Origin of the sequence: Rhizobium sp. 18065, from assembly GCF_902706095.1 — a bacterium.
In the GTDB taxonomy this organism is placed as follows: domain Bacteria; phylum Pseudomonadota; class Alphaproteobacteria; order Rhizobiales; family Rhizobiaceae; genus Allorhizobium.
This window is the reverse complement of sequence record NZ_CACSJP010000007.1, coordinates 112,135-227,477: the sequence shown is the minus strand read 5'-3', so window position 1 is coordinate 227,477 and position 115,343 is coordinate 112,135. Positions and strand designations below refer to the sequence as shown.

104 protein-coding genes (2 of these 104 only partly in view) are annotated in these 115,343 nt (G+C 60.9%); 63 read left to right on the top strand and 41 right to left on the bottom strand.

Features of this window, described 5'->3' with window-relative positions:
- Both GVK95_RS17695 and GVK95_RS17690 read left to right on the top strand, forming a co-directional pair.
- Positions 1-2,595: the 3' portion of a sensor histidine kinase KdpD gene (locus GVK95_RS17695; protein ID WP_159952013.1), read on the top strand. Its footprint begins 114 nt before the window's first position; only the last 2,595 of its 2,709 coding nucleotides appear in the window; the start codon falls outside the window, past its left edge; it ends in the stop codon at positions 2,593-2,595.
- Positions 2,592-3,278 (top strand): response regulator, encoded by a 687-nt coding sequence (locus tag GVK95_RS17690; RefSeq protein WP_159952011.1) that lies wholly within the window; start codon positions 2,592-2,594, stop codon positions 3,276-3,278. The genes GVK95_RS17695 and GVK95_RS17690 overlap by 4 nt, the downstream gene beginning before the upstream one ends.
- 4 nt (positions 3,279-3,282) lie before the next feature.
- Here GVK95_RS17690 and kdgR read toward each other — a convergent pair whose 3' ends face one another.
- Positions 3,283-4,077, bottom strand: a complete 795-nt coding sequence (kdgR, locus tag GVK95_RS17685; RefSeq protein WP_159952009.1) for a DNA-binding transcriptional regulator KdgR — start codon at positions 4,075-4,077, stop codon at positions 3,283-3,285.
- Between the two features lie 210 nt (positions 4,078-4,287).
- On the opposite strand from kdgR, the gene GVK95_RS17680 reads away from it, so the two are divergent.
- From GVK95_RS17680 to GVK95_RS17645, 8 genes are all read left to right on the top strand, one after another.
- Positions 4,288-5,406 carry a glycoside hydrolase family 88 protein gene (locus tag GVK95_RS17680; RefSeq protein ID WP_159952007.1) on the top strand — a complete coding sequence of 373 codons (1,119 nt, stop codon included), beginning with the start codon at positions 4,288-4,290 and terminating at the stop codon, positions 5,404-5,406.
- Between the two features lie 125 nt (positions 5,407-5,531).
- The gene (locus tag GVK95_RS17675) at positions 5,532-6,815 is read left to right on the top strand and encodes a sugar ABC transporter substrate-binding protein (RefSeq protein WP_159952005.1); all 1,284 of its coding nucleotides are present in this window, start codon (positions 5,532-5,534) and stop codon (positions 6,813-6,815) included.
- Positions 6,816-6,887: 72 nt separating this feature from the next.
- Entirely contained in the window at positions 6,888-7,781 is an 894-nt protein-coding gene (locus tag GVK95_RS17670) for a sugar ABC transporter permease (protein WP_159952003.1), read from the top strand.
- Positions 7,762-8,679, top strand: a complete 918-nt coding sequence (locus tag GVK95_RS17665; protein WP_159952001.1) for a carbohydrate ABC transporter permease — start codon at positions 7,762-7,764, stop codon at positions 8,677-8,679. Before GVK95_RS17670 ends, GVK95_RS17665 begins: the two co-directional genes overlap by 20 nt.
- A gap of 11 nt (positions 8,680-8,690) precedes the next feature.
- The gene (gene ugpC / locus GVK95_RS17660; RefSeq protein ID WP_159951999.1) at positions 8,691-9,785 is read left to right on the top strand and encodes a sn-glycerol-3-phosphate ABC transporter ATP-binding protein UgpC; all 1,095 of its coding nucleotides are present in this window, start codon (positions 8,691-8,693) and stop codon (positions 9,783-9,785) included.
- A gap of 35 nt (positions 9,786-9,820) precedes the next feature.
- Complete coding sequence (locus tag GVK95_RS17655; protein ID WP_244618801.1) at positions 9,821-11,077, top strand: Gfo/Idh/MocA family oxidoreductase; 1,257 nt, start codon at positions 9,821-9,823, stop codon at positions 11,075-11,077.
- 5 nt (positions 11,078-11,082) lie between these two features.
- A complete protein-coding gene (locus GVK95_RS17650) occupies positions 11,083-12,105 on the top strand; it encodes a Gfo/Idh/MocA family oxidoreductase (protein ID WP_159951995.1) in 1,023 nt (340 codons plus the stop codon).
- Positions 12,102-13,190, top strand: coding sequence for a Gfo/Idh/MocA family oxidoreductase (locus GVK95_RS17645; RefSeq protein WP_159951993.1), 1,089 nt, complete (start codon positions 12,102-12,104; stop codon positions 13,188-13,190). Before GVK95_RS17650 ends, GVK95_RS17645 begins: the two co-directional genes overlap by 4 nt.
- Positions 13,191-13,208: 18 nt before the next feature.
- Here GVK95_RS17645 and GVK95_RS17640 read toward each other — a convergent pair whose 3' ends face one another.
- Positions 13,209-14,111: a LysR family transcriptional regulator gene (locus GVK95_RS17640; protein WP_159951991.1), complete on the bottom strand. Its 903-nt coding sequence runs from the start codon at positions 14,109-14,111 to the stop codon at positions 13,209-13,211.
- A 124-nt stretch (positions 14,112-14,235) separates the two neighbouring features.
- Between GVK95_RS17640 and GVK95_RS17635 the strand changes: the two genes are divergently transcribed.
- Both GVK95_RS17635 and GVK95_RS17630 read left to right on the top strand, forming a co-directional pair.
- Positions 14,236-15,168, top strand: a complete 933-nt coding sequence (locus GVK95_RS17635) for a ring-cleaving dioxygenase (RefSeq protein WP_159951989.1) — start codon at positions 14,236-14,238, stop codon at positions 15,166-15,168.
- A gap of 68 nt (positions 15,169-15,236) precedes the next feature.
- Entirely contained in the window at positions 15,237-15,842 is a 606-nt protein-coding gene (locus GVK95_RS17630) for an alpha/beta hydrolase (RefSeq protein ID WP_159951987.1), read from the top strand.
- A 60-nt stretch (positions 15,843-15,902) separates the two neighbouring features.
- Here GVK95_RS17630 and GVK95_RS17625 read toward each other — a convergent pair whose 3' ends face one another.
- The 8 genes from GVK95_RS17625 to GVK95_RS17590 all read right to left on the bottom strand — a co-directional run bounded on the left by GVK95_RS17625 (position 15,903) and on the right by GVK95_RS17590 (position 24,126).
- Complete coding sequence (locus GVK95_RS17625) at positions 15,903-16,937, bottom strand: zinc-binding alcohol dehydrogenase family protein (protein WP_159951985.1); 1,035 nt, start codon at positions 16,935-16,937, stop codon at positions 15,903-15,905.
- Between the two features lie 75 nt (positions 16,938-17,012).
- On the bottom strand, positions 17,013-17,984 hold the full coding sequence (locus tag GVK95_RS17620; RefSeq protein WP_159951983.1) for an ABC transporter permease: 972 nt from the start codon (positions 17,982-17,984) through the stop codon (positions 17,013-17,015).
- A 63-nt stretch (positions 17,985-18,047) separates the two neighbouring features.
- Positions 18,048-19,601 carry a sugar ABC transporter ATP-binding protein gene (locus GVK95_RS17615; protein WP_159951981.1) on the bottom strand — a complete coding sequence of 518 codons (1,554 nt, stop codon included), beginning with the start codon at positions 19,599-19,601 and terminating at the stop codon, positions 18,048-18,050.
- A gap of 112 nt (positions 19,602-19,713) precedes the next feature.
- Positions 19,714-20,700 (bottom strand): ABC transporter substrate-binding protein, encoded by a 987-nt coding sequence (locus GVK95_RS17610; RefSeq protein WP_159951979.1) that lies wholly within the window; start codon positions 20,698-20,700, stop codon positions 19,714-19,716.
- A gap of 212 nt (positions 20,701-20,912) precedes the next feature.
- The gene (locus GVK95_RS17605) at positions 20,913-21,359 is read right to left on the bottom strand and encodes an RbsD/FucU domain-containing protein (protein WP_159951977.1); all 447 of its coding nucleotides are present in this window, start codon (positions 21,357-21,359) and stop codon (positions 20,913-20,915) included.
- A gap of 10 nt (positions 21,360-21,369) precedes the next feature.
- Positions 21,370-22,389 carry an aldo/keto reductase gene (locus GVK95_RS17600; RefSeq protein ID WP_159951975.1) on the bottom strand — a complete coding sequence of 340 codons (1,020 nt, stop codon included), beginning with the start codon at positions 22,387-22,389 and terminating at the stop codon, positions 21,370-21,372.
- Between the two features lie 29 nt (positions 22,390-22,418).
- Complete coding sequence (locus GVK95_RS17595) at positions 22,419-23,924, bottom strand: altronate dehydratase family protein (RefSeq protein WP_159951973.1); 1,506 nt, start codon at positions 23,922-23,924, stop codon at positions 22,419-22,421.
- A gap of 37 nt (positions 23,925-23,961) precedes the next feature.
- Positions 23,962-24,126, bottom strand: a complete 165-nt coding sequence (locus tag GVK95_RS17590) for a hypothetical protein (protein ID WP_159951961.1) — start codon at positions 24,124-24,126, stop codon at positions 23,962-23,964.
- Positions 24,127-24,194: 68 nt separating this feature from the next.
- Between GVK95_RS17590 and GVK95_RS17585 the strand changes: the two genes are divergently transcribed.
- On the top strand, positions 24,195-25,082 hold the full coding sequence (locus tag GVK95_RS17585; protein WP_159951959.1) for a GntR family transcriptional regulator: 888 nt from the start codon (positions 24,195-24,197) through the stop codon (positions 25,080-25,082).
- A gap of 19 nt (positions 25,083-25,101) precedes the next feature.
- Here the strand turns inward: GVK95_RS17585 and GVK95_RS17580 are convergent, their stop codons facing one another.
- Positions 25,102-26,025 (bottom strand): helix-turn-helix domain-containing protein, encoded by a 924-nt coding sequence (locus GVK95_RS17580; RefSeq protein WP_159951957.1) that lies wholly within the window; start codon positions 26,023-26,025, stop codon positions 25,102-25,104.
- Positions 26,026-26,176: 151 nt separating this feature from the next.
- Here GVK95_RS17580 and GVK95_RS17575 point away from each other — a divergent pair, with 151 nt between their 5' ends.
- The 8 genes from GVK95_RS17575 to GVK95_RS17540 all read left to right on the top strand — a co-directional run bounded on the left by GVK95_RS17575 (position 26,177) and on the right by GVK95_RS17540 (position 36,107).
- Complete coding sequence (locus GVK95_RS17575) at positions 26,177-27,409, top strand: extracellular solute-binding protein (RefSeq protein ID WP_159951955.1); 1,233 nt, start codon at positions 26,177-26,179, stop codon at positions 27,407-27,409.
- A gap of 90 nt (positions 27,410-27,499) precedes the next feature.
- Complete coding sequence (locus GVK95_RS17570; RefSeq protein WP_159951953.1) at positions 27,500-28,408, top strand: sugar ABC transporter permease; 909 nt, start codon at positions 27,500-27,502, stop codon at positions 28,406-28,408.
- Positions 28,408-29,259, top strand: a complete 852-nt coding sequence (locus tag GVK95_RS17565) for a carbohydrate ABC transporter permease (RefSeq protein WP_159951951.1) — start codon at positions 28,408-28,410, stop codon at positions 29,257-29,259. Before GVK95_RS17570 ends, GVK95_RS17565 begins: the two co-directional genes overlap by 1 nt.
- Positions 29,256-31,379, top strand: a complete 2,124-nt coding sequence (locus GVK95_RS17560) for an alpha-galactosidase (protein WP_159951949.1) — start codon at positions 29,256-29,258, stop codon at positions 31,377-31,379. Before GVK95_RS17565 ends, GVK95_RS17560 begins: the two co-directional genes overlap by 4 nt.
- Positions 31,372-32,466: a sn-glycerol-3-phosphate ABC transporter ATP-binding protein UgpC gene (gene ugpC / locus GVK95_RS17555; protein WP_159951947.1), complete on the top strand. Its 1,095-nt coding sequence runs from the start codon at positions 31,372-31,374 to the stop codon at positions 32,464-32,466. The genes GVK95_RS17560 and ugpC (GVK95_RS17555) overlap by 8 nt, the downstream gene beginning before the upstream one ends.
- Positions 32,466-34,394 (top strand): beta-galactosidase, encoded by a 1,929-nt coding sequence (locus GVK95_RS17550; protein WP_159951945.1) that lies wholly within the window; start codon positions 32,466-32,468, stop codon positions 34,392-34,394. Before ugpC (GVK95_RS17555) ends, GVK95_RS17550 begins: the two co-directional genes overlap by 1 nt.
- 112 nt (positions 34,395-34,506) lie before the next feature.
- Positions 34,507-35,316, top strand: a complete 810-nt coding sequence (locus GVK95_RS17545) for an alkaline phosphatase family protein (protein ID WP_159951943.1) — start codon at positions 34,507-34,509, stop codon at positions 35,314-35,316.
- Positions 35,317-35,390: 74 nt separating this feature from the next.
- Positions 35,391-36,107: an SDR family NAD(P)-dependent oxidoreductase gene (locus GVK95_RS17540; protein WP_159951941.1), complete on the top strand. Its 717-nt coding sequence runs from the start codon at positions 35,391-35,393 to the stop codon at positions 36,105-36,107.
- A gap of 48 nt (positions 36,108-36,155) precedes the next feature.
- On the opposite strand, the gene GVK95_RS17535 is transcribed toward GVK95_RS17540, so the two are convergent.
- A complete protein-coding gene (locus GVK95_RS17535) occupies positions 36,156-37,901 on the bottom strand; it encodes a glucan ABC transporter ATP-binding protein/ permease (RefSeq protein WP_159951939.1) in 1,746 nt (581 codons plus the stop codon).
- 341 nt (positions 37,902-38,242) lie between these two features.
- On the opposite strand from GVK95_RS17535, the gene GVK95_RS17530 reads away from it, so the two are divergent.
- Both GVK95_RS17530 and pyc read left to right on the top strand, forming a co-directional pair.
- Positions 38,243-38,980, top strand: a complete 738-nt coding sequence (locus tag GVK95_RS17530; protein ID WP_159951937.1) for a LuxR family transcriptional regulator — start codon at positions 38,243-38,245, stop codon at positions 38,978-38,980.
- 117 nt (positions 38,981-39,097) lie between these two features.
- A complete protein-coding gene (gene pyc / locus GVK95_RS17525; RefSeq protein WP_159951935.1) occupies positions 39,098-42,556 on the top strand; it encodes a pyruvate carboxylase in 3,459 nt (1,152 codons plus the stop codon).
- Between the two features lie 84 nt (positions 42,557-42,640).
- On the opposite strand, the gene GVK95_RS17520 is transcribed toward pyc, so the two are convergent.
- The 4 genes from GVK95_RS17520 to GVK95_RS17505 form a co-directional block, all read right to left on the bottom strand.
- On the bottom strand, positions 42,641-51,127 hold the full coding sequence (locus GVK95_RS17520) for a glucoamylase family protein (protein ID WP_159951933.1): 8,487 nt from the start codon (positions 51,125-51,127) through the stop codon (positions 42,641-42,643).
- Positions 51,128-51,442: 315 nt separating this feature from the next.
- Complete coding sequence (locus tag GVK95_RS17515) at positions 51,443-52,636, bottom strand: pyridoxal phosphate-dependent aminotransferase (protein ID WP_159951931.1); 1,194 nt, start codon at positions 52,634-52,636, stop codon at positions 51,443-51,445.
- 17 nt (positions 52,637-52,653) lie between these two features.
- Entirely contained in the window at positions 52,654-53,298 is a 645-nt protein-coding gene (locus GVK95_RS17510; protein ID WP_159951929.1) for a TetR family transcriptional regulator C-terminal domain-containing protein, read from the bottom strand.
- Between the two features lie 143 nt (positions 53,299-53,441).
- Positions 53,442-54,305, bottom strand: a complete 864-nt coding sequence (locus tag GVK95_RS17505) for a DMT family transporter (RefSeq protein ID WP_159951927.1) — start codon at positions 54,303-54,305, stop codon at positions 53,442-53,444.
- A gap of 214 nt (positions 54,306-54,519) precedes the next feature.
- Between GVK95_RS17505 and GVK95_RS17500 the strand changes: the two genes are divergently transcribed.
- Positions 54,520-55,713 carry an MFS transporter gene (locus GVK95_RS17500; RefSeq protein WP_159951925.1) on the top strand — a complete coding sequence of 398 codons (1,194 nt, stop codon included), beginning with the start codon at positions 54,520-54,522 and terminating at the stop codon, positions 55,711-55,713.
- Here GVK95_RS17500 and GVK95_RS17495 read toward each other — a convergent pair.
- Together GVK95_RS17495 and GVK95_RS17490 are read right to left on the bottom strand one after the other, a co-directional pair.
- Positions 55,710-57,986 (bottom strand): molybdopterin cofactor-binding domain-containing protein, encoded by a 2,277-nt coding sequence (locus tag GVK95_RS17495; RefSeq protein WP_159951923.1) that lies wholly within the window; start codon positions 57,984-57,986, stop codon positions 55,710-55,712. The genes GVK95_RS17500 and GVK95_RS17495 overlap by 4 nt on opposite strands.
- A 2-nt stretch (positions 57,987-57,988) precedes the next feature.
- The gene (locus GVK95_RS17490; protein ID WP_159951921.1) at positions 57,989-58,447 is read right to left on the bottom strand and encodes a (2Fe-2S)-binding protein; all 459 of its coding nucleotides are present in this window, start codon (positions 58,445-58,447) and stop codon (positions 57,989-57,991) included.
- Positions 58,448-58,525: 78 nt separating this feature from the next.
- Between GVK95_RS17490 and GVK95_RS17485 the strand changes: the two genes are divergently transcribed.
- From GVK95_RS17485 to GVK95_RS17475, 3 genes are all read left to right on the top strand, one after another.
- On the top strand, positions 58,526-59,110 hold the full coding sequence (locus tag GVK95_RS17485; protein WP_244618800.1) for a TetR/AcrR family transcriptional regulator: 585 nt from the start codon (positions 58,526-58,528) through the stop codon (positions 59,108-59,110).
- 99 nt (positions 59,111-59,209) lie between these two features.
- A complete protein-coding gene (gene ispG / locus GVK95_RS17480; protein ID WP_159951917.1) occupies positions 59,210-60,460 on the top strand; it encodes a flavodoxin-dependent (E)-4-hydroxy-3-methylbut-2-enyl-diphosphate synthase in 1,251 nt (416 codons plus the stop codon).
- A gap of 77 nt (positions 60,461-60,537) precedes the next feature.
- Positions 60,538-61,200, top strand: coding sequence for an OmpA family protein (locus GVK95_RS17475; RefSeq protein ID WP_159951915.1), 663 nt, complete (start codon positions 60,538-60,540; stop codon positions 61,198-61,200).
- A gap of 57 nt (positions 61,201-61,257) precedes the next feature.
- Here the strand turns inward: GVK95_RS17475 and GVK95_RS17470 are convergent, their stop codons facing one another.
- From GVK95_RS17470 to GVK95_RS17460, 3 genes are all read right to left on the bottom strand, one after another.
- The gene (locus GVK95_RS17470; protein ID WP_159951913.1) at positions 61,258-61,893 is read right to left on the bottom strand and encodes a LysE family translocator; all 636 of its coding nucleotides are present in this window, start codon (positions 61,891-61,893) and stop codon (positions 61,258-61,260) included.
- Between the two features lie 63 nt (positions 61,894-61,956).
- Positions 61,957-63,012: a histidinol-phosphate transaminase gene (gene hisC, locus GVK95_RS17465; RefSeq protein ID WP_159951911.1), complete on the bottom strand. Its 1,056-nt coding sequence runs from the start codon at positions 63,010-63,012 to the stop codon at positions 61,957-61,959.
- Position 63,013: 1 nt separating this feature from the next.
- A complete protein-coding gene (locus tag GVK95_RS17460; RefSeq protein ID WP_159951909.1) occupies positions 63,014-63,928 on the bottom strand; it encodes a polyprenyl synthetase family protein in 915 nt (304 codons plus the stop codon).
- A gap of 161 nt (positions 63,929-64,089) precedes the next feature.
- Here GVK95_RS17460 and mtgA point away from each other — a divergent pair, with 161 nt between their 5' ends.
- The 4 genes from mtgA to GVK95_RS17440 all read left to right on the top strand — a co-directional run bounded on the left by mtgA (position 64,090) and on the right by GVK95_RS17440 (position 66,429).
- A complete protein-coding gene (gene mtgA / locus GVK95_RS17455; RefSeq protein WP_200844318.1) occupies positions 64,090-64,809 on the top strand; it encodes a monofunctional biosynthetic peptidoglycan transglycosylase in 720 nt (239 codons plus the stop codon).
- A 73-nt stretch (positions 64,810-64,882) separates the two neighbouring features.
- A complete protein-coding gene (locus GVK95_RS17450) occupies positions 64,883-65,530 on the top strand; it encodes a glutathione S-transferase family protein (protein WP_159951905.1) in 648 nt (215 codons plus the stop codon).
- A gap of 156 nt (positions 65,531-65,686) precedes the next feature.
- Positions 65,687-65,872 (top strand): 50S ribosomal protein L32, encoded by a 186-nt coding sequence (gene rpmF, locus GVK95_RS17445; RefSeq protein ID WP_007604390.1) that lies wholly within the window; start codon positions 65,687-65,689, stop codon positions 65,870-65,872.
- Positions 65,873-66,024: 152 nt separating this feature from the next.
- Complete coding sequence (locus tag GVK95_RS17440) at positions 66,025-66,429, top strand: hypothetical protein (RefSeq protein WP_159951903.1); 405 nt, start codon at positions 66,025-66,027, stop codon at positions 66,427-66,429.
- Positions 66,430-66,491: 62 nt separating this feature from the next.
- On the opposite strand, the gene phaR is transcribed toward GVK95_RS17440, so the two are convergent.
- The gene (gene phaR, locus GVK95_RS17435; protein WP_007604392.1) at positions 66,492-67,070 is read right to left on the bottom strand and encodes a polyhydroxyalkanoate synthesis repressor PhaR; all 579 of its coding nucleotides are present in this window, start codon (positions 67,068-67,070) and stop codon (positions 66,492-66,494) included.
- A gap of 227 nt (positions 67,071-67,297) precedes the next feature.
- Here phaR and GVK95_RS17430 point away from each other — a divergent pair, with 227 nt between their 5' ends.
- The gene (locus tag GVK95_RS17430; protein WP_159951901.1) at positions 67,298-68,479 is read left to right on the top strand and encodes an acetyl-CoA C-acetyltransferase; all 1,182 of its coding nucleotides are present in this window, start codon (positions 67,298-67,300) and stop codon (positions 68,477-68,479) included.
- A 166-nt stretch (positions 68,480-68,645) separates the two neighbouring features.
- Positions 68,646-69,371 (top strand): beta-ketoacyl-ACP reductase, encoded by a 726-nt coding sequence (locus GVK95_RS17425; RefSeq protein ID WP_159951899.1) that lies wholly within the window; start codon positions 68,646-68,648, stop codon positions 69,369-69,371.
- A 241-nt stretch (positions 69,372-69,612) separates the two neighbouring features.
- On the opposite strand, the gene GVK95_RS17420 is transcribed toward GVK95_RS17425, so the two are convergent.
- The 3 genes from GVK95_RS17420 to GVK95_RS17410 are packed head-to-tail and all read right to left on the bottom strand — an operon-like array spanning position 69,613 to position 71,053.
- Positions 69,613-69,867, bottom strand: a complete 255-nt coding sequence (locus GVK95_RS17420) for a glycine zipper domain-containing protein (RefSeq protein WP_159951897.1) — start codon at positions 69,865-69,867, stop codon at positions 69,613-69,615.
- 27 nt (positions 69,868-69,894) lie between these two features.
- Positions 69,895-70,047 (bottom strand): DUF3309 family protein, encoded by a 153-nt coding sequence (locus GVK95_RS17415; RefSeq protein ID WP_159951895.1) that lies wholly within the window; start codon positions 70,045-70,047, stop codon positions 69,895-69,897.
- A complete protein-coding gene (locus tag GVK95_RS17410) occupies positions 69,980-71,053 on the bottom strand; it encodes an alpha/beta hydrolase (protein WP_159951893.1) in 1,074 nt (357 codons plus the stop codon). Before GVK95_RS17410 ends, GVK95_RS17415 begins: the two co-directional genes overlap by 68 nt.
- Positions 71,054-71,443: 390 nt before the next feature.
- Here GVK95_RS17410 and GVK95_RS17405 point away from each other — a divergent pair, with 390 nt between their 5' ends.
- From GVK95_RS17405 to GVK95_RS17390, 4 genes are all read left to right on the top strand, one after another.
- Entirely contained in the window at positions 71,444-74,554 is a 3,111-nt protein-coding gene (locus GVK95_RS17405; protein WP_159952109.1) for a helicase-related protein, read from the top strand.
- A 1-nt stretch (position 74,555) separates the two neighbouring features.
- The gene (locus GVK95_RS17400) at positions 74,556-74,969 is read left to right on the top strand and encodes an RNA-binding S4 domain-containing protein (protein ID WP_007604401.1); all 414 of its coding nucleotides are present in this window, start codon (positions 74,556-74,558) and stop codon (positions 74,967-74,969) included.
- 195 nt (positions 74,970-75,164) lie between these two features.
- Positions 75,165-75,503, top strand: coding sequence for a ferredoxin FdxA (fdxA, locus tag GVK95_RS17395; protein ID WP_159951891.1), 339 nt, complete (start codon positions 75,165-75,167; stop codon positions 75,501-75,503).
- 394 nt (positions 75,504-75,897) lie between these two features.
- Complete coding sequence (locus tag GVK95_RS17390) at positions 75,898-76,470, top strand: CarD family transcriptional regulator (RefSeq protein WP_113142698.1); 573 nt, start codon at positions 75,898-75,900, stop codon at positions 76,468-76,470.
- Positions 76,471-76,625: 155 nt separating this feature from the next.
- Here the strand turns inward: GVK95_RS17390 and GVK95_RS17385 are convergent, their stop codons facing one another.
- The 3 genes from GVK95_RS17385 to GVK95_RS17375 form a co-directional block, all read right to left on the bottom strand.
- Positions 76,626-77,354: a Bax inhibitor-1/YccA family protein gene (locus GVK95_RS17385; RefSeq protein ID WP_159951889.1), complete on the bottom strand. Its 729-nt coding sequence runs from the start codon at positions 77,352-77,354 to the stop codon at positions 76,626-76,628.
- Between the two features lie 182 nt (positions 77,355-77,536).
- The gene (locus tag GVK95_RS17380; RefSeq protein WP_159951887.1) at positions 77,537-80,083 is read right to left on the bottom strand and encodes an ABC transporter permease; all 2,547 of its coding nucleotides are present in this window, start codon (positions 80,081-80,083) and stop codon (positions 77,537-77,539) included.
- Positions 80,080-80,793, bottom strand: a complete 714-nt coding sequence (locus GVK95_RS17375) for an ABC transporter ATP-binding protein (RefSeq protein WP_159951885.1) — start codon at positions 80,791-80,793, stop codon at positions 80,080-80,082. The genes GVK95_RS17380 and GVK95_RS17375 overlap by 4 nt, the downstream gene beginning before the upstream one ends.
- 78 nt (positions 80,794-80,871) lie before the next feature.
- Between GVK95_RS17375 and GVK95_RS17370 the strand changes: the two genes are divergently transcribed.
- Together GVK95_RS17370 and thpR are read left to right on the top strand one after the other, a co-directional pair.
- Positions 80,872-81,519: an arylesterase gene (locus GVK95_RS17370; RefSeq protein WP_159952108.1), complete on the top strand. Its 648-nt coding sequence runs from the start codon at positions 80,872-80,874 to the stop codon at positions 81,517-81,519.
- A 66-nt stretch (positions 81,520-81,585) separates the two neighbouring features.
- A complete protein-coding gene (gene thpR / locus GVK95_RS17365) occupies positions 81,586-82,179 on the top strand; it encodes an RNA 2',3'-cyclic phosphodiesterase (RefSeq protein WP_159951883.1) in 594 nt (197 codons plus the stop codon).
- Here the strand turns inward: thpR and GVK95_RS17360 are convergent.
- Positions 82,113-82,586, bottom strand: coding sequence for a low molecular weight protein-tyrosine-phosphatase (locus GVK95_RS17360; RefSeq protein WP_159951881.1), 474 nt, complete (start codon positions 82,584-82,586; stop codon positions 82,113-82,115). The genes thpR and GVK95_RS17360 overlap by 67 nt on opposite strands.
- Before the next feature lie 27 nt (positions 82,587-82,613).
- On the opposite strand from GVK95_RS17360, the gene GVK95_RS17355 reads away from it, so the two are divergent.
- The 4 genes from GVK95_RS17355 to rlmN all read left to right on the top strand — a co-directional run bounded on the left by GVK95_RS17355 (position 82,614) and on the right by rlmN (position 85,623).
- Positions 82,614-82,916 (top strand): 4a-hydroxytetrahydrobiopterin dehydratase, encoded by a 303-nt coding sequence (locus tag GVK95_RS17355; protein ID WP_159951879.1) that lies wholly within the window; start codon positions 82,614-82,616, stop codon positions 82,914-82,916.
- 59 nt (positions 82,917-82,975) lie between these two features.
- Entirely contained in the window at positions 82,976-83,368 is a 393-nt protein-coding gene (locus GVK95_RS17350; protein ID WP_159951877.1) for a YkvA family protein, read from the top strand.
- A 270-nt stretch (positions 83,369-83,638) separates the two neighbouring features.
- Positions 83,639-84,142, top strand: coding sequence for an invasion associated locus B family protein (locus GVK95_RS17345; RefSeq protein WP_007605881.1), 504 nt, complete (start codon positions 83,639-83,641; stop codon positions 84,140-84,142).
- A gap of 236 nt (positions 84,143-84,378) precedes the next feature.
- Complete coding sequence (gene rlmN / locus GVK95_RS17340; protein WP_159951875.1) at positions 84,379-85,623, top strand: 23S rRNA (adenine(2503)-C(2))-methyltransferase RlmN; 1,245 nt, start codon at positions 84,379-84,381, stop codon at positions 85,621-85,623.
- Positions 85,624-85,677: 54 nt separating this feature from the next.
- Here the strand turns inward: rlmN and GVK95_RS17335 are convergent, their stop codons facing one another.
- Together GVK95_RS17335 and GVK95_RS17330 are read right to left on the bottom strand one after the other, a co-directional pair.
- The gene (locus GVK95_RS17335; protein WP_159951873.1) at positions 85,678-86,319 is read right to left on the bottom strand and encodes a LysE family translocator; all 642 of its coding nucleotides are present in this window, start codon (positions 86,317-86,319) and stop codon (positions 85,678-85,680) included.
- A gap of 83 nt (positions 86,320-86,402) precedes the next feature.
- Positions 86,403-87,257 carry an SDR family NAD(P)-dependent oxidoreductase gene (locus GVK95_RS17330; protein ID WP_159951871.1) on the bottom strand — a complete coding sequence of 285 codons (855 nt, stop codon included), beginning with the start codon at positions 87,255-87,257 and terminating at the stop codon, positions 86,403-86,405.
- 298 nt (positions 87,258-87,555) lie between these two features.
- On the opposite strand from GVK95_RS17330, the gene GVK95_RS17325 reads away from it, so the two are divergent.
- Entirely contained in the window at positions 87,556-88,779 is a 1,224-nt protein-coding gene (locus GVK95_RS17325; protein WP_159951869.1) for an argininosuccinate synthase, read from the top strand.
- A 162-nt stretch (positions 88,780-88,941) separates the two neighbouring features.
- Here the strand turns inward: GVK95_RS17325 and GVK95_RS17320 are convergent, their stop codons facing one another.
- Positions 88,942-89,370 (bottom strand): hypothetical protein, encoded by a 429-nt coding sequence (locus tag GVK95_RS17320; protein WP_159951867.1) that lies wholly within the window; start codon positions 89,368-89,370, stop codon positions 88,942-88,944.
- 193 nt (positions 89,371-89,563) lie between these two features.
- Here GVK95_RS17320 and GVK95_RS17315 point away from each other — a divergent pair, with 193 nt between their 5' ends.
- The 4 genes from GVK95_RS17315 to ppa all read left to right on the top strand — a co-directional run bounded on the left by GVK95_RS17315 (position 89,564) and on the right by ppa (position 95,070).
- Positions 89,564-91,627: a M3 family metallopeptidase gene (locus tag GVK95_RS17315; protein WP_159951865.1), complete on the top strand. Its 2,064-nt coding sequence runs from the start codon at positions 89,564-89,566 to the stop codon at positions 91,625-91,627.
- A 171-nt stretch (positions 91,628-91,798) separates the two neighbouring features.
- Complete coding sequence (gene typA, locus GVK95_RS17310; RefSeq protein WP_159951863.1) at positions 91,799-93,616, top strand: translational GTPase TypA; 1,818 nt, start codon at positions 91,799-91,801, stop codon at positions 93,614-93,616.
- Positions 93,617-93,810: 194 nt separating this feature from the next.
- Positions 93,811-94,317 (top strand): GNAT family N-acetyltransferase, encoded by a 507-nt coding sequence (locus GVK95_RS17305; RefSeq protein WP_159951861.1) that lies wholly within the window; start codon positions 93,811-93,813, stop codon positions 94,315-94,317.
- 216 nt (positions 94,318-94,533) lie between these two features.
- On the top strand, positions 94,534-95,070 hold the full coding sequence (ppa, locus tag GVK95_RS17300; protein WP_007605862.1) for an inorganic diphosphatase: 537 nt from the start codon (positions 94,534-94,536) through the stop codon (positions 95,068-95,070).
- A gap of 3 nt (positions 95,071-95,073) precedes the next feature.
- On the opposite strand, the gene GVK95_RS17295 is transcribed toward ppa, so the two are convergent.
- Together GVK95_RS17295 and GVK95_RS17290 are read right to left on the bottom strand one after the other, a co-directional pair.
- A complete protein-coding gene (locus tag GVK95_RS17295; RefSeq protein ID WP_159951859.1) occupies positions 95,074-95,388 on the bottom strand; it encodes a DUF167 domain-containing protein in 315 nt (104 codons plus the stop codon).
- Entirely contained in the window at positions 95,385-95,675 is a 291-nt protein-coding gene (locus GVK95_RS17290; RefSeq protein ID WP_007605860.1) for a YggT family protein, read from the bottom strand. Before GVK95_RS17290 ends, GVK95_RS17295 begins: the two co-directional genes overlap by 4 nt.
- Positions 95,676-95,805: 130 nt before the next feature.
- On the opposite strand from GVK95_RS17290, the gene GVK95_RS17285 reads away from it, so the two are divergent.
- A complete protein-coding gene (locus tag GVK95_RS17285) occupies positions 95,806-97,053 on the top strand; it encodes an MFS transporter (RefSeq protein WP_159951857.1) in 1,248 nt (415 codons plus the stop codon).
- Here the strand turns inward: GVK95_RS17285 and GVK95_RS17280 are convergent.
- The 6 genes from GVK95_RS17280 to hemC all read right to left on the bottom strand — a co-directional run bounded on the left by GVK95_RS17280 (position 97,038) and on the right by hemC (position 102,906).
- A complete protein-coding gene (locus GVK95_RS17280; RefSeq protein WP_159951855.1) occupies positions 97,038-97,766 on the bottom strand; it encodes a glutamine amidotransferase in 729 nt (242 codons plus the stop codon). The two genes, GVK95_RS17285 and GVK95_RS17280, sit on opposite strands and share 16 nt — an antisense overlap.
- Complete coding sequence (locus GVK95_RS17275) at positions 97,756-98,235, bottom strand: TerB family tellurite resistance protein (RefSeq protein WP_159951853.1); 480 nt, start codon at positions 98,233-98,235, stop codon at positions 97,756-97,758. The genes GVK95_RS17280 and GVK95_RS17275 overlap by 11 nt, the downstream gene beginning before the upstream one ends.
- Positions 98,236-98,245: 10 nt before the next feature.
- A complete protein-coding gene (locus GVK95_RS17270; protein WP_159951851.1) occupies positions 98,246-99,868 on the bottom strand; it encodes a heme biosynthesis protein HemY in 1,623 nt (540 codons plus the stop codon).
- A 4-nt stretch (positions 99,869-99,872) separates the two neighbouring features.
- Positions 99,873-101,165, bottom strand: coding sequence for a mitofilin family membrane protein (locus GVK95_RS17265; RefSeq protein WP_159951849.1), 1,293 nt, complete (start codon positions 101,163-101,165; stop codon positions 99,873-99,875).
- A gap of 90 nt (positions 101,166-101,255) precedes the next feature.
- A complete protein-coding gene (locus tag GVK95_RS17260) occupies positions 101,256-101,972 on the bottom strand; it encodes a uroporphyrinogen-III synthase (RefSeq protein WP_159951847.1) in 717 nt (238 codons plus the stop codon).
- A gap of 4 nt (positions 101,973-101,976) precedes the next feature.
- Positions 101,977-102,906: a hydroxymethylbilane synthase gene (gene hemC, locus GVK95_RS17255; RefSeq protein WP_159951845.1), complete on the bottom strand. Its 930-nt coding sequence runs from the start codon at positions 102,904-102,906 to the stop codon at positions 101,977-101,979.
- Positions 102,907-102,979: 73 nt separating this feature from the next.
- On the opposite strand from hemC, the gene tsaD reads away from it, so the two are divergent.
- Genes tsaD through GVK95_RS17230 form a run of 5 tightly spaced genes read left to right on the top strand, consistent with a single transcriptional unit; the run spans position 102,980 to position 106,463 of the window.
- Entirely contained in the window at positions 102,980-104,074 is a 1,095-nt protein-coding gene (gene tsaD, locus GVK95_RS17250; protein ID WP_159951843.1) for a tRNA (adenosine(37)-N6)-threonylcarbamoyltransferase complex transferase subunit TsaD, read from the top strand.
- Positions 104,071-105,060, top strand: coding sequence for an NAD(P)H-dependent glycerol-3-phosphate dehydrogenase (locus GVK95_RS17245; protein WP_159951841.1), 990 nt, complete (start codon positions 104,071-104,073; stop codon positions 105,058-105,060). Before tsaD ends, GVK95_RS17245 begins: the two co-directional genes overlap by 4 nt.
- A 23-nt stretch (positions 105,061-105,083) precedes the next feature.
- Positions 105,084-105,377, top strand: a complete 294-nt coding sequence (locus GVK95_RS17240; RefSeq protein ID WP_159951839.1) for a YciI-like protein — start codon at positions 105,084-105,086, stop codon at positions 105,375-105,377.
- Positions 105,378-105,382: 5 nt separating this feature from the next.
- Positions 105,383-105,814: an EVE domain-containing protein gene (locus GVK95_RS17235; RefSeq protein WP_159951837.1), complete on the top strand. Its 432-nt coding sequence runs from the start codon at positions 105,383-105,385 to the stop codon at positions 105,812-105,814.
- Positions 105,815-105,818: 4 nt separating this feature from the next.
- Positions 105,819-106,463 carry a methyltransferase gene (locus GVK95_RS17230; RefSeq protein WP_159951826.1) on the top strand — a complete coding sequence of 215 codons (645 nt, stop codon included), beginning with the start codon at positions 105,819-105,821 and terminating at the stop codon, positions 106,461-106,463.
- 24 nt (positions 106,464-106,487) lie between these two features.
- Here GVK95_RS17230 and GVK95_RS17225 read toward each other — a convergent pair whose 3' ends face one another.
- Positions 106,488-106,850, bottom strand: a complete 363-nt coding sequence (locus tag GVK95_RS17225; protein WP_159951824.1) for a hypothetical protein — start codon at positions 106,848-106,850, stop codon at positions 106,488-106,490.
- 286 nt (positions 106,851-107,136) lie between these two features.
- On the opposite strand from GVK95_RS17225, the gene sdhC reads away from it, so the two are divergent.
- The 9 genes from sdhC to sucD all read left to right on the top strand — a co-directional run.
- Complete coding sequence (sdhC, locus tag GVK95_RS17220) at positions 107,137-107,529, top strand: succinate dehydrogenase, cytochrome b556 subunit (RefSeq protein ID WP_159951822.1); 393 nt, start codon at positions 107,137-107,139, stop codon at positions 107,527-107,529.
- A 12-nt stretch (positions 107,530-107,541) separates the two neighbouring features.
- The gene (gene sdhD / locus GVK95_RS17215; RefSeq protein WP_159951820.1) at positions 107,542-107,922 is read left to right on the top strand and encodes a succinate dehydrogenase, hydrophobic membrane anchor protein; all 381 of its coding nucleotides are present in this window, start codon (positions 107,542-107,544) and stop codon (positions 107,920-107,922) included.
- A gap of 6 nt (positions 107,923-107,928) precedes the next feature.
- On the top strand, positions 107,929-109,773 hold the full coding sequence (sdhA, locus tag GVK95_RS17210) for a succinate dehydrogenase flavoprotein subunit (protein WP_159951818.1): 1,845 nt from the start codon (positions 107,929-107,931) through the stop codon (positions 109,771-109,773).
- A gap of 18 nt (positions 109,774-109,791) precedes the next feature.
- Positions 109,792-110,571, top strand: coding sequence for a succinate dehydrogenase iron-sulfur subunit (locus GVK95_RS17205; RefSeq protein ID WP_159951816.1), 780 nt, complete (start codon positions 109,792-109,794; stop codon positions 110,569-110,571).
- A 192-nt stretch (positions 110,572-110,763) separates the two neighbouring features.
- Complete coding sequence (locus GVK95_RS17200; protein WP_159951814.1) at positions 110,764-111,297, top strand: protease inhibitor Inh/omp19 family protein; 534 nt, start codon at positions 110,764-110,766, stop codon at positions 111,295-111,297.
- A gap of 58 nt (positions 111,298-111,355) precedes the next feature.
- Entirely contained in the window at positions 111,356-112,525 is a 1,170-nt protein-coding gene (gene zapE, locus GVK95_RS17195; protein ID WP_159951812.1) for a cell division protein ZapE, read from the top strand.
- Positions 112,526-112,696: 171 nt separating this feature from the next.
- Complete coding sequence (gene mdh / locus GVK95_RS17190) at positions 112,697-113,659, top strand: malate dehydrogenase (protein ID WP_159951810.1); 963 nt, start codon at positions 112,697-112,699, stop codon at positions 113,657-113,659.
- Between the two features lie 31 nt (positions 113,660-113,690).
- Entirely contained in the window at positions 113,691-114,884 is a 1,194-nt protein-coding gene (sucC, locus tag GVK95_RS17185; RefSeq protein WP_159951808.1) for an ADP-forming succinate--CoA ligase subunit beta, read from the top strand.
- A 17-nt stretch (positions 114,885-114,901) separates the two neighbouring features.
- Positions 114,902-115,343, top strand: the 5' end (the start) of a protein-coding gene (gene sucD, locus GVK95_RS17180; protein ID WP_007605162.1) for a succinate--CoA ligase subunit alpha. 461 nt of this gene lie beyond the right edge of the window; only the first 442 of its 903 coding nucleotides appear in the window; the start codon lies at positions 114,902-114,904; its stop codon lies beyond the right edge, outside the window.

The following is a 115,343-nucleotide window of genomic DNA, read 5'->3' as shown; positions in this document are numbered from 1 at the left end:
GTCGGGAAAACCTTTGCCATGTTGTCGCGCGCCCGCATTCGCAAGAATGCGGGCGCCGATGTCGTTGTCGGCCTGGTGGAAACCCATGGTCGGGCCGAGACGGAGGCGCTGGTCGAAAATCTCGAGTTCCTGCCGCGTAAGCAGATCGACTACAAGGGACGCAAGGTCGACGCGTTCGACATCGATGCGGCGCTCGTCCGGCGCCCGGCGATCCTGATCGTCGATGAACTGGCGCACACGAACGCGCCGGAAAGCCGGCACCCCAAACGGTACCAGGATATCGAGGAACTGATCGCGGCCGGGATCGACGTCTGGACGGCGCTCAATATCCAGCATCTCGAAAGCCTGTCGGAAATCGTCGCCCAGATCACCGGCGTGCAGGTGCGCGAGACCGTTCCGGACCGGGTGCTGAAGCAGGCCGACGAAGTGATCCTGATCGATCTGGCGCCGGAGGAACTGATCAACCGGCTGAAAGAGGGAAAGGTCTATCTGCCCGACAATGCACGGCGGGCGGCCGACAGCTTCTTTCGCCTCGGCAATCTGACCGCCCTGCGAGAGCTTGCGCTCAGGCGAACCGCCGACCGCGTCGACGACCAGATGGTCGATTTCCTCAAGCAGAATGCGATCGAGGGGCCGTGGCGGACGAGCGAAAGACTTCTGGTCTGCGTCGGCCCGGACACGCTCTCCGAAAAGGTCGTGCGGACTGCAAGCAATCTTGCCTCCGGCATGAATGCGCACTGGATCGTCGTGTCGCTGGAGCAGTCGGACATGGTGGATGACGATCCATCGCGGCAGATGCGGATCGACGCGCTTTTCCGGTTGGCGGAGCGGCTGGGCGGCGAGACCAGGCGGGTGCAGGGGCGCGATTTCGTCCAGGAAATTTTGCGGATCGCCAAGCGTGAGCATGTGACGCAGATCGTCCTCGGTGCGCCGCAACGGTCCTTGTGGCAGCGGCTCCTGCGAAAATCGCTGACCGATGCACTGCTGGAGGAACTGTCCGGGATCAGCATTCATCTGATCACCACGGAAGACCAGCCGACCCATGACTGGTTCGCCCCGCTGAAGCGGAGATTGGCCGCCAATCGCCTGAAGGTCCGGCCAAAAGACGTGGTGACGGCGCTGGCCACTACAGCGGTTGCGACACTCGGCGGCCGGGCGATGGTCGAAATCGTGTCACTGCCGAACGTGTCGATGCTGTTCTTGCTGGCCGTGCTGGTTTCGGCCTTGCGTGGCGGCTATTTCGCAGCGGTTCTCGCCTCCGTGCTGTCGGCGGTCGCCTATAATTTCTTCTTCATTTCGCCGGTCGGCACGCTGACCATCGCCGCGCCGCACGAGGTGTTCGCCTTCATCATATTCATTGCCGCGGCGCTGATTGCCGGCGGCATCGCATCCCGGATCCGGGAGCAGGGGAAAATTGCGGCCCGCCGCGCGGCGCAGACCCAGATCCTCTACGACATCTCGTCGAAACTTGCCGGAACCCTGGACCAGGACGCGATCGTGTGGACAGCCGTCAGCCAGCTCAACGGGACGATCCAGAGACCGGTTGCATTGCTGTCGCCGATCGACGGGGTCCTGTCATTGCGCTCCTGCTGGCCACCCGATACCGAGCTTGGCGTGGCCGAGATGGCGGCTGCCAGGTTTGCCTATGAGAAGGGCGAGGCGGCGGGGGCCGGCACCGGAACGCTGCCCAATTCGACCCTGCAGTTTCGGCCGCTGCGCGGTCCGGTCGGGACGCTTGCCGTGTGCGGCTACGGCATGGACGGGCATGCGCTCGACCCCGTCGAGGAACGGGCGCTCGGAGCCATACTCGACCAGGTCACCATCGCTTTCGATCGTGCCATGCTGACGACGCGCAGCGTCGAGGACAAGGCGCGACTGGAACGGGAGCGTTTCCAGTCGACGCTTCTGTCTTCGATCTCCCACGACCTGCGCACACCGCTTGCGACGATTACCGGCGCGGTGACCAGTCTCAAGGAGTTCGGCGACCGCATGCCGGCGGAAAGCCGTCGCGACCTGCTGCTGTCGATCGAGGAGGAAGGTGAAAGACTGTCTCGTTTCGTCGGCAATCTTCTCGACATGACCCGCATCGAGGCGGGCGCGCTCGAACCGGTTCGCGACTGGGTCGATCTCGGCGATGTCATTCTCGACAGCGTTGCCCGTGTGCGTCGGATCTGGCCGGATCTCGACATATCCACCAGCATTGCCCCCGACCTGCCGCTGATCCGGGCTGACAGCGTACTGCTGGGCCAGGTGCTGTTCAACCTGCTCGACAATGCGTTCAAGCATGGCGGCGGCGAGCCGGTAACGCTCTATGCCAAATTCGACGCTCGATCTGTGTCGTTGTCGATCACCGATCTTGGTCGTGGCATTGCGGAGAAGGATATCGACCGGATCTTCGAGAAGTTCTATCGTCGCGGCAAGAAGGCGGATGGCCGCAAGCCTGGGACCGGCTTGGGACTGGCGATTGCGAAGGGGTTTGTCGAGGCGATGGGCGGAACGATCACGGTCGAGAGCCCGGCCGTCAAACGACGCGGCACGCGGTTCACGCTGCGCTTCCCGATCGAGGACGCACTCAAGGACAGGCGGGAACCATGAAGGGCCAGCGCATCGTCGTGGTCGACGACGAACCGCAGATTCTGCGTTTTCTGCGCCCGGCGCTGACAGCTGCCGGCTATGATGTGGTGGAGGCCGAGACGGGCAAGCAGGCGCTTGCGCTGGTGGCAACAGTCGCCCCGGACCTGTTGATCCTCGATCTGGGCCTGCCGGACATGGACGGCAAGGATGTGATTGCGCAGTTGCGCAGCTGGAACGCGATCCCGATCATCGTCCTGTCGGCCCGCGACCGCGAAACGGAAAAGATCGCGGCGCTTGATCTTGGTGCCGACGACTACCTGGAAAAGCCGTTCGGCATCGGCGAACTCACGGCGCGCATTCGGGTCGCGCTGCGTCACAAGACGCATTCCGAGCCTGCACCCTCGACCATCCGAAGCGGCGATCTCATCATCGATGTCGAGCACCGGCTGGTCAGCAAGGCAGAGCGGGCCGTCAAGCTGACACCGAAGGAATATGATCTCCTGTTGCTGCTGGCATCCCATGCCGGCCGGGTGCTGACGCATGGGGCGCTGCTGAAACAAGTCTGGGGACCGGCGCATGAGCATGATCTGCAGTATCTGCGGGTTTTCATTCGCCAGATCCGGGCGAAGATCGAGACAAACGAGGCGGAGCCGGCGATCATCCTGACCGAACCGGGTGTCGGCTATCGATTCGTGACGACCTGAAAAATCAGTTTCTGGGCGGCTGGTAGCCGAGGGCCTGGGACGCCGTCATGCCGGCTGTCGTGAGAAGGTCGATGTAATCGGGCTTGCGTGCTTCGTCGAAGCGGAACAGCGGGAAGGCGATCGACACTGCAGCAATCGGCTTGCCCATGTAGTTGAAAATCGGCGCGGCCATGCAGCGCACGCCGGCCTCGCTCTCTTCCACTTCTTCCGAGTAGCCACGGCTGCGGGTCAAACGCAGTTGCTCGAACAGGGCATCAGGCTCGGTGATGGTTCGGGGGGCGAGTTTGACCATGTCCATCCTGCCGATCCGCTCGCGGATTTCGTCCTCGTCGCGCCAGGCGAGTAGCGCCTTGCCGAGTGAGGTGCTGTGTAGCGGGTTGCGCAGGCCAAGGGTCGATTTCATCGACAGGCTGAAGGCGGAATCGTATTTGTGGATGTAGACGACCTTCTGGTCCCGTTCATCGAGAATGCCGAGATTGATCGATTCTCCGGTTGCCCGGGAGAGCTTGCCCATCGCCGGATCGGCCACGCGCAGCAGGTCGGCCTGTTCGGTGAGCGAGCGTGCGCCGAGACTGAAAAGCTTCAGTGTCAGGCCGTATTTTTCGGTCTCCGGGTCCTGCTCGACATATCCCAATTCGACCATGGTCTGGAGCAGCCGGTGGGCGGTGGTCTTCGAGGTCATGGCCCGCTGAGCGAGATCCGCGAGGCTGACCCGCTTGTCTTCGACAAGAGCCTCGACCACGGCAAAGACCTTGAGGACGGCGGCAACATTTTCGGTCTTGGTCTGGGAATCTAACATCTCTGCCGTTCTGCTTTTTTTGGAATTCCATTCTGGAATTTGCGCCTGGTTGTGTCAAGATGGGCGTGGCCGTGCAAATCCCGTCTTTTGACCAATCTGATATTTCCAACTCTGCGCGCAAAAAACAGCGTTGAAAAGTGGGCAGGAGTGTGATTTCTTAAATTCCGGAATTATGTTCCGAAAAATTTTCAGCCTGGGAGGAGTTGAAACATGCATTCGCTGCTGAAGCAGAAAGACCACTTTATTCAGCGCAGCGATGTGTGCGGGCTGATCGACCGGCTGACGGATAATCTGATCCATATCGAGGACAAGACAGGCGAGTTTCTGCTGCGTCTCGACGACGGGCGGGTCATCGACACCAAGGGCTGGGCCGGCTGGGAGTGGACCCATGGCATCGCGCTCTATGGCCTTTTGAAATACTGGCAGCAGACCGGCAATGCCAAGGCGATGGAGATCATCACGGGATGGTTCGAGGCACGCCTTTCGGAAGGCACGCCGACCAAGAACATCAACACGGTCGCGCCGTTCCTGACGCTGGCGCATCTCTACGAACTGAAGCCGGATCCGCGCTGGCTACCCTATCTGGAAACCTGGGCCGAATGGGTGATGTACGAGATGCCGCGCACCCGCGAAGGCGGGCTGCAGCACATCACCTACAACAGCGTCAACGACCAGCAGATGTGGGACGATACGCTGATGATGAGCGTGTTGCCGCTGGCGAAGATCGGGCTCATCCTCAATCGTCCGGAATTTGTCGAGGAGGCAAAGTACCAGTTTCTGCTGCATGCCCAGTATCTCTGCGATACCGAGACGGGCCTCTGGTTTCATGGTTGGACATTCGATGGCAACCATAATTTTGCCCGTGCCCGGTGGGCGCGTGGCAATAGCTGGCTAACGATCGCCATTCCGGAGTTCATCGAACTGGTCGACATGAAGGATGGCGATCCCGTCCGCCGTCACCTCGTATCGATACTCGGGCGGCAGGCCGCCGCGCTGAAGGCATGCCAGGACCCTTCGGGCTTGTGGCACACGTTGCTCGACGATCCGCATAGCTATCTGGAGGCATCCGCCACGGCGGGCTTCGCCTATGGCCTGATGAAGGGCGTGCGCAAGCGTTATCTCGGACTCGAATATCTGGAAACGGCGGAACGGGCGATGAAGGGCGTCGTCGACAATATCAGCCCGCAGGGCGAGTTGCAGCAGGTCTCCTTCGGCACGGCGATGGGCAGCGATCTTGATTTTTACCGGCAGATCAAGCGGACCTCGATGCCCTATGGGCAGGCGATGGCGATGCTCGGCCTGACGGAGCTTTTGCGCAGTCACATCTGAGAGATTGCGCTGGAGAACAGGCGGCATGGGTCCGGTCAGGAGGAGACGGATTGCATGGTGCGGGACATGGTGAGGCAAAAGGGGGTGTCAGGAGATGACGCTCGTGTTCCTTGGAGGAGGATGCAATGACCAAACTGACAAGACGAAGCATGCTGGGCGCGATGGGTGCGGCGGCTGCCGCATCGGTGCTTTCTGCCATTCCGGCATGGGCCGCAGACCGGTCGATCCGGCATTTCTGGTGGGGCAATCCCGAGCGCGACAAGCGCACCTTCGCGGTGATCGACGTGTTCCAGAAGGCCAATCCGGCCATCGAGGTTTCCGGCGAGACGATCGGCTGGGGCGATTACTGGACGAAGATGGCAACCCAGACCGCCGGCCGCAACATGGCCGATCTGGTGCAGATGGATTACCGCTTCCTGTTCGAATATGTCCGTCGCGGCGCGCTGCTGCCGCTCGACGAGCATATCGGCAAGAGCCTGATGATCGCGGATTTCGACCAGGGGCCGCTGGAAGGCGGCAAGGTCGACGGCAAGCTCTATGCGCTCAATATCGGCTCCAACAGCCAGGTCATGGTGTACAATACGCGGGTGTTCCAGGAAGCCGGCATCGATGCCGACCTGATCAACTGGACATGGGATGATTTCGCCAAGGCCTGTGAGACGATCACCGCCAAGACCAATGGCGCGGTCAAGGGATCGGACGACCTGTCGCTGATGATCGAGACGTTCGAGTCCTGGGTGCGGCAGAACGGCCGTGAATTCTATGATGCAGACGGCAAGGTGACGGCTACCGTCGACGACGTCGCCAGCTATTGGCAGTTCTGGGCGGATCTGCGCGAGAAGGGCGCGGTGCGTGACGCGGACAAGACGGTGATCCTCGATCCGCCGATCGCCGAATCCGGCATTGCCGTCGGCGATACAGCGATGTCGCATTACTGGTCGAACCAGCTGGTCGGCATCCAGGCAGTCGCCAAGGACAAGATCGGCGCCGCCATGGTGCCGCACAAGGCGGGTGGCAAGCCGGGCCAGTTCATCAAGCCATCGATGTTCATGTCGCTCAGCCGCGACGCCAAGGATACGGATGCGGCGATGGCCTACATGAATGCCTGGGTCAACGATCCGGAAACCACTGGTATTCTCGGGCTGGAGCGCGGCATTCCCTGCTCGCCGAAGGTGCGCGCGGCGCTGGCGCCGAATCTGACCGAAGTCGAGAAGATGTCGGTCGATTACTTCGAGGCGATCCAGAGCAAGGTCGGGCCTTTGCCTTTGCCTGCCCCCAAGGGTGCCGGCGAGGTGCGCGATGCCTTCATGCGCGTCGGAACGGACGTGGTTCTCGGCAATGCGAAGGCCGCAGATGCCGCCACCGCATTCATCGAGGAAGCCCAGTCGATCGTGGAGCGTGCGCAGTAAAGCTGCCGTATGTGGATGGTCCCGGGCAGCCATGCCGCCCGGGGCCGGTTTACCGAAAACAGGGTCTTATCGATGAGACGTTTCTTCGCGCGCAATGCGCCGGCCTATGTGTTTCTACTACCCTGGCTGATCGGGTTCTTCCTGCTTGCGCTCGGACCCATCCTGGCATCGCTCTATCTGTCGTTCACCCGTTACGACATGGTGAACGTTCCCGAATGGGTCGGCTTCGACAATTACGTCTACATGTTCACCCGCGACCGGCGTTTCTGGAAAGCGCTCGACGTGACCTTCACCTATGTCGCGCTTGCCGTGCCGGCCCGCCTGATCATGGCGCTCGGCGTCGCCATGCTGCTCGACAAGGGCTTGCGCACGATCGGTCTCTACCGGGCGATCTTCTACCTGCCTTCGCTGCTTGGCGCGTCGATCGCGATCGCCATCCTGTGGCGGCAGCTGTTTGCCGCCGACGGCGTGGTCAACCAGATCCTGGCCACTTTCGGTATTCAGGGCGCATCCTGGATCACCAATCCGAATACCTCGCTCTATACGCTGGTGATCCTGGCCATGTGGCAGTTCGGCTCGCCGATGCTGATCTTCCTCGCCGGTCTGAGAGGTATTCCGCGCGACCTTTACGAGGCGGCGGAAATCGACGGGACGCCGCGTTGGCGCCAGTTCACCCGGATCACGCTGCCGCTGCTCGCCCCGGTGATCTTCTTCAATCTCGTGCTGCAGACCATCGATGCCTTCAAGACATTCTCCAGTGCCTTCATCATCTCGAATGGTACGGGCGCGCCGGCCGACAGCCTGCTGTTCTACACGGTCTATCTGTTCAACGAGGCCTTCAAGTTCTTCCGCATGGGCTATGCCTCGGCGCTTGCCTGGGTGCTGCTGATCATCATCGCAGTGTTCACGGCGGTTGCCTTCTTCACCTCGAAATATTGGGTGCATTATGAAAACGAGCGCGACTGATCTCGAACTCGCCATCCAGCTGGATGAGGCGGCGCGCGTTGCCCATGCGCTGCGGCTCACCCGCGACAGGCGGGCGCGCAACGGCCGCATCCTCAAGCATGTCTTCCTGATCGGCGTGTCCTGCGTGATGCTCTATCCGCTGTTCTGGCTGCTGGCGTCATCGTTCAAGCCGGAAAACGAGATCTTCGGCAGCCTGACGCTGTGGCCGTCGGAATTCCGTCTCGACAATTATACCGAAGGCTGGAATGCGCTGCCGAAATCGTTCACCGTTTTCTATGTCAATTCGGCGATCGTCACCGGCTTGTCTGTTATCGGAAATCTGGTGTCCTGTTCGTTCGCGGCCTATGCCTTTGCGCGGCTGCAGTTCACCGGGCGCAGCTTCTTCTTCGCCCTGATGATGATGACCCTGATGATCCCCTATCATGTCGTTCTCATCCCGCAATATGTGCAGTTTCTGAAGCTCGGCTGGGTCGATACCTATCTGCCGCTGGTCGTGCCGCGCTTCCTCGCATCCGATGCCTTCTTCATCTTCCTGATGGTGCAGTTCTTCCGGCAATTGCCACGTGAACTGGACGAAGCGGCGATGATCGACGGTTGTTCGCCCTTCAAGATCTACTGGGCGATCATCCTGCCGCTCTCGCTGCCGGCGATGGGTACGGCGGCGATCTTCTCGCTGATCTGGGTGTGGGAGGATTTCCTCGCGCCGCTGATCTATCTCAATGACATCAAGAGCTACACCGTGCCGCTGGCGCTTCGTCTCTTCCTCGACCAGGAAGGCAAGTCCGCCTATGGCCAGATGTTTGCGATGTCGGTGCTTTCGCTGGTCCCGGTCGTGATCTTCTTCGTCCTGTTCCAGAAAATGATCGTTCGTGGCATCGCCACCTCCGGAATGAAGTAGGGAACAGACGCATGGCAGGATTGACGCTTCGAAACGTCGGAAAGCGCTATGGAGCGCTCTCCATCATCCAGGGGCTCAACCTGGATATCCACGACGGCGAGTTCCTGGTTCTCGTCGGACCTTCCGGCTGCGGAAAATCGACATTGCTGCGCATGATCGCCGGTCTCGAGGAAATCAGCGAGGGAACCGTGTCGATCGGCAGCAAGGTGGTCAACGACCTGCCGGCCTCCAAGCGCGAGCTGTCGATGGTGTTCCAGTCCTATGCGCTCTATCCGCATATGAGCGTGCGAAAGAACCTCGCCTTCGGCCTGCAGAATTTCAAGATGGCGCGGAGCGAGGTCGAGCGCCGGGTGGCGGAGGCGGCCCGGATCCTGCAGATCGAACATCTGATGGAGCGCAAGCCGCGCCAGCTTTCGGGCGGCCAGAAGCAGCGCGTGGCGATCGGCCGGGCGATCGTGCGCGAACCGCAGCTTTTCCTGTTCGACGAGCCGCTGTCCAATCTCGATGCAGAACTGCGCGTGCAGATGCGCGCCGAACTTGCCTCGCTCTATGCAAGGCTCGGCACGACGATGATCTATGTGACGCATGACCAGGTGGAAGCCATGACCATGGCGACCCGGATCGTCGTGCTCCGGGGCGGCAAGATCGAGCAGGTCGGCACGCCGCAGGAACTCTATACAAGGCCGCAGAACCTGTTCGTCGCCGGCTTCATCGGTTCGCCAAAGATCAACATGCTGCAGGCCACCATGTCCCATAGCAATGGTGTTGCGACGGCGAGTGTTGCCGGGATGCCGGCTTTCGCGATCCCAGACCTGCCGACCGTCGATCCGGCGCTGACGCTATGCGTGCGCCCGGCATCGCTGCAGGTCGGCGGTGGTGACGTTACCGCGGAAGGCACGATCAAACTGGTCGAATATCTGGGCAGCGAAACCCTGTTGCATATCGCCCTGTCGTCCGGCCAAGTGTTGCTGGTCAGCGACAGCGGCCGGATGTCCTATCGTATGGGCGATCCGGTGACGATCGGCTTCAACCTTTCAGACCTCCATTATTTCGACAGCAACGGCCAGCGCGTCGAAGCCGTCCAGCACGAGAGCCAGGCCCAGTGAAAATCGCGATTGTAGGATGTGGTTCGCGGCACAAGATGTTTCGCGATTCCGTCATTGAAGATTATGCCGACAGACATGAGATCGTTGCCGTCTGCGACAGCAATGTCCATCGCCTGAACGAGGCGGCCAAGGCTGCGTCAAAACCCGGTACGAATGGTGTCGCAACCTATCTCGCCGGTGATTTCGACCGGCTGATCGCCGAGCAGACGCCGGATACGGTGGTGGTTGCAACGCCGGATTTCCTGCATGCCGACTATATCGTGCGGGCTTTCGAGGCCGGTTGCGACGTGATCTGCGAAAAACCGCTGACGATAGATCTTACCCGGCTAAAGATGATTGTTGACGCGCAGCGACGGACGGGCCGGCAGGTCAAGGTGACGTTCAACTACCGTTACTCGCCGGCGCGCACGCAGATCAAGGAACTGATCTCGTCCGGGGCCATCGGCACGGTGACGGCAGTCGATTTCCGCTGGCATCTCGACCGGGTGCATGGGGCGGACTATTTCCGCCGCTGGCACCGGCAGAAGGAGAATTCCGGCGGGCTCCTGGTACACAAGTCGACCCATCATTTCGATCTGCTCAACTGGTGGCTTGGGACGGTGCCGACCGAGGTTCTGGCGTCAGGCCGCCGTGCCTTCTACCGGCCGGAAACCGCCGTCGAACTCGGGCTTTCCGATCGTGGGTCGCGCTGCCATCTCTGTCCGGTGGCTGACAGATGCGACTTCGAGCTTGATCTGGCGGCGGACCCGAGCCTGAAGGAACTCTATCTGGATGCCGAGGGCGAGGATGGCTATTTCCGCGATCTCTGCGTCTTCGATGAGGAGATCGGGATCGAGGACACGATGCAGGCGCATATCCGATACGCGTCCGGCGTCACCGCAAACTATACGCTGACGGCCTATTCCCCTTGGGAAGGGCTGGAGATCAAGTTTCAGGGAACCAAGGGTGACATCACCCATCGGCATGTGGAAGTGCATGGCGTGTTCGGCGGCGAGCGGGCCCATGCCGACGAGGATGCGATCACCACCGAACTGCATCTGGCCGGCGAAGCGCCACGGCTGGTCGAGGTGCCCAAGGCAAAGGGCCATCATGGCGGCGCCGATCCGGTGATGCTCGGCTATATCTTCGACCCGGACAGCATGGAGCCCGACCGCTTTGATCGCGCTTCCGACCATATCGGTGGCGCCTGGTCGATCCTGACAGGCATTGCGGCAAATGCGTCGATCGACACCGGCTCCGTGGTCAATATTCAATCGATGCTACGCGCCCGCGGCATCAAACTGGAGCGGTAGAACACATGGCTTTCGAGATCCGTATCGGGGTGATCGGCATCGATCACAACCATATCTACGGCATGCTGAACGGGATGCTGGGCGTCGGCGCCGTTGTTGTCGGCTGGTGTACCAGCGACGAAACGCCGGAGACCTTGCGGCAGGTTTTTCGCCAGTCCTATCCGGGTGTGCCGGAAAAGCCGGTCGAGGCGATCCTCGAGGACGAGAGCATCAATCTCGTTGTCTGTGCCGGGATCAACAATGAACGTGCGGGCACTGCGATCGATGCCATGCGGCATGGCAAGGATGTGCTCGTCGACAAGCCGGGCTGCACCTCGGGAGAGCAATTGGCGGATATCCGCAAGACGGTTGCCGAGACAGGACGGCGTTGGACGGTCTGTTTCTCAGAAAGGTTGCTGGTGGATAGCGTGACCGTTGCGGACCAACTGATTGCCGAGGGGCGGATCGGCAAGGTGGTGCAGACAGTCGGGCTCGGCCCGCACCGACTGAATGCGCATCTGCGGCAGCCATGGTTCTGGGACCGGGCTCGCTTCGGCGGGATTCTCGCCGACATCTGCGCGCACCAGTTCGACCAGTTTCTGCACTTTACCGGATCCACGCAGGCCAATGTGGTAACGGCGCATATCGGCAATGTCGCCAATCCTGATCGACCGGATTTTCAGGACTTTGGCGAAGTCATTCTCGCCGGCAATGGCGGACGTGGCTATGCACGGGTCGACTGGCTGACGCCGGATGGCTTGCCGACCTGGGGCGACGGGCGGATGACCATCGTTGGTACCGAAGGCTATATCGAGCTTCGCAAATATATCGACATTGCCGGTCAGCCGGGGACGGACCATGTCTTCGTCGTCGACAGGGCGGGGGTTTCCCACGTCGATGCGGCGGGTGCCGGAAAACCATTCTTCGGGCGCCTTGCCTTCGATCTCGAACAGGGCACGGAAACCGCCATGCCCCAGGCCCATGCATTTCTAGCGACAGATCTGGCGCTTCAGGCGCAGCGAATGGCGGAAACGGGAGCAGGCCAATGAGCAAACGCATTCGAGTGGCGGTCGTTGGCGCCGGGATCGGCAAAGATCATCTGGCCGGCTATGCAGCGTTGCCGGAACTCTTCGAGGTTCGCTATGTCTGCGATCTCAACGCTGCCCGCGCGCAGGAGGGATCAGCGCAGGTGCCCGGCAGCCGCCCGGTCGCCGACATAGAGGAGGTTTTCGCCGACCCCGAGGTGGATGTCGTGGACATCTGCCTGCCGCCGCTGTTGCATGCGCCGATGACGCTTGCTGCGCTGAAGGCTGGCAAACACGTCGTCTGCGAGAAGCCGCTGTCCGGGTCCTTGGCGGATGTGCGCCGGATCGTCGAACTGGCCGCACAGGTGGGGCGGCAGGTGTTTCCGGTGTTCCAGTACCGCTATGGTGCTGGATACCGCGCGGCACATGAACTCAAAATGCGCGGGCTGTTGGGCCGGCCCTATGTCCTGTCGCTGGAGACCCACTGGCAACGCGGAGCAGATTATTATGCCGAGCGCTGGCGCGGCACGTGGACGGGGGAGTTGGGCGGCGCTATCGTCAGTCATGCCTGCCATGCGCATAACTTGGTATGTCATCTGGTCGGCAACATCGTTCAAGTGGCGGCATTTCTCGACACACGCGTCAACCCGATCGAGACGGAGGATTGCGCGGCGATCAGCATGCGGACCGCTGAAGGCGCGCTGGTGACATCGTCGATCACCTTGGGTGCGGCTGGAAATGCTTCGCGTTTCAGGGCCTCGTTCGAACATGTGACCCTAACGTCGAGCACAAATCCCTACCAGATCGGCGCTGGGCCCTGGACGTTCGAGGCAAGTGATCCGGCGCGGCAGGCCGAAATCGATGCCATTGTAGCGTCCGTTCCCGAAATACCGCATCGCTTCGCCGGTCAGTTCAGCGATATGCATGCCCGCCTGACTGGGGGGGCCGAGCTCTATTTGCCGTCGCTGGAGGAGGGATATCACTCTGTCGAACTGATGACTGCGATCTATGCATCGGCACGCGATGGACAGGTGGTTTCATTGCCGCTTCGTGCGGACCACCCTTTGTCTGAAGGCTGGCTCCTGGCCGGTGCGGACGTTGCCGGATGACGGCAGGCGCTTGAACGTTCAGGCGCCGCCCCAGTTTTCTTTGATATAGGCTTCGAAGAAGTCAGAGAAAGTCGCGACCCTGAGCGGCAGATGTTCATATGGCGGATAGTAGAGCGTCAGCCAGATTTCCGGTGTCGACCAGCCCTCGAGGACCGGGACGAGCCTGCCCGTGCCGAGGAATTCCTCGACGATGAAATGCGGCAGCAGGGCAATGCCTTCTCCGGCCACTGCGAGCTGGGTGAGGAAGTCGCCATTGTTGACGGTGAAGCGGCCGCGCGCCTCGATGCTGCGGGTGGTGCCAGCCCGGCTCAACTCCCAGATTTCGCTCATCGAATGCTCCTGGTAGCTGAGGCATTCCAGCTTGACCAGATCTTCGGGGACCTGCGGCGTGCCATGGGTGTCGAGGAACTGCTTCGAAGCGACCAGAAGACGCGGCACCGGGCAGATCTTGCGCCAGATCGTCGACTTGTCGCTCGGCGGACCTGAAATGCGGATCGCCAGATCGTAATCGTCCTCGACGATGTCGACGAAGCGGTCGGAGAGGTCAATTGCGACCTGGGTCTGCGGGTGAATGATGCCGAACTGGCCAAGAACGGCGGGCAGGACTTTGATCCCGAGCGACATCGGCGCCGAAATTTTCAGCGATCCGGCCGTCACCTTCTGCAGATCCTTGGTCTCTTCGGTGGCGCGTGCCAGCCCTTCGGTCAGGGGTGCCACGCGGGCGGCATAGGCAGCGCCTGCCGAGGTCAGCGAGACCTTCCGGGTCGTGCGCAAAAGCAGCTGGATACCGAGCCGGTCTTCGAGTGCCGCGACTGTACGGGTGATCGAGGCAGGCGTGCTGTTGAGCAGCCGCGCCGCGGCGCTGAAGCTGCGTTCTTCGGCAACCGTCAGAAAGGTGCGGATGGATTCCAGTTCGCCCACGGGACAACCTTTACGTAAATCGCAATAGTCTTTGCCGAATTATGCCTATTCTATGAAAATAATCTATCCCCCATATTCGCTTCAACACTGAACACGAACCGTTTGGACGGGAAGGATCAAAACCATGATTACCCAGATCAAAGGACTGCATCACGTCACCTCGATGGCCGCCGATGCGCAGACCAACAATGACTTCTTCACCAAGACGCTCGGCCTTCGCCGCGTCAAGAAGACGGTCAACTTCGATTCGCCGGATGTCTATCACCTCTACTACGGCGATGAAGTCGGCAATGCCGGCTCGGTGATGACCTATTTCCCCTTCGCCAACATGGGTGCGGGCAAGCGCGGCACCGGCGAAGTCGCCGATACAGTCTTCTCCGTTCCGAAGGGCACTTTGCCCTTCTGGCAGGAGCGCCTGAGCAGCCAAGGTGTGGCTGAACTGGCGCCCTACACCTTGTTCGGCGAAAACCGCCTGCGCTTTGCCGGACCCGATGGCGATGGTTTCTCGCTGGCGGAAGTCGATGGCGATCAGCGCACCCCGTTTGATCGTGGCCCGGTGGCCGCGTCCGAGGGCATTCATGGCTTTCGCGGCGTCACCATGCGGCTGCGTGACGAAGGTGCGACCGGTGAACTGCTGAAGTTCATGGGCTACCAGGAGATCGACAAGCAGGGCGAGATGGTGCGCTACGCCATTCCCGGCGGCAACGGGGCCGACTATGTCGACCTGGAAGTCCTGCCGGGTGCCAAACATGCCCAGTCCGGTGCCGGTTCGGTTCACCACGTCGCCTTTGCCGTGGATGACCGCGCAGCCCAGCTCGAAGTGCGCAAGGCGCTGCTCGACACGGGCTATCAGGTCACGCCGGTGATCGACCGCGACTACTTCTGGGCGATCTATTTCCGCACACCAGGTGGCGTGCTGTTCGAGATCGCCACGAACGAGCCGGGTTTTAACCGCGATGAAGACACCGCGCATCTCGGCGAGGCCTTGAAGCTGCCAACCCGCTACACGCAGCATCGCGCGCAGATCGAGGCGCATCTGCCGCCGATCAAGGATTGATTTCCCCTTGCCGGCCCGACCGGGGCCGGCACCCACACGTCCACATTTCTCCAGCGCGAGGATCTTCCATGTCCATCGATAGCTATCAGCATCTTCATCAGGCGCCCGAGGGCGATGCCCCGGTTGTCTTCACCTTTCACGGCACCGGCGGCGACGAGAACCAGTTTCCTGGTCTGGTCGCCCGTATCCAGCCCAAAGCGGGGATTGTCTCGCCACGCGGAGATGTTTCCGAATATGGCGCCAATCGCTTCTTTCGTCGCACGGGGGAGGGCGTCTATGACATGCCCGATCTCGCCAAGCGCACCGATGCGATGATCGCCTTTGTCGCGGCATACAAGGAACGGTATCCGGGCCGCCAATTCCAGGCGCTTGGTTATTCCAACGGCGCCAATATCCTGGCTTCGGTGATGTTCAAGGCGCCCGATCTGTTTGATCGGGCCGTGCTGATGCATCCGCTGATCCCGTGGACGCCGGCCGCGCAACCGGGTCTTGCAGGTCGCCATGTGCTGATCACGGCGGGCCAGCGGGATCCGATCTGCCCGTTGCCGCTGACGGAAGCGCTTGCAGCTTATCTCGAAGGTCAGGGCGCGATCGTCCAGACCGTGCTGCATGCCGGAGGGCATGAGATCTCGCAGGGCGAGATCGAGGCCATCAGCACGTTTCTTCAGGCTTGATACGAGAAAGGCGGTACCGGTTTTGCCGGTGCGGCCTTTTTGCAGGTGGTTTTGTCGGCGCTACGCGTCGCCGATGCGGATGATCGCCTTGATCAGCCCTGTCTTCTCGCTCGCCCAGCGCGGCAGGTCCTCGGAAACCTTGGCAAGTGTGGTGCGATGAGTGATCAGCTGGTCGATCGGCACCAGACCCTTGGCAATGCAATCGCGCACGTGGTCGAAGTCGATCTTCGTGGCATTGCGACTGCCGATCAGTGTCATTTCACGCTTGTGGAATTCCGGGTCGGAAAAGCTGATCTCTTCCTTCACGACGCTGACGAAAACCAGGCTGCCGCCATGGGCGACGTAGGCGAAGGCGTTTTCCATCGAACCGCAATAGCCGGTGGCGTCGTAGACGACATCGAAGCCGTCGCCACCCGTCTTTGCGGCAACGGCGGCGCCGGCGCCATCGCCGGCAAGAATGCCCGAGGCAAAGCCCAGGCGTTCGGCTGCCATCGACAACCGTTCGGTGCTGGTGTCGAGCAAGGTCACCTCCTGGCCGGCGATGCGGGCGAAGATCGCCGCGCCAAGGCCAATCGGGCCGGCACCGATCACCAGTGCGCGGATCGCCTCGGATCCAGGGGCCGGCATCGCCGCGCGACGCACGGCGTGGGCGCCGATGGCGAGGAACTCCACCGTCGCTGCGGCTTCAAGGGAGAGATCGCCCGCCGGATACAGATTGCCCGCAGGCACGATGATTTCTTCGCACATGGCGCCATCGGAATGCACGCCGAGCACACTGATGGCCGTGCAGCAATTCGGCTTTCCCTTGCGGCAGGCGATGCAGGTGCCGCAAGCGATGTAGGGGTTGACGATGACCGCCGTGCCCGGCGCCAGGTCGACACCCTTGCCCGCCTCTATGACGGTCGCCGAGATCTCGTGTCCCATGACACGGGGATAGGCGAGGAAGGGGTGCTTGCCCTCGTAGATGTGGTAGTCCGTGCCGCAGATGCCGACATGGCTGACCGCAAGGCGGGCAAAGCCCGGGCCTGGCGTTTGCGGCGATGGCCGGTCGACGATTTCGAGGCGACCCGGTTCAAGGCAGAGCGCGGCTTTCATGACAATTCCCTCCGGCAGACCCGGCATGTTGGATAGAAACGGGAGCGGGGAAATCCGCTCCCGGATTTGCGGCGATCAGCGGCTGCCGCGGCGGCGCAACTGGTCGAAATAGACGATCAGGATGATCAGGGCACCGGTGATGATGCGCTGCCAGAACGAGTTGACGTTCAGCAGGTTGGCGCCGTTGTTGATGGTTGCCAGAATGAAGGCGCCGAGCAGCGGACCCTGGACCGAACCAACCGCGCCGAACAGGCTGGTGCCGCCGATGACCGATGAGGCGATGGCCTGCAGTTCCCAGCCTTCGGCCTGGGTGGCGTTGCCGATGCCGATGCGCGAGGCGAGCAGGATGCCGACGAAGGCAGCACAGGTGGAGGACAGGATATAGGCGAGATAGATCGTCCGGTTGACGTTGACGCCGGACAGACGGGCCGCCTCCCTGTTGGAACCTACGGCGAACAGATAACGGCCCCAGCGGCTGAGATGCAGGAAGATATAGGCCGGAATGGCGACAACGATCACCATCCAGAACAGACTGGGCACGCCGAGGAAATCGGCGCGGGCGAAATTTGTAAAGGCGTCGTTCGAGATCGAGATTGTCGAGCCATTGGTGATCAGCAGGCCGATGCCGCGCAGTGAGGTCAGTGTCGCCAGCGTGATGATGAACGGCGGCAGGCCCATGCGCACGATGCCGAAAGCATGGAACATGCCGATCGCGACGCCAACGAGCAGGGTGATGCCCATGGCGATCCAGAGCGGTACCCCGGCGGCGAGCAGCCAGGCGAGAATGACACTGGCGAAACCGACCACCGCACCGACCGACAGATCGATGCCGGCGGTGATGATGACGAAGGTCTGGCCCACGGCGAGGATGGCCGTCATCGCACCCTGGCGCAGAAGGTTGCTGATGTTGTTGGGCGTCCAGAAGCTGTTGGTCGAGAAGGCCAGCAGCAACCAGAGGAACAGCAGGAGACCGAGCAGAGTCAGGCTGAAAAGGATGCTCATGCCCCTTTTCGGTGCAACCTTCGTTTCGGTGGTGTCCAGGCTCATTGTCGTTCTCCCTGTCGTCTTTTTTGGTATCGTTCGTCTGGCAATGCCGGATGGAAAGCGGATTTACACGCCGATCGCTTCGGTCAGTACGTCCTCATGCGAGGCCGCCCGGTAGTCATGGCTGGCGACCAGCCTGCCCTGCCTGAAGACATGCAGGCGGTCAGAGAGTTCGTAGACTTCCGGCAGGTAGGAAGAGATCAGGATAATGCCCGCCCCCTGTTTCAGCAGTTCGCCAAACAGCCGGTAGATTTCCGCCTTGGTGCCGACGTCGACGCCGACGGTCGGCTCGTCGAAGATGAACAGGCGGGCGCCGTGGCTCAGCCACTTGCCGATGACGATCTTCTGCTGGTTGCCGCCGGACATGGCGGACGCGAGGACCGCGCGGGTCGGCGTCTTGATCTTCAGGTCGTTGATCTGCTTGTCGGCATTGGTGGTCTCGAGCTTGCGATTGATGGTCAGGCCGCGGCTCAGTCGCTTGAAGACCGGAAGATTGATGTTCAGGCCGATCGGCAGGTTGAGGCAAAGGCCCTGGTCACGGCGGCTTTCCGGGGCGAGCGCGATGCCGAGATCCATGGCCTTGCGCTCGCTGTTGATGGTAACCTTGTTGCCGTCCCAATAGACTTCCCCGCCCGTACAGGGCTGGCGGCCATAGAGGCCAAGCGCAAATTCGCTGCGGCCGGCGCCGATCAGGCCGTAGAGGCCGACAATCTCGCCGGCGTGAACCGTGATCGACACATCGTTGAAACCGGGACCGCTGAGGTTTTTCGTCTCCAGGATGGTGGCGCCGATCGGCAGCTTTTCCTTGTGGTAGATCTGCTCGATCGAGCGGTTGATCATCAGGGAAATCAGTTCGGCATCATTGGTCTCGCCGATCAGGCGGGTGCCGACATGAGTGCCGTCGCGCAGGACCGAGACGCGGTCGGCGAGTTCGAAGACCTCTTCCATGCGGTGGCTGATGTAAACGATGGTCACGCCTTCGGATTGCAGGCGGCGGATCAGGCGGAAGAGCTGGGCCGATTCCTGGCGGGTCAGATAGGCCGTCGGCTCATCGAAGATGAGGAAACGGATGCCGCGCATGGCGGCGCGGGCGGTGGCGACCAGCTGCTGTTGGCCGATGGTGAGATTGGCCAGCGTTTCGCCAGCGGGCAGATTGAAGCCGAGGTCGTCCAGGACATTCTGGGCTGCCGTGGTCATGGCGCCCTTGCGCATCAGGCCGCCGGAGGACATTTCGTCGCCGAGAAACATATTGGCGGCGACGGAGAGATGTGGGCAGAGCACGACTTCCTGATGCACGGCATTGATGCCGCGCTGGATTGCCTCGTTGGGGTCGGCCAGCGGCACGGGCTTGCCGCACCAGCGGATCTCGCCGGATGTACGGGGGATGACGCCGGTCAGAAGCTTGATAAGGGTGGATTTTCCAGCACCGTTTTCGCCGACGATGGCGTGGATCTCGCCGGCCAAAAAGCTGATGGTCGCAGGTTTCAGGGCTTCGACGGCGCCATATTTCTTCTGCAGGCCGACAAGCTCCAGGATCGGTGTTCCCGGTTCAATCCGGTCCGTCTCCAGAAGCTCCGGCGTATCGTCGTGCCTGTGGCTGAGATCGTGCAGTCCCGTCATCGTTTCCTCCCGCGATCGCGGTTGTCTCAAGGGCAGGCCAGCCTTCTCCCAAAGCCCTGCCGTCCCTGCATGAATGTCACGCGCGGCAAGCCGCGCGTGACGGATGTTCGGATCAGTTGACCTTCGGGTTCAAAAGGGCGTCGATCTTCGGCTCGGCCATATTGGCCTTGGTCACCAGATTGGCGCCGGTATCGACGAAGGTTTCGACCTTTTCGCCCTTGGAGACGGCAAGGGCGGTCTTCACGCCATCGTAACCCATGCGGTAGGGATCCTGCACGACGAGGCCGGCGAGCACGCCTTCCTTGAGGAAGCCGACCGTCTTTTCGTCCGAGTCAAAGCCGATGACCTTGATCTTGTCGCCGAGCTTGTTTTCAGCGATTGCCTGGCCAACGCCCTGCGCCATGATCAGGTTGGAGGCGAAGACACCGACAAGGTTCGGGTTAGCGGTGATCAGGTCGGTCATCATGTTGAGACCGGTGGTCGCCTGGCCATCGGCATATTTGTCGGCAACAACCGTCAGGCCCGGATACTTGGCCTTGATCTGCTCCATGAAACCGTCATGGCGCTGATCGAGCGAGCCGACGCCTGGCAGGCTGGTGATCACGGCGATTTCGCCTTCTTCCTTGCCGGTGACTTCCTTGATGGCTGCGGCAAGACCGTCGGCAGCAATGCGGCCGCCCTGGACGTTGTCGGTGGTCAAGAAGGAGGTAAAGGCCTTGGAGTCGGCGCTGGAGTCGATGCCGATGATCGGAACAGACTTTGCGGCTTCATCGATCGGCTTGCCGAGCGCCTTGAATTCGGTCGGCGAGATGACGACGGCAGCCGGCTTGCCGGCGACGGCGTTTTCAAGAATGCTGATCTGGCCGTTGATGTCGGATTCCGACTGCGCACCGAGTTCCGGCACGGTGACGCCGAGATCCTTGCCAGCGGCGCGGGCGCCGGCAAGCACGATCTGCCAGTAGAAGGATGTGGTGTCCTTGACGATGATCGGGATGGTAACGTCCTGTGCGAAGGACGCGGCCGGCATTGCCGATACCATCATTGCAGCACCGGCGACCCCGATCAGGGCGCGGCGCGTCATGCTCTTCAGAATAGACATGTGGTTCTCCTCTCAATTTGCGTCCTGTTCCTCCAGTGAGATCTTCCCGCAGAACGCGACCGAGACGATCTTTTATCGATAAAAAACATTTTACCGAGGCACGCTACTCCAGCATTCTGGAGAAATCAAGCAGGCAGAAAACGCAGGCTCCCTTTGCGTCAAATGCCTTGTTTTTGAGGCGTTCTGGCAGGCGTGCCCGGACCGACCTGCGGCTAGACCCGGTGGATTTCCTCCGGATAGACGACGCCCTTTTTCAGGATGATATTGCCATAGATCCTGAGTTCCGTCGTGGCGACGATGAAGGCGGCATTGGCGGCGCGCTCATAAAAGGCGAAGCGCTCGAGCGACGTCAGCTTGAAGTCGCCGCTGAGGCGCTGGACCATGTCGCTGAACTCCTGGCAGATTTCCGGTACGGTGACGGGATCGCCGACGATCTGCATGTACCAGGCTGCCTCATCGACGAACTGGTCGAGCGGCATATGCGCGAGGATGGCTTCAAGGACCGCCACGGCGCCAAGGCCATCGGCGCGCACAACCGGCGGCCCGATCGTGCTTGCGGGGAAATTGCCATCGGCGATGACGATTTCGTCGCCATGGCCCATGGTGGCAATGGCATGAAGCAGGTCAGGGCCGAGCAGGGGGTGAATACCTTTCAGCATCTGCAGTCTCCTATTCGCGGACCGGCGCATCGCCGAGCGGCGGAGCAACGAGGGTGTAGGGGTCGAACGGCGCGAAGGCGGAGGCGGGCAATTCTTCCGCGGTCAGCGCCATGTTGCGGTTCAGGCTCTCCGGTTTCGCAGTCCCGATGATGACGGAGGCGACGGCCGGGTGATGCAGCGGGAACTGGAGCGCATACTGCGCGAGCGGCTTGCCTGCGGCTTTCGCCACCTCTTCCATGGCGCGAACCTTGGTGAGGATCTCCTCGGTTGCCGGCGCGTAGTCGAAATGGGCACCGGCGACAGCACCGGTCGCCAGGATGCCGGAATTGAAGACGCCGCCGGCGGTGATCGAGGTGCCGCGTTTTTCGCAGAGCGGCAGCAGTTCCTCGACAGCCGAGCGATCGAGCAGCGAGTAGCGACCGGCCATCAGGATGACGTCGATATCGATGTCGGCCATCATATCCAGGCAGGCCGGCACTTCGTTGACACCAAGGCCGAATGCCTTGATGGCGCCGGAAGATTTGAGCGCGTCGAGCGCCTTGTAGCCGCCGTCGCGCAGCTGCTTCACATAACGGTCGTTGACCTCGCGGCCGTGGGTGTAGACGCCGATGTCGTGGACATAGAGCATGTCGATGCGGTTGAGGCCGAGTCGGGCATAGCTGAAATCCACCGATCGCATGATGCCGTCATAGCTGTAGTCATAGACCAGCTTGAACGGCAGCGCGTCGACGAAGCCGACATTGGGCACCTGGTCGCGAGGCACCGGCGCGAGAAGGCGGCCGACCTTGGTGGAGAGGACATAGCTGTCCTCGGGCTTGTCGCGCAGGAAATCGCCGACATAACGTTCGGCCTGGCCGAAGCCGTAATGAGGCGCGGTGTCGAAATAGCGGATGCCGTGGTCCCAGGTTGCCTGGAGCGTGGCCAGGCCAGTGTCGCGCGGGCACGGTCGATAGAGGCCACCAAGCGGCGCCGTCCCGAAACTGTATTCGGTGACGTCCAGGGTCGTTTTGCCGATGCGTCTGGTCTTCATGCTGTTCGTTTCCGTCTGGTTCTTGCCGCTCAGAGCGTGGCACCGAGGTGCCAAGGCACGAATTCGTTGTCGCCGTAGCCGAACAGTTCGCTCTTGGTCTTTTGGCCCGAGGCGGTGTCGATGATCAGGTCGAAGATCTCGCGGCCGAGGCCGGATACCGAGCCCTCGCCGGTGGCGATGACGCCGCAGTCGATGTCCATGTCCTCTTCCATCGCACGGTAAAGCGCGGTGTTGCTGGTCAGCTTGATCGACGGCACGGGGCGGCTGCCGAAACAGCTGCCGCGACCGGTGGTGAAGGCGATGACATTGGCCCCGCCGGCAACCTGGCCGGTGGCCGAAACGGGATCGTAACCGGGCGTGTCCATGAAGACGAGGCCGTGTTCGGTGACGCGTTCGGCGTAGTTATAGATGGCGGTCAGCGGCGAGCGGCCGCCCTTGGCCACGGCACCGAGCGATTTTTCCAGAATGGTGGTCAGGCCGCCCTTCTTGTTGCCTGGGGACGGGTTGTTGTCGAGCGAAGCGCCGTGCTGGGCGACATAGGCCTCCCACCAGGAAATCAGTCCGTCGAGCTTGACGGCGACGGCGTCATTGACCGATCGGCTGCGCAAAAGATGTTCGGCGCCGTAGATCTCCGACGTTTCGGAGAGAATAGCGGTGCCGCCTGCACCGGCCAAAAGATCAACGGCGACGCCGAGCGCAGGGTTGGCGGTGATGCCGGACAGGCCATCGGAACCGCCGCATTGCAGGCCGACGATGATCTCGCTGACCGAAATGGGTTCACGACGGGCAGTGCCGACTTCGGCGGCGATTTCGCGCAGGATGCCGAGGGCATTTTCCACCGCGCGGCGCGAACCGCCGGCATCCTGGATGTTGAAATGGCGTTTTCCGGCGCCGGCACCGCTCTGGCCATACAGGGTGAGCTGGTTGACCTCGCAACCGAGGCCGACCATCAACACGCCGGCGAAATTCACATGACGGGTGTAGCCGGCCAGCGTGCGATGAAGCGTGCGCATACCGTCGCCGGTCGAACTCATGCCGCAGCCCTGGTCATGGACGATCGGCACGAAGCCATCAATGCCGTCGTAATGCGGCAGGATGGTGCGATTGGCCGCTTCGGCAATGGCCCGACAGACCGTGGTGGAACAGTTGACGCTGGCGATGATGCCGACGAAATTGCGGGTCGCGGCGCGGCCATCGGCGCGGCGGTAGCCCATGAAGGTGCGTGCCTTGTCAGCCGGGGTTGCGGCCTCCGGCTGGGCCAGGCCGGTGACCGACAGGCGGTCCTCGTCAAAGGCAAGGTTGTGAGAGTGGACATGATCGCCGGCGGCGATGTCGATGGTCGCGCGGCCGATGGCCTGGGCGTATTTCACCACCGGCTCACCCTTGCGAATGGCGCGGACGGCAACCTTGTGGCCAGGGTCGATCTTGGTGCGCGCGGTCGCGCCGCCGGGAAGCACTTCGCCGGCTTCGATTGCGATGGTCGTGACAGCGACATTGTCGTCTGCAGACAGCAGAATGCAGGCAGTCTTGCTCACCCGTTCTCTCTCCCTATAGCCCAACCTTCAAGTCGGATCATTGCTTTTGTCTTTTATCTACAATAGACAGATTGACGTCAATGGCCATGATGCGGGCAAAGCAGAAAACCGCATAGGCGGGACAGCGGGAGATAACTGAAACTTCGGGAAATACAGAATTTTCAAGCCTTTGCGCTTGATGGTTCTCTTTGGTGCCGATCAAGGGTAGATCGGGGGATTGGCCCCGAATACCGGATTCGGCGGTGCAACCAACGCAGATACGGCAGGCAGATGGCCAAGCAAAATACCGTCTTCAAGGATGCGTATAATCGCACACTGAAGCTGATCGAAGAGACTGACAGCCTGCCGTCCGAACCGGAGCTCGGCGGAGCCCTCGGTGTCAGTCGGACAACCGTGCGCGCCGTGCTGACGCGGCTTGGCGAAACCGGTCTGATCGTCTGGGACAAGCGGGCGAAAACGGTTCTGCGGCGGCCGAGCAAGAGCGATTATTTTCCGTCGGAGGAAACAGATTCCCTGTCGGAGATCATCGAGCGCAGCTTCATGCGCCGCATTCTTGCCGGCGGCGCGCAACCCGGCATGCAGATCAACGAGCTTGAGCTGGCACGCGAGATTGGCACGGGAACGACGAGCGTCCGCGAATTCCTGATCCGCTTCAGCCGCTTCGGGCTGATCGAGAAACGGCCGAACAGCCACTGGGTGCTGAAGGGGTTCACTCGCGAATTTGCGCTGGAGCTGACGGAAGTGCGCGAGATGTTCGAACTGCGCTCGGCGGCGCGATTTGGCCATCTGGCTGAGGATCATCCTGCCTGGGGCGAGCTGAAAGAGGTCGAGGCCCAGCATCGCGAATTGCTGGCGGATATCGACAATCGCTATTCCGAATTTTCCGAACTCGACGAGCGTTTCCATCTGCTGGTTCAAAAGGCGTCCAGCAACCGTTTCATCATCGATTTCTACGACATCATTTCGATCGTCTTCCACTATCACTACCAGTGGAACAAGACCAATGCGCGAGCCCGCAACGCCCGGGCTCTGGAAGAGCATCTCGACTATATCGACGCGTTGTTTTCACGCGATGGGAAAAAGATCGAGGAGGCTTGCCGGCGGCATCTGAAATCCGCCCGCGAGACGCTGCTGCAATCGATCCAGGACACGGAGTGATAAACGGACGGTCTCCGGATCATGTCGGAGCGCCGCCCTTGGAGCGCATGCGCTTGCGGAATGCAGTCGGCTTTTCGTTGAAGCGATCGCTAAAGGCTTCATAGAAACGCGACACCGATCCAAATCCGGATTCGAAGGAAACGTCGGTGATCGACAGGTCGGTTGCGATCAGCAGCGACTGGGCCGTGTCGAGGCGGTGGCGGATGATCGCCTGGTTGATCGTCAGGCCGACGGCACGCTTGAAGACGGACATGGCATAGTTGGGATGCAGGCCGGCATCTCTGCCGACGTCTTCCGCCGAGATTTCATCCAGCGCATGCTCGGCAATATAGCGCAGCATGCGTTCGACATTCTCCACCCGTTCGCTGTCGCTATGGCCGAGGCTGGCAATCGCCGAGCCTTCCTCGCGCAGGTCTCGCCAACCATCGCGCTCGATGCGCAGAACGCGGGCGGTCAGTTCGTTGCGGACGATTTCGCTCAGGCCCTCGTCGCCGGACAGGAGTTCCTCGCGCCAGCGCAGGAAGATGTCTCGGTCATAGGGACGAAGTTCCGTCGCCTCTATCATCGCGCCGCGAAATACCGCATCACGAAACCGGGTGAGGTTGGCGAGGCCGAGGAAGAAGGACATCGGCACATACAGGCAGATGAAGCGCGTACCCTCGGCGCGATCGATTACCTGGTGCGGGATCATGCCCCAGAACAGGCAGAGACGACCTTTGCCGACGGTCAGTTCACGGCCGTCGAACCAGTAGGTCATATGACCGTCGAGCACAAAATTGAGTTCGATCTGGCTGTGCATATGCGGCCCCGCCATGCGCTGGACGAGGAGCGCTTCGCCCGCACAGAAGCGATGGTCACCGAAGATCACCAGCGGATGACGCGGGTCGTGGTCGGGATGGACCGGGACAGATTCGTCCTGAACAACAGGTTGCAGAGGCATCATGCTTAGGATCCCGGAGAAGTTACGCCAAAAGTCGGTAGATTATTACGGCTTTGCGCCTGATGATCAAGGTGAGCTGACTTGCATGTCCGGTGGGATCCGGATCGCACCAGCTCTGCCATATGCGATGCATACCGGTCATAGGGAGGAAAACATGACCCTTTTCAAGAGCCTGAGCGGGCTCGCGCTCTCCGTAGCGCTGTTCTCGACTGCCGCATTTGCCGGCGAAATCACCATCAATTCCGACCATTCCGATCCGGTGCCGAAGAAGGCGATGGAAGAGCTGATCGCCGACTTCCAGACGGCCAATCCGGATGTGACGGTCAAGTGGAACAATTTCGACCACGAAGGCTACAAGTCGGCGATCCGCAACTTCCTGACGGCCGATGCGCCTGACGTCGTTGCCTGGTATGCCGGCAACCGCATGGAGCCTTTCGTCAAGGCAGGACTGTTCGAGGACGTCACCGATGTCTGGACGGCCAATGGGCTTGACGAGCAGCTGAAGTCGTCGGCGCCGTCGATGACGATCGACGGCAAGAAGTGGGGCATGCCCTATACCTATTACCAGTGGGGTATCTACTACCGTAAAGACATCTTCGCCGAGCAGGGCATCACCCCGCCGAAGACCTGGGCCGAGCTTCTCGCCGCTTCGGAAAAGCTGAAAGCTGCCGGCGTTACGCCGTTCACCATCGGCACCAAGGCTTTGTGGCCGACCGGCGGCTGGTTCGACTATCTGAACCTGCGCGTCAACGGCTACGAATTCCACATGGAGCTGACCTCGGGCAAGGTTCCCTACACCGATCCGCGCGTGAAGGCCGTGTTCGAGAAGTGGGGTGAACTGGTCAAGGCCGGCTACTTCATCGACAATCACGCCGCGATCGACTGGCAGGATGCCGTGCCGCAACTGGTGCAGGGCAAGGCTGCCATGTATCTGATGGGCAATTTCGCCGTCGCGACCTTCAAGGAAGGCGGCCTGAAGGAAGAGCAGATCGGCTTCCTGCAGTTCCCGGAAATCACTCCCGGCATTCCAGTCGCCGAAGAGGCTCCGACCGACACGTTCCACATCCCGTCGGGTGCGAAGAACAAGGAAGACGCCAAGAAGTTCCTAGCCTATCTCGCGTCTCCCGCGGTTCAGACCAAGATGAATGCGACGCTCGGCCAGCTGCCGGTCAACAATACCGCCGAAAAGCCGAAGGACGTGTTCCTCGACGCCGGTTTCACCATGCTGTCCAACGCCCATGCGCTGGCACAGTTCTATGACCGCGACGCCCAGGCTGAAATGGCCAAGGCCGGCATGGAAGGCTTCCAGGAGTTCATGGTCAAGCCCGACAATCTCGACCGCATTCTTGGGCGGCTCGAAAAGGTCCGCGCCCGCGTCTACAAATAAGGACCAAGGTCCTCCCTGCGCCGGGTGCCGTCGACCTCGTTGTCTTCGGCATCCGGTTGCCATTCCCTTCCTATTTCCAAAGGTGCCGCCGTGAGTAACGCCGTCTCCCCATCCTCCAGCTTCTGGAAGAAAAACCAGCAGAAGCTTGCACCCTGGCTGTTTCTCGCGCCGGGCGTGCTGATGTTCGTGATCTATGTTCTGGTGCCGATCTTCCAGTCCATCTGGATCAGCTTCCACGACTGGGACGGGTTGGGTGAGCAGGTCTGGATCGGGTTCGACAACTATGTCGAACTGCTCGATGACGATACATTCTATGTCGCACTGAAGAACAACCTGATCTGGCTGGTGCTCTATCTCCTGTCGATCCCGGCTGGCCTTGCTGCCGCCCTGTTCCTCAACCAGACGGTTGCCGGCATCCGGCTCTACAAGTCGCTGTTCTTCTTTCCCTTCGTCATCAGCCAGGTCGTGGTCGGCCTGATGTTTACCTGGTTCTATGCGCCGGATTTCGGCCTGTTCTCCAAGCTGACGGAATGGCTGACCGGCGAGCAGATCGCGGTGCTCGCCGACGAACGTTTCGTCACCTACGGCATCATCGTTGCCGGTCTCTGGCCGCAGACGGCCTATTGCATGATCCTCTATCTGACGGGTCTCAACAACATCAATCCCGAGCAGGTGGAAGCCGCCCGCATGGACGGCGCCAAAGGCTTCAAGCTGTTATGGAACATCATCCTGCCGCAGCTCGGACCGGCGACCTTCATCGCCATGGTGGTGACCGTGATCGGCTCGCTGCGCTCCTTCGACCTCGTCTCGGTCATGACCGCCGGCGGTCCTTACGGCTCGAGCCAGGTGCTGTCCTACTTCATGTATGAGCAGGCGCTGTCGGAATACGGTTTCCGCATGGGCTATGGTGCGGCGATCGCCGTCGTCCTGTTCCTGATCATGATGGTCTTCATCTCGCTGTTCATCGTGCGCATGCTGCGCCAGGAAAGGAACGCCTGATGTTCCCGACACCCATCGAAAAAGCCTCGCGCTTCGTCCAGACCGGCTACAAGATCCTGCTGCCGGTGGCGCTTTTCCTCTGGCTGCTGCCTCTGATCGGCGTGGCGATAACCTCGGTGCGGCCTGCCGGCGATCTGGCGGCCGGCAATTATTTCGGCATTCCGTCTTCCTTTGCCGGGGTGGAGAATTATACCGCCGTGTTCCGTGATTCACCGATCGGCTGGTACATCCTGAATTCGTTCAAGGTGACGATCCCGACGGTGATCGGCGCGGTGGCGCTTTCCTGCCTTACCGGGTTTGCGCTCGCGGTCTACCGATTCAAGAGCAATCTCGTGCTGTTCTTCCTGTTTGTCGCCGGCAATTTCATTCCGTTCCAGATTCTGATGGTGCCGGTACGCGACATGACGCTGAGGGCCGGTCTTTATGATACTACGATGGGCCTCGTGCTTTTCCATGTCGCCTTCCAGACCGGCTTCTGCACGCTGTTCATGCGCAATTTCATCAAGGGTCTGCCGTTCGCGCTGATCGAATCCGCCCGCGTCGAGGGCGTCTCGGAATGGCGGATCTTCCGCCATATCGTGCTGCCCTTGATGCGGCCGGCCATTGCTGCGCTTTCGGTGCTGGTCTTCACCTTCGTGTGGAACGACTACTTCTGGGCGACCGTGCTCGTGCAGGGCCAGCATGCGATGCCGGTGACGGCGGGTCTCTATTCGTTGAACGGCCAATGGGTCGCCGCCTGGCACCTGGTTTCCGCCGGCTCGATCGTCGCGGCACTGCCGCCGGTCGCCATGTTCTTCCTGATGCAACGGCATTTCATTGCCGGCCTGACGCTTGGAGCGACCAAGGGATGAGTGAAATCGTAACCGTCGATGAAATCGTCACAGTTGACTCTGGCCAGCTTGCGCTCAGCCTGCGCCTGCCGGGCCTCGGCATGCCGGAAATTCTGTCCTTCGGCACGGTCCCGGTCGAGGTCGATCCGCTGTTCGACATCGAGCGCTCCAGCCGCGTCAACGGCATGGATATCGCCGTGCCGACATCGGTCCTGTTGCCGACGGGCGGCATGGGTTTCTTCGGCTGGCCGGCGATTTCCGGCCATCGGGCCGGTCGTGACTTCACGGCGCAGTTCGGCGGCTGGTCGGTCGAGCGCGACGGCAATCGGACCATTCTCGCTGGCACCGATGCGGTGGCGAAGCTCGGCATCGCCATTACACTCACCGCCCATGCTTCGGGCCTGATCTCGATGGCGACGGAACTCACCAATCTGGGTGATGCCGATTACCAGCTGGACCGCTGCATGGCCGCGACATTTCTTGCACCGGCCGGCGATGTGCAATTGATGAGCTTTACCGGTATCTGGGGGCGCGAGTTCCAGACGCGCCGTGAATTGCTGGGCAATGGCACCTGGATCCAGGAAAGCCGGCGTGGCCGGACCTCGCATGATCGTTTCCCGATGCTGTTCATCGAGAGCGAGACGCAGGTCTTCGGCGTGACGCTCGGCTGGAGCGGTAACCACCAGATGGTCATCGACCGCACCGATGACGGCCAGCGGCTGGTGCATCTCGGCGAATTGTTCGAGCCGGGCGAGATCGTCTTGAAGCCGAGCGAAAGCTACAAGAGCCCGATTGCCTATGCGGGTGCCGACGCGCAAGACTTCCACGCCTTCGTTCGAGATGAGCTGACCCAATGGCCGGGGGGCAAGATGAGCCCGCGCCCGGTGACGCTGAACACTTGGGAAGGCAATTATTTCGACCACCAGATGGGTTCGCTCAAAGCCCAGGCGACGGCGGCGGCCGAGCTTGGCATCGAACGTTTCGTGCTCGACGACGGCTGGTTCGGCAAGCGCGACAACGACACGACCAGTCTCGGCGACTGGGACATCGATGCGCGCAAATATCCAGACGGATTGAAGCCGCTGGTCGACCATGTGACCGGTCTCGGGATGCAGTTCGGCATCTGGTTCGAACCGGAAATGGTCAATCCGGTGTCCGAACTCTACAAGGCGCATCCCGACTGGGCGCTGCAGGTCGAGGGGCGCCCGCTACTCGAATCGCGCACCCAGCTGGTGCTGGACCTGGCACGGCCGGAAGTGTCCGATTACCTGTTCGCAAAGATCGATGCGGTTCTGGCCAACCACGCGGTGTCCTATGTGAAGTGGGACATGAACCGCGACCTGACCCACGCGGGTGGTCGCGACGGCAAGGCGAAGATCGCAGCGCAGACCCGCGCCGTCTATGCGCTGATGGACCGGGTGCGCGCAGCCCATCCTGGCGTCGAGATCGAGAGCTGTGCGTCCGGCGGCGGTCGCATAGACTATGGCGCCCTTTCCCGCACCCATCGCGTCTGGACCTCGGATTGCACCGATGCGCTGGAGCGGCTGGAAATCCAGCGCGGCGCCTCGGTCTTCGTGCCGCCGGAAATTCTCGGAAGCCATATCTCCGCCTCACCGAACCACCAGACCGGCCGGCGCCATACGCTGTCCTTCCGGGCGCTTGTCGCGATCGCCTACCATCTCGGCGTCGAGCTTAATCCGCTGGAACTGACGGATGAGGAACGGTCGGAGCTCAAGGTCTATATCGAGGCCTACAAGCGGCTGCGCGGCCTGTTGCATGCGCCGGGTGCATCCTTCCGGCTGGAGCCGCTCGACGGGCGCTATGTCTGGGGTGCCGCCAGCGCTGACAAGATCGTCGTGATCGTGGCGCAGGGGCCGCAGATGGTCGGCGAACAGCCGGCGCCGCTGAAGCTTCCCGATAGTGTCACGGAACTTGGCGGAACATGGCGGATTGCCAATGTTCTGCCGGCTGCTCCGCAATTCATCCGTATCTCCGAGGGGCAGACGAAACTTCTGGCCGGCGAGATCAGCTTCCAGTTGTCGAGCACCGGCCTTGCCGGCCTGCCGCTGCCAATGCTGATGCCGGAAAGTGCGCTGCTCCTCGAACTCATTCCTTCAAAGGGAGGCAAGACCCATGGCTGATGTGCGCCTGCGCGACGTCAAGAAACAGTTCGGCGCGCTCAGCGTCATCAAGGGCGTCGATCTCGACGTCGAGGATGGCGAGTTCTGCGTCTTTGTCGGCCCGTCGGGCTGTGGCAAGTCCACGCTGCTCCGGATGATCGCCGGTCTTGAGGAGATCACTTCCGGCGCGCTGTCGATCGGCGGGCAGGACATGACCAAGGTGGGCCCGTCCGAGCGCGGCGTGGCCATGGTGTTCCAGTCCTATGCGCTCTATCCGCATATGACGGTGGCCGAAAACATCGGCTTTGGCCTGCGCATGACCGGCCACTCGAAGGAGATGATCGCTGAGCGGACGGCTTCTGCCGCCAAGATGCTGCAGCTCGAGCCATTGCTGGAGCGGAAGCCGGGCCAACTGTCCGGTGGCCAGCGCCAGCGCGTGGCGATCGGCCGTGCGATCGTGCGCAATCCTGAGGTCTTCCTGTTCGACGAGCCGCTGTCCAATCTCGATGCGGCGCTGCGCGTGCAGATGCGCGGCGAATTGTCGAAGCTGCATCAGGACCTGAAGTCGACGATGATCTACGTCACCCATGACCAGGTCGAGGCGATGACCATGGCCGACAAGATCGTCGTGCTGTCGGCTGGCAAGATCGAGCAGGTTGGCTCGCCGCTCGAACTCTACCATCGGCCGAACAATCTCTTCGTTGCCGGTTTCATCGGTTCGCCGAAGATGAATTTCCTCAAGGTGCAGGTCAGCCCGGCCGAGGGCGGTAATCTCAGCGTCGCGCTTCCGGGCGGCGTGTCCCTGACAATGGCGGGCGAGGGAAAGCCGGCGCTTGGCGAGATGACCTTCGGGATCCGTCCCGAGCACATCGATGCGACGGGCAAGGGCGACGTCGTACTCGATAGCACGGTAAACCTTGCCGAGTATCTCGGCTCCGAGACGCTGTTTTTCGTCACGCTTGCCGATGGATCGGAACTGTCGCTCAAGGCCGATGGCCTGGCGCGCGAAAAGCCGGGTGACACGCTGAAAATCGGCATCAATGCCAAGGCTTGCCATCTGTTCAACAAGGATGGCCTTGCCGTCGTCAACGGGGATCTCACGCGATAATGCTGGGCGTATGTTACTATCCGGAGCACTGGGACGAAACACGTTGGGCCGAAGACGCCCGGCGCATGGTCGAGCTTGGCATTTCCTTCGTGCGGATCGGCGAGTTCGCCTGGTCGCGGCTTGAGCCTTCGCTCGACACATTCGATTTCGGCTGGCTCGACCGGTCGATGGATATCCTGACCAAGGCTGGCCTGAAGATCGTGCTCGGCACGCCGACGGCGACGCCGCCGAAATGGCTGGTCGACGAGCATCCGGACATTCTGCCCTATGACGAAGAGGGCAAGGTGCGCGGCTTCGGGTCGCGCCGGCACTACACGTTTTCGTCGGAAACCTGGTGGCGCGAGAGTGCGCGCATCGTCGAGGTCGTGGCCGCGCGCTACGGCAATCATCCGGGGCTGGTCGGCTGGCAGACGGACAATGAATATGGCTGCCATGATACGACAGTGTCCTGGGGGGCTGAAGACCTGAAGAGCTTCAAGCGCTGGCTCAGGCTGCGCTACCAGTCGACCGACCAGCTCAACGAAGCCTGGGGTTCGGTGTTCTGGTCGATGGAGCTGAAGAGCTTTGACGAGGTCATGCTACCGAACCTAACGGTGACCGAGCCCAACCCGGCGACGCGCCTCGATTTCTGGCGCTTCCATTCGGACCAGGTCGCGGCCTATGACAAGATGCAATGCGATATCATCCGCAAGCATTCACTGGGCCGCTGGATCACCCATAATTTCATGGGCTTCGTTTCGGACTTCGACCACTTCAAGGTTGGCGATAATCTCGATCTGGCCTCCTGGGACAGCTATCCGATCGGCTTCGTCGAAAAGTTTCCCTTCACCGAGGCAGAGCGCAATCGCTGGGCGGAAACATCGCATCCGGACATCGCGCCCTATCACCACGATCTCTACCGCGCCGTCGGCAAGGGTCGATTCTGGGTGATGGAGCAGCAGCCTGGGCCGGTGAACTGGGCGCCCTGGAACCCGGTGCCGAAGCACGGCATGGTGCGGCTGTGGACCTGGGAGGCGTTGGCACATGGGGCCGACGTCGTCAGCTATTTCCGCTGGCGGCAGGCGCCGTTTGCGCAGGAGCAGATGCATGCGGGTCTCAATCTTGCCGGCCTCGACGAACTGTCGCCGGGCGGCATCGAGGCACGGCAGGTGGCCGAAGAGCTGAAGGCACTCGGGCCGCTGCCGGAGACGGGCAAGGCTTGCGTCGCTCTGGTCTTCGACTACCAGAGCTACTGGACGACGATGATCCAGCCGCAGGGTAAGGACTTCCGCTACGAGGAACTGTGCTTCCGCTGGTACGAGGGCCTGCGTCGGCTCGGTCTCGATGTCGACTTCGTTCGGCCGGGCGCGTCGCTCGAGGGCTATGCGCTGGTCGTCGTTCCCTGCATGACCGAAGTGGACACGGCTTCGGAAGCGGCGCTTGAGAAGGCTACCGGCCATGTCCTGATCGGGGCACGCACGGGTTCACGCGATCGCAATTTCGTCATTCCGGCAAACCTGCCGCCGGGGCCGCTTGGCAGTCACACCGGCAATCGGGTCATTCAGGTCTCGACCCTGCGGCCGGGACTTTCGGATGTCGTTTCCGGCTCCGTCTCGGGTGCCGGTATCCGCTGGCGGGAATATCTTGAAACATCGGCCACGGTTCTCGCCCGCTTTGCCAATGGCGATCCAGCCCTGACCGAGAAGGACCGGATGCTCTATCTCGCCTGCTGGGCCGACGAGACCCTGCTGGCGAGCGTCCTGACGCTTGCCGCGAAAAAGGCTGGTCTCTCGACGCTGCCGGTGCCGGATCACATCCGTATCCGTCGTCGCGGCGACCTGACCTTTGCCTTCAACTATGGCAGCGAGGACTGGACGGTTCCCGCCGGCGCAACGCTTGCCCTTGGCGAGGCCGTTGTGAAGCCACAGGCGATTGCGGCCTGGCGCTAACTGCCGACGTCAAACAACGGGTCAGATCGAAGATCAAGCGCGGGGCGCCACTGGTTGCCCCTCCTTGATTTTGGCCCTTGTCTTCGCGGCCGGTCATGGCAAGTTGCGCGCCATGACAAAAGTGATCCTCATCGTTCTCGATGGCTTGCGCTATGACGCGGCCCGCAACTGCCTCGGATATATGGAAGGCCTGGTGCAGGCGGGCATGGCGGAGGTGCGCAGGCTGACCTGCGAGCTACCGGCCATGTCGCGGCCGCTCTATGAGACGCTGATGACCGGGCGTCGTCCGGTGGAGCATGGCATCGTCAGCAATGGCGTGGTGCGTCGATCGGTCGGCGACAATGTCTTTGCCCGTTGCAGAGCTTCCGGCAAGGTCACGGCTGCGGCCGCCTATCACTGGGTATCGGAGCTCTATGTCTCCTGTCCGTTCGACCGGCATCGTGACCGTATCCTAGTCGATGGCGGCGGTGATATCACGCATGGCGTCTTCTATTGGGACGACCACTATCCCGACAGCCATCTGTTTGCCGATGCCGAATGGCTGATCCATAGCCAGAGCCCGGATTTCCTGCTGCTGCACCCGATGAATGTCGATGATGCCGGTCACCGCCATGGCGGTGACAGCGTCGGCTACCGCAATGCGGCACGGGTGCAGGGCGACCTGCTGGCGCGTCATGTGCCGGGCTGGCTTCAACTCGGATACACGGTGATCGTGACCGCCGATCACGGCATGGGTGACGACGGCAATCATGCAGGGCCGACGCCGCAGGAGACACATGTGCCGTTTTATGCGCTCGGCTTTCGGCTGGGCGAGGAAACTGTCCTGCCGCAAACCGAGATTGCCGGCCTGATTTGCCGGTTGCTGGGTGTCGATGCCGGAGAAATGCCGCCCTATCGTGGCCCGCTCGAAATTCTGGCCTGAAATCTATGCCGCGTGATCCGGAACCGCTTCCGGCATCGTAGTTGTCTGCAGGTAACGTTGATTTGGAGCGGACCATGGCAGAGTTTATCGGTATGACCTCGCTGGGTGCCGACTACAAGGTGCTGGTGCTGGGTGCAAGCGGCGGTATCGGGTCTGCCTTTGCCGAGGTGTTGCGTGCCGATCCTCGCTGCGGCGGGGTTATCGGCCTGTCGCGTAGCGTCGATGGCTTCGATGTCACGGATGAGGACAGTATTGCTGCCGCTGCAGAGCGGTTGGAGGGTTCCGGGTCCCGTTTCGACCTCATCCTCTGCGCAACAGGGGCTTTGACGATCGATGATATTGGTCCGGAAAAGGCGATCAAGGCCATCCGGCCCGACGTCATGGCGGCACAGTTCGCGGTGAACGCGATCGGTCCGGCGCTGGTCTTGAAACATGTCTCGCCGCTGCTTGCCAGTGATCGCAGAAGCCTGTTCGCGGCGCTGTCCGCCCGTGTCGGCTCGACCGGCGACAACAGGCTGGGCGGCTGGATTTCCTATCGCGCGGCCAAGGCGGCGTTGAACCAGATCGTGCGGACCTCGGCGATCGAGATTGCCCGGACAAGGCCGAAAGCCGTTGTCGTCAGCCTGCATCCGGGGTCCGTGGAGACAAGGCTGTCTTCCGCCTATGCCAAAGGACACGACCGCCTGCCGCCGACGAACAGCGCGATGATGATGCTGTCCGTGCTCGACAGGCTGGAGCCGGCACAGAGCGGTGGCTTTTACGCCTATGATGGCCAGCCGATAGACTGGTAGACCAGACCTGGCGGACTGAACGCCCGCTTTCTGCCTGTCGTGGCACGATCAGATTGACGGAGACGTCTCTTCAATCAGCAGGCCGCTGGTCCGCAACAGCGAGGTGAAGCGGCCGCCAAGGGCACTCAACTGATCGTAATTGCCCATTTCGATGATCGTTCCATGGTCCAGGAAGACGACGAGATCGGCTTCGCGGATGGTCGAGAGGCGGTGGGCGATGATGAACGTCGTGCGGTGCTTGCGCAGCCGGTCGATCGCCTGTTTCACCCGCGCCTCCGTTTCGACATCAAGCGCGCTGGTCGCCTCGTCGAGCACCAGGATCGGGGCGTTCTTCAAAATGGCGCGCGCAATCGCGATGCGCTGGCGCTCGCCGCCTGACAGCCGGTTGCCACGCTCGCCGACAACCGTGTCGTAGCCGATCATACGGCTCTCGATGAAATCGGTGGCAGCGGCTGCCTCTGCCGCCTTGATGATGTCCTCTTCGCTGGCATCTTCGCGGCCAAGGCGGATGTTTTCCTTGATCGAGCGGTTGAGCAGGCCGGCATCCTGGAAGACGGTGGCGATGGCGTGACGCAGCGATTTGCGAGTGATTTTCGCAATGTCGTGGCCGTCGATCAGGATCTGGCCGGATTGCGGCTGGTGGACGCGCTGGAGAAGGTTGATCAGCGTCGTCTTTCCAGCACCGGTCGGGCCGACGATGGCGACCGTCTGGCCTGCCTGAACGCGGAAGGATACGTCGCGCACGCCCTGAGTGGTGGAGGCGAAGTCGAACGAGACGTCACGAAATTCGACGTCGCCCTTTACATTGTTCAGTTCCGTTGCCCCGACCGATTCTTCCCGGTCCTGGACGGCGTCTTCCAGCTGGTAGAAGTCCTCAAGCTTCGAGCGCGCCTCGAAAATCTGGTTGGCGAAGGCGATCATCTGGTCGAGACGGGCAATCAGCAGGCCGGCAAAACCGGTAAAGGCGATGACGTCGCCCACCTTGAGCTGGCCGTTCTGGACGAACATCGTGCCGATCACCAGGATGATCAGCATGGAGAGCGTCGAGGCGATCCGGTTCAACGCACCGGCAATCGCCCACCAGTCCAGGACGGGATACTGCGCTGCGAGAAGTTTCGTCGTGTATTCCTTGAGGGCCCGGGTTTCTGCTTCGATGCGGTTGTAGCTGTGCAGCACAGAAACGTTGCTGATCGAGTCGCTGACATGGGAAAAGACGGTGTGATAGTGGCTCTCGACCGAGGCCTGACCCTCCTTTGTCCGGTTCATCACGGTCTTGCCGATGATGATGTAGAGAATGGCAAGCACAATGAGCACCGAGGTCAGGCGGACATCCATCGAAAATGCAGTCGGTATCAGCAGCGTCAGCGCAACAGCGGTGGCGAGGTGGGTGCGCATGAATTCGAGCCAGAGGCCGAACAGCGTCTCGCCGGCGCGCAGAAGCGTATGCAGGGCGTTCGACGTGCCGCGTTGCTGATGCCAGCGTAGCGGCATCGAGATGATTTTGCCGAAGGACTCGGTCAGCAGATCGGCGCGGCGGCCATGGGCGAGGCGATCGGCCTGTCTGGCAACGAGCACATAGGCGACCGTGTTGAAAATGCCGAAGCAGCCCCAGGCAATCAGTATCGAGCTCGCATCGCGCTTTTCCGATATCGCATCAATGATGCGGCCGAACAGAATGGGCTCGATGATGGTTATGGCCGCGAGAACGACGTTTGCGAGCACAACGAAGGAGACACGCAGTCGATAGGTCGCAAGATATTTCAGGGCCTTGAAATATACCTGTATCAGGGACAATCTCGTTTACCTCCAGATGGGCGCTCAGTGGTGATCTGCTTCAAACGTTTTTCGCTTCATCTGACAAGAGCAAAGCCCTGAATTCCTGCAATGGTTTTACCGGCTGAGGCAATCCTGGCAGAGGCGATCCTCGCAGGCTGGTGATACGCGCGGTAGCCGAAGCATCGGCAGAAACCGGATGACCCGTTTCATGCAGGCTCTACAAAATTTCATGGTCGATTTTTAATACCCTCCTAACGCAATATGATAATATTTGTTCATATTGCGTTGGTTCATTCAGAATGACGAGCCTCGTGGCTTTTTCGTGATTTTATAAGCACACAGTTATTCAGGGGGTCTGGGTGAATATTAACCAGCTGTTGCATTTTTTGGTCGTCGCGGATGAATGCAGGTCAGCGACGGAGGTCGTGGCGGAGCTGGAAAAACTCGTTGCCGCTTATGGATTCGACTATTACGGGCTGGTTCGGCAACCAAAGCCGGACGAAAATCCGCTGGAGCTTGTGCTCTGTGGTCGTTGGCCGGAGGGCTGGCCGCAGATTTATATCGCCAAGAAATATGTGCTGATCGATCCGACCATCCGCTATCTGTCGCAAGCGCAGTCGGGGTTTCGCTGGCGTGACACGGCTCATGCTTTCCGTGCCGATCCGCATCGCAAGCGCATGGAACGTATGTTGATGGACGGAATGCGCTTCGGATTGCTCGACGGTTACATCTTTCCGGTGCATGGCCGAACCGGTCTGCTCGGCAACATGACGGTGGGCGGAAAGCCGATCGATCTGTCACCGATTGAAATCAGCCTGTTCGACTCCGTTGCGAAAAAGGCCTTCTGGCGGTTGCTTGAACTGACCCGGGAAGGGGACGTGCATTCGGCAAAGGCGATCGATACGCGGATGACCCGCCGCGAGATGGAAGTGCTGAGCTATCTGGCCGATGGCCTGACCTCGAACGAGATCAGCAAGATCCTGAAAATTTCCAATCACACGGTGGATTGGTACATGAATGGCATCCAGGACAAGCTCAATGCCAAGAACCGGCAGCATGTCGTGGCGCTTGCCTTCCGGCTCGGGCTGGTGACCTGAGTATCGCGGCAAATTTCAGATAGCCGCTCAAGGTAAATTGAACTTCCTAAAACAACGCGCTATGAATTTTCTTCGCAGGTGCACAATGCCCTGGCATATCGTTTTGGGGAGACCGAATTGCCAATATCCAAGATCCTTGTCGCCAACCGTTCCGAAATTGCAATTCGCGTGTTTCGCGCCGCAAACGAACTGGGCATAAAAACGGTTGCGATATGGGCGGAGGAGGACAAACTGGCTCTCCATCGCTTCAAAGCGGACGAGAGTTACCAGGTTGGTCGCGGCCCGCATCTGGCTCGTGATCTTGGGCCGATCGAAAGTTATCTCTCCATCGAGGAAGTGATCCGCGTCGCCAAGCTGTCGGGCGCCGATGCCATTCATCCGGGCTATGGGCTGCTGTCGGAAAGTCCTGAATTTGTAGACGCCTGTAACGATGCAGGGATCATTTTCATCGGCCCTCGCGCCGATACGATGCGCCGGCTTGGCAACAAGGTCGCGGCACGCAATCTCGCGATCGAGATCGGCGTGCCCGTGGTCCCGGCAACCGAACCCCTGCCGGACGATATGGCTGTCGTGGCCAAAATGGCCGAGGAGATTGGCTACCCGGTGATGCTGAAAGCCTCCTGGGGCGGCGGCGGGCGCGGTATGCGCGCCATTCGTGATCCCAAGGATCTTGCCAAGGAAGTCACCGAAGCCAAGCGCGAGGCGATGGCCGCCTTCGGCAAGGACGAGGTCTATCTGGAAAAGCTCGTCGAGCGGGCCCGGCATGTCGAAAGCCAGGTTCTCGGCGATACCCATGGCAATGTCGTACATCTGTTCGAGCGCGACTGCTCCGTCCAGCGCCGCAACCAGAAAGTCGTCGAACGTGCGCCGGCGCCTTACCTGAGCGAAGAACAGCGCCAGGAACTTGCGAGCTATTCGACGCGGATTGCCAAGGCGACGAGCTATGTCGGCGCCGGCACGGTCGAATATCTGATGGATATGGACAGCGGCAAGTTCTACTTCATCGAGGTCAATCCGCGCATCCAGGTCGAGCATACCGTGACCGAGGTCGTGACCGGCATCGACATCGTCAAGGCGCAGATTCACATTCTTGACGGTTATGCCATCGGTACGCCGGAATCGGGCGTTCCGCGCCAAGAAGACATCAAGCTCAACGGTCATGCGCTGCAGTGCCGCATCACCACGGAAGATCCGGAGCAGAACTTCATTCCCGACTATGGCCGCATCACCGCCTATCGCGGCGCGACCGGTTTCGGCATCCGGCTGGATGGCGGCACGGCCTATTCCGGTGCAGTGATCACCCGGTTCTACGATCCGCTCTTGGAAAAGGTCACCGCGTGGTCGCCAAGCCCGGAAGAGACGATCGCCCGCATGCACCGTGCGCTGCGCGAATTCCGCATCCGTGGCGTGGCGACAAACCTGACCTTCCTCGAGGCGATCATCACGCACGAGAAGTTCCGCGACAACACCTACACCACACGCTTCATTGACACGACGCCGGAACTGTTCCAGCAGGTCAAGCGCCAGGACCGTGCGACCAAGCTGTTGACCTATCTCGCCGACGTGACTGTCAACGGCCATCCGGAAGTCAAGGGTCGGCCGAAGCCGTCGAAGGAAATCGCTGAGCCGGTGGTGCCGTTCACGCCGGGCGACATCCGGCCGGGCACAAAGCAGAAGCTCGACGAACTCGGCCCGAAGAAGTTCGGCGAATGGGTGCGGGCGCAGAACCGTATTCTCGTGACCGACACGACGATGCGCGACGGCCACCAGTCGCTGCTGGCGACGCGCATGCGCACCTATGACATCGCCCGCATTGCCGGGACCTATGCGCGCGCACTGCCGAACCTGTTTTCGCTGGAATGCTGGGGTGGGGCCACATTCGACGTGTCCATGCGCTTCCTGACGGAAGACCCGTGGGAGCGGCTGGCGAAGGTTCGTGAAGATGCGCCGAACCTCCTGCTGCAGATGCTGCTGCGTGGCGCAAACGGCGTCGGTTACAAGAACTACCCCGACAATGTGGTGAAGTATTTCGTTCGTCAGGCGGCCGCCGGCGGTATCGATGTGTTCCGTGTGTTCGACTGCCTGAACTGGGTGGAAAACATGCGCGTCTCGATGGATGCGGTCGCCGAAGAGAACAAGATCTGCGAAGCGGCGATCTGCTACACCGGCGACATCCTCAATTCGGCGCGTCCGAAATACGACCTGAAATATTATACCGCCCTTGCCGCCGAACTCGACAAGGCGGGCGCGCATATCATCGCGGTCAAGGACATGGCCGGGCTGCTGAAGCCGGCGGCGGCGCGCGTGCTGTTCAAGGCGCTGCGCGAGGCAACAGACCTGCCGATCCATTTCCACACGCATGATACGTCCGGAATTGCCGCGGCAACCGTGCTGGCTGCCGTGGAATCCGGTGTCGATGTCGTCGATGCGGCGATGGACGCGCTGTCGGGCAATACGTCGCAGCCTTGCCTCGGCTCGATCGTAGAGGCCTTGCGCGGCACGGAACGTGACCCGGATCTCGACCCGGAATGGATCCGCCGGATTTCCTTCTACTGGGAAGCGGTCCGCCATCAGTATGCGGCCTTCGAAAGCGACCTCAAGGGACCGGCCTCCGAGGTCTATCTGCATGAAATGCCGGGTGGCCAGTTCACCAATCTCAAGGAGCAGGCGCGTTCGCTGGGTCTGGAGACCCGCTGGCACCAAGTTGCCCAGACCTATGCCGACGCCAACCAGATGTTTGGCGACATCGTCAAGGTGACGCCGTCTTCCAAGGTGGTCGGCGACATGGCGCTGATGATGGTCAGCCAGGACCTGACGGTGGCCGACGTGGTCAATCCCGACAAGGATGTTTCCTTCCCGGAATCGGTCGTGTCGATGCTGAAGGGCGATCTTGGCCAGCCTCCGGGCGGCTGGCCGGAAGGCCTGCAGAAGAAGGCGCTGAAGGGCGAGAAGCCGTATACGGTTCGTCCCGGCTCGCTGCTGGAAGACGCCGATCTCGATGCCGAACGCAAGGCGATCGAGGCGAAGCTCGAACGCGAGGTCAGCGACTTCGAGTTCGCTTCCTACCTGATGTATCCGAAGGTGTTCACCGACTACGCACTGGCTGCCGATACCTATGGCCCGGTCAGTGTGCTGCCGACGCCGGCCTATTTCTACGGCCTGGGTTCAGGCGAGGAACTGTTTGCCGATATCGAGAAGGGTAAGACCCTGGTCGTGCTTAACCAGGCACAGGCGGAGATCGACGAGAAGGGCATGGTCAAGGTGTTCTTCGAGATCAACGGCCAGCCGCGTCCGATCAAGGTGCCGGATCGCAATCGTGGTGCGTCCAGCGCCATTCGCCGCAAGGCGGAAGTCGGCAATGCCGCACATCTTGGCGCACCGATGCCGGGTGTCATCTCGACAGTAGCCGTCACGGCTGGCCAGACGGTCAAGTCCGGCGATGTGCTGGTCTCGATCGAGGCGATGAAGATGGAAACGGCGCTGCATGCCGAGAAGGATGGCACCATTGCCGAAGTTCTCGTGCGCACCGGCGACCAGATCGACGCCAAGGATCTGCTGATCGTCTACGCCGTCTGACGGTCCGTTCGATGGCCAAAGAAGAAGCCCCGCCGATCGCTCGGCGGGGCTTCTTTCGTTCAGCCTGAAGGCTCCAGGCGAAGTTTACTTCGCCTTGCCGAGCTTGACGCCCTTTTCCGGGCTGGTGACTTTCTTGCCATCGACGGTGATTGCATAGGCGGCCTTGTCGGTGCGCGTGACGGCGATTGCCACGTCGCGGCCATCGATGTTCACAGTGGCCTCGAAACCGTTCCAGTGGTCAGGCAGCGCCGGCTTGACGAAGAGCTGGCTGCCCTTGCGGCTGATGCCGAGCAGGCCTTCGACCGCAAAGCGATAGAGCCAGCCGGCTGAGCCTGTGTACCATGTCCAGCCGCCACGGCCGGTATAGGCCTCGCCACCGTATATATCGGCAGCGACTGCGTAAGGTTCGACGCGGTAACGTTCGGCAGCCTCGGGATCCAGTGCATGGTTGATCGGGTTCAGCAGGCTGAACACACGCCATGCGTCGCTGGTGCGGCCGGCCTTGGCCAGCGCCAGCCCCAGCCAGATTGCGGCATGGGTATACTGGCCGCCGTTTTCGCGCACACCCGGCGGATAGGCCTTGATGTAGCCCGGATCGACCGGTGCCTTGTCGAAGGGCGGGGTGAACAGGCGGACAATGCCGCCTTCGTCGTCGATGAGCTTGGCAACGGCGGCATCGAGCGCCTTTTCAACATGGTCCGGCTGGCCCAAACCGGAGAGAACGCTCCAGGACTGCGCGATCGAATCGATGCGGCATTCCAGCGATGCGTCGGAGCCGAGCGGCGTGCCGTCGTCGAAATAGCCGCGGCGATAATATTCGCCGTCCCAGCCCGCGGTTTCGAGCGCTGACGTCAGCGTGGCGATGTGCGCGGCCCAGCGTTCGCTGCGGGCGGTATCCTTGCGCGCTTCCGCATAGGGCAGGAAGGCCTTGAGCGTGGCCGCCAGGAACCAGCCGAGCCAGACGCTTTCGCCCTGACCCCTGGCGCCGACGCGGTTCATCCCGTCGTTCCAGTCGCCGCCGAGGATCAGCGGCAGGTTATGCTCGCCGGTGCGGGCGATCGCGAGATCAAGGGCGCGGGCGGCATGCTCGTAAAGATCGGCCTGTTCTTCCGAGCGGGTCGGCTGGAAGAAGGCGTCGTGTTGCGACATGCGCAGTTCCGGTCCTTCAATGAAGGCGATCTGTTCGTCCAGAATAGCCTTGTCACCCGTCGTAGAGACATACTGGTCGATGGCATAAGCCAACCAGACGACATCGTCGGAGATGTGCGTGCGCACGCCGGCCTCTGTTTGCGGCAGCCACCAATGCTGGACGTCGCCTTCGATGAACTGACGGGCGGCGGCATTGAGGATCTGCTTGCGGGCGAGGGTCGGCTGCTGGAGCAGGAAGGCCAGCGTGTCCTGCAACTGGTCCCGGAAGCCGAAGGCGCCGCTTGCCTGGTAGAAGCCAGCGCGGGCGAAGATACGGCATGCCAGCGCCTGATAGGGCAGCCAGCGATTGACCAGATGATCGAAGGCCTTGTCGCCGGTGGTGACCTGCAACTGGCCGGTGAAGCCGTTCCAGAACGTGCGATTGGCCTCAAGCACGCTGTCGAACTCGACGGCACGCATGGTCTTGACCAGCGCGGTTGCCTTTTCCGCCGTGTCGGTCTCACCGAGCAGGAAGGTCAGGTCACGCTGCTGTCCGGCGCCGATCTCGATATCGAAGGCGAGAGCGGCGCAAGGATCGCTTTCCGTCTCGATCGAGCCGGTGAGTTTTGCCGTACGGGCGAGCGCCTGCGGCAGCTTGATCGTGCCATGACGGCCGATGAACTCGCGGCGGCTGGACGTGTGGCCGACCGGCGCCGAGGGACCGGCGAGGAAGGCAAAACGACCGGGATAGTTGATGTCGAACGGATTGGTCGCCAGAAGCGCGCCGGTCTCCTCGTCATAGGTCGAGAGCACGAAGGGGGCGGTCTTCTGGCCGTTGTTGCCGAGAATCCATTCCGCATAGCCGTAGACGCGGAACGTCCGCGTTTCCGTGCCTGTGTTGCGCAGAACGAGCCGGGACAGCTTCACCGGACGCTCGCGATCGACTGTCTGGGTCAGTTCGATGTCGAGATCGCCGTGCTGGCTTGCGAATATGGAATAGCCATGGCCATGCCGTGTCTCGAAGTGCGCGTCACTGTCCTGGTTCAGGGCACTGACGGGCGCATAGGTACGACCACTTTCCAGGTCGGCGACATAGAAGGCCTCGCCCGGGCGATTGGTGACGGGATCATTGGTCCAGGGGGTCAACTGGTAATCGCGGGAGTTCTGGCTCCAGGTGAAGCCGGCACCTTCCGCTGCCACATGGAAGCCGAACTGCTCGTTGGTGATGACGTTGATCCACGGCTGCGGCGTTGCAGAACCCGCCGCCAGGCGGACGACATACTCGCTGCCGTCCCTGGAGAAGCCACCGAAGCCGTTCCAGAAATCGAGATCGCTGCCGTCCGGAGCCTTTGCCGTCGTTTCGATCGCTGCCGGCATGGCAGGGGTGATGCCGGGCCATTCCGGTTCGGCGCCATCGGGCGCACGCGGCGTGGCAAACAGCGACACGGCGCGATTGACCTGATCGACGATCTTGCCGTTTCGGGCGTGCAGCACGACGCGGGCGGCACCGAGCAGAGCCTGGGTTGCTGTCTCGTCGTTGAGATCGTTGCGCACAGTGAAGACATGCTGGCGACCGGCGCCGTCCGGCAGGCGGTGGCGCAGGTTTTCCGCCAGCTGATCCAGCGCATGCTGCATATCCTGCGCATAGGACGTGGCGCGTTCGTTGACGATCGCAAGATCGATGACAATGCCGCGACGACGTAGATATTCCAGCGCACTCAGGGCTTCGCGGGCAATCTCGATGTCCATGTCATCGTTGATTCGCAGCGCAAAGATCGGGAAGTCGCCCGAGATCGCCATCGGCCAGAGCGCCGACTGCGAACGCTGGCCGGTGCGGACTGTTTCCGGATCGGCCCGCAGATGCGTGTCGGGATAGACGAGATAGCGGCCGAGATGCTGGAAGGCGGCGGCCTGCTGCGAGGTAATGCCGATATGGCGCAACTCGACCTGTACGCGGGTCCAGGCATGAATCAGTTCGTGGCTGAAGGCATCCGGGTGGCGGTAGCGGTCGATGGCCTTGTCGATTTCCTCGCGGCTTGGGGCGGCAATCGTCCAGAAGATGACCGAGACCTTCTTGCCGGCGGGGACACGAACGACGCGGCGCAGGCTGAGGATCGGGTCGAGCGTGTAACCATCGGTGCCGGAGAGCGTAGCGCCTGGATCGAAGGCTGCGGCTTCGGCGAGGCTGCGGCCGCGGCCGAGGAAGGCGCGGCGATCGGTTTCGAATTCGGTCGGGCGGCCCGGTCCGGCATTGTCGACGATCAGGTGGGCGACGCAGATATCCGGATCGTCCGGGCTGCGCTTGTTGCGCTCGGCGCGGATGACGTCGCCGCGCTTGCCGATTTCGGTCTTGACGAACATGCGCGAAAACAGCGGATGGGCATTGTCGGCATCGTCATAGCCGAGCACCGGCTCGAGATAGGACGTGACTTCGATGAAGCGGTCTTCGGTGCCGGTGTTGAGGATCGTCAGGCGACGGCCCTCGGCATCATGCTCGGTTGCGACGATGCATTCGACCGTGGTCGAGATCTCGCCGACCGTCTTGAAAAATTCGGCCTTGTCGTCGCCGAAGATGACCTTTGACTTTTCGTCTTCGGCGCGACGCGGAGTCGCCGTGGCTGACCACCATTGGCTGGATGTCGTGTCGCGCAGGAAGATGAAGGTGCCCCAGCGATCTTCGGTCGGATCGGCCTTCCAGCGGGAAACGGACTGGCCGTTCCAGCGCGAGAAGCCGGAACCGGTCGCGGTCAGCATCACCGAATAGTGGCCGTTGGACAGGAAAGCGACTTCGCGGTCCTTGGAGGCCGGATCGTTGATGATGCGGATTTCGGCACGCAACAGATCGGCCTGGCCCTTGCCGGGGGTCTGGGGTTCGTATTTGGCGCTCATCACCGGGATTTCGCGCGGGGCCTTTTCCTGCAGCAGCAGTTCGGCCGCCTCGATCACCGGATCGGCATGGAAGAGTGTGCGTAGTCGCCCGTTGAAGGCGACGTTGGCGACGGCTGCGATCGACATGCCGTGGTGGTGGGCATAGTAGTTATAGACCACCGCGCATTTTTTGCCGTCCGGCAGGCGGGTCGGGGTGAAATCGACCGCATCGTGATAGCCGTAGGCACCCAGCGCACCGAGCTTGCGCAGGCGTTCCAGATTTTCGAGCGAGGCTTCCGGATAATACTGGCTGGCCAGGATCGAGGCGTAAGGCGCAATCACCGCATTCTGGCCGAGGCCGCGCTTGAGGCCGAGCGTCGGCACACCGAAATTGGTGTACTGGTAGGTCAGTTCGTGGTCGCGGGCGTTGAAGGCTGCTTCCGAGATGCCCCATGGGATGTTCAGGCGGCGGCCGTGGTTCATCTGCTCGATGACCACCAGATTGTTGGTCTGGTTGAGAATGCCACCCTGGCGTTCCTGCATGACGAGCGGTGGCATCAGATATTCGAACATCGAGCCGGACCAGGAAATCAGCGCCGCACGGGCACCGATTGGCACGACCTGGCGGCCGAGGCGGTACCAGTGTTCCGTCGGCAAGTCACCCTTGGCGATGGCGAACAGGCTGGTCAGGCGGCATTCGGAGGCGAGCAGGTCGTAGCAGGCTTCGTCGAGTTCGCGGCCATCGACGCGGTAGCCGATCGACAGCAGGCGGCGCTCGGGGCGGAACAGGAAGGTGAAGTCCATCGAAAACGCGATGCCGCGGGCGCGTTCGCAGAGCTGCGACAGGCGCTGGCGGATAGGATCGATGTTTGACAGGTCAAAGGCGGTATCGGAGATATGCGCCTCGCAGACGGAGACAAGCGATTCCGTCCAGCGGATCACTTCGACGCTCTGGTCCGAGCGGACTTCGTGATGCAGGTTGGCTGCCAGCTTTTGGATATCGCGGGCAAGCACCGCCAGATTGATGGTGCGGATCGAGGCGAACTCGTGCTCACGCTTGACGGCGGCGAGCGCTGTGTTGAAGCCGATAATGCGCTCTTCGAGGCGACGACGAAGCGGGCGAACCGTCTTGCGGTCATCGGGAAGCTGGGCAAGGACTTCCAGCAGGATGCCGCCGACATCGCCGATGCCGTCGAGATTGCCTTGCAGATGGGCCGACGGTGCTTCGGCCCATTCACGGCATGCGGACGAGATGGCGATCAGGTGACCGGCGAGATTGCCGCTGTCGACTGCCGAGATGTAGCGCGGACCCAGCGTCTGCAGCGTATCGGTGTGGTACCAGTTGAAAAGGTGTCCGCGGTACTTGTCCATGCGCTCGATGGTAGCGATGGTCTGCTCCAGGCGCTCGATCGTCTGTTCGAAGCTCAGCCAGCCGAAATGGCGGGCCGAAACGACCGACAGAAGATAGACGCCGATATTGGTCGGCGAGGTGCGATGGGCAACAACCGGCTCCGGCGTTTCCTGGAAATTGTCCGGTGGCAGATAGTTGTCGCCAGCTGTGACGAAGGTCTCGAAATAGCGCCAGGTGCGGCGAGCGATCTTGCGCAATTCGATGGCGACGTGTTCGGGAACTTCCAGGCTGTCTTCGGTCTCGGCTGACTGGCTGACATACCAGGCAAGCAGCGGCGACAGCACCCAGAGAAATGCGAAGGGCAGGCCGATCAGATAGCCATAGCCGCCGGGCAGCGCCGCGACGCCGACCGACAGGACGGCAAGGATCGGCGCATGGCGCATCGAGCCGTAGTAGGAGCCGATGGAGCCCTGGGCGGCCGACTGCACGCTCGAGGCGGTGCGCCATTCCAGAAGCAGCTTGCGGCTGACCGTCAGGCGATAGAGCGAGCGGGCGATGGCATCGGCCATCATGCAGGCCTGATCGGCGATGAAGACGATGCGTAGTGCGACCTGGGCATTGATCGAGCGGATTTCCGACCAGAGTGTCTGGAAGTGGGCGGCCGGAACGATGTCGGTCTGGCGCGGCACGATGCCGGAGAGAAGCGAGAGGGTCGGAGCGACGAACAGGCTGAAGATCAGAACCAGCTGCCAAATGGTGGCGCCGACCGGATCCATCGTCGCCCAGCCAAGCACCGAGGCCATGAACCAGGCGATCGGGGTCAATGAACGACGCAGATTGTCGATCATCTTCCAGCGGGCCAGTGCGGTGATGCCGCGGGCAGGATCGCCGATATAGGAGAGGAGCTGCCAGTCGCCGCGGGCCCAGCGATGCTGGCGGGAGATTTCGACTTCGTAGCGTGTCGGGAAGTCCTCGACCAGTTCGACGTCGGTGACAAGGGCACACCGTGCCATCGAGCCTTCGAGCAGGTCGTGGCTGAGAACAGTGTTTTCATCGATGCGGCCCTTCAATGCGCGCTCGAAGGCGTCGACATGATAGAGGCCCTTGCCGGTGAACGAGCCTTCGCCGGTGATATCCTGGTAGACGTCGGAAACGGTGAAGACATAAGGGTCCACGCCGCGGTTCATCGAGAAGATGCGCTGGAAGACCGAGGCATCCTTGCCGGTGGTCAGCGACGGCGTGACACGCGGCTGCAGCACGCCATAGCCGCTGATGACGCGGCCCGACTTTTCGTCGTGCACCGGACGGTTGATCGGGTGGTGCATCTTGCCGACGAGCTTGGTGACGGCGTCACGCATCAGGCGCGTGTCGGCATCGAGGGTCATCACATACTGGACGTTATCGGGCACCATGTTGGCGCCTGGCAGATAGGATGTATCGCGGTCGCCGCGCAGCAGCAGGTTCAGTTCGTGCAGTTTGCCGCGCTTGCGCTCCCAGCCCATCCAGGCGCCTTCGGCCGGATTGTAGAGTCGGCGGCGATGCAGCAGATAAAATCGGGTCTTGCCGTCGGTAGCGTAGCGGGCGCTAAGCTGCGCCACTTCGCGCTTGGCGTAGTCCAGCACCTCAAGATCGGCGATCGTTTCTTCGACCTGGCTGTCCTTCCAGTCGCTGAGCAGCGAAAAATAGATCTCGCCATGCGGATTGGTCAGATAGTGGACTTCCAGATTGCGGATCAGTTCATCGACATCGTCGCGCTTGGAGATCAGGCAGGGCACGACCACAAGCGTGCGTGCCTCTGTCGGAATTCCGTCCTTGAACTCGTAGCCGGTCAGGCGGGTCGGCTTTACGAAGAAAGTGACCAGCGTGTTGAACAGGCCCGTTGCGCCTTCGGAGACAGGCAGCGAGACCATGGCAAGTAGCAGCAGGATGAGCGGCGTCGAAAGGCCGGCGAGCACGAGGAAGTGGCCGATGACCCAAAGTGCGGCGATCGTCAGGCCGATGACCGGAATGGTGATCGACAGCCAGTTCAGTTGCTTGATGCCATCGGCGATGATGCGCGACAGCGGACGGCTGTAGCCGATCGTCTCTTCGAGTTCCAGCCGACGCGCGCCGACGAAATAACTTCCGACATCCAGGACGTCACCCGTCGCTCGCGCATTTTCCGTCGCCAGATCGATCGCGGTCTGGGCGATCTCGATCTCGGAGCGGTCGGAACGGCGCGCCAGCTTTTCAATGGTGTTGCGGTAGGCGTTGCGCGAGCCGAAATCGAGCTCACGGTAGTCGGTATGCTGGCCGAGAATCTTGTCGACATGGCAGACTTCCTCGACCCAGACCGACCATTCCTTGTCGTCGATCTCGCGCAGGCCGCGGACGATGTTACCCATCGTGACATTGCCGGAGGACAGGCGATTGTGCTCGGCGTCCATCGCCTCCTGGGCGGTGCGGCCGGCCGCTTCCAGGCGGTCTTCAAGCCAGGTCACGGCAAAGCTGGTATTCTGCGAGCCGTTGCGCAGGCGGTAGAGGAACTGGGTGGCAAAGGTGTTGTCGTCGGCCAGCGGTTCGATCTGGCGCAGATATTCCGCAGCCGTGACCGGATCGTTCAGGCGAACGATCTCGTCGGCGACTTCGTTAGCCTTGCGGCGCATCCGGCGCGAGCGATCGACGCGGGTGGCAATGCGGCGCAGGTTCTCGACGAGAACGAAGCGGACGATCGACGGCAGCGCCCAGAGTTCACCGATCTCGAGCGTCTGGTGCAGCTGGAAACCTTCGACCAGTGCGGTCATGCTTTCCTGCGAGACGGTCGAGTGGGTATGGGCGACATAGAGCCAGGCCATCGCCATGGTCCGCGGGATTTCGCGGTTGCCGATCTTCATCGTCGGCAGTTGCCGATAGAATTTCTTCGGGAAATCGCGGCGGACTTCCTGGATCGCTTCTTCGATGACGTAGTGGTTGTCGAGCAGCCATTCCGCCGCCGGCGTGATCGTGGCGCCGGCCTCGACGTCGGCAGCCGTCGCCCGATAGACGCGCAGGATTTCCCGCTCGTTTTCCTTGTGGCGGGCAAAAAAGTCGAAATCAGTCAGACTGGGCAACTCGTTGGCGCCGTCGCGAGCGAGGGCTGCGGCACTTTCGTGCAACTCCTCGATCGTGAAATAGGCAGCTCGGATCGAGTCGTTGTGATCGATCTGTTTGGTTTCGAGGTCGCGCGACGGGACATGCAGCGTCATGGGATGAATTGGATCTCGGGTTGTCGGTTAAAGGATGCTGTCAGGGCGTGCCTTAACCGCTGGTCTTCCTGGGGCGTTGGCTTTGCACAATTTCTGGCGTCTATTCAACAATTGAAGCAGAAAAAGGCTGCAATGCGACGTGGTGCCGGCAAGTAAACTGGTCTGGGCGGATATGCTTTCGAGCCTTGGCTGGGAGAGTTGGCTTTTTATGCCTTATTTCAAGGCAGTAGCCAAGGGGTGTGGTCACAGACGCTGATCTGTGCGGGAGCCGGCATTTTTGTGCATCACGTCGCGAAAACCGTCCGATCCGATGGTTCAGGCCGCGTCGGCAGCCAGCGTGCGCGCGAGCTGGACCATGCGGTCAGCCGCTTCCGCCAGCCTATCGTCGGATACCGTCAGGGATACACGGATCAGGTGGCGCGCTGCCTCGCCAAAAGAGGAGCCGGGCATGACAGCGACATGCTGTTCTTCCAGCAAACGCGCGGCAAATTCATAGCCTGTCAGCCCGGTCGCGCCAACATCGACGACAATGAACATCCCGCCTTCCGGCATGACCGGCCTCAGGCTGTTGATCGTCTTCAGGCGGTTCGCCATCAGTCGGGCGCGGCGCTCGTAGTTTGTCCGCATGATGGAGGAGGTTTCGATCGGCTGTGTCAGCGCCATGGCGGTCATGTCGGCAATGAATGGCTGGACGCCGAAAAACATGGTTTCGGAGACCGGCAGCAGGCGATCGAAAAATTCGCTCGGTCCAACGGCCCAGCCGCTGCGAAAGCCAGGTGCGGCATGGGACTTCGAGATCGAGGACACCACGATGGTGCGTTCGGCAAGATCCGGATTGTCAAAGGGTGAAGCGAAGGTCTTGCCAAAGGCCTGGCAAAAGGTCAGCTCTTCGTAGACCTCGTCGCAGACGATCCACAGATCGTGGCGGCAGCAGACCTCGCCGATGGCGGCGATTTCCTCAGACGTCAGGACGGCCCCGGTTGGATTGTGCGGCGTGTTGAGGAGCAAAACGCGGCTACGCGGCGTGATCGCCGCTTCAAGATCCCTGGCATTCAGATGAAAGCCGTTCTCCACCTTGAGTTCCACCGGGGAAAGCCTGGCCCCACTCGATGCGATCAGGCCCTCGTAGGTTGCATAGTAGGGATCGCCGACCAGAACTTCATCTCCTGCATCAAGCAGGCCCATGAGGACGACGAACAAGGCGGATTGCGTGCCGGGGAAGCACAGGACATTCCGTTCGGTCACTCCGTCCCGGCGCTTGCGATATTTCTCCACCAGTGCGGTGACCACCGAGGCTTCGCCACGTCCATTGGAATAGCGGGTTCGACCGGCATAGAGGGCGCGCGTGCATTCGGCCAACAGGGCCTGATCGGGCGGCAGGTCCGGTTCGCCGATGGTCAGCTGGATCACCGGGATGCCTTCCGCTTCCTTCCTGCGGGCTTCGATGTGAATGGCCCATTTGCCGGAGCCGAGGCCGGCCAGTCGTTCGGTGATAGAGGCATAGCGCATTGGGTAATTTTCCGCTGTCAGGCCGATGCAGGCGTGTTTTTCAAGAATTGGCCACCGAGCAGGGCTTCGACAGCGTCGATTGCAATCTGCTGAAGGCTTTGGTCAACAAACAGATCGCTGGCCAGAGAGGATTCCAGCCACAGGCCATCGATCAATCCATTGATTGCGATGGCGAGCTTGCGGCATTCATCCGGTTCCGGGCGGCGGCCCTGGGCGTCCAGAAGGGCGTAGATCAGGGTTTCCAGGATGCCGAGGAAGGTCAGGTAGTTTTCCCGGTGGATACGGGCGAATTCGTCGTCGGAACGAACCCGGCTGATGAAGGCCGCCCAGAGCGACAGGGCCTTGGGGTCGGCGATCGGCGGGCTGACATTGGCAATGATGAAACGTCGCAAACGGTTGTGCGGATCGGTGCCGACCTCGTCGAGTGCTGCCACGGCGGTCTCCGTCATGCTCGCGAGCACTTCGCGATAGGCAGCCTGCAGCATCTGGTCCTTGCCGGCAAAATAGTGACGGATCAGGCCGCCGGTGACCCCGGCGCGGGCGGCGATGTCGCGTACCGTTGCCCCCTCGAGCCCATGTTCGGAAATGCTGTCCAGGGTGGCCGCGATCAGATCGTTGCGGCGCTCGGCTTCACCGGCCCGATGAAAGCTGCGTCTCGTCATGCGGCCCTCCCGGACGTCTGGCCGCGCATGCAGCGCGCGGTTGGCTATGAAGCGCGAACGGTTTTCGCACAAACGCTAATTATACAGCTGAATAACAAGCCGGCAAGTACGAAACGCAGTCTTGCTGCGGGCTGATCGGCCCATCAGGCGCGCATCAATCGCCGCTCGCCAAGAATGATGATGATGCCGGCGCTGGCAATCAGCAAAGCACCGACAATCACGTTGTTGCCCGGAATGTCGCCCCAGATGGCGTAGCCGAGAACGAACGCCCAGATCAGCGCGGTATATTCGAACGGCGCGATGACCGAGATCGGCGCGCGCCGCATGCCTTCGAAGAACGCGAGCTGGCCGATTCCGCCCATCACGCCAACCGCGAGCAGCAGCAGCAGTGCAGCATTGTCGGGCGATACCCATGCGCTGAGGGCCATGGGCGCAGTCAGGACCAGGAAGAAGAAGTTGGTGACGGTCATCTGGACGATGGTTCGGGCGCCCATCGCCGTGCGGCGCAGGAGTACTGTGGCGAAGGCCCAGAGGCAAGCTGCGAGCAGCGCCAGATAGACCGGCCACTCTATCGTCATGCCCGTGGGGTCGGTTGCGATGACCACGCCGACAAAGCCGATGCCGACAGCCAGCCAGCGCGGCAGAGTAACATGTTCGCCCAACATCGGGATCGACAGCAGGATCGCGACAACGGGGGCGGCGAAATAAAGCGTAGTGATATCGGCAAGCGGCAGGAACTTGGCGGCATTGAAATAGCACAGCCAGGCGGCCAGAAGGATGAAGCTGCGGATCAGCAGCGGCTTGATCACCGGCGATGCTACCGTTTCGCGCAAATGGCCTTTGCCGCCCATGGCGAAACACCCGACCAGGATGGTCAGGCTTCGGCAGAACAGGATCTGCCAGACCGTCGTCGTTTCGACCAGCAGCTTGATCATGCCGTCATGCACGGAAAACAGGAAATAGGCAAAGCTGGTCAGCAAGATGCCGGCACCGATGGCGGTCTTCACAATGGTGGCCTTTCAGGGATGGACGTCGGCACGCGGGAACAGCATGACGCGGATGCCATCTCAAGGGTTGCCACGCGGGTGTCAATCGCGAAATCGGATGATCGGTGCAATCATGTTCGGTGGAAACAAAATGTGAGATTTTAAACCGCTTTGGAGATTGCCGTTTAAATCGATTGAATTAAATTGCCGGCTGACTGCAGAGGAGTGCATTGCAATGAATATTGGGAGTGTTGGCAATATCGCTGCCCAGGCACCAGCGCCGCTGGTGACGCGCGAAAGAGCGGCGGTGTCGCTGCTGTTTTTCCTCAACGGCATGGTGATCGGTGCCTGGGTTCCGAAAATTCCGCTGTTTGCCAGCGCGTTGTCACTCTCCGAGTCTGCTCTTGGCATGATGATTTTCGCCTTCGGCGTCGGTTCGCTGGTGCTCATGCCGATCGCCGGCATGCAGATCGCGCGTTTCGGGTCGAGCGCCGTGGTCAAGGTGACGACGTTGTTGTTCATTCCGACCATCGTGCTGGTCACGCTGGCCGGCAGCATCTGGGCGGGCGCCATTGCGATTTTCCTGTTCGGCGGGCTGACAGGGGCGATGGACGTGGCGATGAATGCCAATGCGGTCGAGGTCGAGCGCAAGATGCGTCGTTCGATCATGTCGTCCTGCCATGCCTTCTGGAGTCTTGGCGGTCTCGTCGGCTCGGCGACCGGCGGCATCCTGATTGCCGCCATCGGCGCGACGGGCCATGTCTTGTTGCTGGCAGCCGTCTGTCTGGCGCTTTTCCTGGTGGCTTGGCCGATGATCCTGCCGGATGCGCCGCATCCGAGCGAAAAGGTGACGGGCGGAAAGCTGCCGCTGACACCTTTGCCGTGGCTGATCGGCCTGATGGCACTGTTCTCGATGGTGCCGGAAGGAACCGTACTGGACTGGAGCGCGCTTTATCTGCGTAACGAACTTGGCGCATCCACGGCCTTTTCCGGCTTCGCCTTCGCTGCCTTCTCGTTGACCATGGCGATCCTGCGTTTTGCCGGCGATTTCGTTCGAGACCGCTTCGGAGCGGTCAAGACCATGCGGTTTTGTGCGGTCGCGGCCTTTGTCGGCCTGATCCTTGCCGGGCAGGCGCCCAATGTCACCGTGGCGCTGATCGGATTTGCGATCGCCGGGATCGGTATTTCCAACCTGGTGCCGATCGCATTTTCCGCCGGCGGCAATGTGCCTGGCCTTGCGCCGGGCATCGGTCTGTCCGTGGTCACGACGATGGGTTATTCAGGCATCCTGTTCGCCCCATCGCTGATCGGTTTCATTGCCGAGCATACGTCGCTGTCTAACGTCTACACGGCAATCTCCGCGCTGTTGCTGGTGGTCCTCGCGCTGTCCGGGCTTGCCAGGCATGCGGATCGTGTCCAGGGCGACTAAACGAAGCGCACCTCATGCGACAAGGGCAGGCGCCGATGGCGCTTGCCGGTGAGCGCGAAGATCGCGTTGGCCAGTGCGGGCATGACCGGTGGTGTTCCCGGTTCGCCGCCGCCGCCCATGCGCTCTGAATTTTCCAGCAATTCGACGGAGATAGCCGGACACTGGCTGATCCGCAGGGCATCATAGTCGTGGAAATTCGATTGCTGCACCATGCCGTCAGCAAAGGTGATTTCCTGGCTGATGGCGGCAGAAAGGCCGTAGACAATACCTGACATCATCTGTGCCTTGAAGTTCAGCGGGTCGAGCACGATGCCGGGATCTGCGGCGCAGAAGACTTTCGTCACCTCTATCGAACCATTCCGGTCTGCGACTTCCACGACCTCCGCGACCCATGTGCCGAAGGACAGCGCAAACGCGAGGCCGCGTGCCCGACCTGTCGGGAGCGGCGATGACCATTTCGACATGTCCGCAACCTTGTCGATCACGCCGAGTGCCGCCGGATGGGCGGCCAGCAATTCCCGGCGCAGGGCGAGCGGATCGTGGCCACCGGCATGGGCGATCTCGTCGATGAAGCTTTCATGCATGAAGGTGTTGAAGGAGTAGCCGACCGATCGCCAGAAGCCGACCGGGACGGCGAGATCGACCTTGCGGCCATCGATGCGGTAGTTTTCGATGGCGTAGGGCTGGTTATAGGCGCCGTCGAGCACGGAATTGTCCGGCCCGCCGACGGGAAGGCCCGGAAAATAGCGGCCGAGCGCGCTGGCGATGACGGACGGCGAGGCGACGGATCCGGTGACCGCCTTCGGCTTGCCGGTCTGGTCGAGCGCTGCCTTGTACCGTGACTTCGCCATCGGCCGGTACGGACCATGGGTCATGTCTTCCTCCCGGGTCCAGGTGATCTTGACCGGGCGACCCTTCATGCGCTGGGCGATGCGGATGGCGTAGTCGGCATAGTCGGGTTCTATGCGACGGCCGAAACCGCCTCCGAGAAAGGTCGTGTGCACCTTGATCTTGTCATGCGCAAAGCCGGTAATACGGGCGGCGGCATATTGAATGATTGTCGGCCCCTGATTGGGAGCCCAGACTTCGACGCCAGTGTCCTTGACGAGTGCCGTCGCGTTCATCGGCTCCATGGTCGCATGCGAGAGAAAAGGCACCTCATATTCGGCTTCGACGAGGTTCTCGCGTGCTGCGTCAGCGAATATCAGGTCCGGGTCGCCCAGGGTGCGAAGCGAGAAGCTTTCCGTGCCGTCGAGGGCCGCCGTGTGAAGGGCTTCCATCTCGGCGGTGGAGGCCGGTATCGGACCTTTCTCCCATTCGACTGTGGTCGCCTCGGAGGCCTTGAAGGCGCGCCAGGTGTTGTCGGCGACCACGGCGATGCCCTGACCATATGGGCTGTCGATGGCGATCACCTGCTTGACGCCCGGCATGGCGCGGGCCGCTTTGCCGTCAAAGCTCCTGACCCGGCCGCCGGGGCTCGGGTTCATGCGCACTGTCGCATAGAGCATGTCCGGCAAATCGACATCGACGCCGAAGATCGGGGCGCCGGTAACCTTGGCGAGCATGTCCTTGCGCGGCTGCGGCCTGCCGAGGATGGTCCAGTCGCTGCGCGGCTTGAGCCGGGCTTCGACTTTGGCAGAGAGAGGGGCTGCCTCGAGCGCGAGTTCGCCATAGGTGGCGCTACGGCCGCTGGCAGGATCGGTGACCGCACCTGCGTTTGTTTCCAGGCTATCGGCGGCGACATTCCAGCGTGCCGCTGCTGCGGCCTTCAAGGCTTCGCGCGCGGTTGCGCCAGCGTGGCGCAGCTTGTCGAAGTGGTCGATCATCGAACTCGATCCGCCGGTAAACTGGATGGAGACCAGTTTTGCCACGACGCCGAGTGCGCCGCGCAGGCTTTCTGCAACGATCCCGTCGTCAAACTGCGGCAGCGGCGCGCCTTCCCGCATCGCTGCGGCGTTGTAGTATGCAGCCGAAGCCTGGCCATGCTCGATAGTGACCTGATCCAGCGTGACGTCCAGTTCCTCGGCCAGCAGGGCGGCCAATGTCGTGTAGCTGCCCTGGCCCATTTCGGCGCGCGGCGCGATGATCGTGATGTGGTTGTCGGTTGCGATCTTGAGAAAGGGATTGAAGGTTGCCTCGCCCGGACTGAGGTCGTTTTCCAGCGGATTTTCTGCTGGTGTCGCATAGCGATAGTAGCCGAAGGCGACGCCGCCGGCGAGCGCGACGGCACTGACGAGGAATGAGCGTCGTGTGACGGTTCCGAGGGTCGACATGCTTATGCCCCCGCCAGTTCGCCGGCTGCGCGATGAATGGCAGCGCGGATACGGGGGTAGGTACCACAGCGACAGAGATTGCCGGTCATGGCAGCATCAATGTCGTCATCGGTGGGGCTGGAATTGGCTTCAAGCAAGGCCACCGCACTCATGATCTGGCCGGCCTGACAGTAACCGCATTGCGCCACCTGCTCATCCATCCACGCCTGCTGGACAGGATGCAGGCCTGCGTCATCGGCCAGCCCGTCGATGGTGCGCACCGGTGTAGTGATGTCGCCGACAAGCGTCTGGCAGGAGCGCACCGCCTCGCCGTCGATGATCACGGTGCAGGCGCCGCAAAGGCCGACGCCGCAGCCGAATTTCGGTCCCTTGATATTGAGGATATCCCTGAGCGCCCAGAGCAGCGGCATGTCGGGTTCGACCTCGATCGCGTGGGATATGCCATTGACGATGATGTTCACGAATGCCTCCGGCTGGACTATAAGGATGCTTCAACGAGGATATTTGACATAATGACAAAAAATGTCAAAACGTCAATAATGAATGATGCAAAGACAGACCAGCGACGGGCGATCGTTCTGCGGGAGGCATTCAATGCCTTCACGCATTATGGCTTCAAGCGCACGACGATGGACGATATCGCCCGCGCTGCAGGCATATCGAGGCCCGTGCTCTATCTGGTCTATCGCAACAAGGCGGACATATTCCGGGCTTGCATGCTGTCGATGATGGACGAGATGCGCGCGCGTGTAACGGCCTGTTTTGCGGCAGATGCCGATATCGTCCGCAAGGTCGAGCAGGCCCTGGACGAGGGTATCCTCAGGCCGCATCGCGAGATTTCCGCCACCACACACGGCGCGGAAATCTTCGACACCAGCCACGAGTTCGCGGCCGACCTCTTTCTTGCCTGGATGCAGACGATGGAAGAGGAGATCGCCAGGGGTCTGCAGGCGGAGGCGCAAGCCGGGCGCATCACATTCGCGCCAGGGCTTTCGCCAGCGACGGTTGCCTCCTTGATGCTGGACGCGGTCGAGGGCATGAAGAGCCGCAATTCCGACATGGATCTGGTGGCAGAGAAAATCCGGCATCTGGTCTGCCTTATGATCGGTCCGCTGATCAGGTAGGCTTGGCCCGGATTGCCGGCAGACTGTCGCATCCGGTTGACAATTTCAGGGCTTTGGGCCACCTCCATGACACACTAGAGACTTTCAGAGACGACGCTCATGTCCACAGCAGACGCATATGATCCCAAACCGCGCCGCGCTTCTGTCGCCGTCGATGTCGGGGGTGTCGTGATCGGGGGCGGCGCACCGGTCGTGGTTCAGTCGATGACCAATACCGATACGGCCGATATCGACGCGACCGTTGCCCAGGTTGCTGCCCTCTACAAGGCGGGTTCGGAAGTCGTGCGCATCACCGTCGATCGCGACGAGAGTGCAGCGGCCGTGCCGAAGATCCGTGAGCGTCTGCTCAGGCTCGGCATGGATGTGCCGCTGATCGGCGACTTCCACTATATCGGCCATCGCCTGCTTGCCGATCATCCGGCCTGCGCCGAAGCGCTGGCGAAATACCGCATCAATCCCGGCAATGTCGGCTTCAAGGACAAGAAGGACAAGCAGTTCGGCGATATCGTCGAGATGGCCATCCGCTACGACAAGCCGGTGCGCATCGGCGTCAACTGGGGCTCGCTCGACCAGGAATTGCTGACCAGCCTGATGGACAAGAACCAGGCGGAAGGATTTCCGCTGTCCGCCCGTCAGGTCACCCGCGAAGCCATCGTGCAGTCCGCGCTGATTTCCGCCGAACTTGCCGAGGATATCGGCCTGCCGCGCAACCGCATCATCCTGTCGGCCAAGGTCAGCCAGGTGCAGGACCTGATCGCCGTCTATTCGATGATCGCCGACCGGTCCGACCATGCACTGCATCTCGGCCTGACCGAGGCCGGCATGGGCACCAAGGGCATCGTCGCGTCGTCGGCAGCCATGGGTTTTGTGCTGCAGCATGGCATCGGTGATACGATCCGTGTTTCCCTGACGCCGGAGCCGAATGGCGACCGCACACGGGAAGTGCAGGTGGCGCAGGAGCTGCTGCAGGTCATGGGTTTCCGCCAGTTCGTGCCGGTGGTGGCCGCCTGTCCCGGTTGCGGTCGCACAACGTCGACGGTTTTTCAGGAACTCGCCCAGAAGATCCAGGATGACCTGCGCAAGAACATGCCGGTCTGGCGCGACAAATATCCGGGTGTCGAGGGCCTCAATGTTGCGGTCATGGGCTGCATCGTCAACGGACCGGGGGAAAGCAAGCATGCCGATATCGGCATTTCGCTGCCGGGAACGGGCGAAAATCCGGCGGCGCCGATCTTCATCGACGGGCAGAAGGCGATGACCTTGCGCGGTCCCAACATCGCCAGCGACTTCGAAGCACTGGTGGCGGACTATATCGAGAAGCGCTACGGTCAAAAGACGGCGGCGGAGTAACGGCGGGGCTGCAACTTTATCTTGCCGCAATTTCACTGTTCAGGGATTATCAGCCTGTTCTTGGAGGGACATCCAGCATGATCAAGAAGATTGCCATCGTCGCGCTGTCTGCGACTTTCCTCAGTGCCTGCACAACGACCGACCCGTATACGGGCCAGCAGAAAGTTTCCAATACCGCAGGTGGTGCCGCGCTCGGTGCCGCTGTCGGCGCGCTCGGTGGTCTGGCCGTTGGCGGCTCGCCCGTCGGTCGCCGCAATGCCGCGCTGATCGGTGCCGGTGTCGGCGCTCTGGCCGGTGGTGCCATCGGCAATTACATGGACACGCAGGAATCCGAGTTGCGTGCGCAGCTTCAGGGCACCGGCGTGTCGGTCACGCGTAACGGCGACCGCATCATCCTCAATATGCCGTCGAACATCACCTTCGGAACAGATCAGGACCAGGTGATCCCGCCCTTCTATGCAACGCTTGATTCGGTCGCGATCGTGCTGAACAAGTTCGGCAGGACCCTGATCGACGTCAACGGTCACACCGATTCCACCGGCAGCCTGCAGCATAACCAGGGCCTGTCGGAGCGCCGTGCCGCGTCGGTCGCCAACTATCTCGGCAGCCGTGGCGTCGACCAGCGCCGCATGTCGACCATGGGCTTCGGTCCATCACAGCCGGTGGCGACGAACGCCACGCCGGAAGGCCGCGCGCTCAACCGCCGCGTCGAAGTGCAGATTGCGCCGATCACCCAGTAAATTCGGGTTCGGGACCATTCGAAGGGCGCCGCCGCAAGCGGCGCCTTTTTTCGTTGCTCAGCGGGTCAAGAGAAGCTTGGTGCCGGCTGCGGCAAACAGCACGCCGAGCGTGCCGTCGATGGCGCGGCGGGCGCTTCTGTAGATCTTCAAGGCCCTCGGCGTGGAAAACAGCAGCGCATAGCCCATGAACACGCTGAATCCCGTCACCAGGCATCCGCCGACGATCAAGGCGACGGCGGATGCCGAGGCGTGTGGCGGCAGGCCGAGCGAGATGATCGCCAGCCAGCCAAAGATCGCCTTGGGGTTGGTCAGGTGGACCGCATAGCCGAGGAGAAAATTGCGCTTCAGGCTCTGGCGGCTGCCTGCCGTCCATTGGGCGGGTTCTGCAGCGGTTGTTGCCGAGCGGAAGGCGCGCCATGCGAGATAGAGCATGTAGAGCCCGCCTGCGATCCGGAGGATGACCAGCGACTGGGCGTAATGCGTGAGCAGGGCGGCAAGGCCAAGCGACGCGGCCGTCGCCCAGGTTGCCGAACCAGCAAAGATACCGGCCGCCGTGGCGATGCCTCGGCTGCGGCCCTGGCCAATGGAGGCCGATGCGATCGCCATGGTCGCAGGCCCGGGGCTGATGACGGCAACCAGGTAGACGAGATAGGTCGAGAGGATCTGCGGCAGGTGTTGCAGGATATCGTTCATCCGAAGCGTTCCGGTATCGTGGCGGGTAACATCACGATAGCCGGAACCGCAGCACTCCACACGTCAGATGATTTGATCGATTACGGTCAAAAACTGATGGCATTCCTGCTCGGTGCCGATGGTGATGCGCAGATAGTCTGCAATGCGGGGCTTGTTGAAATGGCGCACAAGGATCGCGCGTTCGCGCAGAGCCCTGGCCAGATCGATGCCCTGGTGGGCCGGATGGCGGGCAAAGAGGAAATTGGTCTTCGACGGCAATACCTCGAAACCGCGCGTTTCAAGTTCTGTGGCAAGCTGCTCGCGGTTGGCGACGATCTTGTCGCGGGTTTCCTCAAACCAGTCCTTGTCCTCGATGGCGGCTGTCGCCGCTGCCTGGGCGATGGCATCGAGGGGGTAGGAATTGAAGCTGTCCTTCATACGCTCCAGTGCCTCGATCAGCGGGCGCTGGCCGATGGCGAAGCCGACGCGCAGGCCGGCAAGCGAGCGCGACTTGGAGAAGGTCTGCACGACCAGCAGGTTGTCATATTGCTTGACGAGCCTGGCCGCGCTCTCGGCGCCGAAATCGACATAGGCCTCGTCCACCACCACGACCTGGTCGCGATGGCTCTCCACGAGGCGCACAATGTCTGCCAGCGGCAGGGCAATGCCCGTCGGGGCGTTGGGATTGGCAAGGATGATCGCACCGCAGGGGCGATCGAAATCCTCGATCCGGACGGCGAGACCTTCGATGAGCGGCACTTCCTCGACGGTAATGTCGAAGAGGCGGGCATAGGTCTTGTAGAAGCTGTAGGTGATATCGGGATAGAGCAGCGGCAGATCATGCTTCAGCAGAGCGGCGAAGGTAAAGGCCAGCACTTCGTCGGAACCGTTGCCGACAAAGACCTGATCGGTCTCGACGCCGTTGTAGGCAGCAATCGACTGGCGCAGCTTCAGCGAGTTCGGATCAGGGTAGAGCCGCAGATTGTCACCGGCCGTAGCCCGGATTGCCTCGATCACCCGCGGCGAGGGACCGAACGGGTTCTCATTGGTGTTGAGTTTGATCAGGCCGGCAATCTTCGGCTGCTCGCCGGCCACATAAGGTTCGAGGTCATGAACGCTGTTTGACCAGAAACGGCTCATCTCAGTTCTTTCTCTGTGCAATGAAGCGGGCCGCCTTGGCCAAGGGTTCAGCGGCCCTGCCATAGGGGGCCAGGATCTCGTGGGCCTCGTCGACCAGACGTGTCAGTTCCACTTCAGCCCAATCCCGACCCTTGAGTGCAACCAGGGTGCCCTTGCCCTTGGCGGCGTCCTTGCCGGCCGCCTTGCCGAGGGTGATGGCGTCGGAGGTCAGGTCCAAGAGGTCGTCTGCCAGTTGGAAGGCGCGGCCGATGACTTCGCCGAAGCTGCGAATACGGGCGCGGTCTTCAACGGGCCTACCGGCGATGATGGCGCCTGCCTCGCAGGCAAAGCGCAGAAGGGCGCCGGTCTTCATCGACTGCAGCAGGATAATGCCGGCTTCGTCCGGCGGTGCCTTCTCGGCGGCAAGATCGAGTGCCTGACCGCCGGCCATGCCACCGATGCCGGCCGCACGGGCAAGCTCCAGAACCAGTGCGATCCTGGCGCTGTCGGGCAGGTCCGTCTCCGGTGCCGCGATGATGTCGAAGGCGTAGGTCAAAAGGCTGTCGCCGGCGAGGATCGCTGTGGCGTAGTCATAGGCGATGTGCACGGTCGGCTTGCCACGGCGAAGATCATCGTCGTCCATCGCCGGAAGATCGTCATGCACGAGAGAATAGCTGTGCAGGCATTCCAGCGCGCAGCCGACGCGCAACGCGGTTTTCTCGTCGCCGCCAAACAGACGGGCGCTTTCCATGACCAGGAAGGGTCGAAGCCGCTTGCCGCCATTGAGTGCGCCGTAGTGCATCGCCTCGATCAACCGGCCAGGACGCGCGATCTCGCCGTCTCTCGGTCTGGCATCGAGAAGTTCCGACAACGTCGCCTCGACCTGTTCGGCCAAGGCGAGGAGGCTTGTTTCGAAGGGGGTGTCCGGGCGGGTCATGAGGGCTATTTGGCATGCAGGCATGTGGCTGGCAACGGGAATCTGCGGGATGAACGCCGCTCGGGTCCGTCGCCGGACTGGTCATTCGTCAACAGGATGGGTATGACAGGCGAGACCCTGAACAACTGGACCGATCTTCGTTGACATTGGAAGCCGAGACCGTGGAGGACGAGAGCCTTGCAGCGACCGAGGATGAAGGCCGGCGCATACCGCGTTTGATCCGCAGGGTGCTGATCGCGCTGCTCGTGTTTCTGGTCGCCCCTTACGTCCTGATCCTGATCTACCGGGTTGATTTCATCCGGCCGGTATCGACGCTGATGCTCGCCGATCTCGTGACCTTCCAGGGCTATGACCGTCGCTGGGTGGATTTCGAGGACATTTCGCCCAACCTGGTTCGGGCCGTGATGATGTCCGAAGACGGCCAGTACTGCGCCCATGGCGGCGTGGACTGGAAGCAGATGCGCGGTGTCGTCGACGATGCGCTGGCCGGCGAAGCGACGCGTGGTGCGAGCACCATCCCGATGCAGACGTCGAAGAACCTTTTTCTGTGGAACAGCCGGTCCTTCGTGCGCAAGGTGCTGGAGATCCCGCTGGCGATGGTCTCGGACTTCATCTGGCCCAAGCAGCGAATGATGGAAATCTATCTCAATATCGCCGAATGGGGCCCCGGAATCTACGGGATCGAGGCGGCGGCTCAGTATCATTTCAAGACCTCTGCCGCCAAGCTGAGTCCGCGGCAGGCGTCCCTGCTCGCCGTGGCGCTGCCCAATCCGATGGACAGGGTTGCGAGCAAGCCCGGCAGTGGCATGAAGCGGCTTGCGTCGCTGATCGATCGCCGCGCCAAGCGTTCTGGCGCATATATCACCTGCCTTTATGACTGAGTTTCATAAGTTTCATTGGTCCTGAGGTTCGATGGCTCCTAGACTCGGCTGCAATGCAAACCGGGTGCGCGCCATGTCTGACCTGATCCTCTACATTGCCAACAAGAACTACTCCTCCTGGTCGTTGCGACCGTGGATCGCGATGACCGCCGCCGGAATTCCGTTCCGGGACGAACTGATCCGGTTCGGCGAGGGGGCCACCAATCCGAAGTTTCGCGAGATTTCGCCGACGGGCCGGGTGCCGGTGCTGCATCATGGCGAGCTCCGGGTCTGGGAATCCCTGGCGATCATCGAATATGTTGCGGAGCTTTACCCGCAAGCCGGGATCTGGCCGTCTGATCCTGGACATCGGGCGATGGCGCGGGCGATCTCGATGGAAATGCTGTCCGGCTTCCGGGCGCTCAGGGGCGCCTGCCCGATGAATATCCGCCGGCCGGTACGAGCCATTGCCCTGCCCGAGGGCGTGGATGGCGATGTGCGACGGATCGAGCAGATCTGGCGTGAAATGCGTGCAATGTCCGGTGGGCCGTATCTGTTCGGGACGTTCAGTGCGGTCGACGCGATGTTTGCGCCGGTGGTCAATCGCTTTGCTGCCTATGATCTCGTCCGTGATGCCGATACGCTCGATTATATGGCGGCGATGCGCTCTCATCCGGCGTGGCGTGTCTGGGAAGAGGCGGCATTGGCCGAAAGCTGGATCGTTCCGGAAGACGAAGCCTGAGCCGGTTCATCGCTGGAATCGAAAAAAGTGTCTCGGGGACTGGTCAAAGCCCTGGATGGCATGTATAAGCCCGCCAAATTCCGAGATTGAGACAGGTGTTGTTCGGCCTCATCTGGGCCACTAAACCTGTTTTGTCCGTCACGTGGAGTAAGTGAAATGGCTGTACCTAAAAGAAAAACAAGCCCGTCCAAGCGCGGTATGCGCCGCTCTGCAGACGGTTTGAAGGCCCCGACATATGTCGAGGACAAGAACTCTGGCGAACTGCGCCGTCCGCACCATATCGATCTGAAGACCGGTATGTATCGTGGCCGCCAGGTTCTGACGCCGAAGGAAAGCGCATAATCTTCGGATTGGCGTATGCATTTTTAAAAGGCCGGCCTTGCGCCGGCCTTTGCTTTTTTGTCAAACGCACCGATATAGACTGCGGCAGATCCGCTCGATATCCGGCCTCGATATCCGGCAGGGATCCTGCGCCAACACGAGGGATCCGCCATATGTTTGCCGCCGTGCCTCTGATGCTTGTTCCGCTCGCTTTCTATAATCTGGTCATGATTGGTTTCTGGGGCGGGGGAATTGCGGCTTTCTCCGACACCGTCATGTCCGTTGCCATGTTGTCAGGTGCGCTCTGGACCCTGAACCTGGGCGATGCTCTTGTTCTCGTCGCTCTGGTCGTGCTGTTCATCGAAGTGTTGAAGGCGACACGCAGCGGCACCGGTTCATTGCTCAATCACATGCTGTCGATGCTGGTGTTCATCGTCTTCCTGGTCGAGTTCCTGCTGGTGCGGAACGCTGCGACCCCGATCTTCTTCATGCTGATGACGATTGCCTTCATCGACGTGGTGGCAGGCTTTGCCATATCCAATCGCGCGGCCGGTCGCGACGTATCGATCGGGCTATGAAGCTCGCGCCGACGCCTGCTGCGGACAAAAAAATGGCCGCGAGATGATCGCGGCCATGTCGGTCAGAGGCTGTCGAGCTTGTTCTGCAAGGATCGGAGCTGTTCCTTCAGTTCATCAATATCCTTGGCCTCGGCCTTGCGGGTTTCCTTCGCGGGCTGCTGACCGGCGACAAAGGGCGAAAACATCTGCATCGCCTGCTGGAACATTTCGGTGTTGCGCTTGACCTGCTCTTCCATCAGCTGGATCGGCATCTGCAGGTTCTTCGACATCGGATGGTCGCCGAAAGCACGGGTCATCTGTTCGCGCATCTGTGTCTGCTGTTCGGTGAAGGCAGTCATCGAATGCTCGAGAAAGCTCGGCACGACCATCTGCATCTGATCGCCATAGTAGCTGATCAACTGGCGCAGGAAGGAGATGGGCAGAAGCGTATTGCCGGTTTTGGATTCCTGCTCGAAAATAATCTGGGTCAGGACAGAATGGGTGATGTCATCGCCCGACTTGGCATCCTGTACGACGAAATCCTCGCCCTTCTTGACCATCTTGGCCAAGTCCTCAAGCGTCACATAGGTGCTCGTGCCGGTGTTGTAGAGGCGTCGATTGGCGTATTTCTTGATCACGATATCGCCATCGGCTTTGGCCATGTCTGTCTCCTAACCCGTCGTTTTTGGTTAATTTTTGCTCTTCCCGTCGAGAATGTAAGCGCAAAAGAAGGCTGGTGACAATCTCTTTGTGCATTGCACGAAGCGCATTTGACGAATGTCAGCAGGTTGCAACCAAAGAACGAATGCGGCGCTGCGATCCCGTTTGACACCGGATGAAACCTTTGTCAGGTTCTTGCGAAAGATCGATAAACTGGAGGAGACGTCCCATGAGCAGCCAATCCATCGTGATCGCCAGCGCGGCCAGAACTGCGGTCGGTTCCTTCAATGGTGCTTTTGCCACCGTTTCGGCCCATGATCTGGGCGCGGTTGCCATCAAGGCCGTGCTGGAGCGTGCGGGTGTCGAAGCGGCGGAAGTCGATGAAGTCATTCTCGGCCAGATCCTGACCGCTGGCCAGGGGCAGAACCCGGCCCGCCAGGCGGCCATGAAAGCGGGCATCCCACAGGAAGCAACGGCCTGGGGCCTGAACCAGCTTTGTGGCTCGGGCCTTCGTGCCGTGGCGCTCGGCATGCAGCAGATTGCAACCGGTGATGCCAAGATCATCATCGCCGGCGGCCAGGAATCGATGTCGATGGCACCACATTGCGCGCATCTGCGCGGCGGCACCAAGATGGGTGACCTGAAGATGGTCGATACCATGATCAAGGATGGCCTGACCGATGCGTTCTACGGTTATCACATGGGGACCACTGCCGAGAATGTTGCCCGCCAGTGGCAGCTTTCGCGCGACGAGCAGGATGCATTCGCGCTTGGCTCGCAGAACAAGGCCGAGGCAGCCCAGGCCGCCGGCCGGTTCAAGGATGAAATCGTGCCTGTCATCGTGCCTGGCCGCAAGGGTGACGTGACCGTCGATGCGGACGAATACATCCGTCTTGGTGCGACGATGGAAAGCATGACCAAGCTGAAGCCGGCCTTCGACAAGGAAGGCACAGTGACCGCGGGCAACGCGTCCGGCCTCAATGACGGCGCAGCGGCAACCCTCTTGATGACCGAGGCGGAGGCTTCGCGTCGTGGCATTGCACCGCTTGCCCGGATCGTGTCCTGGGCCACGGCCGGCGTCGATCCGCGGATCATGGGCACGGGCCCTATCCCTGCATCGCGCAAGGCATTGGAGCGTGCCGGGTGGAAAGTTACCGATCTCGACTTGGTCGAAGCCAACGAGGCCTTCGCAGCGCAGGCTTGTGCGGTAAACAAGGATCTCGGCTGGGACACGTCGATCGTCAACGTCAATGGTGGTGCGATCGCGATCGGCCATCCGGTCGGTGCGTCGGGTGCACGCGTCCTCAACACGCTTTTGTTCGAGATGAAGCGCCGCGGCGCCAAGAAGGGTCTTGCAACCCTGTGCATCGGCGGCGGCATGGGTGTCGCCATGTGTCTCGAAGCTCTCTGACGCCTGGCGAGCGAAGGCATGACGTGCGAGGGCATGGCCTCCCGCATCCTCATCGGAAAATGAGTTCGTCCCGGTTGACGCCGGGACCGCTGATCTGCGCGCAGGGTGACGGGAACCACGCTGCCAAATTTTGCCAGAAAATCCAGAACAACATGGGGAGGAAGATATGAGCAGAGTCGCTTTGGTAACGGGTGGTACGCGCGGCATCGGCGCGGCCATCTCCGTCGCACTCAAGGCCGCAGGCTACAAGGTTGCGGCAAACTATGCCGGCAATGACGAGAAGGCCAAGGCCTTTGAGGCGGAAACGGGCATTCCCGTGTTCAAGTGGGATGTCTCCGTCTACCAGTCCTGCGTCGACGGTATCGCCTCGGTCGAGGCCGCTCTAGGTCCGGTCGAGGTGCTGGTCAATAATGCCGGCATCACCCGTGACGCGATGTTTCACAAGATGACGCCGGACCAGTGGAACGAGGTGATGAACACCAATCTCACCGGTCTCTTCAACATGACGCATCCGGTCTGGACCGGCATGCGCGACCGCAATTTCGGCCGCGTCATCAATATTTCCTCGATCAACGGCCAGAAGGGCCAGATGGGTCAGGCCAATTATTCGGCGGCCAAGGCCGGCGATCTTGGCTTCACCAAGTCACTGGCGCAGGAGGGGGCTGCCAAGGGCATCACCGTCAATGCGATCTGCCCCGGTTATATCGGCACCGAGATGGTGAGGGCTATCCCGGAAAAGGTGCTAAACGAGCGGATCATTCCGCAGATCCCGGTCGGTCGCCTGGGTGAGCCGGAGGAAATCGCCCGCTGCGTGGTCTTTCTGGCATCCGACGATGCGGGTTTCATCACCGGTTCGACGCTCTCTGCCAATGGCGGGCAGTTCTTCGTCTGAAGGCGATGTGCTGCCGATCCATTAACGATTGGCAGCAGACGCCTGCATCCAAACGACTAATATCCACCGTTTCCTATGGTTAAGTAATTGTTATTTCACAATATCTAGCGGTGAACAAACCAGGAAACCCGTTGCGTCCGCGATTCGTCGCCGATTCGTTCCGGCTTTGACCAAGAGGTTAATTCCGGGCACAAAAAAGCCGCCAAACCCAGGTTTGGCGGCTTTGTCTGTCGCTTCCGACTTAGCGGCAGCGTGCTTCGTAGGTCCGGCCATAACGGTCGCGGTAGACGCAGTAGCCAGCGCGTTCCTGCGAATTGCCGATCAGGGCACCTGCAACACCACCAACGGCTGCGCCGACGGCTGCGCCACGAACATTACCGGTCGCCACGCCGCCGATCACGGCACCCGACGCTGCGCCGATCGAGGCGCCACGCTCGGTGGCGGTGCAGGAAGCAAGCGGGGCAATCAATGCCAGTGCAAGAAGGGTCTTTTTCATTGTCTAAGTCCTTTCGACGACGTCGCGTTAGATTCGGCCCATCAGCATCAGGATGATGAGGATGAGAAGTACCAGACCCAAGCCGCCAGACGGGCCGTAACCCCAGCTGCGACTATGACCCCAGTTCGGCAGAGCGCCGATCAGCAGAAGAATAAGAATGACGACAAGAATGGTGCTCATTAGGGGCCTCTCCTAAGCCTATGGGAAACATTGTGTTCTGTGCTGGTTGAACGTCTCCGGCTTTGATTTGTTCCATTGGGTTTGCAAGAGCGTTGAGCAATCTGTCGAGATGGTTCGGCATGAGATTGTCAGCGGCTTTGCGAAGGGATGGCAGAGTGAACTTCGACCGGCGGGCGTGGATAAAGCTTTCCACGATCCTGTCGGTCTGCGTCTGATGCTCGACCATCGGCAGATGGCCGCATGCGCTGAAGATGACGGTTTGCGCCTGGGGCAGAAGCTTCGAGACGCGCAACTGGTGCGCCGGCGGGACAATCGCATCATTGGCGCCCACGAGATTGAGGACTGGCAGGCGCAGCTGCTGCAGGTCCGACAAGAGGCTCGTTCCAGACATGAACCGGATACAGGCCGCGATGTCTTCCGAACGGCCGCGCAACAGATTTTCGCGGACTTTCTCCATGGCGACGCGCGCATGATCATCTTCCCAGGGGCACGACTTGTCGTAGACGCATTCGACAGAGCCCCAGCGAAACTGGTCGCTGGTCGAGATCCAGCGACGAAAGAACTGGCGAAACAGATAGGGTCCCATGTGCGGGAGGCGCAGCAATCGCGCTGCCAGTCGCTCTTGCCCCTCGAAACGCCCGCAGGCAAAGGCACCCATCAGGATCACAGACTGAACCAGTTCCGGATGGTCAAGGGCGAGAAGCAGGGACACGAATCCACCGGTCGAGTGACCAATCAATGTCACCGGACGACTGCCGAAATCGCGGCGTATCGCCGCCGCCAGCGCCTCGGTCACTTTCTGTCGCGTGATGGGCTCGCCGGGAGCGTCGAGACTCCACGGATGGTGGCCGGGAAGGGGATAGGCTGCGGTCCGACCTTGACGGGTTATCTCCGGTGCATAGGCATGCCAGAACGCCGGTGCCATGACCATGCCGTGCAGCAGCACGAAGTCCTCGCCATCGCGTTTGCGGCTAATCCATTCTGCAGGTGGGAGTGTCAGTGTCATCTCAGCGATACCTCGGCTGACTAAACGCGGAGATCCGAGCCGAGGTTCCGTCGCTGGAACACGTTAACATCGGCCTGTTTCAGGCCGGAGTGCCGATTCTGCCGATTCAGGATATGGTGGGTAATAGGACAAAGCAGACCGATATATAGCCGTGAACAAATCCTGAATCCGTCCGAGTCTGTGATTCGTCGCTGATTCGTTCGCCCACTGTTCCACCGGTTAATTTGCGCGCAAAAAAATGATTCTGATCAAGGGTTTGCCGGGTTTTTCCGGGCGCGTGCGACAAGCGGCTTGCCTTTGGTGCACTTCGTCGCCATTTGTTGCCCAGGGTCGTCACCCCCTTTGGTACGGCGGCCCTGTGAATCGGAGCGGTCGTTGAATACCCAACCCATGATCCTGAGTGGCCGCAGCGTGACAGCCGTGCTGGGGCCAACGAATACGGGCAAAACCCATTTCGCCATCGAGCGCATGGTTGCGCATGGATCGGGGATCATCGGACTGCCGTTGCGGCTGCTTGCCCGCGAGGTCTATACCCGGGTGGTCGAGCGCGTCGGCGTTCAAAATGTTGCCCTGGTGACCGGCGAGGAAAAGATCTCGCCGCCGAATGCGCGCTTTTCGGTTTGCACTGTCGAGGCCATGCCGCGCGAAACCAAAGCGTCTTTCGTGGCGATCGACGAAATCCAGCTCGCCGGCGATCTCGAGCGCGGCCATATCTTTACCGATCGGCTTTTGCATCTGCGCGGACGCGACGAGACCCTGTTGCTCGGCTCGGCAACAATGAAGCAGATCCTGATCCAGTTGCTGCCGGGCATTACCATCGTCGAGCGGCCAAGACTGTCGCAGCTGTTTTATGCCGGACAGAAGAAGATCACGCGGTTGCCGCAACGCACCGCGATCGTGGCTTTCTCTGCCGATGAAGTCTACGCCATCGCCGAGTTGATCCGCCGTCAGCGGGGCGGTGCTGCCGTCGTACTCGGCGCGCTCAGCCCACGCACCCGCAATGCACAGGTCGGGCTCTATCAGGAAGGCGATGTCGAATACCTGGTCGCAACCGATGCCATCGGCATGGGGCTGAACCTCGACGTCGACCATGTGGCTTTCGCCCAGGATCGCAAATTCGACGGTTTCCAGTTCCGCAATCTGAATGCCGGCGAGCTTGGGCAGATCGCCGGTCGCGCCGGGCGGCATCTCAAGGATGGTACCTTCGGCGTCACCGGCCGTGTTGATCCGTTCGATGAGGAACTGGTCGAGCGGCTGGAAGCGCACCAGTTCGATCCGGTCAAGGTCTTGCAATGGCGCACGTCACATTTCGACTATTCCTCGGTGGCAGCGCTGCAGCGCAGCCTGGATACGGCGCCGAAGGTCGGAGGGCTGACGCGGGCCTTGCCGGCCATCGACCAGCAGGCGCTTGAGTTTCTGGCGCGATATCCCGAGGTCATAGACCTTGCCAATCGCCCCGAACGGGTCGAGAAGTTGTGGGAGGCCTGTGCGCTGCCCGATTATCGGCGTATTACGCCCGCACAGCATGCCGACCTGATTCAGAGCCTGTTTTTCGATCTGGTTCGTCAGGGCGCGGTGAATGAAGATTTTCTTGCCGAACAGGTCCGCAGGGCCGATCGGACCGATGGGGAAATTGATACACTTTCTGCGCGAATCGCGCAGATCAGAACTTGGACTTATGTGTCGAACCGGCCCGGTTGGCTTGCCGATCCGACACACTGGCAAGAAAAGACGCGGGAAATCGAAGACCGATTGTCCGATGCGCTACATGAACGGTTGACGAAACGCTTTGTTGATCGCAGGACATCTGTGCTCATGAAGCGCTTGAGAGAGAATGCAATGTTGGAAGCTGAAATCAGTGTGAACGGTGATGTCTTTGTTGAAGGGCATGCCATGGGACAACTCTCCGGTTTCCGGTTCACGCCGATTTCCGGGGCCGAAGGTTCGGATGCCAAGGCGATCCAGGCTGCTGCCCATCGGGCAATGGCGCTGGAATTCGAAGCGCGCGCTGCGCGGCTTCATGCCTCCGGCAACAACGATCTGGCCATCGGATCGGATGGACTGGTGCGCTGGGTCGGCGATCCGGTGGCGAAGCTGACCGGCGCCGATCATATCCTGCATCCGCGGGTAATCCTTCTGGCCGACGAACAGTTGACCGGTAACGCGCGCGATCATGTCGCTGCGCGTATCGAGCGCTTCGTCAACCATCATATCTCGACCATCCTGAAGCCGCTTGACGATCTGTCGCGTGCCGAGGATCTGCAGGGTCTGGCCAAGGGGCTTGCCTTCCAGCTGGTTGAACACCTGGGCGTGCTTTTCCGCCGCGATGTCTCCGACGACGTCAAGTCGCTGGATCAGGACGGTCGTGCCTCGATGCGGCGTTACGGCGTGCGCTTCGGCGCCTACCACATCTTCATGCCCGCGTTGCTGAAGCCTGCCCCGGCCGAACTGATCTCGCTGCTCTGGGCGCTGAAATATGACGGCCTGGACAAGCCGGGCTACGGCGACCTCATTCCTGTTCTGGCCGCAGGTCGCACATCCGTCGTTACAGACCCGACCTATGAGCGGATGTTCTACAAGCTTGCCGGTTTCCGATTCCTCGGCAAGCGTGCGGTGCGTATCGATATTCTCGAGCGTCTGGCTGATCTGATCCGTCCGCTGCTGCAGTGGAAGCCCGGTTCGCCGGCGCGTCCGGACGGCGCCTATGACGGCCGTCGCTTCACCACGACGACGGCCATGCTGTCGATCCTTGGGGCGACGCCGGACGACATGGAAGAGATCCTCAAGGGTCTCGGCTATCGCGCCGACAGCGTGTCTGCCGAAGACGCAGCCGGTTTCCTTGCGGCCCAGACGTCGGGAACTCCTGCGGCTGCCGAAGCTGCTACCGAAAAGAATGATGACGACAGCGTCGACGATGCTGATCACGCCGCTGCGGACGCTTCTGCTGAAGCACCGGCTGTCGAGGCACCTGCAGCCCAGGAAGCCGTCAGCGAAACATCTGTTGGCGAGGCCTCCGGTGCCGACGCGCCGGTGGCGACGATCGAGGCTGCAGATGGTGCGACTGCTGACGCCGATGCGACGCCTGCCGAGCCGAAGCCGGTCCTGCTCTGGCGTCCGGGTGGTCGTAGCGACAACCAGCGCGGCGCCCGTCCGGCGGGCGACCGTCGCCCGCAGGGCCAGCGTGCGCCAGCCGGCGACGGCAAGACCGAAGGCCGTCGCGATGATCGCCGACGCGACGGTGGTCGCAACGAACAGGGCAACGGACAGGGTCAGGGCGGCAAGCCGCGCGACAACAACAATCGTGGCAATGCTGGCAAGGGTGATCGCCAAGAGCGCGGCGATCGTCAGGACCGCAAGGATCGTGGTCCACGTCCGGAGCGGGACAACAACAAGTCGCAGCCTGCCCGTTTCGAGGCGAAGCCGCCGCGCAAGGAAAAACCGGTGGATCCGGATTCGCCCTTTGCCAAGCTCGCTGCCCTTAAGGAACAGATGAAGAAGTAAGATGGACGAAAAGCAGCCACCAAGCGGTTCGCGTCAGCGCATCGACAAGTGGCTGTTCTTTGCCCGTGTGACAAAATCACGCAGCCTGGCGCAGGAGCGCGTGACCGGCGGGCGGGTGCGCGTCAACGGTCAGTCCGTGCGTCAGCCGAGCTATCAGATCAAGCCGGGAGACCGGCTTGAGATCGCCATGCCGGAACGCGATCTGATCCTCGTTGTCCGCTTGCCCGGTGAGAGGCGTGGCCCCTATGAAGAGGCCCGGCACCTCTATGAGGATCTCAGTCCGCCGCCGATCAAGAAGGATGCCTTCACGCCGATGGAACAGGCAGTAAGGGCGCCTGGAGCCGGTCGCCCGACCAAACGGGACCGTCGCATCATCGATGAGCTGCGTTCCGGACCTGATTGGGGCGACGATTAGAAAATTTGTGGCGCCTGTGGCCAAATGGAGGATTGATAATCCTTGCCTTGGGCCTGAGAACACAGTAGCTCACAACGCTGTCCGACAGAAATCCCCGATGGGGACGCAAGGCCTCCGGTCCGGGGCAAAAAGCCCGGAATGCATTGAGATGCCAGACGTTCCCAGCCCGTGCATAACGCCATCCTGGAGTGCCGCATGACCTATATCGTCACAGACAATTGCATTCGCTGCAAATACACCGATTGTGTCGAGGTCTGCCCTGTCGACTGCTTCTACGAGGGCGAGAACTTCCTCGTCATCCATCCCGATGAATGCATTGATTGCGGCGTTTGCGAACCGGAATGTCCGGCTGAGGCTATCAAGCCAGATACCGAACCGGGCCTTGATAAGTGGCTGAAGATCAATACCGATTACGCGAAGATCTGGCCGAATATCACGGTGAAGAAAGACTCGATGCCGGAAGCCAAGGAAATGGACGGCGTCACGGGTAAATTCGAGAAGTACTTCTCCGAGAACCCAGGTTCCGGCGACTGAGCTTTCACAGCAAGGCCTACTTGTTTGTTCAGGAGGGCCGAGGCACAGTTTTTTTGCTCCTTGGCGCCATTTCGGGCGCCAAGCTCGCCACGATTGTGACGCTCGGCAGTAAAATATTGATTTCCTCGTCTTTTTGTGATAGCCTCATAAAACTGTTCCACTTTGCGGCATAGTTGTGCCCAGAACCATCACGAAAGCAACTTCACCATCGACCGCGGTCTCCGTGACATAAACGGCATTTGCTTGTCGTGTCTCTGTCGCGACGAGGGGGATGTTTGTTTGTGACGGATTGGATCAGGATGGAATAACCTGGCGGTTTCTTCCATCTCATCCGGGCCTGACCGACCCGGCGCCGGCATTATGCCGGGAGCAAAACAGGGAGTTTTTGAATCGAATGACGACTCAGCAGAAAAAATCCTCGGCACGCCACGGTTTTAAAACCGGCGAGTCGATTGTCTACCCGGCACATGGCGTCGGTACCATCACCGCTATCGAAGAGCAAGAAGTGGCCGGCATGAAGCTTGAGCTTTTTGTAATCGATTTCGAAAAGGACAAGATGCGTTTGAAGGTTCCGGTTGCCAAAGCCGTGAGCATCGGTATGCGCAAGCTGTCCGAAACCGACTTTGTCGAACGCGCTCTCAAGGTTGTGCAGGGCAAGGCGCGCGTCAAGCGTACCATGTGGTCGCGCCGGGCGCAGGAATATGATGCCAAGATCAATTCCGGTGACCTTATCTCGATTGCAGAAGTCGTTCGCGACCTCTATCGCGCAGAGAACCAGCCGGAGCAGTCCTATTCCGAGCGTCAGCTTTATGAAGCTGCTCTCGACCGCATGGCGCGGGAAATCGCCGCCGTGAACAAGATGTCGGAGACCGAGGCCGTTCGCCTGGTCGAGGTCAATCTTGCCAAGGGCCCGAAGCGTGGCAAGACGATCGAAGAAGAAGACACCCAGGAAGAAGAAGCGGCATAAGCCGATCCTCTCATGGGTCACCTATAAAAAGCCTCCGGTGCGAACCGGAGGCTTTTTTGTGTCTCCTGTTTGCGGCTTCTGCGGAGCAGGCAATAAAAAACCCCGCCGGAGCGGGGTTTTCCATGACAATCGGCAGAGCCGAACTGCGTCCTGGTTTAGTTGCGGTTTCCGAGGAAGCGCAGCATGAACAGGAAGAGATTGATGAAGTCGAGATAGAGGCGCAGCGCGCCCATGATGGCGTTGCGGCCAGCCGTCTCCTTGCTGTCGGATTCAGCGTAGGCAGCCTTGATCGCCTGGGTATCATAGGCGGTCAAGCCGGCGAAGATCAGCACGCCGATCACCGAGATGGCGAAGTCGAGCGCCGAAGACGCCATGAAGATGTTCACCAGCGATGCAATGATAAGGCCGAACAGACCCATCATCAGGAACGAGCCCATGGCTGACAGGTCGCGCTTGGTGGTGTAGCCGTACAGCGACAGGGCACCGAAGGACGCGGCGGTGACGAAGAAGGTCTGGACGATGCTGGCGCCGGTGTAGATCAGGAAGATCGACGACAGCGACAGGCCCATCAGGGCGGCATAGATCCAGAATGTCATCTGCGCAGAGGCGACACTCATCTTGTGGATGCGGAAGCTCAGGAAAAACACCATGGCGACCGGTGCCAGGATCACGACCCAGCGCAGCGGCGAGCCGTAGATCGCCTGAGCAAATGCCGGGCTGGACACGGCCATCTGGAAGGTTGCGTAAGCGGCAATACCGGTGATGGCAAGGCCCAGCGCCATGAGGTTGTAAACCTTGAGCATGTAGGCGCGCAGACCTTCGTCGATCATCGTAGCCGACTGGGTCTGGCCCGCACGGCTCTGATAGTTGCGAAGTTCAGACATTGGTTTCCTCTTTCAAGCTCCGAGGGATGACGGTGCGGACGAAGCGCCCGGGCGCCGCTGCGGAGCTCAGCATGCGTAACAACAATATGAGGTGTTCCCGGGTCTTGGACAAGAGCCGAAAGCTTAAATCGCGGTAATCCGCCCGACTGTGGGTGAAGAGTGCCAGAAGTTTTGTTTCTGACTTAAAGTTCACGTAAAACGGGAGCCGCTTTCTGTCCGAGAATGCGCCAGGTGCCGGCCAGACCTATGCCGATGGTGACCACGAGAGCAATCAGGATTGTCATCACCGCGACATCGGGGAGGAAGTTGGACGGAAGCTTCATGATCTGGCTCAATACGTACCAGGCGATGCCGCCGCCGGCGATGAGGGCAAACAGCGCGGTGGCTGCGCCAAGCAGCATGTATTCGTAAGTGAAGGCGCGGATCAGCATGGCGCGGGTGGCGCCCAGCGTTTTCAGGATGACCGCATCATGCGTTCGCGCGCGGTTGCCGGCAGCAAGAGCGCCTGACAGCACAAGCACCGAGGCAACCAGGGCCAGGGCGGCGGCGGCCCGGATCGCCGTGGCAAGTTGCCCAACCAGACGGTCGACCACCTCAAGGGCATCCTTGACCCTGACGGTGGTGATTGTCGGGAATGCCTGCGTGACTGAACGCAGGATCGTGGCTTCCTCGGCAGATGTCGCCTCGCCATCGATCAGGGTTGCCAGCCAGGCATGCGGTGCACCGGCGAATGTGTTGGGGGAGAAGACCATGACAAAATTCATCGACAGGCTTTCCCACTGAACCTTGCGGAAGTTGGCGATCCTGGCGGTGATGCTGCGCCCAAGCACATTGACGGTCACGGTGTCGCCGATCTTCAGGCCAAGCTCCCGGCCTTCCTGTTCGGAGAAGGACACGAGCGGCTCTCCAGCGTAGCCATCCTGCCACCATGTACCTTCCGTCACGCTGCTGTTTTCCGGCACGTCGCGGGCATAGGTGAGGCCACGATCGCCGCGCAACACCCAGCGACCTTCCGGGGGCACGTTGATCTTGGCGACATCCGTGCCATTCAGTGCCAGGATGCGGCCGCGCAGCATCGGAACTTCGACCAGCTTGCCTTCGGGGGCTTGGCGCTGGACAAGGCTGCGGAAGCTGTCGAGCTCGCTGCCCTGGATATCGACAAAGAAGAAGTTCGGTGCGCGGTCCGGCAGATTGCCGGTCAGTTCGCGGCGCAGATTGCCATCGATCAGCGCCAGTGCCACCAGAAGGCTCAAGCCCAGACCAAGCGAAAGCGTTACCGCCGGCGTCAGGGCGCCTGGCCGATGGATATTACCGACGGCGAGACGCAGCGCTGCCGAGTGGATCCGCGGGCTGCGGCGCGCCGCCAGCGCGATCAGATAGGCAACGACGCGCAAGAGAACAAATCCTGCGGCCATGGCAACGAGGAAGACCGTCGCTATGCGCTTTTCTTCCGATGAATAGATCGCAAGGGCTGCGAGCGCCGCCAGCGCCAGAGCGGTCGCAAGAAGATAGGGCCAGGACGGCAGGCCACGGGTCTCGAAGCCCTGCTCGCGGAACAGGGCTGTTGCCGGAACCTGGCGCGCATGGCCGAGCGGCAGGATGGCGAAGGCGAGCGTGACGAGGATGCCGAAGACCGCAGCCAGAAGCAGCGCGCGCGGATAGAGCGTCGCTTCCGTCGAGATCGGCAGGATGCCGGCCAGATAGCTGGCCGTTATCGGTGGCGCAATGGCGCCCAGGGCCAGTCCGATCAGGATGCCGACAGAGGCGACCAGGGTAATCTGGATCAGGTAGACCATGACGACTACCGATGCCGGAGCGCCGACGCATTTCAGCGTGGCGATGACGGTACGCTTGGAATCGAGAAAGGCGCGCACGGCGTTTGCGACGCCGACGCCGCCGACCACCAGGGCCGTCAGGCCGACGAGTGTCAGGAACTGCGAGAAGCGCTCGATGTTTTCCGTCAGAGCCGGTGCTGCACGATCGCTGCTGCGGATCGACCAGCCGGCATCGGGAAGTTCCGTCTGGGCGCGCTGACGTATGGATGCCGGATCGGGCGCAGGGTCGCTGAAACGAACCTTGTAGGCTTGTTCGACGAGGCTGCCGGTTTCGGTCAGGCCGCTTGCCAGTAGAGCGGTGCGGCTGGTCAGGAAGCGCGGTGCAAAGCCGAAGCCATCGGAAATGGAATCCGGCTCATTGACGATCACACCATTGATCCGGAAGCGGGCATTGCCGACGAGGATTTCATCGCCAACAGCCATGTTCATCCTGTCGAGCAGCAATTGCGCAACGACTGCACCATAGGCGCCGTCGCGTTGCGCAAGGAGCTCTGACAAGGGCTGGTCGGGTTCGGCCGTGAAACTACCATAGAGCGGATAGGCATCATCAACCGCTTTCAGCTCAACCAATGACTGGTCGGCGCCGTCCGGCAGGCGCGCCATCGAGCGCAGCGCCGTCGTCAGCGAAATGGTGCCCAGTCCCTGCAGGAAGCGCAGTTCCTCGGCGCTGGCCTCACGGTTGTTGAGTTCGAAACGCATGTCGCCGGCGAGCAACGTGCGGCCTTCCGAGGAAATCGCATCGGTGATGGCGGTCGAGACGGAGTTGACGGCGGCGATGGCGCCGGTTCCAAGCGCGATGCAGGCGAGGAAAATGTAGAAGCCCTTGAGGCCGCCGCGCAATTCGCGAAGCGCGATGCGGAAGGCAATCCGCATGCGTGATGCAAAACCGCTCATGCGAGCACCGCGGCCGGGCGGCTGAATTCGGCGGCGCTGTCGCCTGCAATCGTGCCGGAGGCGACGCGAACCTGGCGCGAGCAGCGCGCCGCCAGCGCATTGTCATGCGTGACGAGTACGAGTGTCATGGCGCGCTCGGCCTGTTTGGAAAACAGCAGGTCGGCAATCTGGCGGCCGGTTTCGGTATCGAGATTGCCGGTCGGCTCGTCGGCGATCAGAACGGCCGGGGACGGAGCCAGGGCGCGAGCAATGGCCACGCGCTGCTGTTCGCCGCCCGACAATTGTCCGGGATAGTGGTTCAGGCGCTCGCCAAGGCCAACGGCCTCCAGCTCCTTGCGGGCAATGTCGAAGGCGTTGCGGACATTGGCCAGTTCCAGCGGAACCGCGACATTCTCGATCGCTGTCATATTGGCAATCAGATGGAAGGACTGGAAGACGATGCCGATATTCTTGCCGCGGAAATCGGCCAGCGCATCTTCGTTGAGCGCGTGCAGCGCGGTGTCGCGGACATGGATTTCGCCGCTGTCCAGCCTTTCGAGGCCCGCCAGAACCATCAGCAGCGTCGACTTTCCGGAACCGGAGGGGCCGATGATGCCTACGGCTTCCCCTTCGGCGATGGTGAGATCAATATCTTTCAGGACATGGACTGAGGCGGCGGCATTGCCCAGTGTGAGATCGGCGCTTTTGAGCTCGATGATGGTTTTTCTCACGCGCGGCCGTCCTATATCTATTGGAAATCAAATTCGTTGCCGCAGGATGCGACCTGAGGGCAATCTAGGAAAGCCATGATGAGATTTAAAGCCGTAGCCCTTCATTTCACCGTGATCCTGATGGCGGCGCTGGGCACCGCCCGCCTTGCCTCTGCAGAGACGATCCAGTTGGTCGGCTTCGGCGACAGCTTGATGGCCGGCTATCAATTGCCGCAGGAGGATGCGCTGCCGGCCCAGCTGCAGCGCGCGCTGGTGGCCAGAGGACATGACGTCGTCATCACCAATGCCGGTGTGTCGGGTGATACGACGTCCGGTGGTCTGTCACGGGTCGACTGGTCGGTGCCGGATGGCACGAAAGGGGTGATCCTCGAACTGGGCGCCAATGATGCGTTGCGCGGAATTCCGCCGGAACAGTCGGAAAAGAACCTCGACCAGATCATCAGCCGCTTGAAGGCGCGCCACATTCCCATCCTTCTCGTCGGTGTGCTGGCGCCGCCGAATATGGGGGCGGATTATGGCGACAAATTCAATGCCATCTATCCTCGCCTGGCCGAAAAATACGAGCTGCCGCTCTATCCATTCATCCTCGACGGTGTGATCACCGACCGCAGCCTTTTGCTGGAGGATGGCATGCATCCCAATACCAAAGGGCTGGCCTTGATGGCGGAGCGCATGCTGCCCCTGGCCGAAGAGCTGGTGAAAAGCGTTGAGGGTAAGTCTAAATAAGCGCTTGCGCCTGATGGCATTGCGTGATTCGCTGTGAGCATCTGCAAAAGATTCGGGGAGCTCGCGATGCCGAGATTATTCACTGCCCTCGAAATTCCGCGCAATGCTGCGATGAGCCTCTCATTGTTGCGCGGTGGTCTCCCCGGCGCCCGGTGGATTGATGTGGAGAACTACCACATCACCCTGCGCTTCATCGGGGATGTGGACGGACGCACGGCCGACGAAATCGTCGATCGTCTTGACCGGATTGACCGACCGGAATTCTCTCTCTCGCTTAACGGTATCGGTTCCTTCGGTTCGAAGAAACCACATTCGATCTGGGCAGGCGTCACGCCCGCGCCGGAGATGTATGCGCTACAAGGCGAGATCGAACGGATTTGTCAGCGGATCGGGCTTCCTCCCGACCCGCGAAAGTTCACACCACATGTGACCCTGGCACGTCTCAAGCAGTCCCGTCTCGAGGATGTGGTGCATTACTTGAGCGGTCGCGGCGATTTCCACACCGTTCCCTTCCTTACGCCACGCTTCGTGTTGCTGTCGTCAAGGGAATCGGTGGGTGGCGGGCCTTATCTGACGGAAGAAGTGTTTCCGCTTCACGAAAACCGTTCGGTGGCGAATTTTGCGACCAAGGCTTTGCAGCCTGAAAAGAGCATGGTGTAGACGGCGTCGAAATCGGCCTGTCCACCGTAGTAGGGATCCGGGACATCGACACTGGTCGATGTCGCATAACGGCTGAACAGGTGCAGCCGGTCCCGGTGTTCGGCAGGTGCCAGCGCGCGCAAGCGTTCCAGGTTGCTGGCATCCATGGCCAGGATCAGATCGAAGGTGGCGAAATCCTGCGGCTTGACCTGCCTTGCCTTCTGGCTTGAAATATCGATACCGTGGCGACGGGCGGTCAAGATCGAGCGGTGATCGGGCGGATTTCCCACGTGCCAGCCGCCAATTCCGGCAGATGCGATCTCGCCCGAATAAACATCCGATGCAACCACGTGCCGATAGATCCCCTCCGCCAGTGGCGAGCGGCAGATATTGCCGAGGCAGACGAAGAGAATTGAGGGCGTGTTCATCGGCGCATTCCAACAGGAGGTGGAGAGATGAAATACGAGAAACTCGATGACGCGGCAATCGCCGTCCGTCTTGGCGAGCTCAAAGGATGGTCGATCACGCGTGCCGGGGTGGCGATCGAGAAGCACTATGTCTTTCGCGATTTTCGCCAGGCGTTCGGCTTCATGACGGAGGCGGCACTTGCGGCAGAAAAGCTCGATCATCACCCCGAATGGTTCAACGTCTACAAGCGCGTTGATGTTGCCCTGACCACCCATTCTGCGGGCGGCCTGACGGAACTGGATTTCAAGCTGGCCGTTCTGATGGATATGGCGGCGGCACAGGACGATTGAATTCGCCGCGGCCGATCCACATATTCTTGGCGGGTCCAAACGAAGGAAACGATGGGACGATGGATGACGTGAAGATCGGGGAAATTCTGTTGCCGGGCGACGAAGAGACGCAGGAGCGACAGGAAGCGAAGGTTCGTGGCCGCTTCTGGCCCACGTTGAAGAAGGCCGTCCGCCAGATCCCGTTCTCGCGCGATGTCGTGGCTGCATTCTACTGTGCCACGGACCGTGAAACACCTTTTCGTGCGCGCGGCATCCTGCTCGCGGCGCTCGGCTATTTCGTCCTGCCGCTCGATGCTGTTCCCGATGTCTTCGCCTTTATCGGCTTTACCGACGACGTGGCGGTACTGACGGCCGCATTTGCACTGATCAACAGGCATATCAAGGAACGGCACTACGATGCCGCGGATGAGATTTTGGCCGAACAGGCCGAAAATCAAGGCAAGGCGTCCTGAGCACACGCGGGATTGCTGATGAAAAGTCAGATCAGCCTAACTCTCGCCTGATTTCCTGTTTCTACATCGCTACAGGGAGCCAAGATCCGAAACTGGCGGCTTTTTGCCGGATTTCGGATGCCAAATTCGGATGGACGACGCGGTTTGTGACAAGAAGGCGCCTGTCGTTCATCCTTTGGTAAGGTAAATTAAGTCAAACTGAACACAGGTTTTGACGAAGAGCGTCCGGTTTTCGACCGGATGATGGATGGAAACAACCGGCAGGAAGACATGTTTGTAAGAAGTAGCGTAGCCGCACTGGCACTTATCCTGGCAAGCAGCGGGCTCGCCGTCGCGCAATCGCCGACGCGTATCGAGCAGTTCAAGGCCTGGGGTGCTTATTCCTATAAATCCAACGGCGGTACGGTCTGCTACGTATTGTCGGTCCCGACGACCAAGGAACCGGCCAGCGTCAATCATGGCGATATTTTCTTCGTTGTGTCGCAGCGCCCGGGCCAGAACATTTCGTATGAGCCGCAGGCAATGATGGGTTATGCGATGAAGGGCGATTCGAAAGTCAATGTGACGATCGATGACAAGAACTTCGTCCTGTTCGTCAAGGATACCTCGGCCTGGGTCGAGAATGCGGCCGAAGAACCGGCTTTGGTGGCCGCCATGAAGACCGGCAAATCGATGACGGTGAAGGCCACGTCGGCGCGCGGTACCGGCACCAGCTACAGCTATTCGCTGTCGGGTATCTCGGCGGCGCTGAAGAAGATCGAAGGCTGCAAATAAGCCTTTTGGGTTCCAGATGATTGCATGGGGTCGGCACTGCCGACCCCATTCGTCGTTAAGGCTATCGCGTTCATCGTGACGCTGCGGGGTGACGTCGGCTGAAAAAGCTGATATTGGCCCGCCTCAAAGTCGAATGCGCGACCATGTTCCGCATTGCAAAGTCCAGCATTCATGCATCGCCAAACATTGATCGCCGCTCGCCGGTGGCGGCCCTGATATTGGCAAGAGGTTGAACCATGTCCGTCACAGGCACCATTTCTGAACGTCCCAGCACCGTTGCGCCGGCCCTGCGCCCAGGTATCTCGGCTGAAAAGCCGAGCCTGATCGGCATGGACCGGGAAACCCTTGGCGCAGCACTGCGCGAAAAAGGCGTTCCGGAAAAGCAGGTCAAGATGCGTGTCGCGCAGATCTGGAACTGGGTCTATGTACGCGGCGTGTCGGATTTCGACGCCATGGTCAATGTGTCCAAGGACATGCGCGAAATGCTGAAGACGCATTTCACCATTGCCCGGCCGGAAATCGTCGAGGAGCAGATTTCCAATGACGGCACGCGGAAGTGGCTGCTGCGCTTTCCGCCGCGCGGTGCCGGTCGACCGGTCGAGATCGAGGCTGTGTACATTCCGGAAGAGGGCCGCGGAACGCTCTGCATTTCCAGCCAGGTCGGCTGTACGCTGACCTGCACCTTCTGTCATACCGGAACGCAGAAGCTGGTTCGCAACCTGACGGCAGAGGAAATCCTGTCGCAGCTGCTTTTGGCACGTGACCGGCTCGGCGACTTCCCCGACCGTGATGTGCCGCAAGGCGGCATGGTGCCGTCGAGCGACCGCAAGGTGACCAACATCGTGATGATGGGCATGGGCGAGCCGCTCTACAATTTCGAGGAAGTGAAGAAGGCGCTACTGATCGCTTCCGATGGCGATGGCCTGTCGCTGTCGAAGCGTCGCATCACGTTGTCGACCTCCGGGGTGGTGCCGGAAATCTACCGGACCGGCGACGAGATCGGCGTCATGCTGGCGATTTCCCTGCATGCTGTGCGCGACGATCTGCGCGATCTGCTGGTGCCGATCAACAAGAAGTATCCGCTGCAGGACCTGATCGAGGCCTGTCGCAACTATCCGGGTCTGTCGAATGCCCGTCGTATCACGTTCGAATATGTGATGCTGAAGGACGTCAACGACAGTCTGGAAGATGCCAAGGGGCTGATCAAGCTGCTGAAGGGCGTTCCCGCCAAGATCAATCTGATCCCGTTCAATCCGTGGCCGGGCACGAACTACCAGTGTTCGGATTGGGAACAGATCGAGAAATTTGCCGATTTCATCAATGCGGCCGGTTATGCCTCGCCGATCCGTACACCGCGCGGGCGTGATATCCTGGCCGCCTGCGGCCAGCTGAAGTCGGATTCGGAGCGCATGCGCAAGACCGAGCGGCTTGCGTTCGAGGCGATGATGATCGCCAATCACGGGGCTGACGACGAGGATTAAAAAAAAGCGGGCTTCGGCCCGCTTTTTCGTTTCGGACTATTGCCTTGTCAGCCGTCACTTCGCCTGGGTCATCAGGATCTTGGCGGCGAAGATCGAGAAGACGCCGGCAAAGGTGTAGTCGATGCCGCGCAGGATCTTGCGATTGGCCTGCAGCCAGCCGGAGAGGAAATCCGCACCGAAGATGATCGCGATGCCGATCGGCAGCGACAGGATGATCGACCACAGGCCGAGGAAGATCAGCTTGCCGGTGACATGCGGATCGTCGGCGGTGACGAATTGCGGCAGGAAGGTCATGAAGAAGATGATGACCTTGGGGTTGAGCAGATTGACCCACAGGCCGTTGATGAAAGCGTTCAGCCGCGAGGCTTCGCTATCGCCATCGGCCTTGACCACGAAGTTCGAGCCATGGCGGATGGCCTGGATCGCCAGCCAGAGCAGATAGGCAGCCCCTCCGGTCTTCAGCATCATGAAGGCGGTTGGCGATGCGACGATCAGCGCGGAGATGCCGAAGGCAACCAGGATCGTGTGGATCGAGATGCCGAAGCTGGTGCCGGCCAGTACCATCAGGCCGATTGAACGACCATCGCGCAGGGACCGGCTGATCCATAGCGTCATGTCCGGACCAGGTGTCAGGGCAAGAAGCAGAATGGCGAGGCTGAAGGCGAGGAATGTCGGAAGGCTGGGCACGAAATCCATGGGTGACACCGCAAATCAAGAAGCCCGATAAGGCCGGAGTGTCCTTCCTTATCGGGCTTCGTGCGGCTTGCCAATCGGGTGGTTTATTTCGCCAGATGCGCCTTGAAGGCCTCGGTATAGTCCGCATGCCAGCGCGACAGCGGCGGCCTGTTTTCGATGATGTCGCCAGCAGCCCAGGCAATTCGCTTTTCGTCTGTTGCCCGATCGACGTCGTTGTCCGGGCAAAGGATGTAGAAATCGCCTCGGCCGATGCTTTCCAGCATGAATTCGACCGTCTGTTCAGACGTCCAGGCAGCGGCTGGCTTTTCTGCCCGGCCATTGGCGGTGAGCCCGGTATAGACAAAGCCCGGGATCAGCAGATGCGCTGTGACATTGCAGTCCGGGGTGTTGCGCAATTCGTGCTGAAGCGCTTCGGTGAAGGCCTTCACGCCAGCCTTGGCAACGTTATAGGCCGGATCGCCCGGCGGCGTGGTGATGCCCTGCTTGGAGCCGGTGTTGATGATGGTAGCCGGATCCCTGTGGCTGATCATGCCGGGACCGAAGACCCGTGTGCCGTGCACCACGCCCATCAGATTGACGGCGAGAACATTGTCCCAATTGGCCTGCGGGCCAAACAGGCTGCTGCCCGGCTGGATGCCGGCATTGTTCATCAACAGATGAACGCGGCCGAAGCGCTGGATGACGGCACGCTCAAGCGCTTCCAGTTCGTCGCGCTTGCTGACATCGGTCTCGATGGCAACGATGTCGCTCTCGGGATTGTCCGACAGGGCTGCCACCTGCTGGCAGGCTTCGGCCAGCCTGTCACCGCCGAGATCGGCCAAGACGACGCACATGCCCTTCGACGCGAAAGCCTTGGCGGCGGCCAGACCGATGCCAGAGCCAGCGCCGGTCACGACCGCGACCTTGCCCTTGGCTATCACGGATAGGATGTCTGCCATGTTTTGCTCCTTTCGTCTGTCATTGTGCCGGGACGGCATATGGTATGATTTTCCCGCAAGTCAAACCGTACCGCTTCATCGCATGGATAAGGCGACAGGGTCGAATTTGCACTCGATTGATGCGCGGCTGCGGGGCAAGCGCTTCCTCCGGCGATGATTTTCCAGTCTCCAAGAAAGTCGCGGAAGCGACCTCCAGCGGCGCGCTTGCCCTTGCACCGCGCGGGAATCCGGCTAAAAGTGCCGCCAAACCAGGGGCCCAGGTTGGTCGGGCTCGCCTTCATCAACGGACTTTATCATCATGGCACTCCCGAAAGACGTCAAAAAGGTCGTTCTCGCTTATTCCGGCGGACTCGACACCTCGATCATCCTGAAGTGGCTGCAGACCGAACTCGGTGCTGAAGTCGTTACCTTCACTGCCGACCTTGGCCAGGGCGAAGAGCTCGAGCCGGCGCGCAAGAAGGCCGAGATGATGGGCATCAAGGAGATCTATATCGAGGACGTTCGCGAAGAATTCGTCCGCGATTTCGTCTTCCCGATGTTCCGTGCCAATGCCGTCTATGAAGGCGTCTATCTTCTCGGTACCTCGATCGCCCGCCCGCTGATCTCCAAGCACCTGATCGATATCGCCAAGAAGACCGGCGCCGACGCGATCGCGCATGGCGCCACCGGCAAGGGCAATGACCAGGTTCGTTTCGAACTGTCGGCCTATGCATTGAACCCGGACATCAAGATCATCGCCCCCTGGCGCGACTGGGCTTTCAAGAGCCGTACCGATCTGCTGGCCTTTGCCGAACAGAACCAGATTCCGGTTGCCAAGGACAAGAAGGGCGAAGCGCCGTTCTCGGTCGACGCCAACCTGCTGCACTCGTCGTCCGAGGGCAAGGTTCTGGAAGATCCGTCCGTCGAGGCACCGGAATACGTGCATATGCGTACGATTTCGCCGGAAGCGGCTCCCGACAAGGCGACGACCATCAAGGTCGGCTTCGAAAAGGGTGATGCCGTTTCGATCAACGGCGTTCGCATGAGCCCGGCGACGCTGCTTGCCGAACTCAACAATTACGGCCGCGATAACGGTATCGGCCGGCTCGATCTGGTCGAGAACCGCTTCGTCGGCATGAAGTCGCGCGGTGTCTATGAGACGCCCGGCGGCACGATCCTGCTGTCGGCGCACCGCGCGATCGAATCGATCACGCTTGACCGGGGTGCAGCCCATCTCAAGGACGAGATCATGCCGCGCTACGCCGAACTGATCTATTACGGCTTCTGGTTCTCGCCGGAACGCGAAATGCTGCAGGCGCTGATCGACAGGAGCCAGGAGCATGTCGAAGGCGAAGTGACGCTGAAGCTCTACAAGGGCAATGTCATGGTGATCGGTCGCGAATCGCCCAAGTCGCTGTATTCCGACCAGCTCGTCACCTTCGAAGACGATCAGGGCGCCTATGATCAGAAGGATGCGGCCGGCTTCATCAAGCTGAATGCCCTTCGCCTGCGCACGCTGGCAAAGCGCAATCTGGGCAAATAAGTCAGAGGGTTGATCCCTGCTGCTATCTGCGCCCGCCGTTTTTTGACGGCGGGTTTTTCATGTCCGGGATCGGCTGGTGCGCTGAAAATTGAGATAGGTGCACAGTGCGCCGATCAGCGAATGTGGTCTCATGCAGGTTTGTGTCGTGTCGCCCGCCTTCGGCTAGCTGGTGCGGCCGAAGAAATCGAGAACCTTGGCATAGGAATCGGCATTGTCGAGGTTGCCGATCATTTCAGCCAGGGCATGCTGGGTGCGGTAATATTCGGCATAGTCGAATTCGGTATTGTCGGTGAGATCGGACAGATCCGCGACATTGCCATGGCGATCGACGGCCTGAAGCGGCAGCTCGGTGGATAGTTCCCGGTAGGTATCCTCGTCGATTTCGGCACGATCGAAACTTTCGACGGCAATTTCGCGCAGCCGGCGCGGTGTCATGCTGGCAAAGACGGAAAGTGCTTCCTCGAATGTCTCGCGTTCTCGCGAGACCAGAGGCTTTGGCGAGAGCTCGCTTAGCCTTACCTCTTGCTGGAGGTTGCTTTCCTTGACCTTCAGAGACGGGCCGCCAATCGGCCGTATTGGAAACACTTCCATGGCACACACCATCCTTTCATAGGATATATCGATCTATCTCCCAGTTCTAATTTTCGTCAATGTTGATGGAACAAAGTTGTGGGTCATATTCATTTTTGTTCACTGCTTTTTGTGTGCTTGTCATCTGTTCGTCGCGATAGCATACCGGATGGACGTGCTTCGCGGATCGGAAGCGCCATCGAAGGAGATGCTGATGACTGGTTCCCTCGTCTATAATCCTGCCGTTTTCGAATGGACGGGCCCGCATGGCCTGCCGAAATTCGAGGCGGTTGCTGATGGCGATTTCGCGCCGGCCTTCGAGGCGGGTTTGGCCGAGCACGATACCGAAATCGATCTGGTCGCGGGCAATGCGGAAGCGCCAAGCTTTGAAAACACCATTGTCGAGCTAGAATTGGCCGGCGATAATCTTTCCCGCGTGTCGGCGCTGTTCTGGAATCGGGCGGGCGCACACACGAATCCGGCCATCCAGGCGCTGGAACGAGAGATTGCCCCAAAGATGTCGCGCCACTATTCCAAGATCGGCATGAATGTCGCGCTGTTTCAGCGGATCGATACGCTGTGGAACGCGCGGGACGAGCTTGGCTTGTCGCTGGAACAGACCCGCGTGTTGGAGCGGCACTGGAAGGGCTTCGTCAAGTCGGGTGCGAAACTTCCAAAGGCGCAGCAGGAGCGCCTTGCGGCGATCAACGAGCGACTGGCGAGCCTCGGGGCACAGTTTGGCCAGAACGTGCTGGCGGACGAAAGCTCATGGATCCTGCCGCTGGCCGGAGAGGATGACCTTGCGGGCATTCCAGGTTTCCTGCGCGATGCCATGGCATCGGCTGCTGCGGCCCATGCCGGCGGGCACGCCTATGTCGTGACGCTTTCGCGCTCTATCATCGAACCCTTTTTGACCTTTTCCGAGCGCCGCGACCTGCGCGAGACAGCGTTCAAGGCCTGGACGGCCCGCGGCATCAATGGCGGCGCAACCGATAATCGCCAGATCGTCAAGGAGACGCTGGCGCTGCGGGCCGAAAAGGCTGCGCTTCTGGGATACGAGAATTATGCTTGCCTCAAGCTCGACAACACCATGGCGAAAACGCCGGACGCGGTGAACGGCCTGCTGATGCAGGTCTGGGAGAAGGCCGTGAAGCAGGCCGAGGGGGAGGAGCACGAACTGGCCGAGCTAATTGCCGGGGAAGGCCGCAACCACGAGGTTGCTCCCTGGGACTGGCGTCACTATGCGGAAAAGCTGCGCGCCCGGAAGTTCAACTTCTCCGAAGCCGAGTTGAAGCCCTATCTGCAGCTTGAGAAGATCATCGAGGCTTGTTTCGATGTTGCCGGCCGTATCTTCGGCATCCGGGCCGTGCCGATGACGGGTGTCGCCGGCTATCACCCCGACGTGCGCGTCTTTGAAATCCGCGACCGGTCGGATCAGCTCGTTGCGCTGTTCCTCGGCGATTATTTCGCCCGTCCGTCGAAGCGGTCGGGTGCATGGATGAGTTCGTTCCAGTCGCAGCACCGGCTGACGCTGAAAAACGGGCATGTCGGCGAAATTCCGATCATCTACAATGTCTGCAATTTTGCCAAGCCGGAGCTGGGTCGCCCGGCGCTTCTGTCGCTCGACGATGCGCGCACGCTGTTTCACGAGTTCGGCCATGCTGCCCATGGCATGCTGTCGAACGTGATCTATCCATCGGTATCGGGCACCAGCGTCTCGCGCGATTTCGTCGAGCTGCCGTCGCAGCTCTACGAACATTGGCTGACGGTGCCCGAAATCCTGAAGACTTATGCCGTGCATTTCGAGACCGGCCAACCGATGCCACAGGCTCTTCTCGAGAAGGTGCTGGCGGCGCGGACTTTCAATGCCGGCTTCACGACCGTTGAGTTCACCTCTTCGGCGCTGGTCGACATGGCGTTCCACACGCAAGGGGCAATCGACGATCCGATTGCCGTTCAGAATGCCGTTCTGGCAAAAATCGGCATGCCTGCGTCCATCGTGATGCGCCATGCCACGCCGCACTTTCAGCACGTTTTTTCCGGCGACGGCTATTCGGCCGGCTACTATTCCTACATGTGGTCGGAAGTTCTGGACGCAGACGCGTTTGCCGCCTTCGAGGAAACGGGCAATGCATTCGATCCGGAAACGGCCAGAAAACTCAAGGAAAACATCTACTCCGTCGGCGGCTCGATCGATCCGGAAGACGCCTATATGGCCTTCCGCGGACGGATGCCGACACCGGAGGCAATGCTGAAGAAAAAGGGGCTGGCGGCTTAGTCAGTCTGCAAGAAAAGGCGATTTTTCTGCGCCGTCGGTAACCATTGAACCGGTGCCGGCGGTTTCCCCTCTTTCGCAATTGCAAAAAAAGGGTTATGAGCGCCCCAAAGTAACAGGCGCGCCACCGGCACTTCACCGGCATTTGCGCCAAAGCCACCAGAGATCCTTATCATGAAAATGCGCAACATCGCGATTATCGCGCACGTCGACCATGGCAAAACAACGCTCGTCGACGAGCTCCTGAAGCAGTCCGGTTCGTTCCGCGACAACCAGCGCACGGTCGAGCGCATGATGGACTCGAACGACCTCGAAAAAGAGCGCGGCATCACCATTCTCGCCAAGGCGACCTCGATCGAGTGGAAGGGCACGCGCATCAACATCGTCGACACCCCCGGCCACGCCGACTTCGGCGGCGAAGTCGAGCGTATCCTGTCGATGGTGGATGGCGCGATCGTTCTGGTCGACTCGTCTGAAGGCCCGATGCCGCAGACCAAGTTCGTCGTTTCCAAGGCTCTGAAGGTTGGCCTGCGCCCGATCGTTGCGATCAACAAGATCGACCGTCCGGACGGCCGCCACGAAGAAGTCATCAACGAAGTCTTCGACCTGTTTGCCAATCTCGACGCCACTGACGAACAGCTCGACTTCCCGATCCTCTACGGTTCGGGTCGCGATGGCTGGATGAACGTCAACCCGGAAGGTCCGAAGGACCAGGGCCTGGCGCCGCTGCTCGACCTGGTTCTGGAACATGTTCCCGAGCCGAATGTCGGCGAAGGCCCGTTCCGCATGATCGGCACGCTGCTGGAAGCCAACCCCTTCCTCGGTCGTATCATCACCGGCCGTATCGCTTCCGGCTCGATCAAGCCGAACCAGTCCGTCAAGGTTCTCAGCCAGGACGGCAAGACCGTTGAAACCGGCCGTATCTCAAAGATCCTCGCGTTCCGTGGCATCGAGCGCCAGCCGATCGAAGAAGCCCATGCCGGCGACATCGTTGCCATCGCAGGTCTGTCCAAAGGCACCGTTGCCGACACGTTCTGTGATCCGTCGGTCACCGAAGCGATGACCGCACAGCCGATCGATCCGCCGACCGTCACCATGTCCTTCCTCGTCAACGACAGCCCTCTGGCCGGCACCGAAGGTGACAAGGTCACCAGCCGTGTCATCCGCGACCGTCTGTTCAAGGAAGCCGAAGGCAATGTCGCGCTGAAGATCGAAGAATCGGACGGCAAGGATTCGTTCTTCGTCTCGGGCCGCGGCGAATTGCAGCTGGCCGTTCTGATCGAAACCATGCGTCGCGAAGGTTTCGAGCTTGCCGTGTCGCGTCCGCGCGTGGTCATGCACAAGGATGAAGACGGCAACGTTCTCGAGCCGATCGAAGAAGTCGTCATCGACGTCGATGAAGAGCATTCCGGCATCGTCGTCCAGAAGATGTCCGAGCGCAAAGCCGAAATGGCCGAGCTTCGCCCGTCCGGCGGCAGCCGCGTTCGTCTGAAGTTCTTTGCACCGACCCGTGGCCTCATCGGTTACCAGTCGGAACTGCTGACCGACACCCGCGGCACCGCGATCATGAACCGTCTGTTCCATGATTATCAGCCTTACAAGGGCGAAATCGGCGGCCGTACCAATGGCGTGCTGCTGTCGAACCAGTCCGGCGAAGCCGTTGCCTATGCCATGTTCAACCTGGAAGACCGTGGTCCGATGATCATCGAACCAGGCGAAAAGGTCTATGCCGGCATGATCATCGGCATCCACAGCCGTGACAACGACCTCGAGGTCAACGTGTTGAAGGGCAAGCAGCTCACCAACATCCGTTCGGCCGGCAAGGACGAAGCTGTTCGCCTGACCCCGCCGATCCGCATGACGCTCGACCGCGCCCTGTCGTGGATCCAGGACGACGAGCTGATGGAAGTGACGCCGAAGAACATTCGTCTGCGCAAGACCTATCTCGACGCCAACGACCGCAAGCGTTTCGGCAAGGCGAAGATCGCCTGATTGTCGAATTCCAGTCTTGATTGTTTTGAACCCCGGCAGAAATGCCGGGGTTTTTGTTTGTGCATGGGATGTGTCAGTGCTTGCGAGATGGGTTAAAAAAGCGTTAAATTTCGGTCTGTGGTCCAGATGATGGGACCGGAAATCGACTGACGGATGAGCCGTTTCGTGATTTCTGCGAGGACGAGAGTAACGTTATGAAGACGTTGTCGATTGATATGCGCCTTGCCGGTCCCCGGGATGGCGCGGCGATTGCCGAAGCCCATCGCAGCGCCTGGCAGCATGCCTATTCCGGCATCATTCCCCATCGTGCCCTGACCCGGATGATCGAGCGGCGGGGGGAAGCCTGGTGGCGCAAGGCGACGCGTGGACCAGCCACGATCCTGGTTGTCGAAGTGGCAGGCGTTGTCGCCGGTTATGCCTCTCTCGGCCTCAACCGTGCCCGTTCCCTGCCGCATGAAGGCGAAATCTACGAGATCTACCTGCGTCCGGAATACCAGGGCATCGGTCTTGGCTATGCGCTGTTCAACGAGGCCCGCCGGCTGCTGAAATCGCTCGGCTGCGATGGAATGGTCGTCTGGTGCCTTGAAGACAGCGAGATTGCTGCCGGCTTCTTCCGCTCGAATGGCGGGATCGACACGGTCGAAGGTATGGAAGATTTCGACAACGTGCATCTGAAGAAGCTGGGTTTCGTCTGGAACTGAGCCTCGGCTCGTCATCCTGACGGCATTGGAGCGTCGGGCAACAGGCTGTGTCGGCTGGAGTGGGTAGGGCCATTCAGTCTTTCCTGGCGGCTGACAAATCAGTAGCTCGAGCACCGCCGCACTTTACCATTCCCACGCTTCGCCCAAAGCCGTGTTGCAATGCGCCATCTTTCGCTTTAGGAAACGCGGGATTTCAACACTCCCACGGGGTCCAAAATGCGCATCGATGCAATTGCCATTGGCAAGAATCCGCCGGAAGACATCAACGTCATCGTTGAGGTTCCGGTTGGCGGTCAACCGATCAAGTATGAAATGGACAAGGAAGCCGGCACGCTGGTGGTCGACCGTTTCCTCTACACCCCGATGACCTATCCGGGTAACTACGGTTTCGTGCCGCACACGCTCTGCCTCGACGGCGATCCGCTGGACGTGCTGATCTGTAACACGCGTCCGCTGGTGCCGGGTTGCGTTATCAACGTCCGCCCGATCGGCGTCATGCTGATGGAAGACGATGGCGGCATGGACGAAAAGATCCTTGCCGTTCCGGTTCCGAAGCTGACCCGCCGTTACGACAAGATCACCAATTATACCGACCTGCCGGAAATCACCCTGAAACAGATCCAGCACTTCTTCGAGCACTACAAGGATCTCGAGCCGGGCAAGTGGGTCAAGATCGGCGGCTGGCGCGACGTGGATGTCGCCAAGCAGCTGATCCTGGAATCGATCCAGCGCGCGACGGAAGAAAAGAAATAAGCGTCAGCCCGTCAGAACAACGTCGAGCTTTTCTGCCAAATCCTCCGGGTCGCCATCGATCCGGAGGATTTTTTGTCTGGATGTATCGCCGGATATAACCGCGATCGAGGACTTGGGGCAGCGTAGCGTCTTGGAGACCAGGGCGATCAGGGCCTTGTTGGCCTTTCCCTTTTCCGGAACGGCCGTGACCCGGGCTTTCAGGTAAACCTGCCCGTCGGCCGAAATGTCGGCGCCCTCCAGCATGTCGCGCCCGCCATTCGGCGTCAGCCGTATGGCGAGCAGCAGATGGTCGGCGGCAATCCGGTAGGGCTTGTTCACGCCACCAGCGGGTAGATCGTGTTCCACAACAGCGAGCGTGCGAAGAAGATCAGGACGAGTACGACGATCGGCGAGATGTCGATCCCGCCGAGATCGGGCATGAAGCGACGGATCGGGCGTAGCACGGGCTCGGTGACATTGTAGAAGAACGAGCCGAGCGAGGCGACGAAGCGATTGCTCGAATTGATGACGTTGAAGGCATAGAGCCACGAGAAGATCGCGCTGCCGATCAGAATCCAGGTGAAGATGCTGAGTACGAGATCGATGGTTTGAAATAGCGCAAGCATTCAAAGTCTCCATTTCTTGGTTGACAGAGATGTAGACATTGGCGACTTAACGGACAAGTGGATGGGGCGCCCGCATTCGAAATCATGTTTAACGGGCTGGTTTGTCCCGCTGTTTCTGAAAGTTTTCGACATGACCCCTTCTTCCGCCGGCGACCGTTTTGCTGCGTTCCGGCATAAATCCTATACGCGCTTCTTCTTTGCCCGTTTTCTAGGTGCCTTTGCGACCCAGATTCTCAGCGTCTCGGTTGGCTGGCAGATGTATGACCAGACCGGTAGCGCCTTCTATCTCGGCCTGATCGGCCTGGTGCAGTTTCTTCCGGCGTTGTTGCTGATACTCGTCACCGGCTCGGTTGCCGACCGCTACAATCGCCGTGCCATTGTTGCAGCCTGCATGGTGCTGAGCTCGCTTTGCGCGGCGGCGATGCTGGGACTGACGTTGGCGGATGCCTTCGAGCCGACGATCGTCTTTGCCATTCTCGTCCTGTTCGGGATAGAGCGGGCGTTTGCGGCGCCGGCCGTGCAGTCCCTGGCACCCAATCTGGTGCCGACTGCGGATCTTGCCAACGCTGTCGCCTGGAATTCGTCGTCCTGGCAGACGGCGTCGATCATCGGCCCTGTTGCCGGCGGCCTGCTCTATGGCGCGAGCCCGGTACTCGCCTATTCGACGTCGCTGGCGTTTTTCCTCGGGGCTGCCGTTCTGGTCTTCCTGGTGGAGCGGCCGGTCCAGCGCATGTCGAACAAGGCCGTCACCAGGGACACGCTGCTGGCCGGCTTCCGCTTCATCTTCGGTGAGAAGATCGTGCTGGGAGCGATCTCGCTCGATCTGTTTGCCGTTCTGCTTGGTGGTGCCGTCGCACTCATGCCGGTGTTTGCGCGCGATATCCTGACGCTCGGGCCATGGGGCCTCGGCCTGTTGCGCGCGGCGCCGGGTATCGGCGCCATCCTCGTCGCCATTGCGCTTGCGAGTTATCCGGTCCGCCACAATGCTGGTGTGTTCATGTTCGTCGGCGTTGCATTGTTCGGTGCCGGAACGATCATGTTCGGCCTGTCGCAGACCGCCTGGGTGTCTATCGTTGCGCTGATGCTGATGGGGGCTGCCGACATGGCGTCGGTCTATGTGCGCGAGACACTCATCGCGCTCTGGACGCCGGATGAGGTGCGCGGTCGCGTCAATGCGGTCAACATGGTGTTTGTCGGGGCGTCGAACGAGCTTGGCGAGTTTCGCGCCGGGACCATGGCACATTTCATCGGGCCGGTCGCGGCCGTGGTCGTCGGTGGCGTCGGCACGTTGGCGGTTGCCGGGCTCTGGGCTTTCGGCTTTCCGCAGTTGCGCAAGATCGACAGCCTTGAAGCGCCAGAGCCTCAGGCGGGCAAATGAGCCTTTTCGAAAATCAGGTCGAGAAAATTCGATAGCCAGGCGCGAAGCGGCGCATCGAAGATCATCCGTCCATCCAGGTGATCGCGACCCTGCTGGGCGTTCGGCAGGACGAAGCGGTGGGCGCCATGCACGACCCAACGGTGCATCATGGCTCTGGTCAATTCGGCATGGAACTGGACGCCCCAGGCATTCTGGCCGTAGCGGAAGGCCTGGTTCGGATATATGTCGCCTTCCGCCAGCAGCTTGGCTCCATGCGGCAGGCTGAAGCCTTCGCGGTGGAAGTGGTAGACCATCTGCGGCCAGTGCATCAGTACGCGGCCATGCTCTGTGGGGCGGATCGGATACCAGCCGATCTCGGTGCGTTGCTCCCGGTCGGCCTCCACCTTGCCACCGAGTTGGCGCGCCAGCATCTGGGCACCGAGGCATATGCCGAGATAGGGTTTGTTTTCCTTCAGCGGTATATCCAGCCAGTCGATCTCGCGCTTGACGAACTCGTCGGGATCGTTGGCGCTCATCGGTCCGCCGAAGACGACGGCACCGGCGTGGCTGGCCAAGGTGCAGGGCAGTTTTTCTCCGAGCACCGGACGACGGATATCCAGAGGATAACCCTTTTCTTCCAGCATCTGTCCGACACGACCGGCACTGGAGCGTTCCTGATGCAGGACGATCAGAACAGGTTGTTTACGCGTAGCGCGCGTCGGGTCATGGAGCATCGTCGCTTGCTCCCATTCCGGCGCGGGCTGCGGCCTCCTGGCGCTGGATCACACGGCCGCGCGACGAGACCCCCAGCAGATCGGCAACCCGCCAGATGGCGTGATCCTCCATCTCGCTGCGGTTTCCGTCTGCATAGACGATGTCCCAGAGAATGCCGATCAATTGTTCTCGTGCCGGCTCGTCGAGATGACGCTTTAGGTCGGTGGTAAATCGGTAGTAATCGACGGCTTCATTTTCCGCTTCCTGACCGGCGGCAATCAGTGCTTCAAGCTTGGCCTCGTCGAGATCATATTGCTCCTGCAGGATCGCGCGCAGTTTTTTCCTTTCTGCATCGCGGACCACGCCATCGGCTTCCATGACCTGAAAACACAGCGCCGCGACAGCGATGCGCGGGTCATCAGGTGCGAAAACCGCCGGTGGGCGGTCTTGCGTGATCGATTGGAAAAAGGATTGCAGACGTTCGAGCATAGAGATCCTATCAGAACAGTTTGAGCCGGGTCTTTGCCTCGGGCGCGGCGCGGCTGTGATCCTTGACGCCCGGGTCATCGGGCGGGCGACCGAAGAACGGTTCGACTATGTCGTCAGCCTTGATGGATTGTTCGCGATCCGCAAGGGGAAGCGGCGCTGCCGCCTGCTTCTTTGCCGCAGCTTCCGGCTTTTCCTCGATCACCACCGGTGTTTCTGCATCGACGATCGGGGCGGGCGGCGTTGGAGCCTGCTCCGGTTCCTTCGGCACGATCGGTGGTAGGGTTCCCAGGGCTTTTTCAGCGCCCGACAGATTGCCTTCCTCGATCGGACCTTCAATCTGGTCGAAGGGAACCTTCCATTCGAAAGCATCCAGGCGACCGGTCACGGGCGAGATCGGCATCCAGCGTTCGGAGACATGGCCGTCGGCGACCCAGGCGGGATCGCGGGCTGCCTTGACCGCCTGGCCCATCCAGTGACGGATGCGGCCCTGGTCGCCTGTTTCTGCCTCCTCGATATCGGCGAGCAGAAGATAGACGCGCTCGCGCGATTCGATCCGGGCGGCCGCTTCCGCCTTGGCACGCGCCTTGTCGAATTCCTGCGCCTCGAGGGCCGCCTCGGCAACGGCCAGCAGGGATTCGATGTTGTTTGGCTTCAGCGCTTCGAGCTTTTCGGCCTTCTTCAGACGGTCCACGCCACTGTCACCGCTTCGCGACCGCACATAGGCCTGGGCGATTTCCGGATGGGGTGAAAGCCTCCACACCTGTTCCAGCGTATGGGCGGCCTTGCGCAGATTGTCTTCGCGTTGATAGGCCTTGGCGGCGACGATGGCAGCCGGCACAAGATCCTTGGCAAGCTTCAGCGCCTTCAGGGCATGATCGCGGGCGGCCACCGGTTCGCCTTCAAGCTGATCCTGCGCCTTTGCGGTCAGCAGGACGGCCTTGAGACGATCGGCCTCGTAGCGGTCAAGCACATGGGCAACCCGCTGCTGGTCGAGCAGGCGGATCGCATCATCCCAGTGACCGGCACGGCAGCGATATTCGAGCGTCGCCTTGGCAGCCCAAGGCAGGTAGGGGGCGTTCTCGGCTGCGGTCTCGGCATATTGGCGGGCCGCCTCATGAGCGCCGAGGCGGCTTGCCTCGACATAGAGACCGCGCAGGCCAAGCTCCCTGGTTTCGGCATCCTCCGACATCTGCTGGAACAGTCGCCGTGCTTCGTCGTGGCGGCCTTCGATGAGCGACGCCTGGGCGTCGAGCACGAGGATCAGCGGTTCCTGGTCGGCGCGCAGCAGGCCGCGGGCACGCGCGCTCATCTTGCGGGCGAGAATGGCATTGCCGGCGCCGGCCGCTATCAGGCCGGTGGAGAGGGCCTGATAGCCACGGTCACGGGTGCGGGCGCGGAAATAGCGGCGGACGGAATGCGGTGAAGTCCAGAGCGTGCGAAACAGCCACCAGAAGGCCATCACGACTGCCACGATGCCGATGATGATCGTTGCGGCCACCATCAGGCTCATTTCGATCAACTGGCCTTCCCAGATGATCGACAGGGATCCGGGCCGATCCGCCAGCCAGGAGAAGCCGAAGCCGAGAACGAGAATGGTGATGAAAAAGAACAGGATCTTCAGAACAGTCGTCATTGTCTCAGCCCCCAGTTCCGCCGGTTGTTCCGGCAGATGCCCCGCCAACGGTGCTGGCAAGGGCTGCGCCGATCGTGGCTTCGACCTCGACGCGCTTGCTCAACGTCGTGGCAAAGTCCGTCGAGGCCGCTTTGCCGGCTTCGGGCAGCGTTTGCCATTCCAGGGATGCGCCCTTCAGGTCGCCGTTCTGAAGCTTGTTTTCGATACGGGCGACAATGGCTTCCGGCGTTTCTCCCTCGATATTGCCGACGGGGCGAACCTTGATGACCGACAAAGCGCCGGACAGCAGCCGGTCGGCAATGCCCTGGTCCGGATCGGGCTGATGGATGGCAGCAAGGATCGCATCGGCGGTTTCACCAAAACCATTGGCGAGATCGGCGCGCGACGGAATGCCGGTCGCAGCCATCGGCGAAAGCGCCTGCACGGCGGGATCATCCGGTGCGACGCTTCTCAGCGCATCCAGTTCGGACATGAAAGGACCGCCACGATCGATGGCGGTCTTCAGGCCGGCCAGCGCGATCGCACGCGCCATTTCCACGTCGTTGCGCGGTTCCTCGATTTTCTTCTCCGCCTCGGCCAGTCGTGCCTCACTCTGGTTCAGAGCTTCGGCATTGCTGGCGACATCGCTGCGCAAGGCCGCGATGGCATCTCTCGAGAGGGTGATCTGGGCATTGAGTTCGTTCAGCGCTGCTGGGTCGATTGTCGGCGCCGCCGCGCTGGCCGCCTGAACGGAGGCTTCCAGTGCCGCAACGCGGTCGGCCAGTTCTTGGTTGGCCAGTCCGCTGTCGGCTGCCGGGGCAGGCTGTGCCGCTGCAAGGCGTGCCACTTCGGCTTTCAGCGCCTGGAGTTCGGCGTTGTCGGCCGGTGCCGCAGCGCTTGGTTTCTCGGGGCCAATTCCCGGGACAATGCCGGCATATTGCATGCTGCCGGCGAGCGCCAGGGCAACCAGACCACCAAAGATACCGGAGGCGATCAGCGTCGATGTCGCCGGTGACTGGCGAGCCGGCTCACGCGGAGGGGGAGAGGTTTCTGCAACCGTCTCCTGATAGGATGGATACGGGGCCGGTTCTGGTTCCGACTCCGGGATCGGTGCCTCGGCCCGAATGCCGGTTGGTTCAGCATCGTCTACAGGGGTGACGGGGACTTCGACAAATGTCGGCTCGCCTTCTGTAGCCGTGTCAGAGGCGGCGACGGTGTCTGTAGCGGTGGTTGGCGCGCCGGTTTCCTCTGCGGACAGGTCAATCGTGACCGGATCGTCCGAGGACTTCGATCGGCGGGGTGGCTTTCCGGAAACCATGGCAACCTCTTCATTTCCCAGCATCGACCTAAACGTAGTCAGTCAGTCCGTCGAAGGAAAGGGAGAAGATCGATTTTGAGCCTGCGACCTTCAGATGAGATCGAGAAGCAGATCCTCATTGGGGTCGGACGGCCATACGGCGCTTGCGCGAAGATCGGGTGGCAAGGTCTCGGCAATCTTTTTGCTCAGGCACAGCAGGCGCATTTTCTTGATGCGTCGCTTGTCGTCGTTCATCGGCGGCAGCGACACGAAATGCCTTGCGGTTTCCGTCGAATACAGAAGAGCCACGTCTGGCCATGGATCGAAGGCTGCTTGCAGCCTCGTCGGGTGGTGGTCGATCGGCAGCATGCGGTAACATTCTGCAACGGCGAGCTTCAGGCCGGCCGCATTCAATCGGGCTTCCAATCCGGGCGTCCTGGGAGTGCCTGCCAGATACAGGAGACCGTTGTCTCTGCCGTTATCCCATTCGGCAAGAATGCGATCGGCCAGAGCCTCGCCATCTCCTCCGCCGACAAGGACATTGGTGAAGCCGAGGTTCTGCGCTGCCTCGGCCGTCCTCGTGCCAACGGCAAATACGGGAAGTGCCAGGAGGGGCGACAGGTCCTGCCCGAGACTGGCCAGGACTCGAACGGCTTCGCTGCTTGTCACGACCAGAGCACGCGGTGCCTCGGCCAAAGCCCGGCGCAGCGTGTCGATCTGGTGGTGCGCCTGCATCAGCGGCAGGAGCACTGGCTGGTGGCCGCGACGCCGAAGCTGGGCAGCGGTTTTGTCCGCTGACGGTTCAGGTCGCGTCACCAGAACGCGCATGGGGTCAGCTCCAGCTGGTGAAGAAGCCGCTGCCGGCCTTGGCGCGGATCGCTTCGCCGGCCTCCCGGCCAAGCTTTGCGGCATCGGAACCATGGCCTTCAGCTGCGATATCGAAATACTGGCTGCCGTCCGGGGTCAGGATTGTTCCCGAAAAACGAAGGTGATTGCCCTCGATGGTCGCAAGGCCGGCAATTGGTGTGCGACAGGAACCATCGAGTGCGCCGAGAAAGGCACGCTCGCAGGTGACGGCGTCGAAAGTCGGACGATCGTTGATGGCTGCCAGAAGCGCATTGACGCCGTTGTCGCCGATCCGGCTCTCGATGCAGATCGCGCCCTGGGCCGGTGCCGGCGGAAATTCGGACGGGTCGAGCAGTTGCGTCGGCACATCCTGCTTGCCGAGGCGCTTCAGGCCGGCGAAGGCAAGTAGTGTCGCATCGACCTCACCGTCTGCGAGTTTGCGCAGGCGAGTGTCGACCGCGCCCCGAAAGGTGATGACTTTCACATCCGGTCGAATGCGGCGGATCAGCGCCTGGCGTCGAAGCGACGCGGAGCCGACGGTCGCGCCATGCGGCAATTGCTGCAGGCTCGGAGCCGTGCGGCCGATGACCGCATCGCGCACATCTTCGCGTGGCAGAAAGGCGGAAAGATACAGGCCATCGGGCAACTTCGTCGGCATGTCCTTGGAAGAATGCACGGCAAGATCGAGTGCGCCCGAGCTCAGCTGCTGCTCCAGTTCCTCGGTGAAAAGGCCCTTGCCGCCGATCTCCGACAGGGCACGATCGGTGATCCGGTCGCCTTTTGTCGAAAGCACGACGATCTCGAACATCTCTTCCGGCAGGTTATGGGCGAGCATCAGGCGATCGCGTGTCTCGTGAGCCTGGGCAAGCGCCAGCGGACTTCCGCGTGTGCCGATGCGGAAAGGTTTTGTTTGCATCCGATCAGATCCGTTGTTACCGACTGTCCTCGTAGACCGGTTTCCCGGTCACCGCAATCAATGAACAGGGTCCATGACGTCGCAACTCCGTATTCTCGGTCTCGAAACCAGCTGTGACGAAACGGCGGCTGCAGTGGTCACACGTCTTCCGGACGGGACCGCCGTCACGGAGGCCGACGTGGTCCTCAGCCAGCTGGACGAACACAGCGCCTATGGCGGTGTCGTGCCGGAAATCGCGGCGCGTGCGCATGTCGAGGCCCTCGATACGCTGATCGAAGAGGCCTTAACCCGGGCGGGCATCACGCTTGCCGACATCGATGCGATCGCGGCGACCTCCGGGCCCGGATTGATCGGCGGGCTGCTGGTCGGTCTGATGACCGGCAAGGCGATGGCGCGCGCTTCGGGCAAGCCGCTCTATGCGATCAACCATCTGGAGGGCCATGCGCTGACGGCGCGGCTGACGGATGGCGTGGCTTTTCCCTATCTGATGCTGCTGGTCTCCGGCGGTCATACGCAGCTGGTTCTGGTCAAGGGCGTCGGCGACTACGAGCGCTGGGGCACGACGATCGACGATGCACTGGGCGAAGCCTTCGACAAGACCGCCAAGCTGTTGGGCCTGCCTTATCCGGGTGGCCCGGCGGTCGAGCGCGCAGCTGCTACCGGCAATGCCAAGCGGTTTGCCTTTCCCCGGCCGCTGGTCGGCGAAGCCCGGCTCGACTTTTCCTTTTCAGGCCTGAAGACGGCGGTGCGGCAGGCGGCCGAAGGCATAGCGCCGGTCACCGACCAGGATATTGCCGATATATGCGCCTCGTTCCAGCGGGCGATTTCGCGCACGCTGATGGACCGTATCGGCCGTGGACTGCAGCGCTTCCACGAGACGTATCCCGATGCGGTCGAGCCGGCGCTGATCGTTGCCGGCGGGGTTGCCGCCAATCAGGAGGTCCGCCGCACGCTCGACGAGCTCTGCGCCCGGCACCGGTTCCGCTTCGTCGCCCCGCCGCATCGTCTGTGTACCGACAATGCGGTGATGATTGCCTGGGCAGGCCTTGAACGTATGGCGCTCGGGATGGCTCCCGACGACTTGAATGTCGCGCCGCGCTCGCGCTGGCCGCTGGATGCCGGCGCTCAGGCTTTGCTTGCCTATGGCAAACGCGGAGCCAAGGCATGAGCGGGCACGAGCGGATTGCCGTCGTCGGCGCCGGTGCTTTCGGCAGGGCGCTCGCTGCGGTCATGGCGCAAGAGGGCCGGGCGGACGTTGTGCTCGTCGGGCGCGACGCCTCGCTAATGGCGGATCTGGCCGCGTCCGGCATTCAAGATACGGCATTGCCAGGTATCCAGTTGCCGGCGGCCTTGCGCTATTCGGCGCGGCCCGCAGATATCGCGGACGCCGATATCGTGCTTTTTGCCATGCCGTCGCAGGCGCAGCTCGATGCCGCACGTGTCTATGGTCCCCATCTCGGCAAGCATGTGCCGGTTGTCATCTGTGCCAAGGGCATCGAGAAACAAACCGCCCGATTGCTGACCGATGTGCTGGAAGAGGCGCTTCCCGATCATCCGATCGCGGTGCTGTCCGGTCCAGGCTTCGCTGCCGATATCGCCAAGGGACTGCCCACGGCGATGGCGCTCGCTGCCGCCGATCTTGCCACCGCCGAACGGCTGGCCAAGGCGATTTCGGGCAAGACCTTCCGGCTCTATGCCTCGGATGACCGGGTTGGTGTGCAGCTTGGCGGTGCGCTGAAGAACGTGCTGGCGATCGCCTGTGGTGTGGTCGAAGGCATGGGCTTGGGCGATTCCGCCCGGGCCGCGCTGATCGCCCGTGGACTGGCGGAAATGTCGCGTCTGGTCGAGGCGATGGGCGGGCGTGGCGATACCGTGCGCGGCCTGTCCGGCCTTGGAGACCTGGTGCTGACGGCGACAAGCCACCAGTCGCGCAACCTGCGCTTCGGCATCGGTCTCGGGCGTGGCGAGGATATGGCCGCGGGGAATGGTCCGCTGGTCGAAGGCGCCTTTGCCGCGGCGGTTGCCGCCCGTCTGGCCGAAGGCCTGAATGTCTCCATGCCGATCACCCAGGCGGTGGCGGCGATCATCGATGGACGTCTTGATATTCCAACCGTGATCACGCAGTTGATGTCACGTCCGATCACCACCGAATAAACACCATCCCGAAGGAGCGTTTCATGCTGTTTGCCGTCATCTGCGCCGACAAGCCCGGTCATCTCAACCTCAGAATGGAAACGCGGCCGCCGCATGTGGAATGGCTGAACGGCCTGAACGCTGCCGGCACGCTCAAGATCGGCGGCCCGTTCCTCGACAGCGACGGCAAGCCCTGCGGGTCGATGCTGCTGATCGCAGCCGACAGCCTGGAGGACGCCAAGGCTGTCGCAGCGCAGGATCCCTATGCCAAGGCCGGCCTGTTCGAAACGGTCGAGATCAAACCCTATAACTGGGTCTTCAACAACCCGGAGGCGTGAGCAGCATGGCGTTCTGGCTCTACAAGTCCGAGCCGTTCAAGTGGTCCTGGCAGATGCAGAAGGATGCGGGCGCCACCGGTACCGAATGGACCGGTGTGCGCAATTATCTGGCGCGCAACAACATGCGGGCGATGAAGATCGGCGACAAGGGCTTCTTCTATCATTCGAACGAAGGGCTCGAAGTCGTCGGCATCGTCGAGGTCTGTGCTCTGTCGCATCCGGACTCCACCGCTGAAGGCGATGCGCGCTGGGACTGCGTCGACATCCGGGCTGTCTGTGACATGCCGAAGCCCGTCACGCTGAAAGACGTGAAGGCGAGTTCGGCACTGGAAAAAATGGCGCTGGTTACCTCCATGCGGCTTTCTGTGCAGCCGGTGACGGAAGAGGAATATTTCGAGGTCTGCCGCATGGGCGGGCTGGAAAACCCACCGGTCTGAGCCTTTGAAAACAGATCCCGAGCGTTTCATCCTCGACAATACAAGTCTGCTTGCGCCGCCGCATGTGCCGGAAATCCGGCTGCATCTGGCGAGCGAGGTTCACGACCTGTGGCTGAAGACCGAGGATGACCTCGAGGCGATCGGCCTGCCGCCGCCGTTCTGGGCGTTCGCCTGGGCCGGCGGCCAGGGGCTTGCGCGCTACGTCCTGGATCATCCCGAGACCGTGCGCGGCAAGCGGGTTCTCGATTTTGCCAGCGGCTCCGGCCTGGTGGCGATTGCTGCGGCCATGGCCGGGGCTTCCGATGTGGTGGCCGCAGATATCGATCCGTGGGCGAAAAATGCCGTGCGGCTGAATGCCGCGGCGAATGGCGTGACGCTCGATTTCACCAATGACGACCTGATCGGCATGTCGGTGGATGCGGATGTCGTTCTGGCCGGTGACGTGTTTTACGACGGAGATTTTGCCGCGGCGCTGAAGGGCTGGTTCGGGCGATTGGCGGCAGCCGGCACGATGGTCCTTGTCGGCGATCCGGGCCGGAGTTACCGGCCGACTGAACATCTGGAAGCGCTTGCCACCTATCAGGTGCCGGTCACACGGGTGCTGGAAGACAGCGAAGTGAAGAAGACGACCGTCTGGCGGTTCGTCTGAGCCGATTTCGCTGGGCAGGCGGGTTCAGGGGCGAATCACGCAGACGCCGGCTTCAAACGAGCAGGCGGCACCGGGTGCATCCTCAGAAATCTCGATGATCCGCGCCTTGGGCGCCTTGTAGGACACGACGGCAGGCCTGGCTGTGCCATCGCGATAGAAATAGATTCCATTGCCCTTGATGCGAACAGCCGCGATATTTCCGGCAAAGGTGCCGACGCCCGGCACCACCGAAGGAAGGCCGTTGCCGCCGATCACGGCCTGCGACCGGTTATGATGCGACCGGTTATTATGACCATGATGGCGATAGTCTCCGGCGATGGATGCCGTGGAGAGTGCGATCGTGGCGATGGCTGCTGCGCCTGCCAGCGTGAACCGATAGACCGTCATTGGCGCGCTCCTCTGCAGCGTGGTTAACGTAACGTTAACGCACAATGCCGCATACAGTTGCTAAAGTCATCCGCCGACGTGGTTTTTTCGTAAGGGGGATATTGGGGTGCTGCCTAGGCTAAAGTTCTATCGAACCGAATCGATTAAATTGAAAACGTCAAGCGAATGTGCTTGTCGTCCGGGGTGTCGAGGATTAAAGCCGTGATGCAGTGCACCCGATCTGGGCTGCGAACACTGTAATGGATCTCCGAAAACTCGGACCGCATCGAAACGCCGCGAGGTTTAGATGGCGAATGTGACGAAAAACCGGCCTCTGTCGCCGCATCTGCAAATTTACAAGCCAATCCCGACCATGATGGCGTCGATCATACACCGCATTACCGGTGCTGCGCTGTATTTCGGTACCGTGCTTGTCGCCTGGTGGCTGATCGCCATGGCGTCGGGTGGTGTGTACTACGACTGGGTGCAGTGGGCGATGAACTCGATCATCGGCAAGCTGATCCTGATCGGCTACACTTGGGCGCTGATGTATCACATGCTCAGCGGCCTTCGCCACTTCATGTGGGATCTCGGCTATGGCTTCGAGAAGCATTTTACCACCAAACTGGTGAAGGTCTCCTTCGTCGTGTCACTCTGTCTGACCGCGCTGATCTGGGTCATCGCCTACATCGTGCGCTAGGGAGATAAATTCATGGATATGCGTACACCTCTCGGCAAGGTTCGCGGTCTTGGATCCGCCAAGGATGGCACCGAGCATTTCTGGCGCCAGCGCGTCACGGCCGTCGCCAACGTTCCGCTCCTTATCATTTTCGTCGTCTTCCTCGTCATGTACGGCGGCGCGCCGTATGAAGAAGTGACGGCCGCCCTGTCGAACCCGCTGGTTGCGGTGATCATGGGCCTGGTGGTCATCTCCGGCATCATTCACATGAAGCTTGGCATGCAGGTCATCGTCGAAGACTACGTGCACGCGGAAATTCCGAAGCTCGTGCTTCTGATGCTCAACACATTCTTTGCAATCTTGATGGGCGCGCTCTGTCTTTTCGCCATCTTGAAGATCGCATTCGTAGGATAATTCAAAATGGCACCCACTCATAACACTGCCCCGAACGGCAAGGCCTATATCTACGTCGACCATTCCTACGACGTCGTGGTCGTTGGTGCCGGTGGCGCCGGTCTGCGCGCGACGCTTGGAATGGCCGAGCAGGGCTTCAAGACCGCCTGCATCACCAAGGTTTTCCCGACCCGTTCGCATACGGTTGCGGCGCAGGGTGGTATTGCCGCCTCGCTCAACAACATGACGCCGGACTCGTGGCAGTGGCATCTGTATGACACTGTCAAGGGGTCCGACTGGCTCGGTGACGTCGATGCCATGCAGTATCTCGCCATGGAAGCGCCGAAGGCGGTCTATGAGCTCGAGCATTACGGCGTGCCGTTTTCACGCAACGAGGAAGGCAAGATCTACCAGCGGCCGTTCGGCGGTCATATGCAGAACTACGGCGAAGGCCCGCCGGTGCAGCGCACCTGCGCTGCCGCCGACCGGACCGGCCACGCCATCCTGCACACACTGTATGGCCAGTCGCTCAAGCACAATGCCGAGTTCTTCATCGAATATTTCGCCCTCGACCTGATCATGTCCGAGGACGGCAGCAAATGCACCGGCGTCGTCGCCTGGAACCTCGACGATGGTACCATCCACCGCTTCTCGGCGAAGATGGTCGTGCTGGCGACCGGCGGTTATGGCCGCGCCTATTTCTCCGCGACTTCGGCCCATACCTGCACCGGCGACGGCGGCGGCATGGTTGCCCGCGCTGGCCTGCCCCTGCAGGACATGGAATTCGTGCAGTTCCATCCGACTGGCATCTATGGTGCGGGCTGCCTGATCACCGAGGGCGCACGCGGCGAAGGCGGTTATCTGGTCAATTCCGAGGGTGAACGCTTCATGGAGCGTTATGCACCGTCAGCCAAGGACCTTGCCTCGCGTGACGTTGTCTCGCGCTGCATGACGCTGGAAATCCGCGAGGGTCGCGGCGTCGGCAAGAACAAGGACCACATCTACCTGCATCTCGACCATCTGGATCCGGCGGTCCTGAATGAGCGCCTGCCAGGCATTTCGGAATCGGCGAAGATTTTTGCCGGCGTCGATGTCACCCGCGAGCCGATCCCGGTCCTGCCGACCGTGCACTACAACATGGGCGGCATCCCGACCAACTACTGGGGCGAAGTGCTGAATGCCGACAGCGACAATCCGGAACGGGTTCTGCCCGGCCTGATGGCGGTCGGCGAAGCCGGTTGCGCTTCGGTGCACGGCGCCAACCGTCTCGGCTCCAACTCGCTGATCGACCTGGTCGTCTTCGGTCGTGCTGCGGCCATCCGCGCGGCTGAGGTCATCGACCGTGCAGTGCCGATCCCGGCGCTGAACACTGCCGCCTGCGACAAGATCATGGATCGCTTCGACAGCATCCGCAATGCCAGTGGCTCGACGCCGACTGCCGTCTTGCGTGACAAGATGCAGCGCGCCATGCAGGAAGACGCCGCCGTGTTCCGCACACAGGACGCGCTGGAAAGCGGCTGCCGCCGCATTTCGGCGATCTGGAAGGAACTACCCGACATCAAGGTCACCGACCGCTCGATGATCTGGAATTCCGATCTGGTCGAAACGCTCGAACTGCACAACCTCATGGCCAATGCGATCACCACGGTCTATGGCGCCGAGGCCCGCAAGGAAAGCCGCGGCAGCCACGCTCGCGAAGACTATGTCGACGGTCCTTTCTCCGGCCGCGACGACGTCAACTGGCGCAAGCATACGCTGGCCTGGGTCAACGAGGCCGGCGACGTGAAACTCGACTACCGCCCGGTTCACACTGAACTCATTGCCGAAGGCATCGATCCCTACAAGATCGCGCCCAAGGCACGTGTTTATTGATCTGCAGAGGAACTGGACATGGTTGAACTCGCTCTCCCCAAGAACTCCCAGATGACCGAAGGCAAGGTCTGGCCGAAGCCGACCGCTGCCAAGAATGTTCGTGAATACCGCGTCTATCGCTGGAACCCGGATGACGGCCAGAACCCGCGCATCGATACATTCTACATCGATATCGACGATTGCGGCCCGATGGTTCTCGATGGGCTTTTGTACATCAAGAACAATATCGACCCGACGCTGACGCTGCGTCGCTCCTGTCGCGAAGGCATCTGCGGATCTTGCGCGATGAATATCGACGGGACGAACACGCTGGCCTGCACCAAGGGCATGGACGAGATCAATGGCACGGTGAAAGTCTATCCGCTGCCGCATATGCCGGTGGTCAAGGATCTCATTCCGGACCTGACCAATTTCTATGCGCAGCATCGTTCGATCGAGCCGTGGCTCAAGACCGTTTCTCCGGCGCCTGCCAAGGAATGGAAACAGAGCCATGAGGATCGCCAGAAGCTCGACGGTCTCTACGAGTGCATTCTCTGCGCCTGCTGCTCGGCCTCCTGTCCGAGCTATTGGTGGAATGGCGACCGTTATCTCGGTCCCGCCGTTCTGCTGCAGGCCTATCGCTGGCTGATCGACTCCAGAGACGAGGCGACCGGCGAGCGTCTCGACAATCTCGAGGATCCCTTCCGCCTCTATCGCTGCCACACGATCATGAATTGCGCGCAGGCCTGCCCGAAGGGTCTCAACCCTGCCAAGGCGATTGCCGAGATCAAGAAGATGATGGTGGAGCGCCGCGTCTGATCGGCAAGGTCAACGTCTAGGCAAATTATCAAGGCCGCCCGGTTTCGACTTGGGCGGCCTTATTTTGTCCGCATATCAACGGCCTATCGTCAAATTGCCATATGGAACTTGATTAACCATATGCGCGTAACATATTTCTAACCTAGATATACGGCAGATTGCGGCAAGCGTCGCTTGAGCGGGAGTGTGATGATGAAATTGAACCACGCGGTCACGGGAATGGCCATTGTACTGGCGCTCGCAGGTTGTCAGCGGACGTCCTACAACAGCTCGGCCGCTGCCAACAGCGCTCTGCCGCCGCTGCAGGCTTCTCCCGTTCCCTCGGTTCAGTCCGGTCAGTTGCCGCCTCCCGGTGCTGCCGATCCGTCGCAGTTTCCTTCCGCTCCGACCAATACGGCGGCGATGACCCCGGGCGTCGGTACGGCTGCCCCTCCGGCCACCGCGCTGGATGTGACGAAGGAGTCCATGGTTGGCAATTGGCGTGTCCAGAATGCCGGTGCGAGCTGTGACATGTTCCTGACCCTGACCAATCTTGGCAGCGGGTCACGTGGTGGTACTCGTGGTTGTGCCGGCGAACTGACGGCAATGGGTTCGTGGGAGGTTTCCGGCCGGCAGGTCCTCCTGAAGGACCGCAACGGCAACACGATCGGCAGTCTCTACAAGACCGCCGACGCGCGCTTCGATGGGTCGACCAATTCCGGTCAGCCCGTCAGCCTGAGCCGCTAATCCCTCCCTTATCCCTGCGGCAGCCGGATGAGGCTGTCGCGCAGGCAGAGCCTTATCCATGCAGCCTATTCCCGATTATGCACTCAGCGTCGTAGAACAGCTGCGGGCAATGACCGATGCTGGCACGCTGAAGGCGGATCCGGCGCAATTGGCCGTGGCAGGCAAGCTTGATCGGATCCTCAGTGAGCTGAAAAGCCGCCGCCCGGCCGCCAAGAAAAGCGCGCTGGGCTGGATCTTCGCGCAAAAGCGCAAGCCCGAGCAGCCGATCAGAGGGCTTTACGTGCACGGCAGTGTTGGTCGCGGCAAGACCATGCTGATGGATCTGTTTTTCAATCTGGCCCCGGTCGAGAAGAAGCGGCGGGCGCATTTTCATGAATTCATGGCCGATGTGCATGGGCGTATCCACGCTCATCGGCAAAAGCTGAAGGCCGGTGAGACGAAGCAGGCCGATCCGGTGCCGCCTGTGGCGGCAGCTTTGCGCGAAGAGGCCGAACTGCTGTGCTTCGACGAATTCACCGTAACCGACATCGCCGATGCAATGATCCTGGCACGGTTGTTCACCGAACTGTTTGCGCGCGGCTGCACGCTGGTCGCGACCTCCAATGTCGAGCCAACCAATCTCTACCGGGATGGCCTCAACCGCGGGCTCTTTCTGCCGTTTGTCGATCTGCTGAAACGGTATGTCGAAGTGGCAACGCTCGATTCTCCGACGGATTACCGGATGGAGAAGATGGAGAGCCTGCCGGTCTATGTCGCGCCTCTGTCGCCTGAAGCTCGCCATCAGCTCGACCTTGCCTGGCGCCATGTCACGGACGGCGCGCCGGAAGCCCCTGTGTCGATCGAGATGAAGGGCCGGCAGGTCGATATCCCGCGTGCCGTCGGCCGTATGGCCCGTTTCACCTTCCATGATCTGTGCGGCAAGCCGCTCGGAGCATCGGACTATCTGGCGATTGCGCAGCGGTTCGACGTGATCTTTGTCGAAGACGTGCCGCATCTCGGGCCGGAAAAGCGCAACGAGATGAAACGGTTCATCATTCTGATCGATGCCCTCTATGACGCAAGTGTTCGGCTGTTTGTCTCCGCCGCCGCCATGCCCGAGCTTCTGCTGACCGAGAAAAAGGGCACGGAAGGCTTCGAATTCGATCGTACTATTTCCCGACTATTTGAGATGCGCAGTGCAGACTATCTCGAGCTTCATCAGGCAAATCGTCACGATTCTGACATCTGAATGTCGCAATATCTTACGTTTACGTAAGTATTTGATCATCTAACCGATTGAAATTTATACACCGAAAATTATCGATTGCGATTCTATGTGGTTAGGTCTATTCGGTCTGTCCACAAGGATGGACTAACACTCGTCTCGACCTTGGTTATGGATCTAAAAGGAAGCTCTTCAATGGCGCGCAATAAGATCGCTCTTATCGGTTCTGGAATGATTGGTGGAACGCTGGCGCATCTCGCCGGTCTGAAGGAACTGGGCGACATCGTCCTGTTCGACATTGCTGATGGCATCCCGCAGGGCAAGGGTCTCGACATTGCCCAGTCTTCGCCGGTCGAAGGCTTCAATGCGAAGATGACTGGCGCAAGCGACTATTCCGCCATCGAAGGCGCAGACGTCTGCATCGTCACCGCCGGTGTCGCCCGCAAGCCAGGCATGAGCCGCGACGACCTGCTCGGTATCAACCTCAAGGTCATGGAACAGGTCGGCGCCGGCATCAAGAAGTATGCTCCGAACGCCTTCGTCATCTGCATCACCAACCCGCTCGACGCGATGGTCTGGGCGCTGCAGAAGTTCTCCGGCCTGCCGAAGAACATGGTCGTCGGCATGGCTGGCGTGCTCGACTCGTCGCGCTTCCGCCTCTTCCTCTCCGAAGAATTCAACGTTTCCGTCCAGGACGTCACGGCGTTCGTTCTCGGCGGCCATGGCGATACGATGGTACCGCTCGCCCGCTACTCGACCGTTGGCGGCATTCCGCTGACCGATCTGGTCAAGATGGGCTGGGTCACCAAGGAACGTCTGGAAGAAATCATCCAGCGTACCCGTGATGGCGGCGCCGAAATCGTCGGCCTGCTGAAGACCGGCTCTGCCTATTACGCCCCGGCAGCGTCCGCGATCGAAATGGCCGAGTCCTTCCTCAAGGACAAGAAGCGCGTTCTGCCTGCTGCCGCCTATCTTTCTGGCCAGTACGGCGTGAAGGACATGTATGTCGGTGTTCCGACGATCATCGGTGCCGGCGGCATCGAGCGCATCATCGAGGTCGAATTCACCAAGGACGAAGAAGCCGCCTTCCAGAAGTCGGTCAGTGCGGTTGCCGGGCTTTGCGAAGCCTGCATCAACATCGCGCCTACTCTCAAGTAATTGCCATTCCGCCCAAGACAGGGACACGACAATGAATATTCATGAATACCAGGCCAAGGCTCTTCTGAAGAGCTTTGGTGCACCGGTCGCCGAAGGTGTGGCGATCTTTTCTGCCGAAGAAGCCGAAGCTGCCGCAAAGCAGCTTCCTGGCCCGCTCTACGTGGTCAAGAGCCAGATCCATGCAGGCGGTCGCGGCAAGGGCAAGTTCAAGGAACTCGGTCCGGACGCCAAGGGCGGCGTTCGCCTGGCTTTCTCGATCGATGAAGCCAAGAGCCATGCCAAGGAAATGTTCGGTAACACGCTGGTCACCGCCCAGACCGGCGACGCCGGCAAGCAGGTCAACCGCCTGTATATCGAAGACGGTGCCGACATCGCCCGCGAACTCTACTGCTCGCTGCTCGTCGACCGCTCGGTCGGCCAGGTGGCTTTCGTCGTTTCGACCGAAGGCGGCATGGACATCGAAGCTGTCGCACATGACACGCCGGAAAAGATCCACACGATCGCCATCGCTCCGGAAGCCGGCGTGACGGATGCCGACATCGCTGCCATCTCGAAGGCACTCGAGCTTTCGGGTGCTGCTGCCGAAGATGCCAAGTCGCTGTTCCCGATCCTCTACAAGGCCTTCGTCGAGAAGGACATGGCGCTGCTCGAGGTCAACCCGCTGATCGTCATGAAGAATGATCATCTGCGCGTCCTCGACGCCAAGATGTCGTTCGACGGCAACGCGCTGTTCCGTCACGACGACGTCAAGGCGCTGCGCGACGAGACCGAAGAAGACGCCAAGGAAATCGAAGCCTCCAAGTGGGACCTCGCCTACGTGGCGCTCGACGGCAATATCGGCTGCATGGTCAACGGTGCCGGTCTCGCGATGGCGACGATGGACATCATCAAGCTGTACGGCAAGGAGCCGGCAAACTTCTGCGACGTCGGCGGTGGTGCCGGCAAGGAGAAGGTTGCGGCTGCGTTCAAGATCATCACGGCTGACCCGAAGGTCGAGGGCATCCTCGTCAACATCTTCGGCGGCATCATGAAGTGCGACGTCATCGCCGAAGGCGTTGTCGCAGCGGTTCAGGAAGTCGGCCTCAAGGTTCCGCTCGTTGTTCGCCTCGAGGGCACCAATGTCGATCTTGGCAAGAAGATCCTCAACGAATCCGGTCTTGCGATCACCGCTGCTGACGACTTGGACGATGCTGCCAAGAAGATCGTCGCTGCGATCAAAGCCTAATCTGAGGAACCTGATACATGTCTATTCTCGTTAATAAAGACACCAAGATCCTCGTTCAGGGCCTGACCGGCAAGACCGGTTCGTTCCACACTGAACAGGCGCTCGCTTATTACGGCACCAAGATGGTCGGTGGTATCCACCCGAAGAAGGGTGGCGAAACCTGGACAGGTTCGAAGGGCGAAAGCCTGCCGATCTTCGCGACCGTTGCCGAAGCCAAGGAACGCACCGGCGCCGACGCCTCGGTCATCTACGTTCCACCGGCAGGCGCTGCCGACGCGATCATCGAGGCGATCGACGCCGAGATCCCGTTCATCACCTGCATCACCGAAGGCATCCCGGTCATGGACATGGTTCGCGTCAAGGCTCGCCTCGACCGCTCCAAGTCGCGCCTGCTCGGCCCGAACTGCCCAGGCGTGCTGACGCCGGAAGAATGCAAGATCGGCATCATGCCGGGCTCCA

Coding starts and splice junctions, on each gene's coding strand:
- GVK95_RS17690 (WP_159952011.1), top strand. CDS start 2,592: ATGAAGGGCCAGCGCATCGTCGTGGTCGACGACGAACCGCAGATTCTG.
- kdgR (WP_159952009.1), bottom strand. CDS start 4,077: ATGTTAGATTCCCAGACCAAGACCGAAAATGTTGCCGCCGTCCTCAAG.
- GVK95_RS17680 (WP_159952007.1), top strand. CDS start 4,288: ATGCATTCGCTGCTGAAGCAGAAAGACCACTTTATTCAGCGCAGCGAT.
- GVK95_RS17675 (WP_159952005.1), top strand. CDS start 5,532: ATGACCAAACTGACAAGACGAAGCATGCTGGGCGCGATGGGTGCGGCG.
- GVK95_RS17670 (WP_159952003.1), top strand. CDS start 6,888: ATGAGACGTTTCTTCGCGCGCAATGCGCCGGCCTATGTGTTTCTACTA.
- GVK95_RS17665 (WP_159952001.1), top strand. CDS start 7,762: ATGAAAACGAGCGCGACTGATCTCGAACTCGCCATCCAGCTGGATGAG.
- ugpC (WP_159951999.1), top strand. CDS start 8,691: ATGGCAGGATTGACGCTTCGAAACGTCGGAAAGCGCTATGGAGCGCTC.
- GVK95_RS17655 (WP_244618801.1), top strand. CDS start 9,821: ATGTTTCGCGATTCCGTCATTGAAGATTATGCCGACAGACATGAGATC.
- GVK95_RS17650 (WP_159951995.1), top strand. CDS start 11,083: ATGGCTTTCGAGATCCGTATCGGGGTGATCGGCATCGATCACAACCAT.
- GVK95_RS17645 (WP_159951993.1), top strand. CDS start 12,102: ATGAGCAAACGCATTCGAGTGGCGGTCGTTGGCGCCGGGATCGGCAAA.
- GVK95_RS17635 (WP_159951989.1), top strand. CDS start 14,236: ATGATTACCCAGATCAAAGGACTGCATCACGTCACCTCGATGGCCGCC.
- GVK95_RS17630 (WP_159951987.1), top strand. CDS start 15,237: ATGTCCATCGATAGCTATCAGCATCTTCATCAGGCGCCCGAGGGCGAT.
- GVK95_RS17625 (WP_159951985.1), bottom strand. CDS start 16,937: ATGAAAGCCGCGCTCTGCCTTGAACCGGGTCGCCTCGAAATCGTCGAC.
- GVK95_RS17620 (WP_159951983.1), bottom strand. CDS start 17,984: ATGAGCCTGGACACCACCGAAACGAAGGTTGCACCGAAAAGGGGCATG.
- GVK95_RS17615 (WP_159951981.1), bottom strand. CDS start 19,601: ATGACGGGACTGCACGATCTCAGCCACAGGCACGACGATACGCCGGAG.
- GVK95_RS17610 (WP_159951979.1), bottom strand. CDS start 20,700: ATGTCTATTCTGAAGAGCATGACGCGCCGCGCCCTGATCGGGGTCGCC.
- GVK95_RS17605 (WP_159951977.1), bottom strand. CDS start 21,359: ATGCTGAAAGGTATTCACCCCCTGCTCGGCCCTGACCTGCTTCATGCC.
- GVK95_RS17600 (WP_159951975.1), bottom strand. CDS start 22,389: ATGAAGACCAGACGCATCGGCAAAACGACCCTGGACGTCACCGAATAC.
- GVK95_RS17585 (WP_159951959.1), top strand. CDS start 24,195: ATGGCCAAGCAAAATACCGTCTTCAAGGATGCGTATAATCGCACACTG.
- GVK95_RS17580 (WP_159951957.1), bottom strand. CDS start 26,025: ATGATGCCTCTGCAACCTGTTGTTCAGGACGAATCTGTCCCGGTCCAT.
- GVK95_RS17575 (WP_159951955.1), top strand. CDS start 26,177: ATGACCCTTTTCAAGAGCCTGAGCGGGCTCGCGCTCTCCGTAGCGCTG.
- GVK95_RS17565 (WP_159951951.1), top strand. CDS start 28,408: ATGTTCCCGACACCCATCGAAAAAGCCTCGCGCTTCGTCCAGACCGGC.
- GVK95_RS17560 (WP_159951949.1), top strand. CDS start 29,256: ATGAGTGAAATCGTAACCGTCGATGAAATCGTCACAGTTGACTCTGGC.
- ugpC (WP_159951947.1), top strand. CDS start 31,372: ATGGCTGATGTGCGCCTGCGCGACGTCAAGAAACAGTTCGGCGCGCTC.
- GVK95_RS17550 (WP_159951945.1), top strand. CDS start 32,466: ATGCTGGGCGTATGTTACTATCCGGAGCACTGGGACGAAACACGTTGG.
- GVK95_RS17545 (WP_159951943.1), top strand. CDS start 34,507: ATGACAAAAGTGATCCTCATCGTTCTCGATGGCTTGCGCTATGACGCG.
- GVK95_RS17540 (WP_159951941.1), top strand. CDS start 35,391: ATGGCAGAGTTTATCGGTATGACCTCGCTGGGTGCCGACTACAAGGTG.
- GVK95_RS17520 (WP_159951933.1), bottom strand. CDS start 51,127: ATGACGCTGCATGTCCCGTCGCGCGACCTCGAAACCAAACAGATCGAT.
- GVK95_RS17515 (WP_159951931.1), bottom strand. CDS start 52,636: ATGCGCTATGCCTCTATCACCGAACGACTGGCCGGCCTCGGCTCCGGC.
- GVK95_RS17510 (WP_159951929.1), bottom strand. CDS start 53,298: ATGACGAGACGCAGCTTTCATCGGGCCGGTGAAGCCGAGCGCCGCAAC.
- GVK95_RS17500 (WP_159951925.1), top strand. CDS start 54,520: ATGAATATTGGGAGTGTTGGCAATATCGCTGCCCAGGCACCAGCGCCG.
- GVK95_RS17495 (WP_159951923.1), bottom strand. CDS start 57,986: ATGTCGACCCTCGGAACCGTCACACGACGCTCATTCCTCGTCAGTGCC.
- GVK95_RS17485 (WP_244618800.1), top strand. CDS start 58,526: ATGAATGATGCAAAGACAGACCAGCGACGGGCGATCGTTCTGCGGGAG.
- ispG (WP_159951917.1), top strand. CDS start 59,210: ATGTCCACAGCAGACGCATATGATCCCAAACCGCGCCGCGCTTCTGTC.
- GVK95_RS17475 (WP_159951915.1), top strand. CDS start 60,538: ATGATCAAGAAGATTGCCATCGTCGCGCTGTCTGCGACTTTCCTCAGT.
- GVK95_RS17470 (WP_159951913.1), bottom strand. CDS start 61,893: ATGAACGATATCCTGCAACACCTGCCGCAGATCCTCTCGACCTATCTC.
- hisC (WP_159951911.1), bottom strand. CDS start 63,012: ATGAGCCGTTTCTGGTCAAACAGCGTTCATGACCTCGAACCTTATGTG.
- GVK95_RS17460 (WP_159951909.1), bottom strand. CDS start 63,928: ATGACCCGCCCGGACACCCCCTTCGAAACAAGCCTCCTCGCCTTGGCC.
- GVK95_RS17450 (WP_159951905.1), top strand. CDS start 64,883: ATGTCTGACCTGATCCTCTACATTGCCAACAAGAACTACTCCTCCTGG.
- rpmF (WP_007604390.1), top strand. CDS start 65,687: ATGGCTGTACCTAAAAGAAAAACAAGCCCGTCCAAGCGCGGTATGCGC.
- GVK95_RS17440 (WP_159951903.1), top strand. CDS start 66,025: ATGTTTGCCGCCGTGCCTCTGATGCTTGTTCCGCTCGCTTTCTATAAT.
- phaR (WP_007604392.1), bottom strand. CDS start 67,070: ATGGCCAAAGCCGATGGCGATATCGTGATCAAGAAATACGCCAATCGA.
- GVK95_RS17430 (WP_159951901.1), top strand. CDS start 67,298: ATGAGCAGCCAATCCATCGTGATCGCCAGCGCGGCCAGAACTGCGGTC.
- GVK95_RS17425 (WP_159951899.1), top strand. CDS start 68,646: ATGAGCAGAGTCGCTTTGGTAACGGGTGGTACGCGCGGCATCGGCGCG.
- GVK95_RS17420 (WP_159951897.1), bottom strand. CDS start 69,867: ATGAAAAAGACCCTTCTTGCACTGGCATTGATTGCCCCGCTTGCTTCC.
- GVK95_RS17415 (WP_159951895.1), bottom strand. CDS start 70,047: ATGAGCACCATTCTTGTCGTCATTCTTATTCTTCTGCTGATCGGCGCT.
- GVK95_RS17410 (WP_159951893.1), bottom strand. CDS start 71,053: ATGACACTGACACTCCCACCTGCAGAATGGATTAGCCGCAAACGCGAT.
- GVK95_RS17405 (WP_159952109.1), top strand. CDS start 71,444: ATGATCCTGAGTGGCCGCAGCGTGACAGCCGTGCTGGGGCCAACGAAT.
- GVK95_RS17400 (WP_007604401.1), top strand. CDS start 74,556: ATGGACGAAAAGCAGCCACCAAGCGGTTCGCGTCAGCGCATCGACAAG.
- fdxA (WP_159951891.1), top strand. CDS start 75,165: ATGACCTATATCGTCACAGACAATTGCATTCGCTGCAAATACACCGAT.
- GVK95_RS17390 (WP_113142698.1), top strand. CDS start 75,898: ATGACGACTCAGCAGAAAAAATCCTCGGCACGCCACGGTTTTAAAACC.
- GVK95_RS17385 (WP_159951889.1), bottom strand. CDS start 77,354: ATGTCTGAACTTCGCAACTATCAGAGCCGTGCGGGCCAGACCCAGTCG.
- GVK95_RS17380 (WP_159951887.1), bottom strand. CDS start 80,083: ATGAGCGGTTTTGCATCACGCATGCGGATTGCCTTCCGCATCGCGCTT.
- GVK95_RS17370 (WP_159952108.1), top strand. CDS start 80,872: ATGAGATTTAAAGCCGTAGCCCTTCATTTCACCGTGATCCTGATGGCG.
- thpR (WP_159951883.1), top strand. CDS start 81,586: ATGCCGAGATTATTCACTGCCCTCGAAATTCCGCGCAATGCTGCGATG.
- GVK95_RS17360 (WP_159951881.1), bottom strand. CDS start 82,586: ATGAACACGCCCTCAATTCTCTTCGTCTGCCTCGGCAATATCTGCCGC.
- GVK95_RS17355 (WP_159951879.1), top strand. CDS start 82,614: ATGAAATACGAGAAACTCGATGACGCGGCAATCGCCGTCCGTCTTGGC.
- GVK95_RS17350 (WP_159951877.1), top strand. CDS start 82,976: ATGGATGACGTGAAGATCGGGGAAATTCTGTTGCCGGGCGACGAAGAG.
- GVK95_RS17345 (WP_007605881.1), top strand. CDS start 83,639: ATGTTTGTAAGAAGTAGCGTAGCCGCACTGGCACTTATCCTGGCAAGC.
- rlmN (WP_159951875.1), top strand. CDS start 84,379: ATGTCCGTCACAGGCACCATTTCTGAACGTCCCAGCACCGTTGCGCCG.
- GVK95_RS17335 (WP_159951873.1), bottom strand. CDS start 86,319: ATGGATTTCGTGCCCAGCCTTCCGACATTCCTCGCCTTCAGCCTCGCC.
- GVK95_RS17330 (WP_159951871.1), bottom strand. CDS start 87,257: ATGGCAGACATCCTATCCGTGATAGCCAAGGGCAAGGTCGCGGTCGTG.
- GVK95_RS17325 (WP_159951869.1), top strand. CDS start 87,556: ATGGCACTCCCGAAAGACGTCAAAAAGGTCGTTCTCGCTTATTCCGGC.
- GVK95_RS17320 (WP_159951867.1), bottom strand. CDS start 89,370: ATGGAAGTGTTTCCAATACGGCCGATTGGCGGCCCGTCTCTGAAGGTC.
- GVK95_RS17315 (WP_159951865.1), top strand. CDS start 89,564: ATGACTGGTTCCCTCGTCTATAATCCTGCCGTTTTCGAATGGACGGGC.
- typA (WP_159951863.1), top strand. CDS start 91,799: ATGAAAATGCGCAACATCGCGATTATCGCGCACGTCGACCATGGCAAA.
- GVK95_RS17305 (WP_159951861.1), top strand. CDS start 93,811: ATGAAGACGTTGTCGATTGATATGCGCCTTGCCGGTCCCCGGGATGGC.
- ppa (WP_007605862.1), top strand. CDS start 94,534: ATGCGCATCGATGCAATTGCCATTGGCAAGAATCCGCCGGAAGACATC.
- GVK95_RS17290 (WP_007605860.1), bottom strand. CDS start 95,675: ATGCTTGCGCTATTTCAAACCATCGATCTCGTACTCAGCATCTTCACC.
- GVK95_RS17285 (WP_159951857.1), top strand. CDS start 95,806: ATGACCCCTTCTTCCGCCGGCGACCGTTTTGCTGCGTTCCGGCATAAA.
- GVK95_RS17280 (WP_159951855.1), bottom strand. CDS start 97,766: ATGCTCCATGACCCGACGCGCGCTACGCGTAAACAACCTGTTCTGATC.
- GVK95_RS17275 (WP_159951853.1), bottom strand. CDS start 98,235: ATGCTCGAACGTCTGCAATCCTTTTTCCAATCGATCACGCAAGACCGC.
- GVK95_RS17270 (WP_159951851.1), bottom strand. CDS start 99,868: ATGACGACTGTTCTGAAGATCCTGTTCTTTTTCATCACCATTCTCGTT.
- GVK95_RS17265 (WP_159951849.1), bottom strand. CDS start 101,165: ATGGTTTCCGGAAAGCCACCCCGCCGATCGAAGTCCTCGGACGATCCG.
- GVK95_RS17260 (WP_159951847.1), bottom strand. CDS start 101,972: ATGCGCGTTCTGGTGACGCGACCTGAACCGTCAGCGGACAAAACCGCT.
- hemC (WP_159951845.1), bottom strand. CDS start 102,906: ATGCAAACAAAACCTTTCCGCATCGGCACACGCGGAAGTCCGCTGGCG.
- tsaD (WP_159951843.1), top strand. CDS start 102,980: ATGACGTCGCAACTCCGTATTCTCGGTCTCGAAACCAGCTGTGACGAA.
- GVK95_RS17245 (WP_159951841.1), top strand. CDS start 104,071: ATGAGCGGGCACGAGCGGATTGCCGTCGTCGGCGCCGGTGCTTTCGGC.
- GVK95_RS17240 (WP_159951839.1), top strand. CDS start 105,084: ATGCTGTTTGCCGTCATCTGCGCCGACAAGCCCGGTCATCTCAACCTC.
- GVK95_RS17235 (WP_159951837.1), top strand. CDS start 105,383: ATGGCGTTCTGGCTCTACAAGTCCGAGCCGTTCAAGTGGTCCTGGCAG.
- GVK95_RS17225 (WP_159951824.1), bottom strand. CDS start 106,850: ATGACGGTCTATCGGTTCACGCTGGCAGGCGCAGCAGCCATCGCCACG.
- sdhC (WP_159951822.1), top strand. CDS start 107,137: ATGGCGAATGTGACGAAAAACCGGCCTCTGTCGCCGCATCTGCAAATT.
- sdhD (WP_159951820.1), top strand. CDS start 107,542: ATGGATATGCGTACACCTCTCGGCAAGGTTCGCGGTCTTGGATCCGCC.
- sdhA (WP_159951818.1), top strand. CDS start 107,929: ATGGCACCCACTCATAACACTGCCCCGAACGGCAAGGCCTATATCTAC.
- GVK95_RS17205 (WP_159951816.1), top strand. CDS start 109,792: ATGGTTGAACTCGCTCTCCCCAAGAACTCCCAGATGACCGAAGGCAAG.
- GVK95_RS17200 (WP_159951814.1), top strand. CDS start 110,764: ATGAAATTGAACCACGCGGTCACGGGAATGGCCATTGTACTGGCGCTC.
- zapE (WP_159951812.1), top strand. CDS start 111,356: ATGCAGCCTATTCCCGATTATGCACTCAGCGTCGTAGAACAGCTGCGG.
- mdh (WP_159951810.1), top strand. CDS start 112,697: ATGGCGCGCAATAAGATCGCTCTTATCGGTTCTGGAATGATTGGTGGA.
- sucC (WP_159951808.1), top strand. CDS start 113,691: ATGAATATTCATGAATACCAGGCCAAGGCTCTTCTGAAGAGCTTTGGT.